This window comes from Streptomyces sp. NBC_01775, assembly GCF_035917675.1.
GTDB lineage: Bacteria > Actinomycetota > Actinomycetes > Streptomycetales > Streptomycetaceae > Streptomyces.
Genome location: NZ_CP109104.1, coordinates 4,602,864 through 4,716,842 on the forward strand (window position 1 = coordinate 4,602,864; position 113,979 = coordinate 4,716,842).

At 70.3% G+C, this 113,979-nt stretch carries 101 protein-coding genes, 3 tRNA genes and 1 pseudogene (2 of these 105 running past the window's edge); 52 read left to right on the forward strand and 53 right to left on the reverse strand.

The window, feature by feature from the left end; genetic code table 11:
- Together OHB04_RS20500 and OHB04_RS20505 are read right to left on the reverse strand one after the other, a co-directional pair.
- Positions 1–269 carry the start of a pirin family protein gene (locus tag OHB04_RS20500; RefSeq protein WP_326809481.1) on the reverse strand. The gene continues 739 nt to the left of window position 1, outside the view, so the window shows 269 of its 1,008 coding nt (coding positions 1–269); it begins with the start codon at positions 267–269; its stop codon lies beyond the left edge, outside the window.
- 219 nt (positions 270–488) lie between these two features.
- On the reverse strand, positions 489–1,031 hold the full coding sequence (locus OHB04_RS20505; protein WP_326689157.1) for an SseB family protein: 543 nt from the start codon (positions 1,029–1,031) through the stop codon (positions 489–491).
- A 116-nt stretch (positions 1,032–1,147) separates the two neighbouring features.
- On the opposite strand from OHB04_RS20505, the gene OHB04_RS20510 reads away from it, so the two are divergent.
- Both OHB04_RS20510 and OHB04_RS20515 read left to right on the forward strand, forming a co-directional pair.
- A complete protein-coding gene (locus tag OHB04_RS20510) occupies positions 1,148–2,977 on the forward strand; it encodes an acyl-CoA dehydrogenase (protein WP_326807991.1) in 1,830 nt (609 codons plus the stop codon).
- A 123-nt stretch (positions 2,978–3,100) separates the two neighbouring features.
- Positions 3,101–4,393, forward strand: coding sequence for a M18 family aminopeptidase (locus OHB04_RS20515; RefSeq protein WP_326689159.1), 1,293 nt, complete (start codon positions 3,101–3,103; stop codon positions 4,391–4,393).
- 22 nt (positions 4,394–4,415) lie between these two features.
- On the opposite strand, the gene OHB04_RS20520 is transcribed toward OHB04_RS20515, so the two are convergent.
- A complete protein-coding gene (locus tag OHB04_RS20520; RefSeq protein WP_326689160.1) occupies positions 4,416–5,054 on the reverse strand; it encodes a hypothetical protein in 639 nt (212 codons plus the stop codon).
- A 207-nt stretch (positions 5,055–5,261) separates the two neighbouring features.
- Here OHB04_RS20520 and OHB04_RS20525 point away from each other — a divergent pair, with 207 nt between their 5' ends.
- Complete coding sequence (locus OHB04_RS20525; protein WP_326689161.1) at positions 5,262–5,876, forward strand: ArsR/SmtB family transcription factor; 615 nt, start codon at positions 5,262–5,264, stop codon at positions 5,874–5,876.
- 125 nt (positions 5,877–6,001) lie between these two features.
- Positions 6,002–6,229 carry a hypothetical protein gene (locus OHB04_RS20530; protein ID WP_326689162.1) on the forward strand — a complete coding sequence of 76 codons (228 nt, stop codon included), beginning with the start codon at positions 6,002–6,004 and terminating at the stop codon, positions 6,227–6,229.
- Positions 6,230–6,303: 74 nt separating this feature from the next.
- Here the strand turns inward: OHB04_RS20530 and OHB04_RS20535 are convergent, their stop codons facing one another.
- Positions 6,304–8,238, reverse strand: coding sequence for an NHL domain-containing thioredoxin family protein (locus tag OHB04_RS20535; RefSeq protein WP_326807992.1), 1,935 nt, complete (start codon positions 8,236–8,238; stop codon positions 6,304–6,306).
- A 233-nt stretch (positions 8,239–8,471) separates the two neighbouring features.
- Positions 8,472–9,269 carry a carbon-nitrogen family hydrolase gene (locus OHB04_RS20540; protein ID WP_326689164.1) on the reverse strand — a complete coding sequence of 266 codons (798 nt, stop codon included), beginning with the start codon at positions 9,267–9,269 and terminating at the stop codon, positions 8,472–8,474.
- Between the two features lie 131 nt (positions 9,270–9,400).
- On the opposite strand from OHB04_RS20540, the gene OHB04_RS20545 reads away from it, so the two are divergent.
- Positions 9,401–10,234 (forward strand): maleylpyruvate isomerase family mycothiol-dependent enzyme, encoded by an 834-nt coding sequence (locus tag OHB04_RS20545; RefSeq protein WP_326689165.1) that lies wholly within the window; start codon positions 9,401–9,403, stop codon positions 10,232–10,234.
- 121 nt (positions 10,235–10,355) lie between these two features.
- Here OHB04_RS20545 and OHB04_RS20550 read toward each other — a convergent pair whose 3' ends face one another.
- The 5 genes from OHB04_RS20550 to pdhA (OHB04_RS20570) all read right to left on the reverse strand — a co-directional run bounded on the left by OHB04_RS20550 (position 10,356) and on the right by pdhA (OHB04_RS20570) (position 16,794).
- On the reverse strand, positions 10,356–11,678 hold the full coding sequence (locus OHB04_RS20550) for an MFS transporter (RefSeq protein WP_326807993.1): 1,323 nt from the start codon (positions 11,676–11,678) through the stop codon (positions 10,356–10,358).
- Complete coding sequence (locus OHB04_RS20555; RefSeq protein WP_326807994.1) at positions 11,675–12,406, reverse strand: GntR family transcriptional regulator; 732 nt, start codon at positions 12,404–12,406, stop codon at positions 11,675–11,677. Before OHB04_RS20555 ends, OHB04_RS20550 begins: the two co-directional genes overlap by 4 nt.
- A 118-nt stretch (positions 12,407–12,524) precedes the next feature.
- Positions 12,525–14,111 carry a dihydrolipoamide acetyltransferase family protein gene (locus tag OHB04_RS20560; protein ID WP_326807995.1) on the reverse strand — a complete coding sequence of 529 codons (1,587 nt, stop codon included), beginning with the start codon at positions 14,109–14,111 and terminating at the stop codon, positions 12,525–12,527.
- A gap of 14 nt (positions 14,112–14,125) precedes the next feature.
- Complete coding sequence (locus tag OHB04_RS20565; RefSeq protein WP_326689169.1) at positions 14,126–15,145, reverse strand: alpha-ketoacid dehydrogenase subunit beta; 1,020 nt, start codon at positions 15,143–15,145, stop codon at positions 14,126–14,128.
- Entirely contained in the window at positions 15,145–16,794 is a 1,650-nt protein-coding gene (gene pdhA / locus OHB04_RS20570) for a pyruvate dehydrogenase (acetyl-transferring) E1 component subunit alpha (protein ID WP_326807996.1), read from the reverse strand. The genes OHB04_RS20565 and pdhA (OHB04_RS20570) overlap by 1 nt, the downstream gene beginning before the upstream one ends.
- A 399-nt stretch (positions 16,795–17,193) precedes the next feature.
- On the opposite strand from pdhA (OHB04_RS20570), the gene OHB04_RS20575 reads away from it, so the two are divergent.
- Both OHB04_RS20575 and OHB04_RS20580 read left to right on the forward strand, forming a co-directional pair.
- Positions 17,194–18,012, forward strand: a complete 819-nt coding sequence (locus tag OHB04_RS20575; protein ID WP_326807997.1) for a response regulator transcription factor — start codon at positions 17,194–17,196, stop codon at positions 18,010–18,012.
- A gap of 219 nt (positions 18,013–18,231) precedes the next feature.
- Positions 18,232–18,840, forward strand: coding sequence for a pyridoxamine 5'-phosphate oxidase family protein (locus OHB04_RS20580; RefSeq protein ID WP_326689172.1), 609 nt, complete (start codon positions 18,232–18,234; stop codon positions 18,838–18,840).
- On the opposite strand, the gene OHB04_RS20585 is transcribed toward OHB04_RS20580, so the two are convergent.
- Together OHB04_RS20585 and OHB04_RS20590 are read right to left on the reverse strand one after the other, a co-directional pair.
- Complete coding sequence (locus OHB04_RS20585; protein ID WP_326689173.1) at positions 18,807–19,856, reverse strand: phosphotransferase; 1,050 nt, start codon at positions 19,854–19,856, stop codon at positions 18,807–18,809. The two genes, OHB04_RS20580 and OHB04_RS20585, sit on opposite strands and share 34 nt — an antisense overlap.
- A gap of 452 nt (positions 19,857–20,308) precedes the next feature.
- On the reverse strand, positions 20,309–21,928 hold the full coding sequence (locus OHB04_RS20590) for a protein kinase domain-containing protein (protein ID WP_326689174.1): 1,620 nt from the start codon (positions 21,926–21,928) through the stop codon (positions 20,309–20,311).
- A 532-nt stretch (positions 21,929–22,460) separates the two neighbouring features.
- Here OHB04_RS20590 and OHB04_RS20595 point away from each other — a divergent pair.
- Complete coding sequence (locus OHB04_RS20595; protein ID WP_326807998.1) at positions 22,461–24,185, forward strand: protein kinase domain-containing protein; 1,725 nt, start codon at positions 22,461–22,463, stop codon at positions 24,183–24,185.
- Positions 24,186–24,354: 169 nt separating this feature from the next.
- On the opposite strand, the gene paaN is transcribed toward OHB04_RS20595, so the two are convergent.
- The gene (gene paaN, locus OHB04_RS20600) at positions 24,355–26,061 is read right to left on the reverse strand and encodes a phenylacetic acid degradation protein PaaN (protein WP_326689176.1); all 1,707 of its coding nucleotides are present in this window, start codon (positions 26,059–26,061) and stop codon (positions 24,355–24,357) included.
- Between the two features lie 374 nt (positions 26,062–26,435).
- Between paaN and OHB04_RS20605 the strand changes: the two genes are divergently transcribed.
- Positions 26,436–27,050, forward strand: coding sequence for a TetR/AcrR family transcriptional regulator (locus tag OHB04_RS20605; protein ID WP_326807999.1), 615 nt, complete (start codon positions 26,436–26,438; stop codon positions 27,048–27,050).
- 34 nt (positions 27,051–27,084) lie between these two features.
- Here the strand turns inward: OHB04_RS20605 and OHB04_RS20610 are convergent, their stop codons facing one another.
- Positions 27,085–27,582 carry an Lrp/AsnC family transcriptional regulator gene (locus OHB04_RS20610; protein WP_326692824.1) on the reverse strand — a complete coding sequence of 166 codons (498 nt, stop codon included), beginning with the start codon at positions 27,580–27,582 and terminating at the stop codon, positions 27,085–27,087.
- Between the two features lie 232 nt (positions 27,583–27,814).
- Here OHB04_RS20610 and pdhA (OHB04_RS20615) point away from each other — a divergent pair, with 232 nt between their 5' ends.
- The 10 genes from pdhA (OHB04_RS20615) (at position 27,815) to OHB04_RS20660 (ending at position 38,903) form a co-directional block, all read left to right on the forward strand.
- Positions 27,815–29,017, forward strand: coding sequence for a pyruvate dehydrogenase (acetyl-transferring) E1 component subunit alpha (gene pdhA, locus OHB04_RS20615; protein ID WP_326808000.1), 1,203 nt, complete (start codon positions 27,815–27,817; stop codon positions 29,015–29,017).
- Positions 29,014–30,111 (forward strand): alpha-ketoacid dehydrogenase subunit beta, encoded by a 1,098-nt coding sequence (locus tag OHB04_RS20620; protein ID WP_326808001.1) that lies wholly within the window; start codon positions 29,014–29,016, stop codon positions 30,109–30,111. The genes pdhA (OHB04_RS20615) and OHB04_RS20620 overlap by 4 nt, the downstream gene beginning before the upstream one ends.
- A complete protein-coding gene (locus tag OHB04_RS20625; protein ID WP_326808002.1) occupies positions 30,111–31,751 on the forward strand; it encodes a dihydrolipoamide acetyltransferase family protein in 1,641 nt (546 codons plus the stop codon). Before OHB04_RS20620 ends, OHB04_RS20625 begins: the two co-directional genes overlap by 1 nt.
- A 3-nt stretch (positions 31,752–31,754) precedes the next feature.
- A complete protein-coding gene (locus OHB04_RS20630) occupies positions 31,755–32,717 on the forward strand; it encodes a DUF6457 domain-containing protein (protein ID WP_326689181.1) in 963 nt (320 codons plus the stop codon).
- The gene (locus OHB04_RS20635) at positions 32,714–34,408 is read left to right on the forward strand and encodes a molybdopterin molybdotransferase MoeA (RefSeq protein ID WP_326808003.1); all 1,695 of its coding nucleotides are present in this window, start codon (positions 32,714–32,716) and stop codon (positions 34,406–34,408) included. Before OHB04_RS20630 ends, OHB04_RS20635 begins: the two co-directional genes overlap by 4 nt.
- Positions 34,402–35,490 (forward strand): potassium channel family protein, encoded by a 1,089-nt coding sequence (locus tag OHB04_RS20640; RefSeq protein ID WP_326689183.1) that lies wholly within the window; start codon positions 34,402–34,404, stop codon positions 35,488–35,490. The genes OHB04_RS20635 and OHB04_RS20640 overlap by 7 nt, the downstream gene beginning before the upstream one ends.
- Before the next feature lie 73 nt (positions 35,491–35,563).
- Positions 35,564–35,731 carry a hypothetical protein gene (locus OHB04_RS20645; protein ID WP_326689184.1) on the forward strand — a complete coding sequence of 56 codons (168 nt, stop codon included), beginning with the start codon at positions 35,564–35,566 and terminating at the stop codon, positions 35,729–35,731.
- Positions 35,732–35,770: 39 nt separating this feature from the next.
- The gene (locus tag OHB04_RS20650; protein ID WP_326689185.1) at positions 35,771–36,748 is read left to right on the forward strand and encodes an NAD(P)H-quinone oxidoreductase; all 978 of its coding nucleotides are present in this window, start codon (positions 35,771–35,773) and stop codon (positions 36,746–36,748) included.
- Between the two features lie 354 nt (positions 36,749–37,102).
- The gene (locus tag OHB04_RS20655; RefSeq protein ID WP_326808004.1) at positions 37,103–38,287 is read left to right on the forward strand and encodes a hypothetical protein; all 1,185 of its coding nucleotides are present in this window, start codon (positions 37,103–37,105) and stop codon (positions 38,285–38,287) included.
- Positions 38,288–38,339: 52 nt separating this feature from the next.
- Positions 38,340–38,903: a bacterial proteasome activator family protein gene (locus tag OHB04_RS20660; protein ID WP_326689187.1), complete on the forward strand. Its 564-nt coding sequence runs from the start codon at positions 38,340–38,342 to the stop codon at positions 38,901–38,903.
- A 78-nt stretch (positions 38,904–38,981) separates the two neighbouring features.
- Here OHB04_RS20660 and OHB04_RS20665 read toward each other — a convergent pair whose 3' ends face one another.
- Genes OHB04_RS20665 through OHB04_RS20675 form a run of 3 tightly spaced genes read right to left on the reverse strand, consistent with a single transcriptional unit; the run spans position 38,982 to position 42,073 of the window.
- Positions 38,982–39,716, reverse strand: coding sequence for a TrmH family RNA methyltransferase (locus OHB04_RS20665; protein WP_326689188.1), 735 nt, complete (start codon positions 39,714–39,716; stop codon positions 38,982–38,984).
- A gap of 33 nt (positions 39,717–39,749) precedes the next feature.
- Positions 39,750–41,042: an HTTM domain-containing protein gene (locus OHB04_RS20670; protein WP_326692825.1), complete on the reverse strand. Its 1,293-nt coding sequence runs from the start codon at positions 41,040–41,042 to the stop codon at positions 39,750–39,752.
- A 17-nt stretch (positions 41,043–41,059) separates the two neighbouring features.
- A complete protein-coding gene (locus OHB04_RS20675) occupies positions 41,060–42,073 on the reverse strand; it encodes a DUF5819 family protein (protein ID WP_326808005.1) in 1,014 nt (337 codons plus the stop codon).
- Between the two features lie 196 nt (positions 42,074–42,269).
- Here OHB04_RS20675 and paaA point away from each other — a divergent pair, with 196 nt between their 5' ends.
- The 6 genes from paaA (at position 42,270) to OHB04_RS20705 (ending at position 47,436) form a co-directional block, all read left to right on the forward strand.
- The gene (paaA, locus tag OHB04_RS20680) at positions 42,270–43,352 is read left to right on the forward strand and encodes a 1,2-phenylacetyl-CoA epoxidase subunit PaaA (protein WP_326808006.1); all 1,083 of its coding nucleotides are present in this window, start codon (positions 42,270–42,272) and stop codon (positions 43,350–43,352) included.
- A gap of 5 nt (positions 43,353–43,357) precedes the next feature.
- Positions 43,358–43,642: a 1,2-phenylacetyl-CoA epoxidase subunit PaaB gene (gene paaB, locus OHB04_RS20685; protein ID WP_326689191.1), complete on the forward strand. Its 285-nt coding sequence runs from the start codon at positions 43,358–43,360 to the stop codon at positions 43,640–43,642.
- On the forward strand, positions 43,639–44,361 hold the full coding sequence (gene paaC, locus OHB04_RS20690; protein ID WP_326689192.1) for a 1,2-phenylacetyl-CoA epoxidase subunit PaaC: 723 nt from the start codon (positions 43,639–43,641) through the stop codon (positions 44,359–44,361). The genes paaB and paaC overlap by 4 nt, the downstream gene beginning before the upstream one ends.
- Positions 44,355–45,017, forward strand: a complete 663-nt coding sequence (locus tag OHB04_RS20695; protein WP_326808007.1) for a PaaD-like zinc ribbon domain-containing protein — start codon at positions 44,355–44,357, stop codon at positions 45,015–45,017. The genes paaC and OHB04_RS20695 overlap by 7 nt, the downstream gene beginning before the upstream one ends.
- 3 nt (positions 45,018–45,020) lie before the next feature.
- Entirely contained in the window at positions 45,021–46,145 is a 1,125-nt protein-coding gene (locus tag OHB04_RS20700; RefSeq protein ID WP_326808008.1) for a 2Fe-2S iron-sulfur cluster-binding protein, read from the forward strand.
- A gap of 184 nt (positions 46,146–46,329) precedes the next feature.
- Positions 46,330–47,436, forward strand: coding sequence for an acyl-CoA dehydrogenase family protein (locus OHB04_RS20705; protein ID WP_326808009.1), 1,107 nt, complete (start codon positions 46,330–46,332; stop codon positions 47,434–47,436).
- 128 nt (positions 47,437–47,564) lie between these two features.
- On the opposite strand, the gene OHB04_RS20710 is transcribed toward OHB04_RS20705, so the two are convergent.
- The 3 genes from OHB04_RS20710 to OHB04_RS20720 are packed head-to-tail and all read right to left on the reverse strand — an operon-like array spanning position 47,565 to position 49,168.
- A complete protein-coding gene (locus OHB04_RS20710) occupies positions 47,565–47,912 on the reverse strand; it encodes a rhodanese-like domain-containing protein (protein ID WP_326689196.1) in 348 nt (115 codons plus the stop codon).
- The gene (locus OHB04_RS20715; RefSeq protein WP_326689197.1) at positions 47,909–48,730 is read right to left on the reverse strand and encodes a J domain-containing protein; all 822 of its coding nucleotides are present in this window, start codon (positions 48,728–48,730) and stop codon (positions 47,909–47,911) included. Before OHB04_RS20715 ends, OHB04_RS20710 begins: the two co-directional genes overlap by 4 nt.
- Positions 48,731–48,769: 39 nt before the next feature.
- Positions 48,770–49,168: a winged helix-turn-helix transcriptional regulator gene (locus OHB04_RS20720; protein WP_326689199.1), complete on the reverse strand. Its 399-nt coding sequence runs from the start codon at positions 49,166–49,168 to the stop codon at positions 48,770–48,772.
- A gap of 109 nt (positions 49,169–49,277) precedes the next feature.
- On the opposite strand from OHB04_RS20720, the gene OHB04_RS20725 reads away from it, so the two are divergent.
- Positions 49,278–49,934, forward strand: a complete 657-nt coding sequence (locus tag OHB04_RS20725) for an FMN-dependent NADH-azoreductase (protein WP_326689200.1) — start codon at positions 49,278–49,280, stop codon at positions 49,932–49,934.
- A gap of 509 nt (positions 49,935–50,443) precedes the next feature.
- Here OHB04_RS20725 and OHB04_RS20730 read toward each other — a convergent pair.
- Positions 50,444–50,527 (reverse strand) — tRNA-Leu (locus OHB04_RS20730).
- A 321-nt stretch (positions 50,528–50,848) separates the two neighbouring features.
- Between OHB04_RS20730 and OHB04_RS20735 the strand changes: the two genes are divergently transcribed.
- From OHB04_RS20735 to pknB, 6 genes are all read left to right on the forward strand, one after another.
- Positions 50,849–51,682, forward strand: coding sequence for a DUF3662 and FHA domain-containing protein (locus tag OHB04_RS20735; protein ID WP_326689201.1), 834 nt, complete (start codon positions 50,849–50,851; stop codon positions 51,680–51,682).
- A 10-nt stretch (positions 51,683–51,692) separates the two neighbouring features.
- Positions 51,693–52,217, forward strand: coding sequence for an FHA domain-containing protein FhaB/FipA (locus OHB04_RS20740; protein WP_326689202.1), 525 nt, complete (start codon positions 51,693–51,695; stop codon positions 52,215–52,217).
- Between the two features lie 21 nt (positions 52,218–52,238).
- Positions 52,239–53,912, forward strand: a complete 1,674-nt coding sequence (locus OHB04_RS20745) for a Stp1/IreP family PP2C-type Ser/Thr phosphatase (protein ID WP_326689203.1) — start codon at positions 52,239–52,241, stop codon at positions 53,910–53,912.
- Positions 53,913–53,927: 15 nt separating this feature from the next.
- Positions 53,928–55,367 carry an FtsW/RodA/SpoVE family cell cycle protein gene (locus OHB04_RS20750; protein ID WP_326689204.1) on the forward strand — a complete coding sequence of 480 codons (1,440 nt, stop codon included), beginning with the start codon at positions 53,928–53,930 and terminating at the stop codon, positions 55,365–55,367.
- A complete protein-coding gene (locus OHB04_RS20755; RefSeq protein WP_326689205.1) occupies positions 55,364–56,851 on the forward strand; it encodes a peptidoglycan D,D-transpeptidase FtsI family protein in 1,488 nt (495 codons plus the stop codon). Before OHB04_RS20750 ends, OHB04_RS20755 begins: the two co-directional genes overlap by 4 nt.
- Positions 56,852–57,002: 151 nt before the next feature.
- Positions 57,003–58,952 carry a Stk1 family PASTA domain-containing Ser/Thr kinase gene (gene pknB, locus OHB04_RS20760; protein ID WP_326689207.1) on the forward strand — a complete coding sequence of 650 codons (1,950 nt, stop codon included), beginning with the start codon at positions 57,003–57,005 and terminating at the stop codon, positions 58,950–58,952.
- Positions 58,953–59,200: 248 nt separating this feature from the next.
- Here the strand turns inward: pknB and OHB04_RS20765 are convergent, their stop codons facing one another.
- The 6 genes from OHB04_RS20765 to OHB04_RS20790 form a co-directional block, all read right to left on the reverse strand.
- Positions 59,201–59,899 (reverse strand): class E sortase, encoded by a 699-nt coding sequence (locus OHB04_RS20765; RefSeq protein ID WP_326692826.1) that lies wholly within the window; start codon positions 59,897–59,899, stop codon positions 59,201–59,203.
- A 361-nt stretch (positions 59,900–60,260) separates the two neighbouring features.
- Positions 60,261–61,751, reverse strand: coding sequence for a class E sortase (locus tag OHB04_RS20770; RefSeq protein ID WP_326689208.1), 1,491 nt, complete (start codon positions 61,749–61,751; stop codon positions 60,261–60,263).
- Positions 61,748–62,428, reverse strand: coding sequence for an aminodeoxychorismate/anthranilate synthase component II (locus tag OHB04_RS20775; RefSeq protein ID WP_326689209.1), 681 nt, complete (start codon positions 62,426–62,428; stop codon positions 61,748–61,750). Before OHB04_RS20775 ends, OHB04_RS20770 begins: the two co-directional genes overlap by 4 nt.
- Entirely contained in the window at positions 62,425–62,649 is a 225-nt protein-coding gene (locus OHB04_RS20780; RefSeq protein WP_326689210.1) for a hypothetical protein, read from the reverse strand. Before OHB04_RS20780 ends, OHB04_RS20775 begins: the two co-directional genes overlap by 4 nt.
- Before the next feature lie 77 nt (positions 62,650–62,726).
- Complete coding sequence (locus OHB04_RS20785) at positions 62,727–63,509, reverse strand: class E sortase (RefSeq protein WP_326808010.1); 783 nt, start codon at positions 63,507–63,509, stop codon at positions 62,727–62,729.
- A gap of 34 nt (positions 63,510–63,543) precedes the next feature.
- Positions 63,544–64,281: a DUF881 domain-containing protein gene (locus OHB04_RS20790; RefSeq protein WP_326808011.1), complete on the reverse strand. Its 738-nt coding sequence runs from the start codon at positions 64,279–64,281 to the stop codon at positions 63,544–63,546.
- Between the two features lie 101 nt (positions 64,282–64,382).
- Between OHB04_RS20790 and crgA the strand changes: the two genes are divergently transcribed.
- Positions 64,383–64,646, forward strand: coding sequence for a cell division protein CrgA (crgA, locus tag OHB04_RS20795; protein WP_326689213.1), 264 nt, complete (start codon positions 64,383–64,385; stop codon positions 64,644–64,646).
- A gap of 296 nt (positions 64,647–64,942) precedes the next feature.
- Here crgA and OHB04_RS20800 read toward each other — a convergent pair whose 3' ends face one another.
- Both OHB04_RS20800 and OHB04_RS20805 read right to left on the reverse strand, forming a co-directional pair.
- Positions 64,943–65,836 carry a rhomboid family intramembrane serine protease gene (locus OHB04_RS20800; RefSeq protein WP_326689214.1) on the reverse strand — a complete coding sequence of 298 codons (894 nt, stop codon included), beginning with the start codon at positions 65,834–65,836 and terminating at the stop codon, positions 64,943–64,945.
- Positions 65,837–65,923: 87 nt separating this feature from the next.
- Entirely contained in the window at positions 65,924–66,451 is a 528-nt protein-coding gene (locus OHB04_RS20805; protein ID WP_326689215.1) for a peptidylprolyl isomerase, read from the reverse strand.
- 209 nt (positions 66,452–66,660) lie between these two features.
- Here OHB04_RS20805 and OHB04_RS20810 point away from each other — a divergent pair, with 209 nt between their 5' ends.
- The gene (locus OHB04_RS20810; RefSeq protein ID WP_326808012.1) at positions 66,661–67,404 is read left to right on the forward strand and encodes a DUF5324 family protein; all 744 of its coding nucleotides are present in this window, start codon (positions 66,661–66,663) and stop codon (positions 67,402–67,404) included.
- A 62-nt stretch (positions 67,405–67,466) separates the two neighbouring features.
- Here the strand turns inward: OHB04_RS20810 and OHB04_RS20815 are convergent, their stop codons facing one another.
- On the reverse strand, positions 67,467–67,997 hold the full coding sequence (locus OHB04_RS20815; protein ID WP_326808013.1) for an STAS domain-containing protein: 531 nt from the start codon (positions 67,995–67,997) through the stop codon (positions 67,467–67,469).
- A 308-nt stretch (positions 67,998–68,305) separates the two neighbouring features.
- Here OHB04_RS20815 and OHB04_RS20820 point away from each other — a divergent pair, with 308 nt between their 5' ends.
- The 5 genes from OHB04_RS20820 (at position 68,306) to OHB04_RS20840 (ending at position 73,693) form a co-directional block, all read left to right on the forward strand.
- Complete coding sequence (locus tag OHB04_RS20820) at positions 68,306–69,073, forward strand: uracil-DNA glycosylase family protein (RefSeq protein WP_326689218.1); 768 nt, start codon at positions 68,306–68,308, stop codon at positions 69,071–69,073.
- Positions 69,073–70,626 carry an amidohydrolase family protein gene (locus OHB04_RS20825; RefSeq protein WP_326689219.1) on the forward strand — a complete coding sequence of 518 codons (1,554 nt, stop codon included), beginning with the start codon at positions 69,073–69,075 and terminating at the stop codon, positions 70,624–70,626. The genes OHB04_RS20820 and OHB04_RS20825 overlap by 1 nt, the downstream gene beginning before the upstream one ends.
- 10 nt (positions 70,627–70,636) lie before the next feature.
- Complete coding sequence (locus OHB04_RS20830; RefSeq protein ID WP_326689220.1) at positions 70,637–72,217, forward strand: S41 family peptidase; 1,581 nt, start codon at positions 70,637–70,639, stop codon at positions 72,215–72,217.
- 306 nt (positions 72,218–72,523) lie between these two features.
- Complete coding sequence (locus OHB04_RS20835) at positions 72,524–72,907, forward strand: SH3 domain-containing protein (RefSeq protein WP_326808014.1); 384 nt, start codon at positions 72,524–72,526, stop codon at positions 72,905–72,907.
- Positions 72,908–73,243: 336 nt separating this feature from the next.
- Positions 73,244–73,693 carry a nuclear transport factor 2 family protein gene (locus OHB04_RS20840; protein WP_326689221.1) on the forward strand — a complete coding sequence of 150 codons (450 nt, stop codon included), beginning with the start codon at positions 73,244–73,246 and terminating at the stop codon, positions 73,691–73,693.
- Between the two features lie 374 nt (positions 73,694–74,067).
- Here the strand turns inward: OHB04_RS20840 and OHB04_RS20845 are convergent, their stop codons facing one another.
- From OHB04_RS20845 to OHB04_RS20860, 4 genes are all read right to left on the reverse strand, one after another.
- On the reverse strand, positions 74,068–75,189 hold the full coding sequence (locus OHB04_RS20845) for an HTTM domain-containing protein (protein WP_326689222.1): 1,122 nt from the start codon (positions 75,187–75,189) through the stop codon (positions 74,068–74,070).
- Positions 75,190–75,262: 73 nt separating this feature from the next.
- Positions 75,263–75,973, reverse strand: a complete 711-nt coding sequence (locus OHB04_RS20850) for a DUF5819 family protein (RefSeq protein ID WP_326689223.1) — start codon at positions 75,971–75,973, stop codon at positions 75,263–75,265.
- A 245-nt stretch (positions 75,974–76,218) separates the two neighbouring features.
- Positions 76,219–77,994, reverse strand: a complete 1,776-nt coding sequence (locus OHB04_RS20855; RefSeq protein WP_326689224.1) for an ice-binding family protein — start codon at positions 77,992–77,994, stop codon at positions 76,219–76,221.
- 1,211 nt (positions 77,995–79,205) lie between these two features.
- Positions 79,206–79,278 (reverse strand) — tRNA-Ala (locus OHB04_RS20860).
- A gap of 130 nt (positions 79,279–79,408) precedes the next feature.
- Here OHB04_RS20860 and OHB04_RS20865 point away from each other — a divergent pair.
- Positions 79,409–79,960 carry a helix-turn-helix domain-containing protein gene (locus OHB04_RS20865; protein WP_326689225.1) on the forward strand — a complete coding sequence of 184 codons (552 nt, stop codon included), beginning with the start codon at positions 79,409–79,411 and terminating at the stop codon, positions 79,958–79,960.
- Positions 79,961–80,003: 43 nt separating this feature from the next.
- Positions 80,004–81,350: a serine/threonine-protein kinase gene (locus OHB04_RS20870; protein WP_326808015.1), complete on the forward strand. Its 1,347-nt coding sequence runs from the start codon at positions 80,004–80,006 to the stop codon at positions 81,348–81,350.
- Between the two features lie 165 nt (positions 81,351–81,515).
- On the opposite strand, the gene OHB04_RS20875 is transcribed toward OHB04_RS20870, so the two are convergent.
- The 3 genes from OHB04_RS20875 to OHB04_RS20885 form a co-directional block, all read right to left on the reverse strand.
- Entirely contained in the window at positions 81,516–83,006 is a 1,491-nt protein-coding gene (locus OHB04_RS20875; RefSeq protein WP_326808016.1) for a hypothetical protein, read from the reverse strand.
- Positions 83,007–83,014: 8 nt separating this feature from the next.
- Positions 83,015–85,003: a vWA domain-containing protein gene (locus OHB04_RS20880; RefSeq protein ID WP_326689228.1), complete on the reverse strand. Its 1,989-nt coding sequence runs from the start codon at positions 85,001–85,003 to the stop codon at positions 83,015–83,017.
- A gap of 292 nt (positions 85,004–85,295) precedes the next feature.
- Positions 85,296–85,430, reverse strand: a complete 135-nt coding sequence (locus OHB04_RS20885; protein WP_019356762.1) for a DLW-39 family protein — start codon at positions 85,428–85,430, stop codon at positions 85,296–85,298.
- Between the two features lie 242 nt (positions 85,431–85,672).
- Here OHB04_RS20885 and OHB04_RS20890 point away from each other — a divergent pair, with 242 nt between their 5' ends.
- Complete coding sequence (locus OHB04_RS20890) at positions 85,673–86,242, forward strand: hypothetical protein (protein ID WP_326689229.1); 570 nt, start codon at positions 85,673–85,675, stop codon at positions 86,240–86,242.
- 62 nt (positions 86,243–86,304) lie between these two features.
- On the forward strand, positions 86,305–86,592 hold the full coding sequence (locus OHB04_RS20895; RefSeq protein ID WP_442814897.1) for a hypothetical protein: 288 nt from the start codon (positions 86,305–86,307) through the stop codon (positions 86,590–86,592).
- Here the strand turns inward: OHB04_RS20895 and OHB04_RS20900 are convergent.
- From OHB04_RS20900 to dnaA, 10 genes are all read right to left on the reverse strand, one after another.
- Positions 86,526–87,356 carry a toxin-antitoxin system YwqK family antitoxin gene (locus OHB04_RS20900; protein WP_326808017.1) on the reverse strand — a complete coding sequence of 277 codons (831 nt, stop codon included), beginning with the start codon at positions 87,354–87,356 and terminating at the stop codon, positions 86,526–86,528. The genes OHB04_RS20895 and OHB04_RS20900 overlap by 67 nt on opposite strands.
- Before the next feature lie 201 nt (positions 87,357–87,557).
- A tRNA-Ile gene (locus OHB04_RS20905) sits at positions 87,558–87,634 on the reverse strand.
- A 104-nt stretch (positions 87,635–87,738) separates the two neighbouring features.
- Positions 87,739–88,386, reverse strand: coding sequence for a DUF3566 domain-containing protein (locus tag OHB04_RS20910; RefSeq protein ID WP_326689231.1), 648 nt, complete (start codon positions 88,384–88,386; stop codon positions 87,739–87,741).
- An 18-nt stretch (positions 88,387–88,404) separates the two neighbouring features.
- Positions 88,405–91,014 carry a DNA gyrase subunit A gene (gene gyrA, locus OHB04_RS20915; RefSeq protein ID WP_326689232.1) on the reverse strand — a complete coding sequence of 870 codons (2,610 nt, stop codon included), beginning with the start codon at positions 91,012–91,014 and terminating at the stop codon, positions 88,405–88,407.
- Positions 91,015–91,070: 56 nt separating this feature from the next.
- Positions 91,071–93,173 (reverse strand): DNA topoisomerase (ATP-hydrolyzing) subunit B, encoded by a 2,103-nt coding sequence (gene gyrB / locus OHB04_RS20920; protein ID WP_326689233.1) that lies wholly within the window; start codon positions 93,171–93,173, stop codon positions 91,071–91,073.
- Positions 93,174–93,489: 316 nt separating this feature from the next.
- Entirely contained in the window at positions 93,490–94,044 is a 555-nt protein-coding gene (locus tag OHB04_RS20925) for a DUF721 domain-containing protein (RefSeq protein ID WP_326809482.1), read from the reverse strand.
- A 53-nt stretch (positions 94,045–94,097) separates the two neighbouring features.
- Positions 94,098–95,243, reverse strand: a complete 1,146-nt coding sequence (recF, locus tag OHB04_RS20930; protein WP_326689234.1) for a DNA replication/repair protein RecF — start codon at positions 95,241–95,243, stop codon at positions 94,098–94,100.
- A gap of 84 nt (positions 95,244–95,327) precedes the next feature.
- On the reverse strand, positions 95,328–96,206 hold the full coding sequence (gene gnd, locus OHB04_RS20935) for a phosphogluconate dehydrogenase (NAD(+)-dependent, decarboxylating) (RefSeq protein ID WP_326689235.1): 879 nt from the start codon (positions 96,204–96,206) through the stop codon (positions 95,328–95,330).
- Positions 96,207–96,406: 200 nt separating this feature from the next.
- The gene (gene dnaN / locus OHB04_RS20940) at positions 96,407–97,537 is read right to left on the reverse strand and encodes a DNA polymerase III subunit beta (protein ID WP_326808018.1); all 1,131 of its coding nucleotides are present in this window, start codon (positions 97,535–97,537) and stop codon (positions 96,407–96,409) included.
- A gap of 871 nt (positions 97,538–98,408) precedes the next feature.
- The gene (gene dnaA / locus OHB04_RS20945; RefSeq protein WP_326808019.1) at positions 98,409–100,391 is read right to left on the reverse strand and encodes a chromosomal replication initiator protein DnaA; all 1,983 of its coding nucleotides are present in this window, start codon (positions 100,389–100,391) and stop codon (positions 98,409–98,411) included.
- Positions 100,392–100,820: 429 nt separating this feature from the next.
- On the opposite strand from dnaA, the gene rpmH reads away from it, so the two are divergent.
- The 9 genes and pseudogenes from rpmH to OHB04_RS20990 all read left to right on the forward strand — a co-directional run bounded on the left by rpmH (position 100,821) and on the right by OHB04_RS20990 (position 107,471).
- Positions 100,821–100,958, forward strand: a complete 138-nt coding sequence (gene rpmH / locus OHB04_RS20950; RefSeq protein WP_326689238.1) for a 50S ribosomal protein L34 — start codon at positions 100,821–100,823, stop codon at positions 100,956–100,958.
- A 24-nt stretch (positions 100,959–100,982) separates the two neighbouring features.
- Positions 100,983–101,348: pseudogene (gene rnpA / locus OHB04_RS20955) on the forward strand (ribonuclease P protein component); the annotation flags it as partial.
- A gap of 59 nt (positions 101,349–101,407) precedes the next feature.
- Positions 101,408–101,698 carry a membrane protein insertion efficiency factor YidD gene (gene yidD / locus OHB04_RS20960; RefSeq protein WP_326689239.1) on the forward strand — a complete coding sequence of 97 codons (291 nt, stop codon included), beginning with the start codon at positions 101,408–101,410 and terminating at the stop codon, positions 101,696–101,698.
- Positions 101,699–101,701: 3 nt separating this feature from the next.
- Positions 101,702–102,934, forward strand: coding sequence for a membrane protein insertase YidC (yidC, locus tag OHB04_RS20965; protein ID WP_326808020.1), 1,233 nt, complete (start codon positions 101,702–101,704; stop codon positions 102,932–102,934).
- A 20-nt stretch (positions 102,935–102,954) separates the two neighbouring features.
- Positions 102,955–103,455, forward strand: coding sequence for a Jag family protein (locus tag OHB04_RS20970; protein WP_326689241.1), 501 nt, complete (start codon positions 102,955–102,957; stop codon positions 103,453–103,455).
- On the forward strand, positions 103,452–104,213 hold the full coding sequence (rsmG, locus tag OHB04_RS20975; protein ID WP_326689242.1) for a 16S rRNA (guanine(527)-N(7))-methyltransferase RsmG: 762 nt from the start codon (positions 103,452–103,454) through the stop codon (positions 104,211–104,213). The genes OHB04_RS20970 and rsmG overlap by 4 nt, the downstream gene beginning before the upstream one ends.
- Positions 104,214–104,443: 230 nt before the next feature.
- Positions 104,444–105,541, forward strand: coding sequence for a ParA family protein (locus tag OHB04_RS20980; RefSeq protein ID WP_326689243.1), 1,098 nt, complete (start codon positions 104,444–104,446; stop codon positions 105,539–105,541).
- Positions 105,538–106,767, forward strand: coding sequence for a ParB/RepB/Spo0J family partition protein (locus tag OHB04_RS20985; protein ID WP_326689244.1), 1,230 nt, complete (start codon positions 105,538–105,540; stop codon positions 106,765–106,767). Before OHB04_RS20980 ends, OHB04_RS20985 begins: the two co-directional genes overlap by 4 nt.
- An 83-nt stretch (positions 106,768–106,850) precedes the next feature.
- Positions 106,851–107,471 carry a GNAT family N-acetyltransferase gene (locus tag OHB04_RS20990; RefSeq protein ID WP_326689245.1) on the forward strand — a complete coding sequence of 207 codons (621 nt, stop codon included), beginning with the start codon at positions 106,851–106,853 and terminating at the stop codon, positions 107,469–107,471.
- Between the two features lie 422 nt (positions 107,472–107,893).
- On the opposite strand, the gene trxA is transcribed toward OHB04_RS20990, so the two are convergent.
- The 6 genes from trxA to murJ form a co-directional block, all read right to left on the reverse strand.
- The gene (gene trxA, locus OHB04_RS20995) at positions 107,894–108,223 is read right to left on the reverse strand and encodes a thioredoxin (RefSeq protein ID WP_326689246.1); all 330 of its coding nucleotides are present in this window, start codon (positions 108,221–108,223) and stop codon (positions 107,894–107,896) included.
- A gap of 83 nt (positions 108,224–108,306) precedes the next feature.
- Positions 108,307–109,293, reverse strand: a complete 987-nt coding sequence (gene trxB / locus OHB04_RS21000) for a thioredoxin-disulfide reductase (protein ID WP_326689247.1) — start codon at positions 109,291–109,293, stop codon at positions 108,307–108,309.
- A gap of 106 nt (positions 109,294–109,399) precedes the next feature.
- Positions 109,400–110,500 (reverse strand): anti-sigma factor family protein, encoded by a 1,101-nt coding sequence (locus OHB04_RS21005; protein WP_326808021.1) that lies wholly within the window; start codon positions 110,498–110,500, stop codon positions 109,400–109,402.
- On the reverse strand, positions 110,497–111,315 hold the full coding sequence (sigM, locus tag OHB04_RS21010) for an RNA polymerase sigma factor SigM (RefSeq protein WP_326689249.1): 819 nt from the start codon (positions 111,313–111,315) through the stop codon (positions 110,497–110,499). Before sigM ends, OHB04_RS21005 begins: the two co-directional genes overlap by 4 nt.
- Positions 111,316–111,367: 52 nt before the next feature.
- Positions 111,368–113,479, reverse strand: a complete 2,112-nt coding sequence (locus OHB04_RS21015) for a protein kinase family protein (protein WP_326808022.1) — start codon at positions 113,477–113,479, stop codon at positions 111,368–111,370.
- A gap of 117 nt (positions 113,480–113,596) precedes the next feature.
- Positions 113,597–113,979, reverse strand: the 3' end of a protein-coding gene (murJ, locus tag OHB04_RS21020) for a murein biosynthesis integral membrane protein MurJ (protein WP_326808023.1). It continues 1,987 nt past the right edge of the window; the window shows 383 of its 2,370 coding nt (coding positions 1,988–2,370); the start codon falls outside the window, past its right edge — the gene reads right to left on this strand; its stop codon occupies positions 113,597–113,599.

Consider the following 113,979-nt stretch of genomic DNA (forward strand, 5'->3'; position numbering starts at 1 on the left):
ACGGTCTCGAAGCCACGGTGCGGGTGCCAAGGGGTGCCCTTGGGCTCACCGGGCGCATACTCCACCTCTCCCATCTGGTCCATCATGATGAACGGGTCCAGGTGCCGGTGGTCGATTCCGGCGAAGGCCCTGCGCACAGGGAAGCCCTCCCCCTCGAATCCGCTGGGCGCCGTGGAAACGGCGAGCACGGGCCGCGGCGCGGCGCTCTCCCGCGGCGGCGCGGGCACACGGGGCAGCGCGAGGGGGTTCTCGACGGTGATGGCGGGCATGACGACCTCCAGGTAGTTCACCATTCAACTTAGTTGAACGCTGAACGTCTGGACGCACCGGGGGATTCCCGACGGAGAAAGCCCCAGCGCACAGGCAGGCACCCCACAGACGGGCAGCCCTCGGCCCTGCCTGCGGCCCCCGCCCCCGCAGCCCGTCTCTCGGTCCGCGGCGCGCGGCCCGCAGCTCTGGACCCGCAGGACTCAGCAGACCCGCAGCACTCAGCCGTACATCCGGCGCATCGCGAAGTCGACCATCTCCTCGACCGCCTTCGCGTCGAAGACCACGCGGTGCTCTCCCTCCATGTCGAGCACAAAGCCGTACCCGGAGGGCAGCAGGTCGAGAACCTCGGCACCGGTGATGACGAAATACTTCGACTCTTTGCCCGCGTAGGCGCGCAGCTCCTTGAGGGTGCTGAACATGGGGATGACGGGCTGCTGGGTGTTGTGCAGCGCGAGGAAGCCGGGGTTGTCCCCGCGCGGGCAGTACACCTTGGAGCCGGAGAAGACGCCCTGGAAGTCCTCGGCCGACATCGAGCCGGTGGTGAAGGCCCGCACCGCCTCCTGGAGAGAGGGCGGCGACGGCTCGGGGTACAGCGGCTGCTGGCCCCCGGGCTGACCGTACGGCGGAGGCGCCCCCTGCTGTGCCCCATAAGGAGGCGGAGGCGGTGCCTGCTGGTGATGCCCCTGCTGGCCGGGGTGCCCGGCGTGCGGATAGCCGTGGCCCTGTCCGGCCTGAGCACCGGTCTGGTCGTAGCCGTACATACCGAAGAGAGTAACGAGTCACAGATGCGAGCGGGGGGTTGCTTCTTATTACCGACGGGTAGCATCATCACTGAGAATACTGACAAGTACGAGCGAGCCACTACGGAGCCGTCGCCATGGGGCACTACAAGTCGAATCTCCGCGACATCGAGTTCAACCTCTTCGAGGTCCTCGGGCGCGACACCGTGTACGGCACTGGTCCGTTCGCGGAGATGGATATCGAGACCGCCAAGAGCGTGCTGAGCGAGATCGCCAGGCTGGCCGAGAACGAGCTGGCCTCCTCGTACGAGGAGAGCGACCGCACGCCTCCGGTCTTCGACCCGGAGACCAACACCGCGCCGGTCCCGGCAGCCTTCAAGAAGAGCTACCAGGCATACATGGACGCCGAGTGGTGGCGGCTGGGCATCCCGGAGGAGATCGGCGGCACCACCTCGCCGCGCTCGCTCCTGTGGGGCTTCGCCGAGACGATCCTGGGCGCCAACCCTGCCGTGTGGATGTACGCCTCCGGCCCGGCGTTCGCCGGTGTGCTGCACGAGGAGGGCACCGAGGAGCAGCGCAAGGTCGCGACGCTGATGGCCGAGAAGCAGTGGGGTTCCACCATGGTCCTCACCGAGCCCGACGCCGGCTCCGACGTGGGCGCCGGCCGCACCAAGGCCACCCAGCAGGACGACGGCACCTGGCACATCGAGGGCGTGAAGCGCTTCATCACCTCCGGTGAGCACGACATGTCCGAGAACATCGTGCACTTCGTCCTCGCCCGCCCCGAGGGCCACGGTCCGGGCACCAAGGGCCTCTCGCTCTTCGTCGTGCCGAAGTACGACTTCGACTGGGAGACCGGCGAGCTGGGCGAGCGCAACGGCGTCTACGCCACCAACGTCGAGCACAAGATGGGCCTGAAGGCCTCCAACACCTGCGAGATGACCTTCGGCGCCTCCGGCCGCCCCGCCAAGGGCTGGCTGCTGGGCGAGAAGCACGACGGTATCCGCCAGATGTTCAAGATCATTGAGTTCGCCCGGATGATGGTCGGCACGAAGGCCATCGCGACGCTCTCGACCGGCTACCTCAACGCCCTTGAGTACGCCAAGGAGCGGGTGCAGGGCGCCGACCTCGCGCAGTTCACCGACAAGACCGCGCCGCGCGTCACCGTCACCCACCACCCCGACGTGCGCCGCTCGCTGCTGACGCAGAAGGCGTACGCCGAGGGCATGCGCGCCCTCATCCTCTACACCGCCGCCGTCCAGGACGAGATCCTGGTCAAGGAGCACAACGGCGAGGACGCCTCCGCGGCGAAGCGGCTCAACGACCTCCTGCTGCCGATCGTGAAGGGCTACGGCTCCGAGAAGTCCTACGAACAGCTCGCGCAGTCCCTCCAGACGCTGGGCGGCTCGGGCTACCTCCAGGAGTACCCGATCGAGCAGTACATCCGGGACTCCAAGATCGACACGCTCTACGAGGGCACCACCGCGATCCAGGGCCAGGACTTCTTCTTCCGCAAGGTCGTCCGCGACCAGGGCCAGGCTCTCACCGCGCTCTCGGAGGAGATCAAGAAGTTCCTCGCCGACGCACGCGGCGGCGAAGAGCTCGCCGGCTCGCGCGACCACCTCGCCAAGGCCGCCGCCGACCTGGAAGCCATCGTCGGCACGATGCTGACGGACCTCGCGGCCACGGAGAAGGACATCAAGTCCATCTACAAGGTCGGCCTCAACACCACCCGCTTCCTGATGGCGTCCGGCGATGTCGTCGTCGGCTACCTGCTGCTGCGCGGCGCCGCCGTCGCAGCCGAGAAGCTGGCGAGCGCCTCCCCGAAGGACGTGCCGTTCTACCAGGGCAAGATCGCGGCGGCGAAGTTCTTCGCGGCGAACGTCCTGCCCCACGTCTCGGTCGAGCGCGAGCAGGCGGACGTCGTCGACCTGTCCGTCATGGACCTGGACGAGAGCGCCTTCTGAGCCGCCCTCCCACGGCTCGGTGACACCACGCCCCGCTCCCGCCCACCCGGGAGCGGGGCGCTCCTCTTGTGTGCGTTCGAGCGCGGCCACCGGCTGCGGCCAGGGCCGCCGTAAGGTGGGCGCATGAGCGAAGCCATGCCGTTCGACCGCGGTCACACCGACGGTCTGATGTCCTTTCTCACCACGAGCCCCTCGCCGTACCACGGGGCCGCGAACGCCGCGGCGCTGCTGGAGAAGGCGGGTTTCCGGCAGGTGCTGGAGACCGAGGCATGGGACGCGGGGACGGGCGGCAAGTACGTGCTGCGGGGCGGCGCGCTGATCGCGTGGTACGTCCCGGAGGGGGCCACGCCGGCGGCACCGTTCCGCATCATCGGTGCGCACACCGACTCCCCCAACCTGCGCGTCAAACCCGTGCCCGACACCGGCGCACACGGCTGGCGGCAGATCGCCGTGGAGATCTACGGCGGCACCCTGCTCAACACCTGGCTCGACCGGGATCTCGGCCTCAGCGGCAGGCTGACGCTGCGCGACCGCTCGACCCACCTCGTGAACGTGGACCGCCCCCTGCTGCGCGTCCCCCAGCTCGCCATCCACCTCGACCGCCAGGCCAACGAGGGGCTCAAGCTCGACCGGCAGCGCCATATGACCCCGATCTGGGGGCTGGGCCAGCCCCGCGAGGGGGATCTGCTGCGCTTCCTCGCGGAGGAGAGCGGACTGCCGGCGGACGAGATCGCCGGCTGGGACCTGATGACTCACAGCGTGGAACCTCCCTCCTATCTGGGACGCGACCGCGAACTTCTCGCGGGGCCGCGCATGGACAACCTGCTGTCGGTGCACGCGGGCGCCGCCGCCCTCGCCGCTGTCGCCGAGAGCGGCACCGCGCCCACCTGCGTCCCGGTGCTGGCCGCCTTCGATCACGAGGAGAACGGCAGCCAGTCGGACACCGGCGCCCAGGGCCCGCTGCTGGGCTCGGTGCTGGAGCGCTCGGTCTTCGCCCGCGGCGGCTCCTACGAGGACCGGGCCCGCGCCTACGCCGGGACCATCTGCCTCTCCTCCGACACCGGCCACGCGGTGCACCCCAACTACCCCGAGCGGCACGAGCCCGGCCACCACCCCATGCCCGACGGCGGCCCGATTCTCAAGGTCAACGTCAACCAGCGCTACTCGACCGACGGTGCGGGCCGTGCCGTCTTCGCGGCTGCCTGCGAGCGGGCGGGCGTGCCCTGGCAGACGTTCGTGTCCAACAACGACGTCCCCTGCGGGACCACGATCGGCCCCATCACCGCAGCCCGGCACGGGATCACGACCGTGGACATCGGCGTCGCGATCCTCTCCATGCACGCGGCCCGCGAACTGTGCGGCGCCAAGGACCCCTTCCTGCTGGCCAACTGCCTCACCGCCTTCTTGGGGGAGTGAGGCGAATGGGGCCCCGCCCCCGTCAGGGCAGCTCGGCGTAGGGGCGGATCGCCCGCTCGCCGTCGAGATACAGGCTGTTCTGCTCGGGCGGTGCGGGCAGCCCGAGCGCGCTGTCCAGCACCGGGCCGACCTTGCCGCAGCCGGAGGTGCGGGGAGCGGCGAAGGGCTCCGCCACCACGTCCGGCATCTGTCCGGGCGCCGGGTTCCCGGCTGCCTGCAAGGTCAGCTGGACCGGCTTCGCCTCGCTGCCTATCGCACAGCCGCGCGGCAGCAGCGGGCCGCTGCTGAGGCCGAGGGTCAGCGCCAGCTCTCCCATCCGCTCTTCGTTGGAGTGGAAGTCGAACGAGCCTCCATAGCGCAACTTCATCCGCAGCGGAGTGCCCGGCACTGGCACGGGGTCGGCCTCCAAGCCCCCGAAGACCTGATGGAATTCGCCGTCTATCCGACCCTCGGCATGGGTGATGACGACCGGCTCCTTCAGCGGCACGTGTGCCTTACCTATCGTCAGGCTGCCCGTCGCCGTGATCACCTCGCACCGCCACAGCGCCGGGTCCGCGCCCTCGGGCAGCTCGGCGCGGGCGGGGCAGGAGGTGAACGTCCCCTCCACGCCCCCGCGCTCCTCAGCAGCCGCCGGCGACGCCGCGCAGAGCGTGGCGGCCATGGTGGCCAGCGTCAGCCCGAGTACGGCCCCCGCGACCCGTCGTGAACGAAACGATCCACGCACTGTGAACACAGCTCTCCCCCTTGGTCGTTGGCCGAGTGTCTGTCTCCCGGCCTCGCCCCATCAGCATTGCAGAACTTTCTCTGCATAGAAAGCTTTGCAGAGAAAATCATGCAGAGAAAAATCTGCGACGCGTAGACTGGGGGCATGACTGAGCAGGACGACGAGCCACGCCGCACCATCAGCGACCCCGGAACCCTCAAGGCGCTCGCGCACCCCCTGCGCCTGAAGATCCTTCGCAGACTGGGCACTTCGGGCCCCGCCACGGCGACGACCCTGGCCGCGGTGCTCGGCGAGAACACGGGAACGCTCAGCTACCACCTGCGCCAGCTGGAGCGCGGCGGATTCATCGAGGACGACCCGGACCGTTCGGCGGGCGGCCGGGAGCGGTGGTGGCGCGGCGTACGCGGGCTGGACGTACGACGGCCGCCGCAGGAGGAGTTGACGACCGCCGAGCGTGCCGTGCTGGGGGAGCTGGACCGGATGCGCATGGAGGAGGACATCGGCCTCGCGCGGCGCTACACCCTCGAACACCCGGACGCGGAAGGCTGGATGCGCGGCTCCCGCAGTCTCACGCATCTCACCCGGGAAGAGCTGAGCGCGTTTCACGACGCGTATCTGGAGCTGGTGCAGCGCTTCGCGCGGGGCCCCCGCGAGGCCGCGCCCGGGTCCCGTCCCATCGCACTGCGCTGGTTCGGGGTGCCGGTGGACGAACCCGAGGAGGCGACGCCGGATCAGGAAGAGGAAAGGGAGGGGCAGTAGAGATCAGACGTACTGAATGCCTGCCTCCGGCCCGGGTACTCGCGGCCCGGTAAGCGAACCGGCCCGGGAAACGAGCCAGTTCGGGGAACGAGCCAGTGGCTCAACCGAGCTTGGAGGCACCATTCATGGGCATCGTCGTGTGCATCGGCATGATGGCCGTGGGCGCGATCCTGACCCTGGCCGTCGACTGGGACGTCAGCGGTCTCAACGTCGACGTCATGGGCATCATCCTGCTCCTCGTCGGCACCATCGGCCTGTGCGCCTACATCAGCATCCTGAAGCGCCGCCGCGTGCAGCCTCCGGCCCCGGGCGCACCGGTGGTCGAAGAGGTCAACAAGCACCACTGGGAGTGAGGGGGTGAGGAGGCCCCCGGCCCCTGTCACCCTCAGCTCCTGTTCGCGTCCCGCCCCGACCCGCGTCCGGGCTCCTACTCGTCCAGCCCCTTCTCGTCCATCCCGGCGAGCACCAGGGGCAGGCGGTCGGCGCCGTCTGCCGTGAGGCGCACCGGAACACCCCAGTCCTGCTGGTGCACATGGCAGGCGGGGAACTCGCCCTCCTCGTCGCAGGAGGCGGCCATGGCGGAGATGTGCAGGACACCCTCTGTGCCCTCGCCCCCGGCCAGCCGTACCTCGCGCATCAGCTCCGTTCCCTGCCCGTCACCCTGTTCGAGGAGTTCGGGCGGGGTCGCGCTCACGATGAGCCGGGTCGAGGGGCCGTAGCGGGTGTCGAGCTTCTGGCCGGGGGGCGCCTGGAAGACCACGTCCAGCCGCAGCACACCTGCCGCGACCTCGGTGGCGGCGCGCTGCGTACGGTGCGCGACGCCCTCCACCCGTACCGCGTCCTCGGGCAGCCGAAGCCTGGTCAGCCGGTGGCGCGCCGACTCCACCACCACGATCTCGCCCGAGCCGTCGGACGCCAGCACCGCGTCCGACGGCTCGCGCAGGTCGGTCGCCAAGGTGCTGACCTCACCAGTCGCCGGGTCGAAGCGGCGCAGCGCGTGGTTGTAGGTGTCCGATACGGCCACCGACCCGTCCGGCAGCGCCGTGACGCCCAACGGATGCTGCAAGAGTGCCTGGTCGGCGGGGCCGTCGCGGTGCCCGAAGTCGAACAGTCCGGTGCCCACGGCCGTGTGGACGACGAACCCTCCGTCGCCGCCCTGCGAGGTGTCCTGCGAGCCGTCCTGCGAGGTGCCGTCGCCCCGCGAAGTGTCGGCGCGCTCGACCCAGCGCAGCGCGCTCGTCTCGGAGTCGGCGAGCCACAATCTCGCTTCATCCGGTGCGACGGCGAGCCCGGAGGGCTGCGCGAACCAGGATTGCGCCGCCGGGCCGTCCACCAAGCCCTCGTTGGTCGTGCCCGCCTCGGCCCGTACGGTCCCGCTCTCCGGGTCGTACGTCCACAGCTGGTGCACGCCCGCCATGGCGATCCACGCGCGGTCCGCGAACCAGGCCACGTCCCAGGGCGAGGAGAGCGCGACCTCGCGCGCGGGGCCGTCGGTAGGAGCGCCCTGCCACCACTGCGCGCCCGTGCCGGCCACGGTCGTCACCGCACCGGTGGCCAGGTCGAGGCGGCGCAGCGCGTGGTTGACAGTGTCGGCGACGAGGACGTCGCCGCCGGGCAGCGGCGCGAGCCCCTGCGGCTCGTTGAAACGTGCTTCATCCGGTGCGCCGTCCACCAGACCGCGCTCTCCCGTGCCGATACGGCGCAGCGCGGTCTCGCCGTCGGATGCCAGCTCCACCAGCTGGTGGCGGGTGGTGTCCGAGACGAGATAGCCGCCATCCGGCAGCGCGAGGGCCTTCCCCGGAAAGCGGAGGTCCGTCGCGACGGGCTCGGGCGGCACGTACGGGCCCTCGCCGCGCCGCAGGGTGCCCTTGGCCTCGTGCTCGGCCTCCAGCTCCCCGATGAGCTTCTCGATCGCGTGCACATGGCCCTCGCCCGCGTGCTGGGCCACCACGTAGCCCTCCGGGTCGATCACGACGAGTGTGGGCCAGGCGCGGACCGCGTACTGCTTCCACGTCGCCAGGTCCGGGTCGTCGAGCACCGGATGCTCCACGCCGTACCGCTCGACCGCGTCCACGACGGCGGCGTGCTCGGCCTCGTGCACGAACTTCGGCGAGTGCACGCCAACGACCACAACCGTGTCCTGGTGCCGCTCCTCCAGCTCGCGCAGCTCGTCCAGGACGTGCAGGCAGTTGACGCAGCAGAAGGTCCAGAAGTCGACGATCACGCACTTGCCGCGCAGCGAGGCGAGGTCGAGCTGCTCCCCACCCGTGTTCAGCCAGCCGCCCGCGCCGGACAGCTCGGGGGCGCGGACGCGGGGCCGGGGGGCGGGGGTGGGAGCGGAGGGGGCGGCCGAGTCGTTCATAGCTCCAGACTGCCACTCCCCGACGAGAGCGCCGCTCCGGGCCGCCGCGGAGCGGGTCCGGACCGCCCCTCGCCGCTTCCGGGCCGCCGCACGCCGCCTCCGGGCCACCGCACGCCGCTCCGGGCCGCTCGACCGCTCTCACCGGCCCGGCAGACCCACACAGACCTTGCGCCCCACAGGCTCTCGCAAGCCCCCGGGTGGCCACCCGAGCCCCGGGCGGCCACCCGCGAGGGTCAGAGCACGCGGTCCTTCAGTACCGGAAAGGACTCTCGCACCTTGTCGACCTGGGACAGGTCGAGGTCGGCTGTGATCACCGTCTCCTCCGAGCCGGTGGTCTCCGCGAGCACGTCGCCCCACGGGTCGATGATCGCGCTGCGGCCCGCCTGGGCGACGCCCGCGTGGGTGCCGGCCGTGCCGCAGGCGAGCACGAAGCTCTGGTTCTCCACGGCGCGGGTGCGCGCGAACAGCGTCCAGTGCTCGGCGCGCTTGGCGGGCCAGCCCGCCGGGACGACCAGCACCCGTGCGCCCTCCGGCTCGGCGTCCACCAAAGCGCGGAACAGCTCGGGGAAGCGCAGGTCGTAGCAGGTGGCGAGGCCAAGGGTGGCCTGCGGGTGGGGCACGGTCACCGGCTGGGTGCCGGCCGTCATCAGCGCGGCCTCGCCCCGGTCGAAGCCGAAGCGGTGGATCTTGCGGTAGGTGCGGACCAGTTCGCCGGAGGGGGAGAAGACCAGGGAGGTGTTGTAGAGGGCCCCGGCCTCGTGGCCCTTCTCGACGATCGAGCCGGCGTGCAGCCACACTCCCGCGTCGCGCGCCGCCGCCGACATGGCCAGCGCGGTCGGCCCGCTGGCCGGGTCCGCGTCCTCGGCCTCCGTCGCGAAGCGGTCGTAGGCGAAGGCGCCGACCGCCCACAACTCGGGCAGCACCACCAGGTCCGCGCCCTCTTGAGCGCGTACGAGCGAAGCGACCCGCTCCCGCCGGGAATTGACCGATTCATCCGGGTCTACCTGGATCTGGAGAAGAGAAGCGCGCACCGTACCACCGTCCATGCGATCGAGGGGGTCGATTGGGCCTAGCATCGTCCCAAAAGCACTGCCGGGGTGCCCGTGGCAGCGTAACTTGAGAGCACCCAGCCCGCGAACGATCCGTAACGCCGAGGGGTCCCGTGACCGACCACCCAAGCCTTCAGCCCTACGTTGACGCCTGGACCCAGTCCATGGAAGCGATATCCGAGCTGGTCACCCCGCTCGCCGAAGGGGAGTGGAACCGGGCGACCGAGTGCCCCGGCTGGTCCGTTCGTGATGTGGTCTCCCACATCATCGGGCTGGAGTGCGAGTTGCTCGGCGATCCGCGCCCTATCCACACACTCCCTCGCGACATTTATCACGTACGCGATGAGACAAGCCGGCACATGGAGGTCCAGGTCGACGTCCGGCGGCACCACACGGGCCCGGAGATGACCAGTGAGTTCGAGTACACCCTCATCCGGCGCTCCCGGCAGTTGCGGAACGAGAAGCGAGGACCCGAGGACGAGGTCAGCAGCGTGGTGCCGTTCGGGCCGCGGAAGCTGCCCCTGGAGCAGCAGTTGATGGTGCGCGCGTTCGATGTCTGGGTGCACGAACAGGACCTCCGGCGCGCGTTGGATACACCGGGCAACCTGGATTCGCCGGGCGCGCACGTGGCGCGGGACGTACTGCTGGCGGGGCTGCCCAAGGTCGTCGCCAAGGACGCCGGAGTGCCGCCGAACTCCGCCGTGGTCTTCGACGTGAGCGGCCCGATGGAGTTCATGCGGACGGTACGCGTGGACGCGGCCGGCAAGGCGAGCGTGGACGGCAGTCCCTCGCTGGGCCCCGAGGCGACGCTGTCGCTGGACTGGGAGACCTATCTGCGGCTGGCCACCGGGCGGGTACGCGCCGACGCCGTCTCCGACCGCGTCAAGACCGAGGGGGACGCCGAGTTGGCGACCGCCATCCTCACCCATTTCTCCGTCACGCCCTGAGCGCTCCCGCGCGCTCCCCCGAGCCCCGTACGCCCGCCCCCACAGCGTCGAGCACTTCCTCACACCGTCGAGCACCGCCCCACGCTGTCTCACGGCCTCATCAGGGCCGTCGAGCACCGCCTCACACCGGCACGTGGACCGCCTCGACCCTGCTCGCCACGATGCGCTCCCGCTCCCGCCGCACCGCACGCCCCCGCAGCCGGATCACCTGGGCCAGGCCGAGCGCCTGGAGGACGAAGACGCTGGCGAAGGCGATACGGAAGTTGTCGCCTGTCAGGTCGAGGAGTACGCCGACGGCGAGCAGGGTCGTCATGGAGGCGGTGAAGCCTCCCATGTTGACGATGCCGGACGCGGTCCCCTGGCGTTCGGGCGGATTGGCGGGGCGGGAGAAGTCGAAGCCGATCATCGAGCCGGGCCCGCAGGCGCCGAGCACGACGCACAGCACGATCAGCAGCCACATCGGGGAGCGCCCCGGCCAGGCGATGGTGGCCGCCCACACGGTGGCCGTGGCCAGCACGGTGCCGAACACCAGCGGGGTGCGGGCCGCGTGGTGGCGGGAGATGACCTGGCCGTAGACGAGGCCGCAGCACATGTTCGAGATCACCACCAGGGTGAGGAGTTCGCCCGCGGTACCGCGCCCGAGCCCCTGAGCCTCGACCAGGAACGGCATGCCCCACAGCAGCAGGAAGACCATGCCGGGGAACTGACAGGTGAAGTGCACCCACATACCCGTCCGGGTGCCGGGCTCCCGCCACGCCGCGGTGATCTGCCGCCGGATGAAGCCCGGACCCGGCCCGCCGTTCGCCTCCTTGGGGAAGGCGGGGGCCGCGAACCCTTCCGGGTGATCCTTGAGGAAGAAGATCACCAGCAGCAGGATGGCGAACCCGCCCGCCGCGCTGCCCGCGAAGGTCGGCGTCCACCCGAAGGTGTCGAGGACGCGCGCGAGCACCAGCGTGGTGACGAGGTTGCCGGCCATGCCCATCAGCGCCGCGACCTGCGCGATCACGGGCCCGCGCCGGGCAGGGAACCACCGTGCGCCCAGCCGTAGTACGGCGATGAACGTCATCGCGTCCCCGCAGCCGAGCAGGGCGCGCGAGGCCAGCGCCATGGCGTACGAGCCGGAGACGGCGAAGCCGAACTGCCCTGCGGTGAACAGCACCACGCCCAGCAGCAGGATGCGCTTGGTGCCCCAGCGGTCCACGAGCAGACCCACGGGGATCTGCATGCCCGCGTAGACGAGGAGCTGGAGGATGGAGAAGCTGGAGAGGGCGGAAGCGTTGATTCCGAAGCGGTCCGCGGCGTCGATTCCGGCCACACCGAGACTGGTGCGATAGGTGACGGCGACGAAGTAGACCGCGACGCCGATGCCCCACACCCACATGGCGCGCGCGCCGCCCGGCGGGTCGCCGGGCAGGCGTATGTCCGTCGAGGCGGCTGAACTCATCGGGGCGCACCGCCCCCGAGCCCGTCGTCGAGCCCGCGACCGAGCCCCTCGTCCAGCCCGCGCCCGTCCCCGCGCCTGTCCTCGCCGCGTACCAGGTGTCGTACGCGGCTGACGTGCTGGTGGACGGCGAGCGCCGCCGCCTCCGTGTCGCCCTCGCGAAGGGCGCGCAGGATGTCGCTGTGCTCGGTGAGGTTCTTCGCGATCCGCTCGGGGTGCGCGTGCATCACCGCGACGCCCATGCGCAGCTGGCGGTCACGGAGCTGGTCGTAGAGGCGGGTGAGGATCTGGTTGCCCGTCGCCTTGACGATCGTGGCGTGAAAGCAGCGGTCGGCCACGGAGACGGCGGCCAGGTCGCCGGCGGCGGCGTGCGCGCGCTGCTCCTCCAGCAGCTCCTCCAGTCGTCGGACGAGCGCGTCGGAGACGGGCACCGCGCGGTGCACGGCGTGCTGTTCGACCAGCAGCCGGGTCTCGACCACGTCCTCGATCTCCTGCGCCGACACGGGCAGGACGAGCGCGCCCTTCTTGGGGTAGAGCTGGATGAGTCCCTCGACCTCCAGCCGGAGCAGGGCCTCGCGCACAGGTGTTCTGGACACCCCGACGGCCTCGGCCAGCTCGCCCTCGGTCAGGAGCATGCCGCCCTCGTAGTGCCGCTCCAGAACAGCTTGCTTGACGTAGTGGTACACGCGTTCTGCGGCAGGGGGCTGTCTGACGGCGGCAGCGGAAGGCATGTGCACACCATAGATACAACAGAGATTCAAACGAAGGCGCCGTCCACGATTCGGACGGCGCCTTCGGACTGTGGATCCGGAATGGACTCGGACTATGGATTCGGCCTGTGGAGAGGGCTCAGCTCCAGGTCATCAGCCGCTTGGGCCGCTCCAGGACCGCCGCCACGTCGGCCAGCACCTTGGAGCCCAGCTCCCCGTCCACCAGCCGGTGATCGAAAGAGAGGGCGAGCGTGGTGACCTGGCGGGGCCTGACCTTGCCCTTGTGCACCCACGGCTGCTCGCGGATCTGCCCGAAGGCGAGGATCGCGGACTCACCAGGGTTGAGGATCGGGGTGCCGGTGTCGACACCGAAGACCCCCACATTGGTGATCGTCACCGTCCCGCCGCTCATCGCCGCCGGGCTGGTCCTGCCCTCGCGCGCGGTGCTCACCAATTCCCCGAGGGCGGACGCCAGTTCGGGCAGGGTCTTGTCCTGCGCGTCCTTGACGTTCGGAACGATCAGCCCACGGGGGGTCGCGGCGGCGATGCCGAGGTTCACGTAGTGCTTACGGACGATCTCCTGACGGTCCTCGTCCCACGCGGAGTTGACCTCCGGATGGCGGCGGATCGCCAGCAGGAACGCCTTGGCGACGAACAGCAGCGGGTTGACCCGTACGCCCGCCATGTCCGGGTCCTGCTTCAGCTCGCTGACGAGCCTCATCGTCCGGGTGACATCCACGGTCACGAACTCGGTGACGTGCGGCGCGGTGAACGCGCTGGTGACCATCGCCTGCGCGGTGGCCTTGCGGACGCCCTTGACCGGGATACGGGTCTCCCTGGCGCCGGGCGCTCCCTCGTCCCGCACCGGCTCGGACCCCTGGGTGGGGGCCGCCGTCGGAGCCGCCGCGGGGGGCTCCTGCGCGGGGGAGGGCGCGGCGGTGGCGGGGGCCGCCGCGGCGTGGACGTCCTCGCGGGTAACGACGCCCTCGGGCCCCGTCGGGGTGACCGCGTTCAGGTCGACGCCGAGGTCCTTGGCGAGCTTGCGCACCGGAGGCTTGGCCAGGGGCCGCTCCAGGCGCTCCCCTTCGACGGGAGCCACCGCGCCGTGCCCGTTGACGCCGGGCGTCTCCTGGGGGGCCGTCGCGGGCGTGGGGGCGCGCGTGGGGGCGGGCGCGGGCGCGGTCTCCTGCGCCCGAGCCGGGGTCGGGGTCGGGGTCTGGGCCGGGGTCTGGGCCGGGGCCGGAATCTCACCCTCGGGACGCTTACGGGGGCGCCGCTTGGTGGAGCCGGCCGAAACTCCGTAGCCGACCAGCACGGGCTGACGCCCCTCGGGCTGCTCGGGCTGCCCGGGCTCCTGCCCGGCGTCGGCGGGCTGACGGTCCTCAGCGGACCGACCGTCCCCGGCGACAGGCGCAGCAGGCGCACCGCCCTCCGAGGGCGCCGTGTCGACGGTGATGATCGGCGTGCCGACATCCACCGTCGTGCCCTCTTCGAAGCGCAGCTCATGCACCGCGCCGTTGAACGGAATGGGCAGCTCCACCGCCGCCTTGGCGGTCTCCACCTCGCACACGACCTGCCCGTCGGTGACCGTGTCGCCGGGCTGGACATGCCACTTGAGGATCTCCGCCTCCGTCAGCCCCTCGCCCACGTCGGGCATCTTGAACTCGCGGATACGAGCGGCGCTGTCGGCAGGGGCGCTGTTGGCGCTGTTGGCGCTTTCAGTCATCGTCACGGCTCTCCTCAGTACGCCAGCGCGCGGTCGACGGCATCGAGCACCCGGTCCAGGTTCGGCAGGTACTCGTCCTCCAGGCGGGCCGGAGGATACGGCGCGTGGAAGCCGCCGACGCGCAGCACCGGTGCCTCCAGATGGTAGAAGCACCGCTCCGTGATGCGGGCGGCGATCTCCGCTCCCGTGCCAAGGAAGACGGGAGCCTCGTGGACGACGACCAGCCTGCCGGTCTTCTCCACCGAGCGCTGGAGCGTGTCGAAGTCGATCGGGGACATCGAGCGCAGGTCCACGACCTCCAGCGAGTTGCCCTCCTCCTCGGCGGCGGCTGCCGCCTCCAGGCAGACCTTCACCATCGGCCCGTAGGCCGCGAGCGTCGCCGCCGTACCCCGCCGTGCGACGGAGGCGGAGTGCAGCGGGGCGGGGATGGCCGTGGTGTCGACCTCGCCCTTGTCCCAGTAGCGGCGCTTGGGCTCGAAGAAGATGACCGGGTCGTCGCTCTCGATGGCCTGCTGCATCATCCAGTAGGCGTCCGACGAGTTCGACGGGGAGACACACTTGAGCCCGGCGACGTGCGCGAACAGCGCCTCCGGAGACTCGCTGTGATGCTCGACGGCGCCGATGCCGCCCGCGTACGGGATGCGGATGACGACCGGCAGCTTGATCTTGCCCAGCGCCCGCGCGTGCATCTTGGCGAGCTGGGTGACGATCTGGTCGTAGGCGGGGAAGACGAAGCCGTCGAACTGGATCTCGACGACGGGACGGTAGCCGCGCAGCGCCAGCCCGATCGCGGTGCCGACGATGCCCGACTCGGCGAGCGGCGTGTCGATGACGCGGCCCTCGCCGAAGTCCTTCTGGAGCCCGTCGGTCACCCGGAAGACGCCGCCGAGCTTGCCGACGTCCTCTCCCATGATGAGGACCTTGGGGTCGTTCTCCATCGCGGTGCGCAGCGACTCGTTGATCGCCTTGGCGAGGGGAAGCTTCTTCGTTTTCGTGGCCTCGGAGCGGGCCGGAGCGGCGGCGGTGGTGGCCATCAGCGGCCCTCCTCGTGAGAGTCCGAGTCGGCGAACGTGGCGAGGTACGACGCGAACTGCGCGCGCTCCTCGTCGACGAGCGCGTGCCCGTCCGCGTAGACGTTCTCGAAGATCGCCATGGTGTCGGGGTCGGGCATGGTGCGGATGGCCTCGCGCACGTGCTTGCCCATGGCCTCGCTCTCCTCCTCGATGGAGGTGAAGTACGCGGCGTCGGCCAGCCCCTCCTTCTCCAGGTAGGTGCGCAGCCGCTGGATCGGGTCCTTGGCCTCCCACGAGGCGCGCTCCTGGTCGGAGCGGTAGCGCGTGGGGTCGTCGGACGTGGTGTGGGCGCCCATCCGGTAGGTGAACGCCTCGATGAGCATGGGGCCCTCGCCGGCGCGGGCGCGCTCGACGGCGGCCTTGGTGACCGCGAGACAGGCCAGCACGTCATTGCCGTCCACGCGTACACCCGGGAAGCCGAAGCCCTGGGCGCGCTGGTAGATCGGCACGCGGGACTGGCGCTCTGCGGGCTCGGAGATGGCCCACTGGTTGTTCTGGCAGAAGAAGACCACCGGCGCGTTGTAGACGGCCGAGAACGTGAACGCCTCCGCGACGTCGCCCTGGCTGGAGGCGCCGTCGCCGAAGTAGGCGATCACGGCGGAGTCGGCGCCGTCCTTGGCCACGCCCATCGCGTATCCGGTCGCGTGCAGGACCTGGGAGCCGATCACGATCGTGTAGAGGTGGAAATTGTTGCTGTTGGGGTCCCAGCCGCCGTGGTTCACACCGCGGAACATGCCGAGCAGCATCGTCGGATCCACGTCACGGCACCAGGCGACGCCGTGCTCGCGGTAGGTGGGGAAGACATAGTCGTCGGCGCGCAGGGCGCGGCCCGAACCGATCTGGGCGGCCTCCTGGCCGAGCAGCGAGGCCCACAGACCCAGCTCGCCCTGGCGCTGGAGGGATGTCGCCTCGGAGTCGAACCGGCGGGTGAGCACCATGTCGCGGTAGAGGCCGCGCAGCTCTTCCGCAGAGAGGTCGACGTCGTAGTCCGGATGGGTGACCCGTTCGCCTTCCGGAGTGAGGAGCTGCACCAGCTCGGTGTCCGCGGGGGCGCCGGTGGTGGCCGCGGTCGTGGCTGCGGACTTCGTGCGCTGGGCGGGCCGGGCACGCTTGGCGCCACGGGCTCCGGCTGACGCGCCGGCCTTGGCGGAGGTCTTGGCGGAAGCCTTGGCAGGGGCCTTGGCCTGGGGCTTCGTGGCGGGGTCCGTGGCCTTCGTGGGTCCCTTCGCCGGCGCCTTCGCCGTGGCCTTGGACGCCGTCTTGGCGGCGGACTTCGCGGGGCCGCCCTTGGCCGGTGCCTTGGCAGGGGCCTTCGCGGCGGCCTTGCGCGGCTTGGCCGCCCCGTTGGCGGCGCCTGCGCCGCTCGCGCCGCGTGCGCTACGAGCGCCGGACTCCCCGCGTGCGCCGGTCGCGCCGTTGTCGCTGCCGGCGCCCGCGCCATTGGCGGTGCCCGCGCCGTTCGCCGTGCTCCGGGCGCCGCTCTGGCCGCCCGTGCTGCTCGCCGCGGCCTCCTTGCCCGCCCCGGCGGCCTTCGCAGCCTGGGTCGCGCGCTTTCCTCCGGTGCCGCTGCGGCGCGCGGTGCTCCGCGCAGCAGTGCTCTCCACGGTCACGTGTGCTCCTCCGTCTGTCCGGCCCCCGGGATTGCCGGTGGCCTGGGGCTCCCCCGCCCACTGGCGGGGGGAGGCTCGCCCGGTCCCGTGCGGCGCACGGGGTGGGAGCGTCGCGGTCGGCACCGGGTGGGTGACTGCTGTCCCGGTCGCGGCCCGCTCGTCCTGACCCCAGTCGGGAACGCCCCTAGCCATGGCCAGTATCTCCATAGACGCACGAGGCGCCCCTGACCTGCAACTTTGCTCGGATATCCAAGTAAGAACGCGGAAGTCCAAGCACTTGTGCGAAGAATCAGGGACATCACTGGTCACGGCTTCGCGAGCCGCGGACCCTCGCACGTTAACCCGGGGTGCCAGAGCCCGGGAAGAGTGGAGGGAGGATCAGTATGTGAGACTGAAGCAGTGGCCGAAAACGGAAGAATCCGCGTATTCCTGGTCGATGATCACGAGGTGGTCCGCAGGGGCGTGCGCGACATGCTCTCGGTCGAATCCGACATCGAGATCGTCGGCGAGGCCGGCACGGCGGCCGAGGCCATCGCCGGTATCGGCGCCACTCACCCGGACGTGGCAGTCCTCGACATCCGGCTACCCGACGACAGCGGCGTGGAGGTCTGCCGGGAGATCCGCTCGCACGACGAGTCCGTCCGCTGCATGATGCTGACCTCCTTCTCGGAGGACGAGGCACTCCTCGACTCGATCATGGCCGGGGCCTCGGGCTACGCCCCCAAGGCGATCAGCGGCACCGAGCTGCTGACGGCCGTACGCGACATCGCCGCGGGAAAGTCCCTGCTGGACCCGGTGGCGACCCGGCGCGTTCTGGAACAGCTGCGCGGCGGGGGCGCCGGAGGCAGCAGTGGCGCCGAACGCGGCGGAGATGACGGGGGCGGCGGAGATGACGGGGGCAGCCAAGGCGCCGGGCACGTCGGAGGCGGCAGGGGCGGCCAAGGTGCCGGACGTGCCGGAGACGGCAGGGACGGCGGGGACGGCACAGGCGGGCAGGACGGCGGGGACGAGCGGCTCGGCGCGCTCACCGAACAGGAGCACAAGATCCTCGACTTGATCGGCGAGGGCCTGACCAACCGCGCCATCGGCGAGCAGCTGCACCTCGCCGAGAAGACGATCAAGAACTACGTCTCCAGCCTGCTGGCCAAGCTCGGCATGGAGCGCCGCTCCCAAGCCGCGGCGTACGTGGCACGGCTCCAGGCCGGCCGGGGGAGATAGCCCCTCCCGCCCAGCGGCCTCCCCCTGCGAGAGACCCGTCGAGAGGCCTGTGGAGAAGCCCGTCGAGGGCCCATGCGGGGGCCCATGCGGGAGGCCTGTCGAGAGGCCCGGGCTGAGCGGCCGATGGGTCGAGAGGCGCGAAACGCAAGGGGCCGAAAGACCCTCAATTAGGGGCTGATCACCCTGGTTCGGGACAGCTGAGGCAGGCAGGGTGGAGGTATGCCACCGGACCCGGAACGCGAAGAGGCACTGGCCCTGCTGCCGAGCATCCGCTATGGACGGGTCGCCATGAGCAAGCACGCGCTGCCCTTCGTCACCGTCGCGCGACATCTCGTGGACGGTGAGAGCGTGCTCATACGCATCCACCGAGGTTTTGACTATCACTCAGCACTGGCTGGCAACGTTGTCGCCTTCGAGGCGGGAAACGTGGAGTCGGGCGCCTCGGAGGTCTGGTCCGTGCAGTTCGTCGGGCAGGCCCGGCTCATCGAGCCCACCGAGGAGCAGTTGGAGCGCTTCGGTCCGCTGACCGAGCGGGCCGATGGACAGCGGTTCGATCCGGCGTATCTGCGGATCGATCCCGAGTTCGTGACCGTCCACCGGCTCAGTGGCGTACCCGGCCCGACCGGCCGGTCGCGGCACGGCCCGGTTGGCCCGCACGGCCCCGCGCAGCACAGCCGCTCCTCCGGACACTCTTCCGGCCGGGCATCCGGTCAAGCACCAAGTTCGCCATCCGGCCAGGCATCCGGTCCGCCATCCGGCCACGCGCCCGGTCAGGCATCCGACAAGGCATCCGGTCAGTCGCAGAACGCGGACCGCACCGCCTCATAGCAGGCGCTCCACCACACCACCAGTGCGGCGGCGGCCGGGAACTGAGGATCCGCTCGCACGTCCCGCAGCTGATAGCGCCAGCGCAGCATCCAGAAGTCGTTCAGCCGCTCCCACCACACCCGGTGCACAGCGGCGGCCAGTTCCGCACGGGACGCCCCGGCGAAGTGCCGGTACGCCCGCGCGAAGCCCCGTACCTTCCGCAGGTCGAGCGTCCCGTCGGGCCGTACGAAGAAGATCGCGGCCCCGCGCACGGCCTCTTCCGCGCGCGGGTGCACACCCAGCCGGTCCCAGTCCAGGATCGCCACGGGCCGCGGCTCACGGCCCGCCGTCGCGTAGAGCAGGTTCAGCGGGTGGAAGTCCCCGTGCACCCAGCCGCTGAAGGAGTCCGGCACAGCGGGCGGACGGTCCGCCGCGTAGCGGCGCAACAGTTCGCGGCGCTCGGTGAGCCGGTGCTCGGCCAGTTCGTCGAAGCTGTCGCGCCGGCGCCGCGCCCTTACGTGCACCAGCAGTTCCCCGATCATCTCGTAGGTCGCGGCCGGGTCGGCGCTCTCGTGGGCCGTGCTGGGCACCTCGGGTATGACCTGTGTGAGGCGGGTGTGCACCTGTCCGAGCAGGGCCCCCAGTTGGCGGGACTGCGCGGCCGACAGCTCGGTGCCGTGCCGGTGGCTGCCCTCGACCCAGGGGTGCAGCGCGTAGCAGCGCCCGCCGACCACAGCTACCGTCCGCCCCCCGGGGCACGCCAGCGTGGGAACAACCGGCAGCCCGAGCGCCCCTAGTTGAGCCGTCGCCCTGTGCTGGCCTTCGATACGGTCGAGTCCGGCCGGGTCGGCGGGGTCGCCGTCGAGGTGATGCTTGAGGAAATAGCTGCCGTGCGTGGTGGAGAGGCGGTAGCCGCGGTTGAGCAGCCCCTGCGACACCGGTTCGCACGACAGCGGCTCCCCCACGCCGTATCGCCGCACCAGGGAGAGGAGGGTGCCCTCGGTGAGGGCGGGCGATGACGGCTGCACGAGCCGCATCGTAGAGGAAACGGAGCGCCTGGCTCCGCAACGGGGGTCAAGAGCGGCCCCGGAACCCGACTCGGGCCAACTCGACGCCCTCGTACGACAGTCGGTCGAAGGTTACGTCAATCAAACCCGCGCTGTGAGGAGGCCGCCGACCGCTCACGCCAACTGGCCGATGCTGTACGCCTCCTGCCCGACGGACGCCGTACGTCCGACCGCCGGACCGCCGGACCGCCGGACACCGGACGTCTGACCACGACCACCGACCACCGGTCACCGCTGCTCCACCGATCGGCCGACCCGCCGACCCGCTGATACGCCGACCCGCTGATACGCCGACCGGCCGCCGACGCGGGGTCGACGGCCGGTGGAAGGCCGGTGGAGACCGGTGGAAGTGGCTCGGGGGCTGAGCGGCCTGCCCGGAGGCGGGCTGGGCGTACCCAGGGCCGGGAGGGGCGGACGAGGCGTCAGTTGCCCTCGGTGTTGTTGCCCGCTTCGCCGCCCTCGTTGTCGCCGCCTTGGTCCTCGTCGCCGGACGTCGGGGTCGGGGACTTCGTCGGGCTGCCGCCGCCGTCCCCGTTGCCGTTCGACACACCGCCACGGCCGCCGTTGCCGGTGCCGGTCGGGGTGTCGGCCGGCCCTCCGGTCTGCGAGGTGGTGGGCCGGGGCGGGCCCGTCGCCGAGTTCGTCGGTGTCGGGGTCGGCGTCCAGTCGCCCGGGTCACCCGTGCCGGTGCCGGGGTCCTCCTCCTCGGTCTCCGTCGGCGTGCCCTTCGGATCCTTGGTGTGCTTCTCCTTCTTGGTCTCCGAATTGCTGTGGGACGGCTTCTTATCCTTGTTGTCGCCGCCCGTGCCGTCCTTGAGCGCGTAGGCGATGCCGCCCGCGATGGCGATCACCGCGAGGAAGGCCACCAGCGCGTACTTGAAGCCGTTGCCGCCCCTGCTGCCCCTGCCGCCGCCACCGCCGCGCCGACTACCGCCCTCGAACCCCCCGTCGTCGTCCCGGGAGCCCGGCAGCATGGGCGCGCCCATCTGGGAGGTCTCGGAGTGGGAGGGGTGCTGGCGGGCGTCGGCGCCGGGGACGCCCATGGCGGGGGTCGAGGCCCCGACGTGCGTGACCGGGCCGGTGTTCCACAGACCGCCCGTGTGGGCGCCCTGCTCGTGCAGCATCTGGAGCGCGTACTGCGACAGTCCGCGCATCTCCTCGGCCGACTGGAAACGGTCGTCCGGATCCTTGGCCAGCGCGCGCATCACCAGCCCGTCCAGCTCGGGCGGCACGACATCGGCGATGTGCGAGGGCAGCACCGGATCGTCCTGGACGTGCTGGTAGACCACCGACAGCGGGGTCTCACCGGTGAACGGCGGGCGCAGCGTCAGCAGTTCGTAGAGCAGACAGCCCGTCGCGTACAGGTCGGAGCGGGTGTCCACGGTCTTGCCGAGCGCCTGCTCGGGGGAGAGGTACTGCGGGGTGCCCATGACCATGCCGGTCTGGGTCATGGTGTTGGACGCGCCGTGCAGGGCGCGGGCGATGCCGAAGTCCATCACCTTGACCGCGCCGCCGTGCGTGATGATCACGTTCGCGGGCTTGATGTCGCGGTGCACGATGCCGTGCTGGTGGCTGTAGGCCAGCGCTTCCAGCACGCCGGAGACGATGATCAGCGCCTGGTCGGCGGGCGGCGCCTCCGCGGTCATCAGCAGCTCACGGATCGTGCTGCCCTCGACCAGCTCCATCACGATGTACGGCGTGATGTTGCCGCCGATCATCTCCTCGCCTGAGTCGTAGACCGCGACGACGGAGTGGTGGTTGAGGCCCGCGACGGACTGGGCCTCTCGCGTGAAGCGCGCTTTGGAGACCGGGTCCTCGGCGAGGTCGGAGCGCAGCAGCTTGACCGCGACCGTACGGCCGAGACGCAGATCCTCGGCGCCGAAGACCTCCGCCATGCCGCCCCGGCCGAGGCGGTGCGTGAGGCGGTACCGGCCGTCGCCGACGACGCCGTTGTTGCCCCACAACTCCGGCGAATCGGGCATGGAGCCGCCGCCCGTCGCGTCGGGGTCCAAGGGGCCCCCGCCGGCTTGCGTCTGTGCCATCAGTCCTCGCCGTCGATTCGAATCCGCGGACATTCACGCGGTGCGTACTCCCCCATGGAGGCTACAGGCACGCGGGGGGTACATGGATGGGGACGGAATACGAAAGAGGGGCCATCCAACAAGCTGGGACACCGGCCCCGCAAGTTCGCAGACAGCGACCGCATGTACACAGCAAGACCCACATCGGCACGCTCAACGGCGTACGCAGCATCGCTCTTCCGGGGGTGCGACGAAGGCCGTGGCGAAGGGTGTGCCGAAGCTGTGACGGAAGGTGTGACGGGACCCGCGACAGGGTGCGGGACGAGTGATGCGGGGTCCGTGCGCTGGGACGTAAGTCACCCCGTACGCTCACTGGAGCGGCTCGGCACGGCCCAGAGGACGGCACTCGCGAAGGCCGTATGCGCATCCGGTCACGGAACGGGCAACGAGCTTGACGTGACAGAGCCCTCGGGCAAACTTGGGCCAGTATCAGGTCTATGGATCACTCAACGTACCTGCACGGGGGCAGCGCCGCCGAGGGGGAAGCAGTCAGATGAGCGAGGACGGCGCACAGGCGGCCGGTAACTACTTGGGCCGCACGGTCGGCGGGGGGCGCTTCGAGCTCCGTTCACTGCTGGGCGCGGGCGGAATGGCGTCGGTGTATCTCGCCTACGACTCCGTGCTGGACAGGCAGGTCGCGGTCAAAACGCTCCACACGGAGCTGGGCCGCGAGCAGTCATTCCGCGAACGCTTCCGGCGCGAGGCCCAGTCGGTGGCCAAGCTGACGCACACCAACATCGTCTCCGTCTTCGACTCGGGCGAGGACGAGATCGACGGTTCGATGGTGCCCTACATCGTCATGGAGTACGTCGAGGGCAAGCCACTGCGCACCGTTTTGGACGAGGACGTCGCGCAGTACGGCGCGATGCCCGCCGACCGGGCGCTGAAGATCACCGGCGATGTGCTGGCAGCGCTCGAGGTCAGCCACGAGATGGGCCTGGTCCACCGCGACATCAAGCCCGGCAACGTGATGCTGACCAAGCGTGGCGTCGTCAAGGTCATGGACTTCGGCATCGCCCGCGCCATGCAGTCCGGTGTGACTTCCATGACACAGACGGGCATGGTCGTCGGCACCCCGCAGTACCTCTCCCCCGAGCAGGCGCTGGGCCGCGGCGTGGACGCCCGCTCCGACCTGTACTCGGTCGGGATCATGCTCTTCGAGCTGCTCACCGGGCGGCTCCCCTTCGACGCGGACTCGCCGCTGGCCATCGCCTACGCGCACGTCCAGGAGGAGCCGGTCGCTCCCTCCTCCATCAACCAGTCCGTGCCGCCCGCCCTCGACGCCCTGGTCGCGCGCACGCTGAAGAAGAACCCCAACGAGCGCTTCCCCTCCGCCGACGCCATGCACGACGAGTGCGCCCGCATCGGCGGCTCGGGCGTCGCCTCGGGTGCCTCGCCGATCATCATCAGCGGCGGCCCGCCCGCCAACAGCGGCGCGGGCGTGGGCCAGGCCGTCTTCCCGCCCGTCGAGGCGGGCACCCCGCCCTCGCAGGGCGGAGTGCAGCAGCCGTACCAGCCGGGGCCGTACAACAGCGGGGGCTTCGGCCCCTCCACCCCGCCGCCCACCCAGCCCGCGATGGGACGGCCCGGCTTCGGTCCCTCCACCCCGCCGCCGCCCTCGCCCTACGCTGCGGCCTCCGGCGGTTCCGCCACCCCGCCGCCCTACAGCCTCACGCCTCCCTCGGGTGGGCACGGCGCGCCTTCCCCCGGTGGGCACGGCGGCCCCGGCAAGAAGCCGTCGCCGGGCGCCATGGCCGGTTACGGCATCGCCGGTCTCGCCGTCATCATCGCCCTGGTCTTCGTGATCATCAATGCCTCAAGCGGCGGCGATGACAAGGAGGCCGACAAGAAGCCCGCCAAGAAGCCCACACAGAACGTGAAGCCGGGCGGGGCCGCCTCCGGCGACGGGGGGTCGGGCGGGAAGTTCAAGGGCCCGGACAAGAGCCGCACCATCGACTCGTCCAAGTGCACCGACGCCTCCAAGACCTATGACGACAAGAGCAAGGTCATGATCCCGAATCTGACCATCAAGGACCTCACCTCGGTGAAGGCCTGCCTGCGTGCGGCGGGATGGAAACTCGGCGAGGTCACCACCGAGGACGAGAACGTCTGGGGCAAGAACACGGTGCTGGACCAGAACCCGGCTGACCTTGATGACTTCGACCCGAAGAAGGACAAGGTCGACCTGACGGTCTCCTCGGGACAGCCGGCGGACTGACACCAGCCACCAGTCCCTGGCCGGCACCGGCCTGGGACTTGGGACCGGCCCGCAGACTGAGACCGGCCCGCTGTCTGAGACCGAGCCCCGGCCTTGCCGGGGCCCGGGGCCTCGGATCTCGGGTCTCGGCAAGGCCGCAGGTCCTCGTCGGCTCTCCCGCCCCCGGAGGTCAGGACGCTGCCATGCGCCTCACCTCCACCATGCGAAACCGCCCGGCCACGAACGCCCCGTCGCACAGCGTGCAGTTGGCCGCGGGGTTGCCGCCCGAGCCGTGGAAGTCGGAGAAGCCGGCCGTCTGATTGACGTACACACCGCCGGTGAGATTCAGCGAGAGCTGCGCCGGCTCGTCGAAGCAGACCTCCTCCACCTGGCGCTCCACCTCGGGCGAGGTGGTGTACGCGGCGACGGTCATCGCGCCCTTCTCCCTCAGGGTGCTCCGCAGCAGCGTCAGCGCGTCCTCCGTCGAGCCGACGGCCACCGCGAAGGAGACGGGGCCGAAGCACTCGGAGAGATAGCCCGCCTCGGCCTCGGGCTTGGCGGCGTCCAGTTTGACGATCACGGGGGTGCGGACCGTGGCGCCGGGGAACTCGGGGTTTTCCACCACCCTTGAGGGCAGGACGACTTCACCCAGCGAGGACGCCGAATCGAGCCGCTCGCGCACCTGGTCGCTGACGATCGCTCCCAGCAGGGCGTTCGCCCGTGCGTCGTCACCCAGCAGCTTGCTGACGGCGGCGCCGAGGTCCGCGACGACCTCGTCGTAGGACTTGTGCCCGGCGTCGGTCGCGATGCCGTCCGCGGGGATCACCAGATTCTGCGGCGTGGTGCACATCTGGCCGCTGTAGAGCGAGAGGGAGAAGGCGAGGTTGGAGAGCATCCCCGCGTAGTCGTCGGTGGAGTCGATGAGGACGGTGTTGACCCCCGACTTCTCCGTGTGGACCTGCGCCTGGCGGGCGTTGGCCTCCAGCCACTCGCCGAAGGCCGAGCCGCCGGTGTAGTCGATCACCCGGATCTCGGGACGGGTGGCCAGGTTCTTGGCGATGCCGTCGCCCTCCGCCTCGGCCGCCAGGGCGACCAGATCGGCGTCGAAGCCCGCCTCGGCCAGCACCTCGCGAGCGATCCTGACCGTCAGGGCGAGCGGCAGCACCGCACGCGGGTGCGGCTTGACCAGCACAGCGTTGCCGGTGGCGAGGGAGGCGAAGAAGCCGGGGAAGCCGTTCCACGTCGGGAAGGTGTTGCAGCCGATCAGCAGCGCGATACCGCGCCCGGCCGGGGTGAACTCCTTGGTGACCCGAAGCGGGTCGCGCTTGCCCTGCGGCTTTTCCCAGACGGCCCGCTCCGGGGTGCGGGTCTGCTCGGCGTAGGCGTAGGCCACCGCCTCCATGCCGCGGTCCTGGGCGTGCGGTCCGCCCGCCTGGAAGGCCATCATGAAGGCTTGGCCGCTGGTGTGCATCACGGCCTGGGCGAACTCGTGGGTGCGGGCGCTGATCCGCGCCAGGATCTCCAGACAGACTGCGGCGCGCCCCTCGGGCCCGGCCTGGCGCCAGGCAGGCAGGCCCCCGCGCATGACGGGCAGCAGGACGTCGATGGCCCCTTCGTCCGTGCGCGGGTAGGAGATACCCATCTCCAGGCCGTACGGCGAGACTTCGGTGGCGGTCCACTCGCCGGACACGGGCTGGCCCGGCAGGTCGAAGCGGCTGCCGCGCAGCGCGTCGAAGGCGGCCTTCCCCTCCTCGGGCGCGCCCTCGCCGTAGGCCTTCGGGTGCTCGGGGTGCGGGGTCCAGAACTCCCTGGTGCGGATCGCGTCCAGAGCGCGGTCCAGGGTCGGACGGTGCTTGTCGATGAGCTGCGCTGTGGTGGATCCGTTACCGGTGGTCACGCGGACCAACTCCTCGCTGAGCTGGGAAGACGGCGGAAGACTGGGTGGTCACGGACGAGGCCTTTGCCGTGCCCGCCCACGTGATAGATACTGCAACCGACCGATCGTTCGGTGCAAGGGGGTCTGTGAACCTGTGGATAACTCCTCTCGGCGCCCGGCTAGTGCCGTGACCGGCAATGTTTGCCCGGAAGGAGCGTCGTCCGGTGCGTGCGATCGCAAGGCGGCCGGAAGCCCTTGATTGGGGTCTCCCCTGCTCGAACGAAGTTGAGAGCTTGGGGAAGGAGCTACCAGGGCTTTTGGCCAACGCGGCGAGCGTGCGTGCCGGACGGCGCGACGGGGCAAAGCTTGCCGGGAGGGGCACTAGCATCGGCCGCATGCCCACGGTCAAGCGCGACACCTACACGCCCGACTCGCTGCTCTCCGTCGCCGTGCGGGTGTTCAACGAGCGGGGCTACGACGGCACGTCGATGGAGCACCTGTCCCAGGCGGCCGGGATCTCCAAGTCCTCGATCTACCACCATGTGCGCGGCAAGGAGGAGCTGCTCCGCCGCGGCATAAGCCGCGCCCTGGACGGCCTGTTCGGGGTGCTGGAGGAGCCCAGCGCTCTTGAGGGGCGCGCGGTGGAGCGGCTGGAGCACGTCACGCGCCGCACCGTCGAGGTGCTGATGGCCGAACTCCCCTATGTGACGCTGCTGCTGCGGGTGCGCGGCAACACCGAGACGGAGATCTGGGCGATGGCCCGCCGCCGGGAGTTCGACCAGCGGGTGGCCGGGCTGGTCAAGGAGGCCGCCGTCGAGGGGGATCTGCGCGTGGATGTCGACGCGCGGCTCGCCACCCGGCTGCTGTTCGGGATGATCAACTCGATCGCGGAGTGGTACCGCCCCGACCGCGCGAACGGCAGCGGGGCACACGCGTCAGGCGGCGCCAGCAGCGCCGAGGTCGCCGAGGCGGTCGTCCGCACCGCCTTCGCCGGGCTGCGCACCCACTGATCCCGCTCCGTCCGACTCCGCCCGCCTCCGCCCGCTACGGCTCCGGCTCCAGATCCGTCTCCTCGAACACCAGCAGCGTGCGGGTGCTCAGCACCTCGGGGATCGACTGGATGCGGGTCAGCACAAGGTCGCGCAGCGCCCTGTTGTCGGAGGTGTGCACCAGCAGCAGCACGTCGAAGTCCCCGCTGACCAGCGCCATGTGCGCCGCACCGGGCAGTTCCTGGAGCTTCTCGCGCACGCTGCGCCAGGAGTCCTGCACGATCTTGAGCGTGATGTAGGCGGAAGCGCCGTATCCCGCGCGCTCCTGGTCGATCCGGGCGCTGAAGCCGCGGATGACGCCGTCTTCGATGAGCCGGTTGATGCGCGCGTAGGCGTTGGCCCGGGAAACGTGCACGCGTTCGGCCACGGAGCGTATCGAGGCTCTGCCATCCGCGCGGAGCAGCCGCAGGATGTCCCGGTCGATCGAGTCGAGAGGGCGCGCGAGGGAGCGGGAGTCCCGCCACGGCCCGGGCTCTCCCGGCCCACCGGCCATCTGTTCACCCGGCACAGCCCCCTGCCTCCCCTTGATGGACACCCTGCGGTCATCGAACGGTCCTGCGGACCATTTGTCCACAGGCCAAGGCCACCCGTAGCCAAAATGTGCCAGCGACCGAACAATCGGTAGGGGGCGTCCCATCGGGTCGCCCCGCCCGGCCAGCCGGTGGCCTGCCCCGGCTCGCCGGTGCACCACGCCGCGGCCCGCCCCCTACGAGGAGGTGCTCGACATGACGGTTCTAGAGCAGCACGGCGCCTACACCCCCACACCTCCCCCGTCCTGGCGCCCCCGCACGGACCCGGCGCCCCTCCTCCCGGATGCCGAGCCGTATCGCGTGCTCGGCCTCGGCGCACCGGATGGCCGGGATGCGGGACGAGACGGGCATTCGGGGTGCGGTGGGGCGCGGCCCGGGGGTGAGCTGCTGCGGCGCCTGCACACCGCCGTGGTGCACGGACGCCGGTTCAACGAGCAGGCGACGGCGCTCACCAAACAGGGCCGCCTCGCCGTCTACCCGTCCTCCAGGGGCCAGGAGGCATGCCAGGTCGCCGCCGCGCTGGCCCTCCGGGAGGACGACTGGCTCTTCCCCAGCTACCGCGACACCCTCGCGGCTGTGGCCCGCGGACTGGATCCCGTCGAGGTGCTCTCCCTGCTTCGGGGCGACTGGCACCACGGATACGACGCCCGCGCCACCAGGGTCGCGCCGCTGTGCACTCCCCTGGCGACCCAGCTGCCGCACGCCGTGGGCCTGGCGCACGCGGCCCGGCTCAAGGGCGACCCCGTCGCGGCGCTCGCGCTCGTCGGGGACGGCGGCACCAGCGAGGGCGACTTCCACGAGGCGCTCAATTTCGCGGCCGTGTGGCAGGCACCGGTCGTCTTCCTGGTGCAGAACAACGGTTTCGCGATCTCCGTCCCGCTCGCCAAGCAGACGGCTGCGCCCTCCCTGGCCCACAAGGCGGTCGGCTACGGCGTGCCGGGGCGGCTGGTGGACGGGAACGACGCGGCGGCCGTCCACGAGGTGCTGACCGGCGCGCTGGAGCACGCACGCGCCGGCGGGGGACCCACGCTGGTGGAGGCCGTCACCTACCGCCTGGAGGCGCACACGAACGCGGACGACGCGACGCGCTACCGCTCCGCCAGCGAGGTCGACACCTGGCGCGCACACGATCCGGTGACGCTGCTGGAGCGCGAGCTGCGGGCACGCGGCCTCCTGGACGACAAGGCCGTACAGGAGGCCGAGGAGGCGGCCGACCGGCAGGCAGCCGCGCTGCGCGACCGGATGAACGAGGATCCGCGGCTGGACCCGATGGAGCTGTTCACCCACGTCTACGCCCGGCGGACCCCACAACTGCGGCAGCAGGAGGACCAGTTGCGCGCCGAGCTGGCGGCCGAGGAGTCGGCGGGCCGCGCCGGGGCGGGGGAGGAGACCCGATGAGCACAGCAGTGCGCCGGCCGCCGGAGGCCGCCGACGCCGTGGCCCGCAAGCCCGCCACGATGGGCCAGGCGCTCAACCGCGCCCTGCGGGACGCGATGGCCGAGGATCCGGACGTGCATGTCTTCGGCGAGGACGTGGGCACCCTGGGCGGGGTCTTCCGGGTCACCGACGGACTGGCCGAGCGCTTCGGGCCGGACAGGTGCGCCGACACCCCGCTGGCCGAGGCCGGGATCCTCGGTACCGCTGTGGGAATGGCGATGTATGGGCTGCGGCCGGTCGTGGAGATGCAGTTCGACGCCTTCGCCTTCCCCGGGTTCGAGCAGCTCGTCTCGCACGTCTCCCGGATGCGCAACCGCACCCGTGGCGGCCTGCCCATGCCGCTGACCGTGCGGATCCCGTACGGGGGCGGCATCGGCGGCGTCGAGCACCACAGCGACTCCTCCGAGGCGTACTACATGGCGACGCCCGGCATCCATGTCGTCACCCCCGCCACCGTCGCGGACGCCTACGGGCTGCTGCGCGCCGCCATCGCGTCCGACGATCCGGTGGTCTTCCTCGAACCCAAGCGGCTGTACTGGTCGAAGGCCGACTGGAATCCGGAGGAGCCCGAGCACGTCCCCGGCATCGGCGAGGCCGTCGTACGCCGCCCCGGCACCTCGGCGACGCTCATCACCTACGGCCCGTCCGTGCAGGTCTGCCTGGAGGCCGCCGAGGCGGCGCGGGAGGAGGGCGAGGGCTGGGACCTGGAGGTGGTCGATCTGCGCTCGCTGGTGCCGTTCGACGAGGAGACGGTCGCCGCCTCCGTACGCCGCACCGGCCGCGCGGTCGTCGTCCACGAGTCGCCCGGATTCGCGGGCCCGGGCGGGGAGATCGCCGCCCGGATCACCGAACGCTGCTTCCACCACCTGGAGGCGCCCGTACTGCGCGTCGCGGGGTTCGACATCCCTTACCCACCGCCGATGCTGGAGCGGCACCATCTGCCCGGCGTCGACCGGATTCTGGACGCGGTGGCGCGCCTCCAGTGGGAGAGCGAATGGACCGAGGATCCGGCGAAGGGACCGGACATCCGGCATCCGGACGGAGGCACGCGCTGATGGGTGTAGTCCGCGAGTTCGCCCTGCCGGACCTGGGGGAGGGGCTGACGGAGGCGACGATCGTCCGCTGGCTGGTGGCGGTGGGCGACACGGTCAAGATCGATGAGCCCGTCGTCGAGGTCGAGACGGCCAAGGCCCTGGTCGAGGTGCCGTGCCCGTACGGGGGAGTGGTGACCTCCCACAGCGCGGCGGAGGGCGCCGAGGTGCCGGTGGGCGCCCCACTGGTCACGGTCGCGGTCGGCCCCGACGTGGCCGGCGCGGAGAGCGGCGCCGCTACCGGCCCGGCTGCCGCCTCCGAGGCGGACGGCGTCCCCGAGCCCGAACATGTGGGCGGCTCCGGGAATGTGCTGGTCGGCTACGGCACCGGACCGGCCCCGAAACGGCGTCCACGGACCTCCGTGCGCGCGCCGGGAGCGGGGACAGTGGGCGGGGCGGTGGGCGGGGCAAAAGCACGGCCGACGGCAGGGACAGAGGCCGGGGCGGGGGAGAAGTCCCGGCCGGACACACGCCGTGACACCCCCGTGAAGGCCCGCACGCAGGCCCCCGCCGGACGGAACGGTCACGACGGCGGCGCCGGGGCGAGCCGTCCCGTCGCCGTCATCTCACCCCTGGTACGCCGCCTGGCCCGCGAACACGCGGTCGACCTCGCCGGAATGACGGGCACGGGCCCCGACGGGCTGATTCTGCGGGCCGACGTGGAGCGTGCCGTTGAAGAAGCGCACGCCCAGGCGCGGACGACGCCAACCGCCGGCCGCCCCCGGAACACCGATACTCCAAAGCGCGCCGCACAACACGCTTCATCCGGTGCGCGTTCCGAGCACGGTGCCGGTGAGGGCGCGCGGCGGATCCCCCTGCGGGGCATCCGGGGCACAGCCGCCGAGCGCATGTCCCGCAGCCGCAGCGAGATCCCCGACGCGAGCTGCTGGGTCGACGCCGACGCCACGGAACTGCTCGCCCTGCGGCGGGAGATGAACGCGCCACCGGGACACGGAGCCCCCGCGGCATCCGGTTCGGCCGCGGCATCCGGCTCGAGTCCCGTATCCGACTCAAGTCCGGTATCCGGTTCGAATCCGGCATCCGGCCCGATGGGCGGCACAACCCCACCCAAAGTCTCCCTGCTGGCGCTCCTGGCGCGCATCTGCACGGCGGCCCTCACCCGCTTCCCCGAGCTGAACTCGACCGTGGACACCGAGGCGCGGGAGATCGTCGTCCTGCCCGGGGTGCACCTCGGCTTCGCCGCGCAGACCGACAGAGGGCTGGTCGTTCCCGTCGTACGGAACGCCCACACGCTGTCGGCCGAGCAGCTGTCCGAGGAGATGGCGCGGCTCACCGAAGCCGCCCGGGCGGGCACGCTCTCCCCCGCCGAGCTGACCGGCGGCACCTTCACGTTGAACAACTACGGAGTGTTCGGGGTCGACGGCTCCACCCCGATCATCAACCACCCCGAGGCCGCGATGCTCGGCGTCGGACGTATCGCCCGCAAACCCTGGGTGGCCGGTGGTGAGCTGGCGGTACGGGACGTCGTCCAGCTCTCCTTCACCTTCGACCACAGGGTGTGTGACGGTGGCACGGCGGGAGGCTTCCTGCGCCATGTCGCGGACTGCGTGGAGCGGCCGGCGGTGCTTCTCCGTACGCTCTGATGCGTGACCCAGGCATCCGGACCCGCACCCACCACGCCCGGCGCGGGCGCGCCACGACGAACCTATGGCGCGCTCGTGCTGGCGGGCGGCGGAGCCAGCCGGCTGGGCGGCACGGACAAACCGGCCGTCACGGTCGGCGGCAGACCACTGCTCGACCGCGTGCTGAGCGCCTGTGCCGACGCGACGGCGTCGGTCGTCGTGGGCCCACGACGACCGACGTACCGTGCGGTCGCGTGGGCCCGCGAGGACCCGCCGGGCGGCGGCCCGCTCACGGGCCTGCACGCCGGTCTGAGCCGCCTCGACGCTCTCGATGAGGCCCACGGGGCCGGGGGCGCCCCGCGAGGCCTCAGCGACCCCGTGCTGGTCGTTTCCGCGGATCTGCCCTTCCTGGGCGCGGATACGGTGCGCGCGCTGCTGGACATCCCCGCGGGATACGAGGGCGCCGTCGTCCACGACGGCCGCGACCAGCCGCTGCTGGCCGCCTACCGCGCCGAGCCGCTGCGCCGCGAACTCGCCCTGCTGCGCACCGAGTACGGGTATCTTTCGGGCCTGCCGTTGCGCTTGTTGCTGCCGGGGCTGAAGCTGCACCGTGTGACCTCTCCCGCCGCCGTGGCCGCCGCGCTGGACTGCGACACCTGGGACGACATCGCCACAGCGCGGGCCCGTATCAGGGAGCATGGCACCGTGCTGGATGAATGGATCACCGCAGTCAAGGCCGAACTGGGCATCGAGACCGAGGTCGACACCGCCACGCTGCTCGACCTCGCCCGCGACGCCGCGCACGGCGTGGCGCGGCCGGCGGCGCCGCTCACCACGTTCCTGGTGGGGTACGCGGCGGGACGTGCCGACGGCACACCTGAGGACATCGCGCGCGCGGCGGCCAAGGCGGCGGAGCTCGCGCGCCGCTGGGCCGCGGAGGACCAGGAGCACCCCACGAACTCCCAGGACGCGGAAGACGAACGATGAGCGGGGCCGACGAACTCGACGAGGCCATCGCGCTGGCCAACAGCGGCAGGGCCCGGCCCTCAGCCCCGCCCGCGCCGCGGCTCAAGCGGATTCGGCGCATCCAATGGAGCGAGGACCAGCAGGGCCCCGGGCACGGCGCCCCGGGCGCGGGGCGCGCGCAGGGGGAGAGCACCGAACCGGGCGGCGGGCGCACGACGGGCCGCGAGTCCGCGCCCGGTGCAAGTGCCGGTGCCGGAGGCGACCGGGCCGGCGCCCGTCAGCGCGACGAGGCGGTGTACGACGTCGACGAGCCCTCGCTTCATCCGGACCCGCACAGCGGCCCTCGCCCGGACGCTTCTTCGCCCACTACCGGATACCGGGGCGGAACGGGAGGCTCCGGCACGCGGCCGGATGAACAGAAGCCCCCGCCCGAGCGGAAGCCTCCACGCCCGGAGTGGGCCGAGGCCGTCGCACTGGCGTCCCGCGTCGCCTCCCCGCTCCCCCACGCCACGCTGCCGCTCGACCGTGCGCTGGGCCACACCCTGGCCGCGCCGCTGCGGGCCCTGACCGACCTGCCGTCGTTCGACACCTCCGCCATGGACGGCTGGGCCGTTTCCGGGCCTGGGCCTTGGGAGTTGGCGCGCGAGCCGGACGGCAGCGAGAGTCCCGGCATCCTGGCGGGCGACAGGTCCCAGCCGCCGCAGCTGGCCGACGGGCAGGCGGTCCGTATCGCCACTGGTGCCCGCATCCCGCCCGGCACCAGCGCCGTCCTGCGCTCCGAGCATGCCGAACCGACCGGCAAGGGACGGCTGCGCACCACGAGCCCGCCCCAGCCGGGCACCGACGTACGGCCGCGCGGCCAGGAGTGCCGCACGGGCGACGAGTTGCTGTCCCCCGGCGCGCTCATCACCCCGGCCGCCCTGGGCCTCTCCTCGGCCGCCGGCTACGACGAGCTGGAGGTCGTGCGCCGCCCGCGCGCCGAAGTCCTCGTCCTGGGTGACGAACTGCTCCACAAAGGCCTCCCGCACGACGGCCTGATCCGGGACGCGCTCGGCCCGATGGTGGGGCCGTGGCTGGCCTCCCTGGGCGCTGAGGTGATCGTCACCCGGCGGCTCGGCGACGACGCCGAAGCGCTGTACGAGGCGATCGCGACGACCACGGCCGATGTCGTCGTCACCACCGGAGGAACGGCGGCCGGCCCCGTCGACCATCTCCAGCCCACACTTCGACGCCTGGAGGCCGGACTGCTCGTCCAAGGCGTGCGCGTACGCCCCGGCCACCCCATGCTGCTGGCCGCACTGCCGGATGAAGCAAGATTGCCGGATGAAGCAGGAAAGGCCGGCCGTGTGGGCACTGACAACAGCGGCCGGAAGCCGGGCCGCACCTACCTGGTGGGCCTCCCCGGCAATCCGCTCGCGGCGCTTTCCGGACTGATGACCCTGGCGGCTCCGCTGCTGCGCGCCCTCGCCGGGCGGCCCGAACCCGCCCCGGCGCAAGCCACGTTGGGCGAGGAGGTGCACGGCCACCCACGCGACACCCGGCTGGTGCCCGTCGTCCGCGAAGGTTCGGGCATCCGGGCACGCATCCGCCCGCTGCGGTTCGCCGGGCCCGCCATGCTGCGCGGTATCGCCTCCGCCGACGCGCTCGCCGTCATCCCGCCGCACGGCGCGGCTCCGGGTACGGACGTTCCCGTTCTGGAGCTGCCATGGTGAGGCGGCTGCGCAGCCCCAAGGACGAGGACGGCGAGTCGGAGCAGCAGCGCAACGTCCTGCTGCCACGCCCCGACGTCAGCCCGTTCCGGCAGGTCGCCCGGCGGCTGCTCGCCGCGTTCGCCGTCTTGTGGGTGACGGTGCTGCTGGTCTACGTGGACAAGGACGGCTATGTCGACGACGTCGACAACCATATGACCTTCCTGGACTGCCTCTACTACACGACGGTCACGCTCTCGACGACCGGATACGGCGACATCGCCCCCGGCTCGGACAGCGCGCGCCTCGTCAACACCTTCCTGGTCACGCCCTTGCGCGTGCTGTTCCTGATCATCCTCATCGGCACCACTCTCGAAGCTCTGACGGACCGCACCCGGCAGCAGTGGCGCCTCTCCCGCTGGAGGTCCGCCTTGCGCGACCACACCGTCGTCGTCGGGTTCGGCACCAAGGGCCGCTCGGCGACCCAGACTCTCCTGTCGACGGGACTCGGCCGCAATCAGGTCGTGGTCATCGACCCGCACGCCCACGCGGTCAAGGCCGCGAACGCGGAGGGCTTCGCCGGGGTCGAGGGGGACGGCACCCGCAGCGAGGTGCTCGTACGGGCCGAGGTGCAGCGTGCGAAACAGATCGTGATCGCCCCACAGCGCGACGACACCTCGGTGCTGGTGACTCTGACGGCGCGGCAGCTCAACCCGCGCATCAAGATCGTCGCGGCGGTCCGTGAGGAGGAGAACGCCCCGCTGCTGCGGCAGTCCGGAGCGGACGCGGTGATCACCAGCGCGAGCGCGGCGGGCCGGCTGCTCGGCCTGGCCATGCTCAGCCCGTACGCCAGTACGGTCATGGAGGACCTCATCCAGCAGGGCACCGGGCTCGACCTCAAGGAGCGCCCCGTCACCAAGGCGGAGGCGGGCCACGCGCCGCGTGACTGCGCCGACCTGGTGGTCTCGGTCATCCGCGGCCACCGGATACTCCCCTTCGACGATCCGGAGGCCGCCAAGCTCCAGCTCACCGACCGCGTCGTGGTCATCCACCGCGCCTCGCACGCGGCTCCCGAACCGGGCGAGCGGCGGGGCGAGTTCCGGTAGGAGGTCTCACCCCTTCGGGTGGCAGTGTCGCGCCTCGGGGATTCCGGAGGGCTCCAGGCGTGACGATGTCGCGATGGATCCGCCGCCCACCTGTCCCAACTGCCCCGCCAGGCTCCTGTGGAAGGACACCCGCGAGACGGGACCGGGCAAGGAGGACTTCTGGTTCTGGTTCTGCTCGGGCTGCCATCAAGGCTATGCGCCGACCCCGGACCAGAAGCTCCGCTTCACTTACGCCGCCTGAACGCGCGGGCCGGACATCCGTGCGGGTAGCGTCGGCCGCATGCATGCGATCACGATTCCCGAACCCGGCGGTCCCGAGGCGCTGGTCTGGGCGGAGGTCCCGGACCCCGAGCCAGGGGAAGGCGAAGTCCTCGTCGATGTCGCGGCGAGCGCCGTCAACCGCGCCGACCTGCTCCAGCGCCAGGGCTTCTACGAGCCGCCGCCGGGCGCCAGCCCGTATCCCGGCCTGGAGTGCTCGGGGCGGATCTCGGCCGTGGGCCCAGGCGTGTCCGGATGGGCGGTCGGCGACGAGGTGTGCGCCCTGCTGAGCGGGGGCGGCTACGCCGAGAAGGTGCAGGTGCCCACCGGCCAGCTGCTGCCCGTGCCCGACGGCGTCGACCTGCTGACGGCGGCGGGTCTGCCGGAGGTGACCTGCACGGTCTGGTCGAACGTCTTCATGGTCGCGCACCTGCGACCGGGCGAGACGCTGCTGGTGCACGGCGGCTCCAGCGGCATCGGCACTCTCGCCATCCAGCTCGCCAAGGCGGTGGGCGCCCGGGTCGCGGTGACGGCGGGCAGCGCGGCGAAGCTGAAGCGCTGCGCCGAGCTGGGCGCGGACATCCTGATCAACTACCGCGAGCAGGACTTCGTCGACGAGCTGCGTTCGGCCACCGACGGGGCGGGCGCCGACGTGATCCTCGACAACATGGGCGCGAAATACCTGGATCGGAACATCAAGTCCCTCGCGGTGAACGGCCGCCTGGCCGTCATCGGCATGCAGGGCGGCACCAAGGGCGAGCTGAACCTCGCCGCGCTGCTGGCCAAGCGCGGTGCGGTGACGGCCACTTCGCTGCGCGCCCGGCCGCCGGCCGAGAAGGCGGCGATCGTGGCGGCCGTACGCGAGCACGTGTGGCCGCTGATCGCCGAGGGCCAGGTGCGGGCCATCGTGGACAGTACGGTCCCGATGCGCGACGCGGCGGAGGCGCACCGCGCCATGGACGCGAGCGGCCACGTCGGCAAGATCCTCCTCAAGCCATGAAGGCTGGGCTATGAGGGCCGGGGCCACGGGGGCCACGCGGGCCACGGGCACGGGGACCTGACGCCCTGCGGGGCGGGGCGCGGCCCGGGGCACTCGTCAGGGGGCCGCCCCGCCGTCCTGTCGCCCCGCTGCCCGGAGCGGCCCCCTCGGGCTCGGACTCCGGCTCGCGCTCAGTCAGAGGCGCGGCCACAGGTCCGGGGCCCGGACCGTGCCCGGCCGGGCAGGGGTGATCTCTCCGTCCCCCATCCGCCCCGCCCGAAATGCCGGATTTATACCCTCGTGTGACGCTGATGAGGTCTCTGGACCATCCAGCGCGGGAGGGTCACGGCCGTGGGGCACGCTCAGCGAAGGCGCATGGCATTTTCCCTGCTGACCTGCGCGTTGTTGGTTCTCCCCGCACCCGCCGCGCTCGCGCGCCCGGCCCACGGCGAGGCAGCACGCACCCTCCAGGAGGCGAAGGACCCCGGCGAGAGCTTGGAGGGCTCGGAGGGCTCGGAAGCCAGTGAGTCCGCTCCGGACCGCCGTACGGCGCAGCCGGAGCGGACGGCACTCTCCAGCGCGCCGGCTTCGGCATCGATCCCGGCCTCGCCCCTGACATCGCCCCCGGCATCCGGTGCCCTGCGAACCGTCGCACCGGATGCCGCACCGGAAGACGAGGACCGGGCCGGGGATCCTCTGCCGTCGCAGCCAACACCGTCGTTTCCCGCAGGCGGCCCCCAGCAGCCGCCGGAGCCGTCGCGCCAGGAAGGCTCAGGCCATCCGGTGCCGCTTCTCGATCCCGGGCGGGAGTCGCCCGGATCGGCCGTCGGCTCCTCGCACCGGCCCGCCCTGCCCTCCTACCCGAACGGGTTCGACCGTCCCTCCGGTCAGCTCGGACACCCCGGCCAGCTCGAACATCCCGCCCAGCTCGGACACTCCGGTCAGCTCGGACACCCAGACCGGCTCAGCAAGCTCACTCGGCCCAGCAGCCATGGCCGGCCCAACAGCATCGACCGGCCCAAGAGCCCCGGCCAGGACTGGGAGGCATGGGAAGAGTGGCTGTCCTGGCAGCCCGGCCGGTCTCCCCGCCCCCGGCGCACCAGCGCCCTCGACCCACACGAGAAACGGCCCGAAGCCACCCGCTCTCCCAGCCGCCACCATCAGCCTTCGAAGACTCCCGGACCCTCCCGGTCCCGAAGCGCCGGCACAGCGGGCCGCGAGGCTGACGGCAAGGAACAAGGCAGGGACAAGGCCAAGAAGCGCAAGCACACCAGACCCGACCGCCCCCGGCGCTCCGAGAAGCCTGAGGCAGGTCGCCGGCCCGCCGCGCACCCGCCGTCCTCCGGTCACCGCCGCCCACGGCCCCGGTCCTCCGAACAGGCCATCGGGCAGCACAATCTCTACGAGCCCGACAGCGCCCGCCCCCGCGAGGGCGGCGAGGAGGAACGTGTCTCCGCCCAGCCGTCCGGCCAGGTGTTGCCCGTGCTGCCGCTCGGCGCCGGCATGACGCTCGTGGGGCTGGGACTCGGCTTCCTGGCCCTGCGGCTGCGGAGGAGCTGAACCCCGCCCCTCGCCCGGCGGACGCGGTGGATCAGGATGCAGAATGGGGGGCATGACACAGCCCAGCAACGAACAATCGCAGGAGAGCCCCCAGGTCCTGGTCGTGGGCCCCGACGGGATGGCTCTTGGCAGTGCCGCGCCCAAGGGCGGCGGGGACGGCGATGGCGATGAGCAGGCTGAGGTCCCCGTGACGGAAATGGTGGAGCAGCCCGCGAAGGTCATGCGGATCGGCAGCATGATCAAGCAGTTGCTGGAGGAGGTGAAGGCGGCCCCTCTGGACGAGGCCAGCAGGGTTCGGCTCAAGGAGATCCACACCAGCTCGATCAAGGAGCTGGAAGACGGTCTGGCGCCCGAGCTGATCGAGGAGCTGGAGCGCCTCTCGCTGCCCTTCGCCGACGACTCCACCCCCACCGACGCCGAACTGCGCATTGCCCAGGCACAGCTGGTCGGCTGGCTGGAGGGCCTCTTCCACGGTATCCAGACGGCGCTGTTCGCCCAGCAGATGGCGGCGCGCGCCCAGTTGGAGCAGATGCGCAGGGCGCTGCCGCCCGGCGCCGTACCGGAGGATCTCGGCGCCAACGAGGCGCAGGGCCGCACCGGCGGCCCCTACCTCTGAACCGACCCGTCAGGTGCCTCTGAACCGAACGGTCAGGTGCCTCTGCCCCGGCCCGTCAGATACCTGTGACCAGAGCCGTCAGGCGCTCTGCGCCATCCAGTGGTAGAGCGCCATGGCGACACTGGTGGCCAGGTTGTAGCTGGAGACCTGCGGCTCCATGGGAAGCGCCACGAGATGGTCGGCACGGGCCCGGACCACGTCCGAGAGCCCGTGCCGCTCCGATCCGAAGGCGAGCATCGCACCCCGGGGAAGCGGCGCGTCCCGCAGATCCGCACCATCCGGGTCGAAGGCGTAGAGCGGACCCTCCGGCAGCGCGGCAGCCTCCCGGCGCTCGACGGCCGTCGCGAAGTGCAGCCCGGCGCTCGCCCGTACGGCCGAGGGGTGCCAGGGATCGGCGTCCCCCGTGGTGAGCACGCCACCGGCGCCCGCGCCCGCCACCAGCCTGACCACGGCGCCGACGTTGCCGAGGTTGCGGGGGTTGTCCAGGACGACGAGGGGCGCGTCCCGGCCGGACCTCTCCCGGGGCACGCCGCCTCGCGCGGGGTCGCGCAGAGCGAGCGCTGCCACTCCCGTCGGGTGCGGGCGTGGCACCAGGGCACGCAGCGTCTCCCCCGGGACCTCCTCCAGCAGTTCCTCAAGAGTGCCGGTCAGATCGGGCGCCAGCTCCGCGGCCAGTGCCAGCGCGGCCGGCCTGTCCCTGGCGACCGCGACGGGCACCCGTGCGCCGAAGCGCAAAGCATGCTTCAGCGCGTGGAACCCGTCCAGCAGCACGCCCTCAGCGGCGTATCTCTCCCACTCCGTCCCACCAGTCACCCGGCTACCCTACGGCCGCCCTGACGTGGACCTTCACCGGCGGGAGACGGCGTCCGGGCGCGCTTCCTCGGCTTGTACGTCTTCATCCGGTGCGCCCGTTCCCCGCGCGCCCCAGGTGACCGTTCGCGCCGCTCCGGGCGCCTTCGCGCGTCCTGTGCCGGGCAGAGAGCCCCAGGCGCGTCCGGCGAGTGCGGAGATGTGGCGACCCGACCACACCAGGAAGACCGTCGGCAGGAACACCGCGTCCGCGGCGATCATCGCCAGGGAGAAGAAGGGCAGCCCGAGCAGCAGGGCGATGCTGATGTGCTCGATGATCATCATGGCCAGCAGCACGTTCTTCACGCGCCTGTTGAACAGGGTGAACGGAAAGGCGACCTGGGTGGCGACGGTGCCGTAGGTGACCAGGAAGATCATGACTCCGCTGCTCGCGAGCAGCGTGCTCAGCTCCGGCCAGGGCGTGAAGTAGTCCAGATTCATCGGGTAGTAGACGGCGGTGCCGTCCTGCCAGCGAGTGCCCTGGATCTTGAACCATCCGGCGGTCGAATAGATCAGGCAGACCTCGACCATGATGACGAGCAGTACGCCGTTGTGCGCGAGGTTGGCGAGCACATCGCACACGTCGCGCAGCTCGCGCACCGCGTGCCCGCTCCGCGCCGCGGCCTTGACGAGCACCCACCACAGGCCCTGTACGGCCCACACCGCCCAGTAGAGGATCCCCCAGCCGGATGTGAAGCCGCCCGCGACGCTGCTGCCCAGCAGCACGGCGCCCAGCACCGCCCACAGGACCACCCCGCCGGCGCCTCCCGTACGGGCGTCCCCGCCCCGCGCGCGCTCCCGCGCCGCACGGCGCGCGTCCAGGGACCACACCTGCGCGCAGCGGGTGAACACCAGGTACATCGACATCAGATGGATGACGTTGTCCCCGCCGTCGCCCATGAAGACGCTGCGATTCTGGAGGGAGAGCACCCCGACCATGAACAGCACGCTCGCGGCCCGGGTGTGCCAGCCGAGGATCATCGCGGCCGAGGCGGCCATCGCGATGAGGTACACGAGCTGGAACCAGCTGTCGCTGCTGGACCACATCAGCACCGTGAAGGAGTCGTTGGTATCGATCAGCCGCTCGGCGAGCCCCCAGCTCCAGGGTCCGTCGGGTCCGTACAGCTCCTGGCGGTGCGGCCATTCACGCACCAGGAAGAAGAACCAGGCGCAGCCGAACCCGATCCGCACGATCGCCGTCTGGTACGGCCCGAGCGCGTGCGCGGTGATCCGGGTCAGGGCGCGTGAGACCGCGCGTTCGACGCGTGCGCGAGGACTGCCGATGGCCATGTACCGTCCCTGATCCGTCACTTGCCGCCTCCCGGAAGGTCAGCACTGGTGACCTGCCACCAGGGCTGGACGGCGTACTGCGTCTTGACGTCGATGCGCTCCTCGCTCCACTTGGGCGGGGCGACCGGCGTGACGGCGGAGCGCACCTGTACGCGCTCGACGCTGCCACCGTTCAGCTCCGGCCCGAAGCGACGCATCACGATGCGCTTCAGGTAGTCCTCGGACAGCTGTCCGCGCAGCCCTATGGGCCGGCTCTTCTCGTCATGGTTGTCGGTGTAGAACTCCCAGCCGCGCCGCAGTTCGTTCTGCTGGGTGTGGCTGGGTGCGGGGTTGCCGCGGATCGCCTCGCCGTCCATGGCGCTGAGATTGACCCAGCCCGTCGTCTGGGTGTCGCCGTTGTCCTTGGCAACGGTGGCCCGGGCGTGCACGGCGACGTTCTGCTGGAGCGGGTTGGGAGCGAACAGCTTCCAGTTCCGCTCGAATTCGGGGTTGACGTACGCGTCGATGACCTCGGCGTGCTGCTTGCTGATGGTGTTGTACGGGGCAGTCTGGAAGAAGACCATCGCCACGTGGAATGCGATCCCGACCGTGACGACGGCCAAGGCTATCGCCACGAAGATCCGAGCCGGGAGGGAGAGCGCGGCGACACCGGCCGGCTCCTCACCCTCGGGGATCCCGGCACTGTCCGGAGCCCCGGCGTCGTCCTCGGGGATCCCGGCGTCGTCCTCGGGGGTTCCGGCGTCGTCCTCGGGGGTTCCGGCGGCGTCGTATGTCCCAGCCCCGTCCTCGGGGATCCCCGCACCGGCCTCGGACGTCCTGGCACCGTCCTCGGGAGTCCCCGTATCCCCGCCAGACCCTTTCGGCCCCTCCGTCTCGCTCGCCCCTCTCGGCTCGTTCGTCCCGAGTTCCGTGCCCGGTCCGTCCGCCCCGCCTGTCCCGTCCACCCCGTCCGCCCCGTCCGCCTGCGCGTCACCCGGCGGGTGCGCTCCGCCGTCCGCCGCCCCGGGCACCTGGTGCGCTGCTGGCTCCATGCCCTGCCTGCTCCCATGTTCTCCCGCGCCCATATGACTGGGCCGGTCCGCCTCAGAGACTCTCAGAGACTACTGGGGCACGGGAGCCCGGCCCCGCGAGACCGTGGCATTCGCTCTTGACACCCCGCGAGACCTCGGCTCACCATTGGACCGAACGATCGGTCGGCTAGGTTCGTCGGGAGATCAGGGGGCTCGTATGGCATCGAGGACATCGACGCTGGTCGGCAGCGACGCGACGGGCGAGGTTGCGGGCGGGGCCGAGGAATCCGCCTTCCAGGCCGCCTTCGACGCCGCGGTGGCTGCCGACGAGCGCATCGAGCCGCGGGACTGGATGCCGGACGCCTACCGCTCCTCCCTCATCCGCCAGATCGCCCAGCACGCCCACTCCGAGATCATCGGTATGCAGCCGGAGGCCAACTGGATCGCCCGCGCCCCCTCCTTGCGCCGCAAGGCGATCCTGATGGCCAAGGTCCAGGACGAGGCGGGCCACGGCCTGTATCTCTACAGCGCCGCGGAGACGTTGGGCGCGGGCCGCGACGAGCTGCTCGACAAGCTGCACTCGGGTCGGCAGAAGTACTCCTCGATCTTCAACTACCCCACCCTGACCTGGGCGGACGTCGGCGCCATCGGCTGGCTGGTGGACGGCGCGGCGATCACCAACCAGGTGCCGCTGTGCCGCTGCTCTTACGGCCCCTACGCCCGCGCCATGGTCCGCGTCTGCAAGGAGGAGTCCTTCCACCAGCGCCAGGGCTACGAACTGCTGCTGGCCCTGAGCCGGGGCACCGAGGCGCAGCACGCCATGGCGCAGGACGCGGTGGACCGCTGGTGGTGGCCCTCGCTGATGATGTTCGGTCCACCCGACGACGAGTCGGCCCACAGCGCGCAGTCGATGCTGTGGAAGATCAAACGGCATTCCAACGACGAGCTGCGCCAGCGCTTCGTGGACATCTGCGTCCCCCAGGCCGAAGCTCTCGGCCTCACGCTGCCCGACCCGGACCTGAAGTGGAACGAGCAGCGGGAGCACTGGGACTTCGGCGTCATCGACTGGCAGGAGTTCCGCGAGGTCCTGAAGGGCAACGGGCCGTGCAACGAACAGCGGATAGCCCAGCGCCGAGCGGCACATGAGGAAGGTGCCTGGGTCCGCGAAGCCGCCGCGGCCCACGCCGCCAAGCAACACATCGCTGAACACCGCACCGCTGAACACCGCGCCTCGGCCACCGCCACAGCCACCGCCGCCACCGCCGAACCGCACGACTCCGCCCGGACAGAGAGGAGCTGAGCCCGATGAGTGCTGACTGGCCCCTGTGGGAGGTCTTCGTCCGCAGCAGGCGCGGCCTCTCGCACACCCACGCGGGGAGCCTGCACGCCCCGGACGCCCAGATGGCGCTCCGGAACGCCCGGGATCTCTACACCCGCCGCTCCGAAGGCGTCTCCCTCTGGGTGGTGCCCTCCAGCGAGATCACCGCCTCCTCCCCGGACGAGAAGGACCCGTTCTTCGCCCCCGCAGCCGACAAGGCGTACCGCCACCCGACGTTCTACGAGGTCCCGGACGGGGTGAAGAACCTGTGACGGCCACCGCCCCGCCCGCCCTCGCCACGCTTCCCCTCGCCGACGACGCACTCGTCCTCTCCCACCGCCTCGGCGAATGGGCCGGCCACGCACCCGTGCTGGAGGAGGAGCTGGCGCTGGCCAACATCGCACTGGACCTGCTGGGCCAGGCCCGCTCCCTCTACGCCGGGCTCCGCGAGGAGCTGGGCACCGAGGACGAGATCGCCTATCTGAGGGAAGAACGGGAGTTCCGCAACTGCCAGTTGGCGGAGCAGCCCAACGGAGACTTCGCCCACACCATCGTGCGGCAGCTCTTCTTCTCCACCTACCAGCAGCCGCTCTACACCCAGCTCGCCCCGGCCCTTCCGCTCGCCGAGAAGGCCGTCCGGGAGACGGCGTACCACCGCGACCACGCCGAGCAGTGGACGCTACGCCTCGGGGACGGCACCGAGGAGAGCCACGCGCGGACGCAGCGAGCCGCCGACGCGCTGTGGCGCTTCACGGGGGAGCTGTTCCAGCCCGTCGAGGGCCTGGAGGTGCGATGGGAGGAGCTGGAGGAGGAGTGGAGCGCCGGCATCGCCGATGTGTTCAGCCGCGCCGGGCTGACCGTTCCCGAAGGGCCCCGCGTGGGAGCCTGGACCGCCGGTGCGGGGCGCCAGGGGCTGCACACCGAGCCGTTCGGCCGGATGCTCGCCGAGATGCAGCATCTCCACCGCAGCCACCCGGGGGCGACATGGTGACCGCACACGGACACGCACCCGCCCAGGCACCCGCGCACGCACACACCCCGACACCCGCCGAGGCCGCGAAGGCCGCCGAAGCTGACACCGATGAGCGTCTCAAAACTCTGGCGGGACTGGCGGGTTCGGTCCCGGACCCCGAGCTCCCGGTGATCACGCTCGCCGAGCTGGGCGTGCTGCGTGCCATCAGCGAACCCGAGCCGGGCCATCTCGACGTCGAGCTGACCCCGACCTACACCGGATGCCCCGCGATCGAGGCCATGGCCTCCGACATCGAGGGCGTGCTGCGTCAGGCCGGAGCCGAGCGGGTCACCGTGCGCACCGTCCTGTCCCCGCCCTGGTCGACCGACGACATCAGCGAGGAGGGCCGCCGCAAGCTGGCGGAACACGGAGTGGCCCCGCCGCGCCCCACCTCCCGCGCCGACGGCCCGTTCCTGGTGGGCCTTTCCCCCACCAGGCACGCCCCGCCCGCCCGGCACGCCCCGCCCGGTCAAGAGGCGAGCCCGCCCCCGACGGCCGAGGCCGATCCGGTGCGCTGTCCGCACTGCGGCTCGGCCGACACCGTCGTGCTCAGCCGCTTCTCCTCGACGGCCTGCAAGGCGCTGCGCCGCTGCGAGCTGTGCGGGGAGCCGTTCGACCACTTCAAGGAGGTGTGAGCGGTGTTCCATCCGCTGCACGTCAGGGCCGTCGAACAGCTCACGGACGACTCCGCTGCGCTGACCCTCGACGTTCCGCCCGAGCTGCGCGCGGCATACGCCTACGCGCCGGGTCAGCACATCGCGCTGCGCAGGACGAACGAGCGCGGCGAGGAGATCCGCCGCACCTACTCGCTGTGCGACCCGGCAGGCGCCGCTCCCGAGACGCTGCGGGTCGGCGTCCGCCTGGTCGAGCGCGGCGAGTTCTCCACGTACGCCCTCAAGGAGCTGACCGAGGGGAGAACGGTCGAGGTGCTGCCGCCCACCGGCCGGTTCATTCTGGAGCCGCGCCCCGGGCACTTCGCCGCGGTGGTCGGCGGGAGCGGCATCACCCCCGTGCTCTCCATCGCCGCGACGCTGCTGAAGCGGGAGCCCGAGGCGCGGTTCTGTCTGATACGCAGCGACCGGACGACGGCCTCGACGATGTTCCTGGAGGAGGTGGCCGACCTCAAGGACCGCTACCCCGACCGCTTCCAGCTGGTGACGGTCCTCTCGCGCGAGGAACAGCACAGCGGGCTGGCCTCCGGACGGCTGGATGAGGAGCGGCTGACCGCGCTGCTGCCCTCCCTCCTGTACGCGCCGGGGATACCGGCCATGGACGGCTGGTATCTGTGCGGCCCGCTGGGGCTGGTGGAGAGCGCATCCAAGGCGCTGCGCTCCCTGGGCGTGCCCAGATCCCGCATCCACCAGGAGATCTTCCACGCGGACGCGGGCATGGAAGGGGGCGTGGCAGCGAACACCCTCACCACCACCTCCACGTCCCCGGCTCGCCCTGCTGGGCTCGCTGGGCCTGCCGGCTCGCTGCCGACCGGCTCGGTGACGGTCAGCGCCACGCTGGCGGGGCGCGGCGGCAGCTGGCCCATGGACGACGGCGAATCGGTCCTGGAGACGGTGCTGCGCAACCGCGCGGATGCCCCGTACGCGTGCAAGGGGGGCGTATGCGGCACCTGCCGGGTGCGGCTGCTGTCGGGCGAGGTCCACATGGACCGCAACTACGCGCTGGAGCCCGAGGAGTTGGACGCGGGGTACGTCCTGGCCTGCCAGTCCCACCCCCTCACCCCCAAGGTCGAGGTGGACTTCGACGCTTAGCTCCGGTCCTCCCCCGGACGCTTGGCGCCAGGCCTCGCCCACCCCTGGCAAAGTGCGTCCCCCGCCATTAACCTGACGCCCCGTCAGCCAGAGCGGCACACACGTCGCGGGCCACAACCGGTCGCCAGGCACGCAGCGCACGCAGGTCACACAGGGCACGCAGCGCACGCAGGGGAGAGAAGCCATGGACTTCAGCTTCAGCGAGGAGCAGCAGGCGGCCCAGGAAGCCGCGAAGGCCGCCTTCTCGGGGGTCTCGCTCGATGCGGTGGAAAGCCCCGCGCTGGTGCGGGCGGCCGTCGCCGACGATTTCGACCGCGCGCTGTGGCGGCAGCTCGCCACATCCGACCTGCTCGGCCTCTTCGTGCCCCAGGAGCACGGCGGATCGGGCCTGGACCCGGTGGCGCTGTGCCTGGTGCTGCGCGAGGCCGGCCGGGTGCTCGCCCGAGTCCCCCTGCTGGAGACCAGCGCGGCGGCGCTCATCCTCGGCGCGTACGGAAGCGCGGAGCTGCGGGCCGCGCTGCTGCCCCGTATCGCGGCGGGCGAGCTGACGCTGACGGCGGCGGCCCACGGCCGTACGGGACACGAGCCGCCCCACCACGCCGTCACGGCCGCCCGTGAAGGAGGGGGCTGGAGTCTCGAAGGGACGCAGACGGCGGTGCCCTGGGCGCAGACCGCCGGCCTGACGGTGATCCCGGCGCACACCGCGCAGGGCACACCCGTGCTGGCCTTCCTCCCGCCGGACGCACCAGGCGTCACCCTGGCCGAGCAGGCGTCCACCAACGGGGAGCGCTACGCCGAGATACGCCTCGCCGCGGCCCACATCCCCGACCGCGATCTCATCGAAGCGCCGGAGGCGGCGGACCACCTGCACCGGCTGCTGACCACGGGCACCTGTGCGCTCGCGCTCGGGCTCGCCGGCAGGGTGCTGGAGATGACCAGCGCATACGTCAGCGAGCGCCGGCAATTCGGCTTCCCCGTCGCCACGTTCCAGGCGGTGGCCGTCCAGACCGCCGACCGCTACATCGACGTACGGGCGATGGAGGCCACGCTCTGGCAGGCGGCCTGGCGGCTGGCCCCCCTGGATGTGGCGGTCGCCAAGATCTGGGCGTCGGAGGGGGTACGCAGGGTGGTGCAGACCGCCCAGCATCTGCACGGAGGCATGGGCGCCGACACCGACTACCCGCTGCACCGCTTCCACGCCTGGGCCAAGCAACTGGAGCTGTCCATGGGCCCGGCAGCCGCCCACGAGGAAGCCCTCGGCGACCTGCTCGCCACCCACCAGCCCACCTGAGCCCTCAGCCCTCAGCCCTGAGCCCGGCGGACACCGGTCCACACCAAGCCCGGCCAACGCCTCCCCAGGAACCGACCGGCACTCTCAGGCACCGACCGGCGCTCAGGCACACGGCCGCCCGCTCCGCCTCAGCGCACGAACGCCGGCTCCGCCTCCCCGACCAGGGGACGGCCCGCGCTCTCCCACGCGAGCATGCCGCCGTCCACATTCACCGCGTCCAGCCCCTGCTGGAGCAGATACGCGGCGACCTGCGCCGAGCGACCGCCGACCCGGCAGACGACATACACCCGCTCGCCCTCACCGAGGCGCTCGGTCAACTCGCCCTGACGGGCGACGAAATCGCTCATCGGAATGTGCAGCGCGCCCTCGGCGTGCCCCGCCGCCCACTCGTCGTCCTCTCGGACGTCCAGCAGCAGCGCTTCGGACGGCAGCGAGGCCACATCTGTCTGCGGCACCTGTCCGGGAAGGGCGTTCATCCCTGCTCTCCCTCTCTCAGCCGGGCGAGCTCCCGCTCGCGCTCGGCCACCTGTCCGAGCAGCTGCTCGGCGATCTCTTCCAAAAGCGTGTCCGGGTCGTCCGGCGCCATCTTCAGCATGGCGCCGATCGCGCTTCCCTCCAGCTCCGCGGCGGCCTCCGCGAGCATCTCCTTGCGCCGCGAGAGCCACTCCAGACGCGCGTACAGCTCCTCGCTGCGCAGCAGCGCCGCCACCGGCCCCGGCAGCGGCCCGGCCTCCCACTCCTCGGCGAGCGCGTGGAGCGTGGCCGCGTCCCCTTCCGCGTAGGCCTTGTTCACCCGTACGAGAAAAGCTTCGCGCCGCTCGCGCTCCGCGTCGTCCTGCGCGAGGTCGGGGTGGGCCTTGCGGACCAGGTCACGGAACGCCTTACGGGCCTCTTCGCTGGGCCGAACCCGGCTGGGCGGGCTGACGGGCTGCTCGTTGAGCATCGCCTGGGCCTCGGGGAGCATGCCCTCCGAGCCGATCCAGCCGAAGAACAGCTCTTCGACCTGGGGCATCGGCAACACGGCTCCGCGGGCCTCTTCGGCCTTGCGGATGTCCTCCGGATCGCCGGTGCGCGCGGCGACGGCCTCGGCGATCTGGGCGTCCAGCTCGTCCAGGCGGGCATAGACGGGGCCGAGGCGCTGGTGGTGGAGCCGCGAGAAGTTCTCCACCTCCACCCGGAAGGTCTCGACCGCGATCTCGTACTCGATCAGCGCGGTCTCCGCAGCCCGCACCGCCTTTTCGAGCCGCTCGGTGCCGGGCTCGTCGCTCGCGTGCGTAGGAGAGTTGGCGTTCATCGCCTCCACCCTACGGCCGACCCCCACCGAGCCGTGAGCTCACTCCCGGAACGCCTCCGGACACGTACCGGCGTCCCGCGGAAGGTGCCCGTCCGCCCAGCGCGTCAGCTCCACCATGGCGGGTCTCAGTGCGTGGCCCGAGTCCGTGAGGCTGTAGCTGACCCGCAGCGGCGGGCCCTCCTCCACGGCGCGCGTGACCAGCCCGAGCGCCGCCAGCTCGGTCAGCCGGTCGGAGAGCATGCGCTCGCTGATGCCGGGGACCGCCCGGCGCAGCTCGGCGAAGTGTCCCGGGCCACTCATCAACGCGGCCAGTATCAGCCCCGTCCACCGCTTGCCCAGCAGGTGGAAGACCCGGGTGATGGCGGTCTCGGGAGCGGAGCAGGCCGAAGCCAGGGACCGCTCGTCCGGCGGGTCTCGCAGCTCTCCAAGCTCTGACATGACTCCAGGGTACTGGTACTCCACAAGTGGGTGCAGAAAAGTAAGTGACTGTGCTAGAAATAGTTACGTAGGAAATTTCCCCTGCTTACGAAGCACTAGGAGCCCCCCAATGGCCACGCTGCTGCACATCGACTCGTCCCTCTTCCCGCAGGAAGCCTCCGTCTCCCGGGACGTCACCGCCTCCTTCCGCAAGGCATGGGAGGCCGAGCACCCCGACGGCACCGTGATCTACCGCGACCTGGGCGCCAACCCGCTCCCGCACCTGGACGGCCTGGCCGCGTCGGCCGGCTTCACCGCCCCTGATGACCGTTCGCCCGAGCAGGCCGCCGCCTTCGTACTGCGGGACGAGCTGGCCGGCGAGCTGGAGCGGGCGGACGCCGTGCTGATAGGCGCCCCGATGTACAACTTCACGATCCCCTCCACGCTGAAGGCGTGGCTGGACCAGGTGATCATCATCGGCCGCACCACCGGCACCGACGCCCCCTCCGCCGCCGGCAAGCCCGCCACCGTCGTCGCCAGCCGCGGCGGCGGCTACGGGCCGGGCACTCCCCGCGAGAGCTTCGAGTTCGTGCAGAACTACCTCGGCAAGGTCCTCGGCGAGGGCGGATTCGGCCTGGACGTGGAGTTCATCGTCCCCGAGCTGACGCTCGCCGAGACGACCCCCGGCATGGAAGAGCTCATCGACCTGGCGAAGACCTCCCGCGCCCAGGCCCACGAGGCCGCCGAGAGCCGCGCCAAGGCCCTGGCCGCGAACCTCGCGGCGTAACGGACCTGCCACCGCCCGCCCACAGCCTGTTGTCGGCTGTCGACAGCCAGCCGACCGCCGACAGCCGGCCACCACGAGCGGGCCCGGTCGGCCCCGCGTGGCCGATCAGCCCCGCGCGGCCAACCGGAGCCGCCGGAAGCCACATTCACCAAGAGCGGCCCGTCCCACCGCAGGCTGCCGCGATGCGGCACTCGTCGTACTCCCCCTGCCCGCGGCTCAGACATCGCGGGACGTCATTCTCCGGTCACCATCCGTATGCGCGGAACCACCGGCGGCGGACGCGGCGTAGACGCGCGCCCAAGCCGGACTCCAGCCAGGCCCCGGCCGGATCCCGGCCAGGTCTCAGCAAGATCCAAGCCAGATCCAGGCCGGGCCCGACGCCGGGAGGGCTCCCCGCCGAAGCGCGTGAGAAGCGGATGAGAAGCGCCGCGGATGAGAAGCGCCCGAGAGCCGCATGGGAAACCACGAAGAAGGCCCCCACCGGAACCCGGTGAGGGCCTTCTTCACTGTGCGCGAGGGGGGAGTTGAACCCCCACGTCCTTTCGGACACTGGAACCTGAATCCAGCGCGTCTGCCTATTCCGCCACCCGCGCATTGGGTGCTGCCGCCTGGCCCGTAGCGGGCGCCTGCCGACATCCAGAAGATTAGCACGGTGCCAGGGGTGGACTCACATCCGTATTCGGCAGCTCTGGCAGGACACTCGGCGCGAGCCCTCTACGATCCATGCGAAGGTGTGAGGCGGTGCGAGGCACTGTGAGAGGCAACACTTGACCGCGGGCCTCCACCGGGGAACCAGCCGATTTCCCCACGCGTGGATACGATCAGTAAGCAGTACCGCAGACTCGTCGTGCCCGCGCCCGGGGACACACTGGAAGTGGCACTAGGTCCGAGGGCATCTGGGAAGGAGGTGCACCGTGGGAGTTATGAAGCGCTTCGAGCAGCGACTCGAAGGTCTCGTCAACGGCACCTTCGCGAAGGTGTTCAAATCCGAAGTGCAGCCCGTAGAGATCGCGGGTGCCCTTCAGCGTGAGTGCGACAACAACGCCACGATCTGGAACCGTGAGCGCACCGTCGTACCCAACGACTTCATCGTCGAGCTGAGCACTCCGGACTACGACAGGCTCAGCCCGTACTCGGGCCAGCTCGGTGACGAACTCTCCAGTATGGTGCGCGACTACGCGAAGCAGCAGCGCTACACCTTCATGGGCCCCATCAAGGTCCACCTGGAGAAGGCCGAGGACCTCGACACGGGGCTGTACCGCGTGCGCAGCCGTACCCTCGCCTCCAGCACCTCCCAGCCCCAGGCGGAAGGGCAGCGCGGCGCCCCGAACCCCGCGGGCGGCGCGGCACCCGGTGGCTTTCCGCCCCGCCCCGCCGCGGCGCCCCCGGTGCCGTCGGGGCCTCCCGGCTCGCCTCCGGCCTTCGCGCCGGGCCCCGCGGGCTCGGCCGGTCCGCTGCCGGGGGCTGAGACCCGGCGCTGGATCGAGATCAACGGCAACAGGCACCAGATCTCCGGTCCGACCCTCGTGCTGGGCCGCAGCACGGAGGCGGACGTACGGGTCGACGACCCCGGAGTCTCGCGGCGGCACTGCGAAATCCGGGCGGGAAACCCCTCTTCGATCGCGGATCTGGGCTCCACAAACGGAATCGTGGTAGACGGACAGCACACCACGCGCGCTACGCTCCGCGACGGCTCACGCATCGTTGTGGGCAGCACCACGATCATTTACCGGCAAGCCGAAGGGTGAAGCGGGGGCAATGTCAGAGCTGACCCTCACGGTCATGCGGTTGGGGTTTCTCGCCGTATTGTGGCTGTTCGTCATCGTGTCCATCCAGGTCATCAGAAGTGACCTGTTCGGCACCCGGGTGACCCAGCGGACCGCGCGGCGCGCCGAAGCGCAGCGCCCGCAACAACAGCAGCGGCCCCAGCAGCCGCAGCGCCCGCCACAGGGGGGCGGTGGCCGGCGTGGGCGCGGGGGCGGACGGAACGCCCCCACCAAGCTCGTGGTCTCGGAGGGCTCGCTCACCGGAACCACCGTGGCCCTCCAGGGCCAGACCATCACCCTCGGGCGTGCCCACGATTCCACGATCGTGCTGGACGACGACTACGCGTCCAGCAGGCATGCCAGGATCTACCCGGACCGTGACGGCCAGTGGATCGTCGAGGACCTCGGGTCGACCAACGGCACGTATCTCGACAGGACACGGCTCACCACACCGACGCCGATCTCGCCCGGAGCGCCGATCCGTATCGGCAAGACGGTCATCGAGCTGCGGAAGTAGTACCGACATGACGACCGGAGGGTGGGCACCGTGCGGATGTACCCGGAGCCGACGGGCGAGGTGCGCATGAGCCTGTCACTGCGCTTTGCCGCCGGATCACACGACGGCATGATCCGCGAGCACAACGAGGACTCGGGTTATGCCGGGCCACGGCTGCTCGCGGTCGCCGACGGCATGGGCGGCCAGGCCGCCGGCGAGGTCGCCTCCTCCGAGGTGATCTCCACCATGGTCCAGCTGGATGAGGACATTCCCGGATCCGACATCCTCACCTCCCTCGGCACGACCGTGCAGCGCGCCAACGACCAGCTTCGGGTCATGGTCGAGGAGGATCCGCAGCTGGAGGGCATGGGCACCACGCTCACCGCCCTGCTGTGGACGGGACAGCGGCTCGGGCTCGTGCATGTGGGCGACTCACGCGCCTATCTGCTGCGCGACGGCCAGCTCACCCAGATCACCCAGGACCACACCTGGGTGCAGCGGCTGGTGGACGAGGGCCGGATCACCGAGGAAGAGGCCACCACCCACCCGCAGCGCTCCTTGCTGATGCGCGCGCTGGGCAGCGGTGACCACGTCGAGCCCGATCTGTCGATCCGCGAGGTGCGGGTCGGCGACCGTTATCTGCTGTGCTCGGACGGGCTGTCCGGCGTCGTCTCGCACCAGACGCTGGAGGACACCCTCGGCGGCTATCACGGCCCGCAGGAGACCATCCAGGAGCTGATCCAGCTCGCGCTGCGCGGCGGCGGCCCCGACAACATCACCTGCATCATCGCGGACGTCCTCGACGTCGACGCGCTGGGCAGCGAGGACACCCTCGCGGGGCAGCTCAACGACACCCCGGTCATCGTCGGCGCGGTCGCCGAGACCCAGCAGCCGCTGGGCGGCGACCCCGGCGCCCTGCGCACCCCGGCGGCCCGCGCCGCCGAGCTGGGCAAGGGTGGCGTGCCCCCGCAGGGCCAGTCCGGCCCGCCGGAGGGCTTCGGCCCGCCGGACGGCGACCCGTCCGCGCCTGCGGGAACGTTCGGGCCCTACACCGATGACGACTTCACCAAGCCGGGCGGCAAGCGCCGGTGGGTCAAGCGCTCGCTGTGGATCACGCTCGCGCTGGCCGTCGTCGCCGGCGGGCTCTACGGCGGCTACCGCTGGACGCAGACCCAGTACTACGTCAGCGACAACGACCAGCACGTGGCGCTCTACCGGGGCATCAGCCAGGAGCTGGCGGGCGTCAAGCTGAACAAGGTCCAAGAGGACCGGCCCGAGATCGAACTCAAGTACCTGCCCCTTTTCCAGCGCAACCAGGTGCGCGAGACGATCCCGCTCAACAACCTCGACGAGGCCAAGGCCAAGATCGACGAGTTGGGCAAGCAGGCCGAGGTCTGCAAGGTCGTCGCCGAGGAGAAGCAGCACCCGAAGAAGCCGAAGCGCCCGAAGAAGCCGGACGACAAGTCCCAGGACTCCGGCAGGAGGGACAACCCGGAAGAGCAGAACAAACCGGTCGACTCGGGCGGGCAGGGCGGAGCGGAGTCCGGCACCGGTACCGCCGCCGCGGGCACCGCCGGAACCGGCTCGGTCACCCGGACCGCCTTCACCTCCGGCACCACCCACGACACCACTGACGCCGCCTCCGGCACTCCGTCTCCGAGCCCCAAGCTCACGGAGAAGCAGCAGGAGTTGGCCAAGCAGTGCACCGCGCCGTAGGGGGCGGCACAAGGCATGAGCAGCAACCTCACCAACACCGGCAGTAACACCACGGTGTCCTCCGGCGGACTTCCGAGCCGCCGCAACACCGAGTTGGCGATGCTCGTCTTCGCCATCCTCGTCCCGGTCTTCGCCTACGCCAACGTGGGCCTGGCCATGAATGACGAGCTCCCGTCCGGCATGCTCGGCTACGGCTTGGGGCTGACGCTGCTCGCCGGCATCGGCCACCTGGTGGTGCGGCGGTTCGCGCCGTACGCCGATCCGCTGCTGCTGCCGCTGGCCATCCTGCTCAACGGCCTCGGCCTGGTGATCATCTGGCGGCTCGACCAGTCGGAGCGGCTGCACCAGCGCGCGAAGAGCGCCTTCGGCGCGTTCAGCCCGGACGCGCCCAAGCAGCTGCTGTACTCGGCGGTCGGGCTCGCGCTGCTGGTGGGGATCCTGGTGTTCCTCAAGGACCACCGCGTCCTTCAGCGCTACACCTACATCTCCATGGCCGTGGGCCTGGTGCTGCTGGTGCTGCCGGTCTTCTTCAAGCCGGTCAACGGCGCGCGGATCTGGGTCAACCTGGGCTTCATCAACCTCCAGCCCGGCGAGTTCGTGAAGATCATCATCGCGGTGTTCTTCGCGGGCTACCTGATGGTGAAACGCGACGCGCTCGCGCTGGCCTCGCGCCGCTTCATGGGGCTCTACCTGCCGCGCGGCCGGGACCTGGGCCCGATCCTGGTGGTCTGGGCGCTCAGCTTGATGATCCTGGTCTTCGAGACCGACCTGGGCACCTCGCTGCTCTTCTTCGGCCTCTTCGTGATCATGCTGTACGTCGCCACCGAGCGCACCAGCTGGATCGTCTTCGGTCTGCTCCTCTCCGCCGGCGGCGCCACGGCCGTGGCCACCTTCGAGCCGCACGTGCAGCAGCGTGTCGAGGCGTGGCTCGACCCGATGGCCACGTACCTCAAGGCCAGGCAGGGCATCCCCGGCAACTCGGAGCAGGCCATGGAAGCGCTGTGGGCGTTCGGCTCCGGCGGGGTGCTCGGCTCCGGCTGGGGGCAGGGCAACTCCGATCTGATCGGCTTCGCCGCCAACTCCGACTTCATCCTCGCCACGGTCGGCGAGGAGCTCGGCCTGACCGGCATGATGGCGGTCCTGATCATCTACGGCCTGATCGTCGAGCGCGGTGTCCGCATCTCGCTGGCGGCCCGCGACCCCTTCGGCAAGCTGCTCGCCGTCGGCCTCTCCGGCGCCTTCGGCCTCCAGGTCTTCGTCGTCGCAGGCGGCGTCATGGGTCTGATCCCGCTGACCGGTATGACGATGCCGTTCCTGGCCTCCGGCGGCTCTTCGGTGATCGCCAACTGGGCGCTGGTCGGCATCCTGATCCGGATCAGCGACACCGCGCGCCGCCCCGCCCCGGCCCCGGCCCCCTCACCCGACGCCGAGATGACTCAGGTGGTCCGACCGTGAACAAGCCCCTTCGCCGGATCGCGATCTTCTGCGGCCTGCTCGTGCTCGCCCTGCTGGTGCGGACGAACTGGCTCCAGTTCGTCCAGGCCGACGACCTCAAGACCGACTCGAAGAACCGACGCGTCGACATCGCGCGGTACGCCCAGCCGCGCGGCAACATCATCGTCGACGGCAAGTCCATCACCGACTCGACGGGCGTCAGCGACGGCGGATACTCGGACTTCAAGTACAAGCGCACCTACAAGAACGGCAAGCTGTGGGCGCCCGTCACCGGCTACGCCTCCCAGGCGTTCGGCGCCAACCAGCTGGAGAACCTGTACGACCCGATACTCACCGGCGACGACGACCGGCTCTTCTTCAACCGCACCATCGACATGCTCACCGGCAAGCCCCAAAAGGGCGGCAACGTCGTCACGACGCTGAACGCCAAGGCGCAGAAGGCCGCCTACGACGGGCTCGGTGACAAGAAGGGCGCGGTCGCGGCGATCAACCCGAAGACCGGCGCCATCCTCGCGCTGGCCAACAAGCCGTCCTACGACCCGTCGGTCTTCGCGGGGAACAGCGAGAAGGACAGCAAGTCCTACAACGCCCTCCAGAAGAAGAACGACAAGGACGACCCCACCCTCAACCGGGCGCTGCGCCAGACCTACCCGCCCGGCTCGACCTTCAAGGTCGTCACGGCGGCGGCGGGCCTGGAGAGCGGCAAGTACGACCTGGACTCCAAGACCGACTCGCCCGACCCGTACAAGCTGCCCCTCTCCACCACCCCCCTCGGCAACGAGGGCAACAACCCGGAGTGCAAGAACGGCAGCATCCGCGTCGCCCTCCAGTGGTCGTGCAACACCGTCTTCGCCAAGATGAGCGACGATCTGAGCAACGACGAGATGATGAAGCAGTCGGAGAAGTTCGGCTTCAACCGTCCGCTGGAAAGCGGCGACCAGGACACCCCCGTCCGCCCGGCGGTCAGTGTCTATCCCAAGGACAACCGCCCGCAGAACGCCCAGGCCGGCATCGGCCAGGCGTCCAACCGCGCCACGCCGCTCCAGATGGCGATGGTCGCCTCGGCTGTCGCCAACGACGGCAAGCTGATGAAGCCCTACATGGTCGACCAGCTCGTCGCGCCGAACCTGAACGTCGTCGAGCAGACCAAGCCCAAGCAGCTGAGCGAGCCCGTCTCCGCCGAGAACGCCCAGAAGCTCCAGTCGGGCATGGAGACGGTCGTCAAGGAAGGCACCGGAAAGGCCGGCCAGATCCCCGGCGTCACCGTCGGAGGCAAGACCGGTACCGCACAGCACGGAGAGAACAACAAGGACAATCCGTACGCCTGGTTCATCTCCTACGCGAAGACGAGTGACGGATCTCCCGTCGCCGTCGCTGTCGTGGTGGAGAGTTCCGACACACTCCGCAGCGACATCGCGGGCGGCAAGCTCGCGGCGCCCATCGCCAAGGGCGTGATGGAAGCCGTCCTCGACGGGAAGCAGTGACGCGTACCAGCAGCACAGGTGACCCTGGTCACCACGGACACACCGAGCACGCAGGAGTGGCCGGGTAACGTATGCCGAGCAGCACACCGCCGTGTCGCAGGCCGGACGTTCGACGCGCCGCGGCACGGAAGACCGGAGAGGGCTGGAGACTATGGAAGAGCCGCGTCGCCTAGGCGGCCGGTACGAGCTGGGCTCGGTGCTCGGCCGGGGAGGCATGGCCGAGGTCTACCTCGCGCAGGACACCCGGCTGGGCCGCACGGTCGCGGTCAAGACGCTCCGCGTCGACCTCGCTCGCGATCCGTCGTTCCAGGCCCGCTTCCGCCGCGAAGCCCAGTCCGCCGCCTCGCTCAACCACCCGGCGATCGTCGCGGTGTACGACACGGGCGAGGACTACGTGGACGGGGTCTCCATCCCGTACATCGTCATGGAGTACGTGGACGGCTCCACGCTCCGTGAGCTGCTCCACTCCGGCCGCAAACTGCTGCCCGAGCGCTCCATGGAGATGTGCGTCGGCATCCTCCAGGCCCTGGAGTACAGCCACCGCAACGGCATCGTCCACCGCGACATCAAGCCGGCGAACGTCATGCTGACGCGCAACGGCCAGGTCAAGGTCATGGACTTCGGCATCGCCCGCGCCATGGGCGACTCCGGCATGACCATGACGCAGACCTCGGCCGTGATCGGCACCGCGCAATACCTCTCGCCCGAGCAGGCCAAGGGCGAGTCCGTCGATGCCCGCTCGGACCTGTATTCGACCGGCTGCCTGCTCTACGAGCTGTTGACCGTACGGCCGCCGTTCATCGGGGACTCCCCGGTCGCGGTGGCGTACCAGCATGTGCGCGAGGAGGCGCAGCCGCCCAGCGCCTTCGATCCCGAGATCTCGCCCGAGATGGACGCGATCGTCATGCGGGCCCTGGTCAAGGACCCGGACTACCGCTACCAGAGCGCCGATGAGATGCGCGCCGACATCGAGGCCTGCCTCGACGGGCAGCCCGTCGCCGCCAGCGCGATGGGCGCCGCCGGGTACGGCTACCCCGAGGACCAGCCCACCGCGGCGATGCGCGCGCAGGACCCGCAGACCTCGATGCTGCCGCCCATGCGCCCGGACGACGGCGGCTACTACGACGATCACCGCGGACGCCGCAAGCCGAAGAAGAGCCCGATCTCGACGATCCTGCTGGCGCTCGCGGTGATTCTGGTGCTCGTCGGCGCGATCTTCATCGGCAAGGCGCTGCTCAGCTCGCCGCCGGACTCCAACGAGGTGCCCGATGTGAAGGGGCTGTCCGTCTCGGAGGCCACCGACCGCATCGAGAACGCCGGGCTGAAGGCCAGCAAGGGCCAGAGCGAGTACTGCGGCGAGAAGAAGGAGATGGTCTGCAAGACCGATCCCACCGCGGGCAAGGACGTCGACAAGGGCAGCACCGTCAGCCTGATCCTGTCCAAGGGTGCCGCGCCGCGCGCCGTCCCCGACGTCGAGGGCGAGGTCTACGCCGACGCCAAGCAGAAGCTGAGCGAGCAGGGCTTCAAGGTCAAGAAGAAGAAGCAGGAGTCCCAGCAGCCGGCCGGCAACGTCCTGGACCAGGACCCCGCCGCGGAGCAGAAGGTCCGGCGAGGCACCACGGTCACCCTGACGGTGGCCACCGAGTCCAAGCCGTCCGTCCCGAACGTCGTCGGCAAGAGCTTCGACGAGGCGAACGCACAGCTCACCACGCTCGGCTTCAAGGTCAAGAAGGCGGAGGAGGAGGACGAGTCCAAGCCCGCCGGCACGGTCACCAAGCAGAACCCGGGTCCCGGCAAGCAGCCGGAGGGCACCGAGATCGAGCTGACCGTCGCCAAGGCACCTGCCGACCAGCCCGCCACCGTCCCGGACGTCACCAACAAGAAGCTCAGCGAAGCAAGGAGCGAGCTGAAGGGCGCGGGCTTCAACGTCGGCACCGTCCACGGGGACAAGAAGGGCAATGCCGTAGTCGTGTCCACCACCCCGCCCGCCAACTCCCAGGGCAAGAAGGGCGACAAGATCGACATCATCACCCGCCCGGCCGGCCCCGGTGACGGAGGGGACGACGGCGGCGGTGGCGGCTGGTTCGGCGGCGTTGGGTGACCACCGTCGGTGACCCCCCTGGCTGAAGGCCGAAGGGGTCACCGCCCTGGCTGAAGACGGAGCCCCTCACTCTTGGTGGGGGGCTCCACTCGTTGGACCTCGGGGTTCGGGGCGAGGCCCCGGAATCAATCCCGCCGCGACGGCTCGCACCCACCACGGAACAGGTTCCGGCGCCGAACAGGGTCCGGCGGAATCGGGGACGGCCTCAACCACAACGTCCGCCGGCAACCCACAACGCTCGCCGGCAACTACCGAAGCTCGGCGGGGGGCGTGCGCTTGTCGTCGACGTCCTCGGTGCGCACCAGCTCGCCCCACACCACGTAGCGGTAGCGCGAGGTGTAGACCGGGGTGCAGGTCGTCAGCGTGATGTAGCGGCCGGTCTTCTTCTTGCCCGACTCCTTGGGCACCGCGTCCAGCACATCGGTGTTGTACTTCGAGGTCTTCGGCAAGGTGGCGTAGACCTTGTAGACGAACCAGGTGTTCTTCGTCTCGAAGACGACGGAGTCACCCTTGTCGATCTTGTCGATGTTGTGGAACTTCGCGCCGTGCCCGTCGCGGTGCGCGGCGAGCGCGAAATTGCCCGACTGGTCCTGCGGGAGCCCGGACTTGACCGGCTTCGTGTAGTAACCCGCGATGCCCTGGTTCAGCTCCTTGGGGTTGGTCCCCTTCTTGACCAGGATGTCGCGCGAGGACATCGACGGCACGTGCAGGAAGCCGATGCCGTCCTTCGTGTCCAGGTTTCCCGGGCCCCGGCCGGCGGCCCAGTGCTGGCGCACCCGGTCGCCCTCGCGCTTGGCCTGGCGGTCGGCGAGGACGTTCGTCCACCACAGCGAGTAGACGACGAACAGCGCGAGCACCAGGCCCGCGGTGATCAGCAGCTCGCCGAAGAGCCCGACGCCGATGGCGACAGCGCCCCGCCCGCCACGGGCTCCGGCCGCGGCGGGTATGCCGTCACCCCCGCTGCCGCCCTTGTCGGGGCCGCTGTCGCCGTCGCCGGGCCCGCCGTCGCCGCCGGACGCGCCGTCGTCGCCGGGTCCGCTCTCGCCGCCGGACGCGGCGGCCTCGTCGGCCTCGTCGGGCCCGCTGCCGTCTCCGGACCCGGCGGCCCCGTCCGGCGCGGAGGGCTCGTCGCCCTGGAGAGCCTCCTCCGGCCCCCGCCCCGCGGCCTCTTCATCCGCCCCGGCGGCCCGCCGGACGGCCCCCCGGGCAGACTCCCGCTCGCTCTTCGTCACCAATTCCTCCCAGCCTCCGGCCGGGTGGTACCCCCAACCTCCGCCGCTTTCGTCCTGCCGCCCGCCGGCCGGTGGGTCAGTCGACGAGCGCGTCCGGCTTCCCCTTGCTCCGCGGACGCTCGTCGACCATTTTGCCCCAGACGATCAGACGGTACTTCGACGTGAATTCCGGCGTGCACGTGGTCAGCGTGACGTAGCGGCCCGGCTCCGTGAAACCGGACTTCGGCGGAACCCGGTCGATCACCCCCGTATCGGACGGGGAGGTGGAGGGCAGCTGCCGGGTGACCTTGTACGTGTAGAACTTCGACTGGGTCTCGACCACGACCGTGTCGCCCGTCTCCAGCTTGTTGATGTAGCGGAACGGTTCGCCGTGGGTGTTGCGGTGGCCCGCGAGGGCGAAGTTGCCCTTGTCGTCCCAGGGCATCGCGGTCTTCAGCGGCTTCTTGTAGTAGTGCCCGACCATGCCCTTGTCCAGCACCGCGCTCTTGGAGACGCCCTCGGCGATGGGCGCGGTGACGTCGATCTTCGGGATGTGGATGATGGCGAAGCCCTGTCCCGGCTTGAAGGCGCCCGCCTTGCGCTCGGGATCCATGCCCTTCTTCTGCTGCTTGTCGTCCCACTGCTCCTGGAGGTCGTGAGTGGCCCCGCCCGCCTGCTGGTTCGCCCGTACGTTCGTCCACCACAGCTGGTAGGCGACGAAGAGCAGCATCAGCACGCCGAACGTGATGAAGACCTCACCGATGGCGCGGCTCGCGATGATCCCCGGCCCGGGCCGCAGCGCCCGTGCCGCCCTGCGGGCCTCCAGCCGGGTGGGCCCGGGCAGACGGTCGGCGTGCGCGCGGCCGGACGCCGGCGGGGCGGCAGCCGTTCGGGAGACCGCCCGGTGCGCCAGATCCGAGGCCTCGGGCCGCCGCAGCCCGACGGTCCCGCGATCCGGCTGCCCCGTCGTACGAGGAGGCGCGGGAGCGGGAGCCGGGGTGGGAGCGGGGACCGGCGCGGGTTCGGGCTCGCGCACGGGCGAAGCGGCCGGAGCGGGTGCCTGCGGCTGCTCGTATGCCGGGGCCCCGTAGGAGGCCTGGGTCTGGGCAGGGGGCTCGTAGGACCCGTACGGCGACGGCTCGTACGTCGAGGTCTCGTACGCCTGTGTCCCGTACCCCGACGCCCCGTAGGGGGGCTGCTGCGAGGGCTGCTGCGCGAACGCCGGGGCGTCGTACGCCTGCGCGTACGGGTCCGCCTCGGGCTGCTGTTCGTACGGCGCCGTGGCGTGAGGCCGCGCGGCACCCTCCTGCGCCCAGTACGGCAGGTCGGAGGAGGCCTCCTCCTGCGCCCAGTACGGTATGTCGGATTCCGGCACCGGCTCCGGCCCAGGGGCGGGCGTCGGGCCGGGGGCGCGCTGACCGGGCAGGGGGTCGGTCAGCGGATCGTAGAGCGCGTCGACAGCGGCGCGGTACGGGTCGTAGTCCTGGTCGTGCCCTGACCCGGGCTCCGCCCCGGAGGTGCCCCGACCCGACTCCGTCCGGGAGGTGCCCCCGCCGCCCTCGGCACCGTCCCCGTAGCCGGTGGTCACCCGGTGACCGTCCCCAGCCCGGCTGCCCGTGGCGCCCCTTCCTCCAGACGTGCCGCGCGCTCGACGGCGCCGGTGTCGCCGCACCGCACCAGCCAGTTGGCCAGCATCCGGTGGCCCCACTCGGTCAGCACCGACTCGGGGTGGAACTGCACTCCCTCGACGGGCAGTTCGCGGTGGCGCAGCCCCATCACCAGCCGGCCGCCGTCCACGGAGGTGTCCGCGGGGCTGGTCCAGGCGGTGACCTCCAGCTCGTCGGGCACCGTGCCGGGACGCACGGCCAGCGAGTGGTAGCGCGTCGCGGTGAAGGGGGAGGGCAGCCCGGTGAAGACTCCCGCGCCCTCGTGGGAGACCGCGGAGGTCTTTCCGTGCAGCAGTTCGGGGGCGCGGTCGACAACGCCGCCGTAGGCGACGGCCATCGACTGCATGCCCAGGCAGACGCCGAAGACCGGGATGCCGTTCTCCGCGCAGTGCCGCACCATGCCGAGGCACACCCCGGCCTGCTCGGGCGCCCCGGGGCCGGGGGAGAGGAGCACGCCGTCGAAACTGTCCTGCGCATGGCGCGGTTCGACCTCGTCGTTGCGCACCACCTCGCACTCGGCGCCGAGCTGGTAGAGGTACTGGACGAGGTTGAAGACGAAGCTGTCGTAGTTGTCGACGACCAGCACACGGGCGCTCATGCGACGCCTCCCGCACCGGAACCGGCCACACCGCTCGCCCCGGTCGTTCCCACGGTCCCGGCCGCGCCGTCGACGGTCACGTCGTTGAACGGAAGCATCGGCTCCGCCCATGGGAAGACGTACTGGAAGAGCAGAAAGACGACTCCGGCGACCAGCACCAGCGAAATCAGTGCGCGCACATACCCGTTGCCCGGCAGATGCCGCCAGATCCAGCCGTACATCCCGCGATGCCGTCCTCTCTCTCCTCCCACGCACCCCGCCGGGCACGCCTGCCGTTCAGCCACCCCAGAGTACGGCGTCAGCGGGTGAGCGCGTCCGGCTTCCCCTCAGCCGCCGGCCGGGTCGCGTCCAGTCGTGCCCACGCGATCAGCCGGTGGCTGCTGCCCCACTCTGGATCACAGGTCGTAAGAGTGAGGTAACGGCCGGGTCTGTCGAAGGGGGTTGCGGCCTTGTCGAGGGGCGCGGGGACGGAGTTGAGTACTCCGGTGTCGCTGGGCAGCGTGCGGTACGGCGGCTTGGTGATGGTGTACGTGTACCAGGTCGCGCCGTCGGTGACGATCACGGGATCGCCGGGCCGCAGCCGGGGGAAGTCCTTGAAGGGGTCGCCGTAGGTGCGACGGTGGCCCGCGACGGCGAAGTTGCCCTTCTGGCCCAGCCGCGCGGTGCGGGTGTAGTGGCCCAGCCCCTTGCGCAGGGTCCGGGTGCCGGTGTCCTGGAGGACGGGCTTGGACCAGTCCCGGCCGAAGCGAGGGATGTACATCACAGCGAAGGACCTGCCGTCCCGGTAGGTGCGCGCCGCCCCGGCCCGCTGCTGGTCCGCGCCGCCGCCCGCACCGCCCCGGTCCTGGCCGCCGGAGGAGCCCGAGGAGTCCGCCCCGTCCGTCCCGCCGTCGTCCCCCTGGGCGCCGCCGGCCACGGGACCGTCGGACCACTCCTTCTGGAGGCGCTCGATCTCACCGTCGGAGGCGCTGTCGGCGCGCAGTCCCGTCCAGTAGAGGACATAGACGACGAACAGCACGATCAGGATGCCTACGGTGATGCACAGCTCACTGAAGCTTCTTACGACCGTCCGTAACGCCACCGCCGTCACTCACTTCCGACGCTCGCCGACTCGCTCACCCCACGGGCTTGGCCTGCCGGAGATCCACTGTGCCGGAGTAACCCGGAAGAGTCACCGACTTCTTCTCATCGACTTTCCAGCCGAGGCCGTACGCGTCCACGTATTCCAGGTAGTTGCGGATCGCGGGGGCCTTGTCGAGCGCGGTGCGCAGCTTGTCCCGGTCGCCGACGGCGGTGACGGTGTAGGGCGGGGAGTAGACCCGGCCCTGGAGGATCAGGGTGTTGCCGACGCAGCGCACGGCGCTGGTGGAGATCAGCCGCTGGTCCATGACCTTGATGCCCTCGGCCCCGCCCTTCCACAGGGCGTTGACGACAGCCTGGAGATCCTGCTGGTGGATGACCAGATCGTTGGGCTCGGGGTCGGGCAGCCCGGGTACTTTGGCGGTCGCGTTGGTCGGCGCGTCGTCCAGGGTGACGGCGAGGCCGTCGCCGGAGACCTTCTTGAGGCCCGCGCGCTTCTCCAGCGAACTGAGCCTGCGCTTCTGCCCGGCCGTGCTGCCGTCGTCCCGCTGCGCGAGGGCGTCGACCTGGCGGCGCAGGGCCGCGGCCGAGCTGTCGAGGCCGGCGTTCTTCCTGCTGCGGTCCTGGACGAGATCCGAGAGTCGCAGCATCGAATCGTCGCTGCGGATGTTCGTCCCTTGCGCCGTGTTGAAGCTGACCCAGAAGATGAGTCCTGCCAGGGCGAAAACCCCGATTGCGGCCAGCCGCGCAGGCCGGATGAGCGATCTCGTCACCGTACCCTTGTCTCCCTCCGCCCTGGGGAAGCACTACGCTAACGGACCACCGTCCCGTGGGCCGTACGGCGGTCAGCAGCGCATCGACAGGAGAGTCTCTCGTGCCGAAGTCACGGATCCGGAAGAAAGCGGACTTCACGCCCCCGCCGGAGAAGAAGGCCACCACCATCGACCTCCGAGGTGGCGGTGGCCGCCGTTGGGTGGCCCCGCTGATGCTGGCCATGTTCGGCATCGGGCTTGCCTGGATCGTCGTGTTCTATGTCACGGACGGTTCCCTGCCCATCCACTCGCTGGGCAACTGGAACATCGTGGTCGGCTTCGGCTTCATCGCGACCGGATTCGTGGTCTCCACCCAGTGGAAATAAGAGTTATCCACAGGCTGATCCACAGCCTTGGAAAACTCACAAGATCTGTGGATAACTTTCCGGGTGTTGACGCCGATGTGACCGGGGCTCCGCCGAAGAGAGCCCTGGTCACCCCCGTAACCCCAAGGGAAACGCACTCCTGAGCGATTGTGGGGGCGGGCGGGGCGCTCCATACACAAGATCCCGTACACGCTGTGGACAACTCACCGGAGAACCTGCTTCCGGCAGGTCCGGAGCCCGCTCTGTCCACCGGTCAGGTGACCGCCGCCAGGGTCTTTCGTTCCAAACGAGAGGCCCTAGGTGAGCTGGAGCGTACGCAGCACCAGGATCAGCACCACCACCGCCACCAGCACGGCGAAGGCCGCGTACTGCACCAGCTTCCGGTGCTCCCGGGGTGCGTGCACCAGTGCGAAGGCCAGCAGCACACCCGTGACGAGCCCGCCTATGTGGGCCTCCCAGGCGATGCTCTTCCACGTGAAGGTGAAGACCAGGTTGATCGCCAGCAGGATCAGGATCGGCCGCATGTCGTAGCGCAGCCGGCGCATCAGCACCGCCGTCGCGCCGAAGAGGCCGAAGATCGCACCCGAGGCACCCAGCGACGCCTGCTGCGGCGCGGCCAGCAGATAGGTGACGGCGCCACCGCCGAGCCCCGAGAGCAGATACAGCCCCAGGAAGCGCACCCGGCCCAGCGCCTGCTCCAGCGGCGGGCCCAGGAACCACAGCCCGAGCATGTTCATCGCGATGTGCCAGATCTCCTGGTGCAGGAACATCGAGGTGAACAGGCGGTACCACTGCCCCTCGGCGACTCCCTCCAGCGGGCCGTAGCGCTCGGTGGCGGCCTGGCCGAACAGCAGCAGCTCGTCCAGCAGCCGGTTGCCCACCGCGAGCACCGCGACGAAGACGGCCGCATTGATACCCAGCAGCACCTTGGTGACCAGCCGGGGGTCGGACGTCAGGCTGCCGCCCGCTATCGTCCTCGGCTGATTCGCGTCCGGCGCGTGTCCGGTCCCCGAGCCGGATCTGACGCACTCGGGGCACTGGTATCCGACGGAGGCCGGGATCATGCAGTCGGTGCAGACCGGGCGTTCGCAGCGGGCGCAGGAAATCCCCGTCTCACGGTCGGGATGCCGGTAGCAGAACGCGGGCCCCCGCTGCTCCGCCCGGTCCTCGGGCTGTCCGTTCCGCTCCATCGCCTCGTCCCCTCCGTGTCCAGCACACGTCGCCCCGCCTGTCCTCCTTCTACGGACAGGCGGGGCTGCGTGGTTCCCCGGTTGCGCTCAGCGGCGCTCGATCACGACCGACTCGACCACGACGTCCTCCAGCGGACGGTCGGTGCGCGGGTTGGTCGAGGTGCCGCCGATGGCGTCGACGACCTTCTTGCCGGCCTCGCTGGTGACCTCACCGAAAATGGTGTGCTTGCCGGTCAGCCAGGTGGTCGGCGCCAGGGTGATGAAGAACTGCGAGCCGTTCGTGCCGGGCCCGGCGTTCGCCATGGCCAGCAGGTAGGGCTTGGTGAAGGCGAGGTCCGGGTGAATCTCGTCCTGGAACTCGTATCCCGGGCCGCCGGTGCCATTGCCCAGCGGGTCACCGCCCTGGACCATGAAACCGCTGATCACCCGGTGGAAGACGGTGCCGTCGTACAGCTTGGCCGTGGACTTCTCCCCGGTCGCGGGGTGGGTCCACTCGCGGGAGCCCTCGGCGAGCTCGACGAAGTTCTTGACCGTCTTCGGCGCGTGGTTGGGGAAAAGCTGTACCTCGATGTCGCCTTGGTTGGTCTTCAGGGTGGCGTAGAGCTGCTCGGCCACGATCTACCTTCCATCCGTCTGCATTGACTCCCCCGATCCTCCCACGGACGCTGTGGAGGGAAGTGCGCCCCGTAATGACCCGGATGCCCGCCCGTGGCATGCCAGGTTCTGAGCTCCCGTGCATGATCTTCAAAACGGGTGGAAAACGACTTCTATCCTCTGTTCACAGAGACACGCCCCGAGCATGAGCCACCGAAGAGGAGGAACCCGTGACCGCCAAGAAAAGCGTGCGCGCCGCCACCGGCACCGCCAAGGAGAGCGTGCGCCACGCCGCGGAGGTGATGGCGCCCCACGCGGAACATGCCAAGGACGCCGCCGCACGCTACGCACAGGAGGCGGGTGCGCGGCTGGGGCCCAAGGTCTCGCTGGCCGCCGAGCAGGCCCGCCACTCGGCACGCGAGGGCTACGAGCACTACGTCGGCCCCCGCGTCGCGCAGGCCCGCGAGGCGCTGCCGCCCGAGGTCGACAAGGCCGCGACCCGCGCCGGCGAGCGCGCCCGCAAGGCCGCGCACAAGGCCGCGGACTACGCGGCCCCGCGCATCGAGCACGCCGTGACGGACGCGCGGGCCGCGGCGGGCCCGGCGCGTGAAGAGGCCGCCCAGCGCGGCGCCGCCGCCGTCGCGGCGCTGCGCGGCCAGGTGACCGTCAAGGAGATCGAGAAGATCACGCGGCGCCGCCGCCGACGCTCCCGCGCCGGGCGGCTGGTCGTCCGCGCGGGTCTGGTCGGCCTGCTGGCGGGCGGCGCCTACGCCGCCTGGCGCTGGTGGGACCGGCAGGCGAACCCCGACTGGCTCGTCGAGCCCCCGGCCGCCACCGAGGTCGGCGACCACACGCCGCTGACGTCGGTGAACGGCTCGCCCGAGGAGGAGAGCGGGAGCAAGGACGCGGGCCTCGACCCCGAGGTCCAGGCCAAGCAGGACGACGCGGAGGCCGAGGAGCGGCGCAAGAAGTAGCGCGCGGCCCCGCGGGCCCGAGCGGCCCTCGCGGCCTCGCCGAAGGAGAAGGGGCGGGAGACTCAGATCTCCCGCCCCTTCTCCGTGCCCGGACCATCCGCACCCGGCCGGTCTGTTTCCGGCCGGTCTGTCTCCAGCCGGTCTGTTTCCGGCTCGTCCGTTACCGGGCTCTCCGTTTCGGGCCCGTCCAGGTCCTCCTCCATTTCCGGGACCGGAGCGAGCAGCGTGATCAGGCCGGTGATCCGCAACAGCCTCAGCACCCTGGGATCGGCGCACACCAGCGTGAAGTTGCCGTCGCCGGCCAGCACCCGGGAGCGGACGTCGACGAGCAGGGCCAGGCCGCTGCAATCGATGAACGTGACGGGCCGCAGGTCGGCGATCAGCTGGGGCCTGGGCGAGGCCGTGAGCGCGTACAGCTGCGGGGTCGTCGCCAGCACCACGGCCAGGTCGATCTCGCCGTGCAGCTCCAGCACCGTGCGTCCCCGCGTCGTACGGGCCAGCACGGTGCCCTCGGGGCCGCCGTCGGGTCCCGTCGGCAGGGTCGCCGACGAGAGCGAACGGCCCTCGTCCATGTGCAGTGCCATCGGTGCCATGACGTATGACCTTGTGACTTTGGAGTCCGGAAATCGGCCCGTCAGCATAGGCAGCGCCTCCTGGGGTGGCGCTGCGCCACCCCTCCATAGTCACTCGATCGAGTGGAAATAGGCCGTATGACTTGCGAATTGAACAGATAGGGAATGCCGATGCGAGCTGTCCTCCGCTCTCCTCACCTCGGCCAGTTGGCGGCTGTCGCGGTTTGTGAAGAGCCGAGCGGAGTGATCCATGGTTACGGACCCCGTCACGCGGGCCCTGATGAGGTTGACGGCGGGCGCCGTCCGACCGATGAGGAGGCGCACGAGCGATGCCGGAATTCGACCGTGGACCGACGGCGCAGTTCGCCGAGCTGTTCGGACAGGTGCCCGAGCCGCCCGTCACATCGGCGTTCTGGTTCGACTGGGGGCCGATCTTCTACCGGGGCCGGCTGGACGGCTCGGCCCGTGTGCTGATCGTGGCCTCGGACCCCGGGCCGACCGAGCGGATCGCCGGGCGCAGCCTCGTCGGCAACGCCGGGCAGCGGGTGCAGGGCTTCCTCACCAAGCTCGGATTGACCCGCTCCTACGTCTGCCTCAACGCATGGGCGTACGCGGTGCATCCGAGCCAGGCCTTCGCGATGAAGGACCGACTCGACGAGCCGGCCCAGAAGCAGTGGCGCGACGCGGTTTTCGACCGGGCGACGGACGCGACGCTGGAAGCCGTCGTCGCGATGGGGTTCATGGCCCAGGAGGCGGTCCGGCTGTGGACGACCCGGCCGCAGGCCACGCTCGTCGAGGTCCCCCACCCGTCCAGTCATGACGAGGCGGCGCTGGTGAACGCCTGGCGCGATGCCGTCACGGAACTTCGGACGATCGTGACGCCCGACGACGACGGCGACAACACCGGGCCCAACTACGGGGCCGCCTTCGAGGAGTCCGACTACACCGCGATCCCCCGCCGTGACCTGCCCTTCGGCGCGCCGTCGTTCCTGGGCGACGACTCCTGGGTGCGCGAGGGGCCGGGCGGGGCCCAGAACTCCGTCAGCCGCCCGTCGCCCGACGACGGGCACACGCTGGTCTGGAAGGCGCCGGACTGATGGCGGTCGTACTCCGCGGCACGGTCGTCACCTTCGACGACGACCACCGGATCCTCGATCCCGGCGCCGTGTACGTCGGCGACGACGGCCGGCTGGCCGCGGTGCGGTCGGCCGGGCAGGATCCGCCCGCTGGGTTCTCCGGCGCGCCGCGGATCGACACGGACGCGCTGATCCTCCCCGGCCTGATCGACCTTCACAACCACATCGGCTACAACACGCTCCCGCTGTGGGAGGCGGCCGGCGTTCCGTACCTGCACCACGATCGCTGGGTCAAGGAGGAGGATCCGCCCGACTACTCCACGTCGGTCACCTGGCCCGCCAAGGTGCTCCAGCAGGCCGCGCCCGAGGCGCTGGTCAAGTACGTCGAGGTCAAGGCGCTGATCGGCGGGACCACGGCCATCCAGGGCGCTCCCCACTCCTCACGTCCCGTGGACGGGTGGCTGCTGCGGATCATCGACAACGAGAAGCTGCCGGCGGGCGCCGACATGGTGATGACCGCGGCGCTCCAACTCGACGCCGACGAGCTGCGCGAGAAGCGGGCGGATCAGCTCGACGGCACGCGCGTGCTGATCTACCACGTCGCGGAGGGCAAGCTCGGATCGACCGTCCACGGCGAGTTCGAGGACCTTCAGCCGTGTCTGAAACCGGGCCTGATCGGCGTCCACGGCACCGCGCTGACCGCCGCCGACTTCACCATGTGGCAGGGCGGGGTGGCGGCGGTCAACGCCGCGGAGAAGGGGACCGTCGTATGGTCGCCGTTCTCCAACTACTGGCTCTACCACGAGACGACAAAGGTGGTCGAGGCGGACAAGAAGGGGCTGCGGATCGCGCTCGGCTCCGACTGGTCGCCGTCGGGGACCAAGCATGTGCTCGGCGAGCTCAAAGTCGCCGACGCCGTCAACCGCCACGAGCTCGGCGGGCGCTTCACCGACCGCGAGCTGTGCGACATGATCACCGCGAACCCCGGCGACGCGCTGGCGACCGCCTGGGGGCCGCAGGTGGGACGGCTGCGGCAGGGCAGCGCCGCGGACCTGCTGGTACTCGAACGCCACGACCCCGCGCAGGACGTGTACCGCAACCTCATCGACGCGACCGAGCGCCACGTACGGCTCGTGATGGTGCGCGGCCGGCCGTTCTACGGAATGCCGGGGCTGATGACCGCCGCCGGTGCGACGGACACCGACAGCATCACGGTGGCCGGGCTCAAGCGACGCGTGGCGGTACGTCAGCCGGGCCGGAGCGACGCCAAGCTCGACTGGCCGGGCGTCAAGCGCGCGCTGGAGAAGGTGCGGGCCGACCCGGTGGCCGCCTGGCGCGCCGCGCAGGACGCGCTCGCGGACTGGGGCGGGCCGCTCGACGATCCCGAAGCGCCGCTCGTCCTGTTCGGCGACATGCCGGAAGGCGATGTGGGCGCGTTCGCCGCCGCGGGCGAGGTACCGCCGGATCTGGTCATCCCGCGGCTGGATCCGCTGACCCACGACGCGGCCTACTTCGCAGCCGTGACCCGCAGCGGCGTGCCCGAGCTCCAGCACCTCGCCGACTACTACTCATGAGCGCGAAGGCATGAGCGCGAAGGTGGGACAGCCGGCCCGGACGCTGCCGGATTCGATCGGCCTCGACGCGTTCATGGACCGGACCGCCGCCGATCCGCTGCCGCTCGCGGGCCGCTATCAGCTGGTGGCCGCCGCCCGGGTGCTGCTCGAGGAGCTGTACGTCCACCTTCCGCTCAAGCGGGCGATGCACGCCACCGATCCGGTCCAGCGCCTGCGGCTGCTCGAACGCCGCCTTCGGACACTCGGCGAGCAGCAGTTCCACGCCGAGCTCGCGGGCACCTTCCGCGAGCTGCGCGACCTGCACACCGTCTACCAGCTGCCCGACCCGTACCGCGGCCACGTGGCGACGCTGGGCTTCCTCGTCGAGCGCTACGCCGACCCGGACGGGACACCGCACCACATCGTCTCCAAGATCGACCCTTCGCTGGCGCATGCGGGCTTCGACACCGGTGCCGAGCTGGAAGCCTGGAACGGCGTCCCGATCGAGCGCGCGATCGAACGCAACGCCGCCGCACAGGCGGGCTCCAACCCGGACGCGCGCCTGGCGCGCGGGCTGGAGGCGCTGACGCTGCGCCCGCTGCGCACCGGCCCTCCGCCCGACGAGCGCTGGGTGGTGCTGTCCTACCGCACGCCCGCCGGCCGCCGCCGCGAGACGCGTATCCCCTGGCGCGTGCGGGCCGCCGAGTGGCGCGCGGGGCGCGCGCAGGATCCGGTGCCCACGCTCGCGACGAGCCTCGGCATCGACGCGGGCAACGAAGCCACGCGGCAGATCAAGCGCGCGCTGTTCGCGCCGCCCCCGGCGCGGCGTCCGGCCCCGCGGGCCCTCCGCGGCGTCGTCGCCCACCGCACGCTGCGGATCCGTGGCCGCTCGTACGGGTACCTGCGCATCTTCTCCTTCAACGTGCCGGGCGCGCGGGTGTTCGCCGAGCAGTTGGCGAGGATCGTGGCGCGTGCTCCGGACGGAGGGCTGATCGTGGACATCCGCGGCAACCCGGGAGGCCATGTCCCGGCCGCGGAGTGCGTCTTGCAGGTGCTGAGCGAGCGCCCCGTCACCCCGGTGAGCTTCTCGCTGTCGACCACCCGCGCCGCGCTCGCGCTGACGCGGGCCCACCCTGGCTTCCGCGCCTGGACGAGCTCGATCCGCGCCGCCGTGGAGACCGGTGCGGCGCACTCGCAGGGCTTCCCCCTCACCGACCCCGACGCGATCACCGCCGGGTTGCCGCGCTACACCGGCCCGAAGGTGCTGATCACCGACGCGCTGTCCTACTCGGCTGCCGACATCTTCGCCGCGGGCTTCCAGGACAACGGCCTCGGCCCCGTCCTCGGGACCGCGCGGCGGACCGGCGCCGGCGGCGCCAACGTCTGGACGCACGAACTGCTGCGCGTCTGGCTGCCCGAACTGCTCGGCGAACTGCCGCGCGGCGCCGGTTTCCGCGTCGCCCTGCGCCGCGCCACCCGGGCACGCGGCAACGTCGACGTCCCACTGGAGGACCTCGGCGTACAGGCGGACGAGCTGCACCAGTTGACCGAGCGCGACGTCACCGGCCGCAACCAGGACCTGCTGGCCACGGCCGCCGCGCTGCTCGGCTGATGTCCCGCCTCTCTCAGGCGACCGGAAACCAGCCACTCAAGGTCGAGCAGGTCAGTCCGCCTCCACTGTCGCCGGGGCCCTGGCGCCGTAGCGGTTCGGCCCACCGGCAGAGGCAGACAGGGCATAACGACCCTGGGGCCTGTGGTGCGGAAGTTGTGAACGGGGTCGGGGGAAAGTCTGTTCCAGTTGAGCCGCGCCGTCGGGCTCGTGTAAGCAGGTATCCGCTGGTGCGAGTGCCTGTCTCATCGTGTGGGCCCGCCGGCGTTTCCACGTCCTCCGTGCCTGGTCACGCGGGGGCACCTGTGCATGGCAGATCGGAACACCACCCGTAGGAAGAAGTCCCTGATAGTCCCTTCCGTGCTCGCCGCCGTCTGCCTGTTCGGCGCGGCCTCGGCCTCCGCCTCCGCCGCTGAAACCGCTCCGGCGACTGCGAAGTCCGGCTCGGTCTCCGCGTCCGCGAGCTGCAAGGCCCCGGCCTTCTGGGGTACGTCCAAGGAAAACCTTGCGCTCCGTAAGGCGCCCCGCCTCTCGTCCACGTCCCAGCGCCTGGTCTACAAGAACACGAAGATGTGCATCGGCCCCGAGACCAACGGCGGCCAGTACACGAAGTGCGGTAAGACGAGCAAGTATTGGACCAAGGTCACCTACCGCGGCACGACGGGTTACGTCGTCTCGGAGTGCCTGGGCTGACGATGCGTCGCGGAACCCCCGGAGTCGCCGGACTCCGGGGGTTTGCGCGTTCCCTGGCCGGTCACTCGCGAGACGGTCGCACCAGGGCCGGTCGCTCCCAGGCCGGTCGCTCCCAGGGCGGATCCTCCTCCCGCACGGCCGCAACGGCGGCGAACTGGAGCCGCACGACGCGGCGCGGGCCCTCGACCGCCGTACGGGGTGGCCCGACGCACCCGCCCCCGAGCATTCGACAACGCCACCACCAGCACGTACACCCACCACGATCTGGAACTCGGCACTGACAACGATGGCTGATTGCCGCCAGCGGGATGCGTCTTCGCCGAGCATGCTGAGGGCATGACGGATACGCCCACAACGGACTCAGTGGCAGTACTCACCGGCATGTACGCGGCTGAGGCGGAGTACTTGGCGGCCGGAGGCCCTGGCAAGGCTTCGTTCGACCTGCTCGCCCCCTTCTTCGCGCCGAATGTCGAGCTGCACCAAGCAGATGCTCTGCCCTTCGGAGGTACTTGGCGTGGGCACGACGGCATGGCGCGGTTCTTTCTCGTGATGGGACAGGTCTGGGAAACGTTCGACATGGTGGAGCAGGAATTTCTCGCCACCGGCGAGACCGCGGTCGTGCTCACTCAGGTCCGTGCCCGAGCTCGTGCAACCGGCCGTGAACTCAGCTTTCCGATCCTGCAAACGGTCACGGTCAAGAACGGGAGAATCACCGAGGTCCGTCCGTTCTACTGGGACACGCAGGCCATCGCCGACGCCTGCGCCCAGTCCGCGTCGGCGGACTGAGATCGACCGCGGATCCCCAGTCACAGTCGTGCGTTGAGGAAGGCGAGCACCCCGGGTGCCGAGCTGCCGGCGGTTGCGGACCCGGTCGGGGGCACCCGGCTCGGCCGGGTACCCCGGCTTCTCACCGTTCGGCAGCAGCGGTGCGCACACCGCCCCCGCGCGTCCGTCAGTTCTCACGCGCTGCGAACAAATCAAACAGTTCAAGGGCCACTTCGGCACACGATGCCTACGGCTTGCGCCCCATGGCGTGATGGAAGGCCGCCCGGCAGCCGGCCATGGGGTATGAACCAGGCCGGATCCCGTAGTGCGGCTACCAGTGCCGCATTCCCCAGAGGGCGTACGCATATCGGAGTCGGCGGGTGGGTGGGGTCGGGTTACGGGGGCGGCGCCGACCCGGTCACGGGGCGGCGGTCCGCTCCAGAGGCGTCCTGTGAGACCTGCCCGCAGTCCGCCGGCCGGGGCTGCGACGGCAGGAGGGAGCCCTTCGGCGGGACGGCGGCGCCAAGTCTCCCGTCGGCATCCCGGTCCCCCTTCCGTCGCAGCAGGCGCCCCAGGGAGATGTAGAAGCGGTCGGGGAGGAACACGGCGTCGGCGACGATCATGGAAGCGGAGAAATACGGGAGCCCCATGAGTACCGCGATTCCCAAGTGCATGCCGAGGAGCATCGGGAGGAGGGCGTATTTGACTCTGCTGAACAGGAGGCACGGGAAAGCCACTTGAATCAGCACCGTCAGATATCCGACGACGGTGAGGAACGTCGGCTGACGGTCGACCATGGCCGAGAGGGCGGGCCAGGGCCGGAACAGGTCAAGGTTGAGCACATAGTGCAGAGCGGTTCCGTCAGCCCAGAAGCTGCCCTGCACCTTGTAGAGACCCGCGGCCCCGTAGAGAAGGCAGATCTGGGCCGCGATGACCAGCATCCCGCAGTTGTGGATGAGCGTCACCAGGCGCCGCCGCGTGATCCCGAGCTGGTGCCACCGGCTGGAGATCTCAGCGAGCGACGGCAATCCCGTACCCGCCGCACCGGAATGGAGCCGGTGCTTGCGTGCGTCGAGGGACCAGCGGCGTCCGCACGCCGTGAAACAGAGGTAGACGGACATGAGAAGGATCAGGTTGTCCCCGCCGTCCGTCATGAAGATGGTCCGGGCGTGGAGCGAGACCACGATGACCGCGAAGGCGACAGAGACGAACCTCGTCCGCCACCCCAGCATGAACAGCACGGACGTGACGAGGGCCAGGGCGTAACAGGCCTCGAAGTACGGGCGCCCCGGGTACAGAGTGAGGATGCTGGACCAGCCGGTCTGCATGAACAACTCGTTCGCGAGAGCGGGTGTCCACGGCGAACCGGGGCCCCAGATCTCATCGCGGTGCGGGAACTCCCGCAGGAGGAAGACCAGGTAGAGAAGCCCGTAGCCGATACGGAGCACTGCCGCGGCGTACAGGAAACCGGCCTGCTCGGTGAAGGCCGCACGACACGAACGCAGGGTGTCGAGCATCCGTCGCCTCGCGGTACCGAAGATCTGTGGGGCAGCCTGCCGACGGGGCGGGCACGGGGAATTCGGATTCTGCTCAGTTCGCACGGGGGGTCACCTCCCACCACGGCAGATGCCGGGTCTCTCCCCGCGGAGGTGCGGTGGGCCGAGAACCGCCTGTGGTCGCGGGGGCGGCGACCGGAACGGTACGCACACGTAGCTGGATTCTCTCGAATGGGCCCCGCCGATGCGCGGCGACCCGGTCCGCCGCGATGTTGCTCAAGTACTCCTGCAACATTCGGGCCCGATCCGAATGAGGTTGATCGTCCCCACCGTGTGTTTCGAGATAAGAGGACCAGGCCCTGCGCAGGGTGTTCTGCGCGGTGTGACTCGGAAAGACGCTGTGCCTGACGGCTGCGTCATCCACGGCAGACAGATCGAACCAGTCACTGACCCTAGGGGTGCTGTTTTCCGTGGTATGCATGGTTCTCACCGAGATTTTGTGATTAAAAGATTCCGGGTTCGGAGCAAAGAGCTTCCAGTTCTGCTCGAACAACGGGAAGATCCACCCGTTGACCCGCTCCTGATAACGTTTCGAAATGGTATTCGAAGGTGCTACGTGCAGAAACACGAAGAGCAGATGAATCAGGCATGTGGCCAGGCACAGAGCGACGGCTACGTCGATCGCTCGTCGTAGCGGACGGGAAAGTGGAGACCCCTCCCGTGGGTGCGCTTTTTCCCCACCCAAGCTCTGCGCGCTTTCCCGTTCCTCATCGGTGGGCGCCTCATGGACCAGTCCGCTTTCCATTCCCTCACATCCAGAAGCTCGGTACTCCGCGCCGCCCGCTCGGCTTCTCCTGTTGGTGACCCGGGGCGGGTGTGGTGGGGCCCTCAAGCCCCACCACACCTCACTGCCCCATCCCGGCGCGTCATCGACCAGGCCTCTTCACCTTGTCGTGCACGCCTGGAGAAGGTTTCCATTCGACTCCCGAAACGCCCGTTCACGCGGCGGTCGGATTGCGGGTCGGCCAGAAATGTGGATTCCCACGCTGCCTACCGGCAGGGCGGCCCTTCACCACGAAGGCCGTTGTGCTCGCACTTCTTGCCGTGGTGGCCAGAAGGCTTGTGGTGCTCGCACTTCTTGCCGTGGTGGTGCTTGCAAGGCTTGTGGTCGTCACACTTCCCGTGGCCCTTGCAAGGCTTGTGGTGGTCACACTTCCCGTGGCCCTTGCAGGGCTTGTGGTGCTCGCACTTCTTGCCGTGGTGGTGCTTACAGGGCTTGTGGTGGTCACACTTCCCGTGGCCCTTGCAGGGCTTGTGGTGCTCGCACTTCTTGCCGTGGTGGTGCTTACAGGGCTTGTGGTGGTCACACTTCCCGTGGCCCTTGCAGGGCTTGTGGTGCTCGCACTTCTTGCCGTGGTGGTGCTTGCAAGGCTTGTGGTCGTCACACTTCCCGTGGCCCTTGCAAGGCTTGTGGTGGTCACACTTGCCGTGGTGCTTGCAAGGCTTGTGGTGGTCACCGTGGCCACCGCCGTGTCCGCCACCCGTGGTGTTCCCGGCCGTATTGCCCCGGGTGCTGCCCGCAGCATTGCCCTCGGTATTGCCGGAGCTGCTTCCGGCAGTAATGCCGGTTGTGTTGCCTTGAGTGTTGCCAGAACTGTTTCCGGCGGTAATGCCGGATGTGTTGCCCTGGGTGTTGCCTCGCGTGTTGCCTTCGTTGCCTGCCGTGTTACCAGCGGTGTTCCCCTGGACACTGCCCTGGGTACCGCCGCCCACGTTGTTGCCGGCGATCGATCCGCCGCCACCCGTGATCAGGCCACCCGTGGTCAAGCCACCTGTGGTGCCGCCCGAGAGGGCGCCGCCCAGAACGCCTCCCAGAACTCCCGTGGTGGTGCCCGTGGTGGTACCGGCGGTTGTCCCGGTTGTGGTGCCGGTGGTCGTGGTGCCGGTGGTCGTCCCGGTCGTGGTGCCGGTGGTCGTGGTGCCGGTGGTCGTCCCGGTCGTAGTGCCCGTGGTCGTCCCGGTCGTAGTGCCGGTGGTCGTAGTGCCGGTGGTCGTCCCGGTCGTAGTGCCCGTAGTGGTCCCGGTCGTGGTGCTGGCGCACTCAGGCCGGGTGATCCGGTTGGTGTCCAGCGTCACGGAACCGTTGCGCGCCAGCGCCCGGCCGTCGATGCTCGCTCCGGTGTTCGCGGTGATCGAGGTCAGGGCCAGGATGCTGCCCACGAAGGTGGTGTTGGTGCCGAGCGTGGCGGAGCTGCCCACCTGCCAGAAGACGTTGCACGGCGATGCGCCGTTCACGAGGAGCACACGGCTGGCCGAAGCCGTTGTGAGCGATGATCCGATCTGGAAGACGAACACCGCGTTGGGATTGTTCTGGGCGTCCAGCGTCAGCGTGCCTGTCAGACCGGCGGTACTCGACGCGTTGTAGACCCCGGGAACAAGGGTCAGCCCGCCCAGGTCAGGGGGAAGGCTGGCATCCGCAGCCTGGCCCGCAGCGTTGTTGTACGCGGTGGTCAGGTCGTTCTTGGCCGTCAGGGCTGGGCCATCTGCCGAGTGAGTGGTCCCGTTGACCAGTCCGGGGGGGAACCCGCTGATAGCCGTCCCGGGGCTCACTCCGACGTCGCCGGTGATCACGGACGGGCCGGTGTTGGTGATCGACTGGCCCGCGAGAACGGCGTAGGTGCCTGCGGTACCGAGAGGGACAGGTGTCGCGACGGCCTGCGCTCGCGAAGCGGTTACTGCGACCATGACTGCGGCGATCATCGCCACCGTCGCGAGCCAGGCGGTAATGGTGCGTCTATTGAGCGCACCCCAGAGGCTGAGTCTCATGAAGCTTCCTACCCGTGTACGAAACTCTGCGGACATTTCACAGCCCTTCGCGCTTCATCAGGGAATCGCTGTGTCACATGCCGGCAGCATGGGTAGGGCGATACCAGAGAGCGGCGTACGGCTTTCGCTTGACGCTGACGTCGAAGCGAGGCGACTCGCACCGTTGCGCGCACCCTGAAAACTGACTGCGGCGTCTGGGCGGATCACTGGGACACCATACGCATTTCGGCCGGATGGTATCCGAAAGGAATTCATCCGACCCGACCCGCGCCTCCCCAAGGGTGAGCTGACGCCATGAACAAGAGACCGCATTTCAGCAGGGTGAAGAAGCTTCTCGTCCTGCCGCTCACCTATCGCCAGGGAGCTCTTCAGACATCCCGAAGAGAAAAACCCCCGGGCGTGGCGCCGTTCCGCGAGCCTGTCACCGCATGCTGCTCCTTCGCGATTTCTCTCGTCGCACAGTGTGGATTGCGTTTAGGCCGACCCCCGAATACCAGGATGATGTGCCTGTCGGATAATTGATCAATTTCTGCGGTGCTCGCACGGATCGACGGCGATATCGACCCCGCCGTTTCCAAGGCAGCCTCGGAGGATCTTGCAGTTCTTCCAAGGCTCGTCCGGTGGGTCGCGGCGTGGGCGCCCAAGGCATATCCGCGGGGAGCGAGCCCGTAGGCAGCGGAGGTCGGCGCGCATCCTGAGTCTCTGAGAAGTCGGTGCGGGCCGCTGGCCGCGCGAGGCAGGATTCCCGCATGGAGCAAGGAATATCGGCCCTGCTGGGAGCGAGTATCGAATTCTCGGTGCGCTCGGCACTTCGCTCTTCAGCCACAGGGCCGTCTCATGAGACCAGGCCCTTGGCGCGGCTCCGCAGCCTCTGATCCGGCCTGTGCGTGATCACGAGGGTCCGGCGCGGCTTCTTGGTCTTCGGCGGGCCGAGCACACGGCCTTGCCGTCCTCGGCCTTTCCCAGGGCCCGAACCGGGGAGCCATGTTCTCGCGTACTTCTGTCCTGTACTTACTCCGAGTGCCGCCCTGGATACCGATGAGCCGGTCCACGTGAGCGAGCACGAGGGGTTCGAACATGGGCTTCCGGCAGCGCCGGTCCAAGCCATGTGGAACCGCAGTCGAGGCACTGTGCCCGTCGCGTGCCCACCAGGGCTCACAAAAAAGCCCCTCTGACCCACGTTTCCGCAGGTCAGAAGGGCTTTTCTTCTGTGGAGCCAAGGGGAGTCGAACCCCTGACATCTGCCATGCAAAGACAGCGCTCTACCAACTGAGCTATGGCCCCTTCGCGCACCAGGGTACCGGCTCCCGGAGGCTAATTCCGACCGGGTATCGCCCCGCACCTGTCACCCTCCGTAGGATGCACGGCAAGTTCGCGCGAGCGAAGTGACGTAGGGGAGCCCAGGGGAGACGATATGGACGCAGCAGCACAGGAAGCGACCGCCAAAGCGCGCGAGCTCCAGAGTCAGTGGTACGGCGAGCCGTTGGGGAGTCTCTTCCGGCGTCTGATCGAGGATCTGGGCCTCAACCAGGCACGGCTGGCCACCGTGCTCGGACTGTCCGCTCCTATGCTTTCGCAGCTCATGAGCGGCCAGCGCGCAAAGATCGGCAATCCGGCCGTCGTCCAGCGCGTACAGGCCCTCCAGGAGCTGGCCGCCGAGGTGGCGCGGGGCGACATCAGCGCGGCCGACGCGACCGGCCGGATGGACGAGATCCGCCGTACCGCCGGGGGCAGCGTGCTCAACAACACCTCACAGACCGCCTCCTCCGGCGCCTCACAGACCCCCGTCAAGCGCGTGGTGCGAGAGATCCAGGCCCTGCTGCGCTCGGTCTCGGACGCCGCCGACATCATCGAGGCGTCCAACGCCCTCGCTCCCTCCCACCCGGAGCTGGCAGAGTTCCTGCGGGTCTACGGGGCGGGACGCACCTCGGACGCTGTGAAGCACTACGAAGCACACCAGAGCTGATCACCAGGCTCCGGAACCGGAAACAGGGGGCAGGCACAGCGCCATGGGAGAGATCTTCGCCGGCCGGTACGAACTGATCGACCCGATCGGCCGCGGCGGCGTCGGTACGGTCTGGCGCGCCTGGGACCACCGGAGACGGCGCTATGTCGCCGCCAAGGTGCTCCAGCAGAGCGACGCGTACACCCTGCTGCGCTTCGTCCGCGAACAGGCCCTCCGCATCGACCACCCGCACGTGCTCGCCCCGGCCAGCTGGGCGGCCGACGACGACAAGGTGCTGTTCACCATGGACCTGGTCAGCGGAGGTTCGCTGGCCCATCTCATCGGTGACTACGGCCCGTTGCCGCCCTCTTTCGTGTGCACCCTGCTCGACCAGCTGCTCTCGGGTCTGACGGCCGTGCACGCCGAGGACGTGATCCACCGGGACATCAAGCCCGCCAACATCCTGCTGGAGCCCACCGGCACCGGGCGCCCGCACCTGCGGCTCTCGGACTTCGGCATCTCCATGCGCAAGGGCGAGCCCCGCCTGACCGAGACCGACTACGTGGTGGGCACACCTGGATACTTCGCGCCCGAGCAGATGCTCAACGCCGAGGCCGACTTCCCCTCGGACCTGTACGCGGTCGGCTTGGTCGCGCTCTACCTGCTGACGGGCACGAAGCCGGACGCCCAGGCGCTGTTCGAGCAGTACCAGCACGGGGTGCCGTCTGCTCCCGAGGGCGTGCCCGAGCCGCTGTGGCAGGTGCTCGGGCAGCTGTTGCAGCCCGATCCGCAGGCCCGGTTCCGCACGGCGACCGGTGCGCGCAAGGCGCTGGCGGGCGCCGCCGAGATGCTCAACGGCGAGGCGACGGCGGAGCAGGAGATCGTCGAGGTCTTCGACCACCTCGGGCCGCTGCCCGAGGGGTTCGGCCCCGACGGGCCCGCCGGTGCGCGGGAGGCCACCACGTCCCTGGGGACGGGCCCCGGGCCCGCCGCGGCACCGCCCTCGGCGACCGGCAGCTTCCACCTCCAGCCTCCGCAGCAGACCCCCACGCCCCCGCAGTCCGCGCAGACCCCCACGCCCCCGCAGTCCGCGCAGACCGCCACGTCCGCCGCCGTCTCGCCGCCGCCCGTGCCCGTGCCCGGGCAGCCGAGCACCCCGCCGATCCCGGGCCCTTCGGGCTCGACCCGGCCGTACACACCCGCCGCGACGCCCGCGCAGCCGTTCCCAGGGCCCGCTGGAGCGCCCGCGGGGCCGGCACCGGCCCCGGGAGCGCCGACGGCTCCCGGAGCGCCTACAGCGCCCGTACCCGTACGCAGGCCGGGGCCCCCGCTGAAGGTGGCGGTGCCCGTGCTGATCGTCGCGGTGCTGTGTGTGGTGGCCGGAGTGGTGGCGCTCGCCTCGATGGCCTGACTGAGGACCCTCGACGGCCTGGCTGAGGACGCGGGGCGCGGCGCGCGGCGTACGGCGTACGCCGCGGTGGGCACGCGGAGCACGAAGAGGGCCCGGACGGATACGTTCCGTCCGGGCCCTCCTGCTCCGCTGCCGCTCTTGTTCCGCTGCTGGACGCGCCTCTCGTCAGCCTTGCGGATGGTGTCCGTACCCTCCGGGGCCGCCGTACTGCTGAGTCGGGGGTTGCTGGTACTGCTGAGGTTGTTGGTACTGCTCGGGTTGTTGGTGCTGGGTGGGCCACGGGCCGGGCGCCGTCACCGGGGCGGGTGCCGCCGCCCTGTGTCGTGCCAGGAGCATCCAGACCGCCAGGACGAGGATGAGCGCGGCACCGGCGCCGATACCGGTGTATCCGACGGTGCGCAGCGTGTCGTTGTGCTCGACCTCGGCCGCCGTGAGGCCCTTCTCGGCCATTTCGCGGTCCGTGTCACTGACGCCGAATCCGGCAGCGACGGCGTCGCCGTCGTACGCGGGCCCCTTCTTCGCCTTGCCCTTGACGGCCACCCGCACGGTGACGGGCGTGCCCTTGGGGAACGGCTCGGCCATCTCCGGCCCGGCGGTCACGGCGATGTAGTACCAGCCCGCGAAGCGGGTGCCGGAGGCCTCGTCGGCGAAGCGGTTCTCGTAGCGCACCGGGTTGCTGTAGCGGTCGAACTTGGCGCCGTCGCCGTCGTAGCTTTGGAAGTTCTCGTCGTAGAGGGCGTCGCGGGCCGGGTTGTAGACGTTCATCCGGAAGCCCTTGGAGATGTACGTGCTGGAGATGGTGCCCTCCTCCGCCGGTGAGTTGGGCACCTCCGTGCGCGCGTACAGCCGCTGTCCCCAGTCGACCGGCACCCTGTAGTAGCGGGTCTCGCCGGGCTGGAGCCGGTCCTTCCACACTCCGCTGTCCAGGGCGCGCGCGTCGTTGAACCCGGTGCCGCCCTTGGCGGACTTCGCCGTGCCGGAAGGCGGGGTCGGACGCTTGTTGTTGTCGTCCGTCTCGTCCTCGGTGCCCGGGTAGGGGGCCGGGATGCTGCCCTTGAGGCCCGGCTCCTTCTTGAGCGACAGCTCCACCGGCCAGGAGCCCGGACCGGAGCCGCTGCCCTCGTCGCGCTCCAGGCGGACCAGGTAGGGGCCCTTCTCCCGGCAGCTCTCGCTGTTCTCGTCGCCGATGAGCCGGGCGGCCGACGCGGTGAGCGGGTAGGCGGTATCACCGCCGGCGCTGAGGTCCATGGAGCCGCAGGAGTCGCCGTTGGTGTTCTGGAGCGTCAGCTTGAGGCCGTCCTCATAGGTGACCTTGGTGCCCGGCGTCGGTACCGCGGTCGCGGTGACGTGCATGGAGGACTTGGCGTCCAGGTTGACGGCGTAGTACTTCTCCTGGCCCGGCCCGATCCGGTCGTGGAAGAGGCCGGGCTTGATCTGCGGGGCGTCGGCGCTGCTGGAGGCGCCCGCCGTCTTCCTGGCGTCCCCGGAGATCTCGTACGGCTTCGGCTTGGCCAGCGCGGCGGCGCCGGGGGCCGGGGAGATCACCGCCACCGCACACAGCGCGGCGACGACGGCCCCCGCGCGCCCGGTCCACGCCCGCCCGGACCGTCCGCGCCGCTCGTACTGCTGCTGCTCGCGCCTGCGTCTGTGCCGCATGTGCGGACTCACCACGTCCCACCCCTCATCACGTTCGTGTTCCGGACCCTGCCACGCCGCCGCAGCGCGTACCAGACGCCTCCCGCGATCACCAGCACGGCCGCGGCTCCAGCGCCCGCCAGCACCGCCGGGTGCGGCCCCGGATCGTCCTCACCTGCCGCGCTGCCGGCCGTACCGCCCTTGCCGTCGTCCGCGCCGTCGCCCGTGCCGGTGTGCCGCGCCGCGGCCAGCGGGGCGTCGTGCTCGGGCCCCGTCCTCGCCTTGCCCTTGACTCCGACGCGCAGGACGATACGCACCGCGGCGTTCTCCGCGATCTGCGCGGCGTCGGCGCCCAGCGTGACGGCCAGGTAGTAGGTGCCGTCGCGCCGTACGGGCTTGACCGAACTGCTGGATTCCGCGCGGTTGTTCCAGGAGACCGGCACCGTACCCTGCGAGACCTTCACCGGGTCACCCCGGTAGAGCTGGCGCGGGGAGAACTCGGCGTTGTCCTTGAGCGGCAGCCGGCCCGGTGCGAAGGCCGTTGTCCACACGTACGAGGACTGGACGGCGTCCTCGTTCCGCTTGGGCTCGTTGGCGAATTCCACGTCGTAGCGCAGCTGCTGGTGCCAGCCGACCGGCACCCGGTACCAGCGGGTCTGCGCGGGCAGCAGGGTGTCGCGCCATACGCCCGTGCCGATCTTCTTCGCGTCGTTGAAGCCGGTGCCGCCCTGGATGTCCTTCGGGCCGCCGGCCGGCAGCGCGGAGTCCTTGCCCGCGGCGCCGTAGGAGGTTTCGGCGCGGGCCGGGGTGACGCCCTTCTTCAGCGGCTTCTCCGCGCCGAGCCGCAGCTCGACGGGCCAGCGGGCCTGGTCGGAGTCGTCCTCGGACTCCCGCTTCAGTTCGAACGTGAAGCTCCCCGGCCTGTCGCAGTCACCCAAGGGGTGCTCGCGGGGGATCCGGCTGACGGCGGTGGTGACCGGGGCGGCGCCCTCGTCCTGCCAGAAGTAGCCGTTGTCGCTCCCGCACATGCTGCCGTCGGCGGCGCGCATGGTGAGCTTCAGCCCGTCCAGTCGGCCGACCCGGACGCCGGGGGTCGGCACCCCGGTGGCCGCCAGGTCGGTGGCGGAACTCCCGTCCAGGTGGGCGGCGTACCAGCGGGTCTCCTCCGGACCGATGGTGTCCACGTACTGGCCGGGGGCCTTCAGCGCGGGCGCGTCGCCCGAGGAGGCCGTCCCCGTGACGCGTGTGCCCTTGAAGCGGTAGCCGTCGGCCGACAGCCGCCCGGCGCGCTCCAGTTCACGGGCCAGGTCGTCGGCGTCGGGCGCGTCGTAGTACTTGCCGTGACCCGCCTCCGCGACGCACTTGAGCTGCTTGCGGGCCGCGCCCTTCACCTGGAAGCCGATGGCGTCGATCCGCAGGTCGATGCCGTCCTTGGACAGGCTCTTGGCCACGTCGCAGGGCTTGGGCGCCCCGCAGTTGTCCTCGCCGTCGGAGATCAGCAGGATCGTGCGGCGGCCGATCGCGCTGTGCGGCGGCTTGGGCAGGTCGGCCGCGGCCTTCTTGAGCGAGTATCCGATCGGGGTGTCGCCCTTGGGCTCGACCGCGGCGACGGCCTTCTTGATGCCGGCCCTGTCCAGCGGCTCGACGGGCTGGGCGAGCCGGGTGTCGGTGCAGCTCTTGGCCTTGTCGGCGCCGTAGACCCGCAGCCCGGTCGGGAAGCCGTCGGGCAGGCTGTCGACGACGGTGCCGACGGCCTCGCGCGCCGAGGCGATACGGGTCTTGCCCGAGCCGTCCTCGTCCGCCATGGACCCGGAGGAGTCCAGCACCATCTCCATGGCGCTGTCGCTGTTCGCCGCAAGGGAACTGTTGCCACGGGCAACGCCACTTCGGCTGCCCACTTCCGTAGTCGGTGCCGTCGGCGCGGTGTTCGGCACCGCCACGGCGAGCGGGCCGGCGAGCACGGCGAGCGCCACCCCGCCCGTCAACGCCCCCGCCAGGCGGCTACGCACTGGTCGCATGTCCTTCGTCCCCCTCGGTCCCCGTGGCCACAGCGACTCTTCCAAGCAGCTTTGCACGAGCACCGTATTGCTTTGCGTGAGCAACCCTCAAGGGAAAAAGTGTCACCGTCCGGCAACGGCGGACGCGGCGGGACGAGGGGACGCGGCACGGGGATGACGCGAGCGAGGCGAGGAAGGGGAGCCGCCCACACCGGCGACGGGCGGGCGAAGCGGGGCGAGAGGCGGGCCGGGACAGACGAAGGCCCCGACCGCTCGGGGCGGTCAGGGCCTCACGTTCGCTGTTCGCTGAGCTTCACACACCCGAACCTGCGGGCACGGAGTCGGTCGCCTCCGTCCACAGATCCTGCTCGGCGCGGTCCGCCTGGATCTGGCGGTACACGAGGAGGCCGCCGATGGCGGCCAATGCGACCAGGAAAAGCTTCTTCACCGCGCTACCTCGTCCTTCTTAGACATTGGGACCTCTCTGGCGCCCGATGATACCCAACCACTTCCTCGCACAAAGGGGTCGGCCCGGCCGGGTAAATAGGGGCTGGTCAGGACAATCGGCCACCCGAGCCCGCGATGCGCGCTGTCGATGTCGGTGCCGAACGGTAGCGTCCGTGACCTCGATCACTTTGATCGTCCTGATTCGTCCCGATCGCCCTTGATCACCCGTCTCACGGAGGTGCCATGAACACGTACTCACCCATCCCCGAGCTGAACCTGCTCCAGGAGTTCGAGGACAGCCTGGAGGGGGAGGAGTTCTCGGAGGGCTTCGAACTCTTCGAGTACGGCCGTCCCGAGGCCGGGCTGGCCGAATGGCTGTCCTTGGAGACACCGGACCCGTCCGTCCGGCGCGCCCTGGACCAGCTCATCCCCTTCGCCCACGCCACCGGCTCCGGGTCCTTCTACGCGCTGTGGCGGTGCGACGACCGCACCGATCTCGCGACGCTGCCCGTCATCTTCTTCGGCGACGAAGGCGGCCTCGACGTCGTCGCGCAGGGCCTGCGGGACCTGTTCCAGCTGCTCGCTCTCGACGACGAGTGGCTCCTGCCATGGGACCCCACCCGGGAACACTCCGCCGGCCACCCCGCGTACCTCGCCTGGCTGGAGAGCACCTTCGGCCTCACCATGCCCGACAGCCCCGACCCGATCGTGAACGCGGCCCGGCACGAGTACGGCCGCCGCTTCCTCGACTGGGCGCTCCAGTCCCTGTCGAGGGACCTCGAAATCGAAGGCCTGACCGCGGAGCCCGTCTGAGCCCTTCCAGCCCTCCCTCGCCCCTCAAACTGTCGGTCCCCGGGGCCAGGGGCTCCCCGACCGTGAGTGAACCGGCCTGCCTCCACGCCACCCGGGCCGCCTACGACGCCGTCGCCGCCGACTACACCTGGCCGGCGCGCGACGAGTTGGACACCAAGCCGCTGGACCGCGCCGTGCTCGCCGCGTTCGCCGAACGCGCCCGGGCGGCGGACGCCGGGCCGGTCGCCGATCCCGGCTGCGGGCCCGGCCGCGTCCCGGCCCACCCCCGCGACCTCGGGCTGAACTACTCCGGCCGGCCGGGCGGGTGCGCGACGGCAGCCGCGCGCGCCTCCGCCGTGGGGGCGACGTAGTCGCGCGCCAGGGCGCCGTCGTCGCCCCACCGCCGGATCAGCAGGTGCTTGCCGTCGTCGTCGAAGAGAGTCTCCTCGACCAGGTTGCCGTCGCTGTCCCACTGGCACCACCACCCCACGACCACCCCGGCGCGGCAGCTGCCCTGCTCCCGTTTGCGGCCGGTGGGCCACAGTTCGAGACGGACCCCGTCCTCGATCCCCTCCCGGTACGAGGTCGTGCCCAGAAGCCGGCCGTCCCGGTCGCACTCGACGGCGATCCCGGTGAACGGCGCGCCCTCGTAGCCCGCCACGAACCAGTCGTAGGTGCCCAACTCATCGGTCCGGAGGCAGCGTTCCGTCGTCCGCCGTCGCCGTGCCGGATGCGTCTCGGCGGCCTTCCGGGCCTCCGGGCGGGAGGAGACGAAGTCCATCACCAGCTCGCCGTCCGCACTCCAGCGGCGGCGCACCTGGACCTCCTCGGCCAGCAGGGATTCCTCGGCCGGCCAGCCGTCCTCGTACCACTCGCGCCACCAGCCCACGGCGACGCCGTGCCGGCGGACGCCCTCCGCCCGTATGAGCCCGCTGGGCCACCATTCGAGGTCCGGCCCGTCCTGCGCCCCCCACCAGTAGGACGTCTCGTCCAGGAGCCGGCCCTCCTCGGACACCGTGTAGTTGACTCCGGTGAACGCCGCACCATCGTGGTAGAGCATGAGGTCCGTGCACATCTCGGTCTCGTCCTGCGGGAGATGCGGCACGTTCTGTGGCCTGCTCGTCCTCGCCTCCATGGCGGGCAGCCTAAACGAGCGGTGACGCCCCCGGCCCGCCTCCGCGAGGTTGGCCCGGCCCACCGGCCGCCTCGGTGCGCTCCGGACCCCGCACAACGTCCTCAACCGGGCCTGAAGGCCACCCTCCGTCACAGCCAGATCCGACGGGTCACCGATGAATGGAAAAGGCCCCCGGCTCTACGGAGCCGGGGGCCTTTTCGCTGGTGCGGCTACCAGGACTTGAACCTGGGGCCTCTTCCTTATCAGGGAAGCGCTCTAACCGTCTGAGCTATAGCCGCGCGCTGCACGGAAAGATTAGCGCACTTCAAGCCGTGCCCCAAATCGCTTTCCGCCCGGGCCGGCACCGGCCCGGGCACGCGTCAAAGAGCGCCCGGGATGGCGGTCACTCGTCCTCCGCCAGCGTCAGCTCCACACCGCCGACGAAGCCCGCCGACAGGTTGTAGATGAAGGAGGCCAAGGTGGCCAGCGCCGTCGCGAGTACGACGTTGATGACCGCGATCAGGGAGGTGAACAGCAGCACCCGCGGCAGCGAGAGGAACGACTCCAGGTCGAAGCCGCCGCTGCCCTCCGCGCTGGTCGCCTCACTGACCGTGCCGCCGAGGGTGGAGAAGACGCCCATCGCGTTCATCACCATCCACAGCACGGCGACGGCCACCACCGTGCACACGCCCAGTGCCACCGCCAGCAGGAAGCTGACCTTCATCACCGACCACGGATCGGCCTTGGCCACCCGCAGCCGCGCCTTCCGGGTCCGCGGGATCGTACTCGCACCCGTGCGCGGCTTGCGCACCGCGCCTTGCCCGGCATCACCGCCATTCCCGTCACCGCCGGACCCGCCCGACCCCTCGGCTCCGGACCCGCCGGATCCGGATTTACGGGTCCCCGACCGGGCCCCGCTGCCGGATTCCGACGGCGGGGCCGGGTACGCCTGCGGCGGCCGGTGCGGCTGCTGCTCGGGCTGAGGCTGGGATGGTGGGGACGGAGGCTGTGCCTTCGGCTGCGCCTGCGGCTGAGGCTGAGCACCACTCACGCCCTGCTCCTAGTCGTCCTAGTCGTCGTGGTCGGGGGACTGCGGCTCCCCGTCGTCGACGGAGTCCACCGCGGCCTCCACTTCCTCGGCCTCACGACCGGCCTCGGCGTTACGCGCGACACCGACGACCGCATCCTTCTTGCCCAGGTTGATCAGTTGGACGCCCATGGTGTCACGGCCCGTCTCCCTGACCTCGTTGACCCGCGTACGGATCACACCGCCGCCGAGCGTGATGGCCAGAATCTCATCCGTCGCCTCCACCACGAGCGCGCCGACCAGCGATCCCCGGTCCTCCACGATCTTCGCGGCCTTGATGCCCAGTCCGCCGCGGCCCTGGACGCGGTACTCGTCCATGTTCGTCCGCTTCGCGTACCCGCCATCGGTAGCCGTGAACAAGAACGTACCCGCCCGCACGACATTCATCGAGAGCAGTTCGTCCTCAGGACGGAAACTCATGCCCTTCACACCGGAGGTGGCCCGGCCCATCGGCCGCAGCGCGTCGTCGGTGGCGGTGAAGCGGATCGACTGCGCCTTCCTGCTCACCAGCAGCAGATCGTCGTCGCCCGAGACCAGTTCGGCGCCGATCAGCTCGTCGTCACGGCCGTCGTCCATCTCGCGCAGGTTGATCGCGATGACGCCGCCCGAGCGCGGGGAGTCGTAGTCCTTCAGCGGAGTCTTCTTGACCAGGCCCGACTTGGTGGCCAGCACCAGGTAGGGGGCCGCGTCGTAGTCGCGGATCGCCAGGATCTCGGCGATCTCCTCGTCCGGCTGGAAGGCCAGCAGGTTGGCCACGTGCTGGCCGCGCGCGTCACGGCCGGCATCCGGCAACTCGTAGGCCTTGGCCCGGTAGACGCGGCCCTTGTTGGTGAAGAACAGCAGCCAGTGGTGGGTCGTGGAGACGAAGAAGTGGTCGACGATGTCGTCCTCCTTCAGCTTCGTCCCGCGCACGCCCTTCCCGCCGCGCTTCTGGGCGCGGTAGTCATCGGTCTTGGTGCGCTTCACATAGCCGCCACGGGTGATCGTGACGACGATGTCCTCCTCGGCGATCAGGTCCTCCATGGACATGTCGCCCTCGAAGGGGATCAGCTTGGAGCGCCGGTCGTCGCCGAACTTCTCGACGATGTTGCCCAGTTCCTCGCCGATGATCTCCCGCTGCCGCTGCGGCGAGGCCAGGATCGCGTTGTACTCGTTGATCTTCTTCTGGAGTTCGTCGTGCTCGGCGGTGATCTTCTGGTGCTCCAGTGCCGCCAGCCGGCGAAGCTGCATCTCCAAGATCGCGTTCGCCTGGATCTCGTCGATCGTCAGCAGCCCCATCAGGCCCTCGCGGGCCTCCTCGACGGTCTGGCTGCGCCGGATCAGCGCGATGACCTCGTCGATCGCGTTCAGCGCCTTGAGCAGACCGCGCAGGATGTGGGCGCGCTCCTCGGCCTTGCGCAGCCGGTAGCGGGTGCGGCGCACGATGACGTCGACCTGGTGGGCGACCCAGTGCCGGATGAAGGCGTCCAGCGACAGGGTGCGCGGTACGCCCTCGACCAGGGCCAGCATGTTGGCGCCGAAGTTGGTCTGCAAGTCGGTGTGCTTGTAGAGGTTGTTGAGGACGACCTTGGCGACCGCGTCCCGCTTCAGGACGATCACCAGGCGCTGGCCGGTGCGCGAGGAGGTCTCGTCCCGCACGTCCGCGATGCCGCCGACACGGCCGTCCTTGACCAGGTCGGCGATCTTCAGCGCGAGGTTGTCCGGGTTCACCTGGTACGGCAGCTCGGTGATCACCAGGCACTGGCGGCCGTGGATCTCCTCCACCTCGACGACCGCGCGCATCGTGATCGAGCCGCGCCCGGTGCGGTACGCCTCCTCGATGCCCTTACGGCCCACCACCAGCGCGCCGCTGGGGAAGTCGGGGCCCTTGATCCGCTCGATGAGCGCGTCCAGCAGCTCCTCGTTGGAGGCGTCGGGGTGGTCGAGGTACCACTTCGCGCCGGCCGCGACCTCGCGCAGGTTGTGCGGGGGGATGTTGGTCGCCATGCCGACCGCGATGCCCGCCGAGCCGTTGATCAGCAGGTTCGGGAAGCGGGCCGGCAGGACCGTGGGCTCCTGGTTGCGGCCGTCGTAGTTGTCCTGGAAGTCGACGGTGTCCTCGTCGATGTCCCGGAGCATCTCCATCGACAGCGGGTCCATCTTGCACTCGGTGTACCGCATGGCCGCGGCCGGGTCGTTGCCCGGGGAGCCGAAGTTGCCGTTGCTGTCGACCAGCGGCATCCGCATCGACCAGTGCTGGGCGAGCCGGACCAGCGCGTCGTAGATCGAGGAGTCGCCGTGCGGGTGGTACGTGCCCATGACGTCGCCGACGACGCGGGCGCACTTGTAGAAGCCCTTCTCGGGGCGGTAGCCGCCGTCGTACATCGCGTACAGCACCCGGCGGTGCACCGGCTTGAGTCCGTCGCGGATGTCGGGCAGCGCACGGCTCACGATCACGCTCATCGCGTAGTCGAGATAGGAGCGCTGCATCTCCGTCTCAAGGCTCACCGGCTCCACGCGCGCACCGGCTTCGGTGTCCACCAGCGCGCTGTCGGGCGCCGGTGCGTTCTCGGGCGCGGACTCGTCGGGTGTGGGGGGGGTCTCGTCGGCCATGGCTAAAGATCAAGTCCTTCTCTGTGTGCGGCGCTTCTCGGGCGAGGCCGACGACGTCAGATGTCGAGGAAGCGGACGTCCTTGGCGTTCCGCTGGATGAACGAGCGCCGGGCCTCGACGTCCTCGCCCATCAGGATGGAGAACAGGTCGTCGGCTGCCGCCGCGTCGTCCAGCGTCACCTGGCGCAGCACCCGGTGCTCGATGTCCATGGTGGTCACGCGCAGCTCGTCCGCGTTCATCTCACCCAGACCCTTGAAGCGCTGCACCGAGTCGTCCTTGATGCGCTTGCCCTGCTCGCGGCCGAGCTGGATGAGGCTGTCGCGCTCGGGGTCGGAGTAGGCGTACTGGTACTCGTCCCGGCTCCACTTGATCTTGTAGAGCGGAGGCTGCGACAAGAAGACGTGCCCGGCCTCGACCAGCGGACGCATGAAACGGAAGAGCAGGGTGAGCAGCAGGGTGTTGATGTGCTGGCCGTCGACATCGGCGTCCGCCATCAAGATGATCTTGTGGTAGCGGAGCTTCGTGATGTCGAAGTCCTCGTGCACACCCGTGCCGAAGGCCGAGATCAGCGCCTGGACCTCGGCGTTTTGCAGGACCTTGTCGATCCTGGCCTTCTCGACGTTCAGGATCTTGCCGCGGATCGGCAAGATCGCCTGGTACTCGGGGTCACGGCCGGACTTGGCCGAGCCGCCCGCCGAGTCGCCCTCCACGATGAAGATCTCGCACTTGACCGGGTCGTTGGACTGGCAGTCCGAGAGCTTGCCCGGCAGCGACGCCGTCTCCAGCAGCCCCTTGCGCCGGGTCAGGTCCCGCGCCTTGCGCGCCGCGACCCGCGCGGTGGCCGCCTGGATCCCCTTGCGGATGATGTCGGCCGCCTCGTTGGGATTGCGGTCGAGCCAGTCCGTCAGGTGCTCGTGGACGATCTTCTGGACGAAGGTCTTCGCCTCGGTGTTGCCCAGCTTCGTCTTCGTCTGGCCCTCGAACTGCGGCTCGCCCAGCTTGACGGAGATGATCGCGGTCAGACCCTCGCGGATGTCCTCACCCGTGAGGTTGTCGTCCTTCTCGCGCAGCAGCTTCTTGTCGCGCGCGTACCGGTTGATCAGACCCGTCATCGCGGCCCGGAAGCCCTCTTCGTGGGTGCCGCCCTCGTGCGTGTGGATCGTGTTCGCGAAGGAGTAGACACCCTCGCTGTACTGGGTGTTCCACTGCATGGCGATCTCGACCGAGAGCAGCCGGTCGGGGTCCTCGACCTCGAAGTCGATCACCGTGGGGTGAACCAGCTCGCCCTTGCGGGAGTTGAGATACCGGACAAAGTCCGAGATACCACCCTCGTAGTGGTACCGAACCGTGTTCGGCCGCCCCTCCTCGTCGACATGCCCCTCGCGCTCGTCGGTCAGCGCGATGGCCAGGCCCTTGTTGAGGAACGCCATCTCCTGGAAGCGCCGCGCGAGCGTCTCGAAGGAGTAGTCCGTCGTCTCGAAGATGTCGCCGTCGGCCCAGAACGTCACCATCGTGCCGGACTCGTCCGTGGCCTCGTTACGGGCCAGCGGCGCCGTCGGCGCCCCCAGCTTGTAGTCCTGGGTCCAGCGGTAGCCGTCGGTCTTGACCTCGACGGCCACCTTCTGCGACAGCGCGTTGACGACGGAGACGCCCACGCCGTGCAGACCGCCGGAGACCGCGTATCCGCCGCCCCCGAACTTGCCGCCCGCGTGCAGCACCGTCATCACGACCTCGACGGCCGGCTTGTTCTCCGAGGGCACGATGCCCACGGGAATGCCGCGCCCGTTGTCCACCACGCGCACACCGCCGTCGGCCAGCAGCGTCACGTCGATCGTGTCCGCGTGCCCGGCGAGCGCCTCGTCGACGGAGTTGTCGACCACCTCTTGCACAAGGTGATGAAGACCACGTTCACCGGTCGACCCGATGTACATGCCCGGACGCTTGCGAACCGCGTCCAGGCCCTCAAGGACCGTGATCGCGCTCGCGTCGTACGACGGCTCCCCGGGCCCGCCCACCGGAACAACCGCACCGGGGGACTCGGGCACGGCGCCATCGCCGTCTGTTGGGGGTACCGCCTGGCCCATGGCCGGGGAAGGTGTCTTGTCGTTCTCGTTGAGATCGCCGGAATCGGCCACGAAGCGCCCTTTCTGGCACAGCACAGGCCGTCTCCAGGGCAATGCGGAGCGGCTGCGTCGTTCGACATGTCCCGCAACGGTGCGGTAGTCCCCCAGTGTACCGGTGGCAGCGATGTGAATGGGGGTTTGCGGGCGCCTGAGTCCGCATGTGCCGACCTGAACTGGCGTCCACCGACTCCCCATATGCGGACCGGGGGGCCAAGAGGCTCACAGTGGCACTGAGCGCTTCGACCTGTCTCTGGCTGTCCCGGCCCGTCTACACACCGCTACGGCAAGCCCGCGCCCACCCGGCCTCTTCACGGCTTCCCCACGCTGCCCACCTGCGCACACAGGCTCCCGCTCACCCGTAGGTGTCGCCCGGCCCCTTGCTCCCCGGCGCCCGCAACCGCCCGTATCCGGTCCGCGGCGCCTCCGGCCCCCGCACCTTGATCAACTTAACGGTGCCCTGTCCGAGATCCTCATTCAGCCGCGCCACCAGCTTCGGCGCCAGCAACCGCAGCTGCGTCGCCCACGCCGTCGAATCGCACCGCACCACAAGCGTGCGCTCCTCCTCGTCGTAGCGCTGCGGCTCACAGTGCTGTGCCACCTCGGCACCCACCATCTGCGGCCAGCGCCCCATCACCCCGCCGACCGCGGCCGGGGCCTCCCAACCCCGTTCGGCGATCAGCCTGTTGACCGCGGCACCCAGCGGCATCGGGTCCCTGCCGTCCCGCCCGGAGCCCGAGCGCAGCCCGCCTCCGCGCCGCGCCTGCCTGCGCTGCTGCGCCTCCGCACCCCGCGCCTTCGCCTGCTCCTTGGCCGCGCGCAGCGCCACCCGCGCGAGATCCACCCCGCTGTGCTCGGGCACCTTGCCGCCCGCATCGGGCGCGCCGGCGCCCGGACCGGGCGGGTTCACCGAAGGCCCGGAGGCGTTCCGCGACGGTCCACCCGCCGGGGGTACGTCCTCGCTCACAGCCGCTCCACCTCACCCTCCGCCACGGAAAACCGCGCCCCCACCAGCACTTCCGGCACGTCCTCCGGCACCGCCGCGGTCACCAGCACCTGCTCGGCCGGCGCCACCAGCTCCGCCAGGCGCTCCCGGCGCCGGGTATCCAGCTCCGCGAACACGTCATCCAGCACCAGCACCGGCTCGTGCCCCTCGCTCTTGAGCAGCTCATAGGCCGCCAGCCGCAGCGACAGCGCGAACGACCACGACTCCCCGTGGCTCGCGTACCCCTTCGCCGGAAGCTCCCCCAGCCGCAGCAGCACATCGTCACGATGCGGCCCCACGAGCGTCACCCCGCGCTCGATCTCCTGCTTACGCGCCTCACCCAGCGCCGCCAGCAGCTGACCGTACAGCTGCTCCTGGAGGCCCCTCCCGGCCGAAGCCTGGGGGAGCGACGAGCCGTCCACCCCGCCCCGGTACTCGAACGAGACGGGCCCGCCGCCCGGCGCCAGCCGCTCGTACGCCTTGTCCGCCAACGGCCCCAGCACGGCCAGCAGATCCAGCCGCTGCGCCAGCAACTCCGCACCCACCCGCGACAGATGCTGATCCCACACATCCAGCGTCGACAGATCCACGCCCTTGCCGCCGTGTCTTCTGGCCATCGCGGCGGACTTCAGCAGGGTGTTGCGCTGCTTGAGCACCCGCTCGTAGTCCGAGCGCACCCCCGCCATCCGCGGCGCCCGGGCCGTCACCAGCTCGTCCACGAACCGGCGCCGCTCACCGGGATCGCCCTTGACCAGCGCCAGGTCCTCCGGCGCGAACAGCACCGTACGCACGATCCCCAGCACATCGCGGGGCCGCACCTGCGAGGAACGGTTGATCCGTGCCCGGTTGGCCTTGCCCGGATTCAGCTCCAGCTCGACCAGCTGCTCGCGCTCCCCCTGGCGCACCTGCGCCCGCACGATCGCCCGCTGGGCACCCATCCGCACCAGCGGCGCGTCCGAGGACACCCGGTGACTGCCCAGCGTGGCGAGATAGCCGACGGCCTCGACGAGATTCGTCTTGCCCTGGCCGTTCGGCCCGAGGAACGCCGTCACGCCCGGCCCGAGCGGCACCTCGGCCCGGGCGTACGACCGGAAATCGGCCAGCGAGAGATGCGTCACATGCACGGCGTCGCCGGCCTCCCCAGTCCTTCCCGAGGCTGTGCGTCCCCGGTCTCCCTCACACCATCCGGCCCTGCCCAGGCCGCCCGCTTACTTCGAGCCCTGGACCGCGTGCCCGCCGAACTGGTTGCGCAGCGCGGCCACCATCTTCATCTGCGGCGAGTCCTCCTGCTGCGAGGTGAACCGCGCGAACAGCGACGCCGTGATCGCGGGCAGCGGCACACCGTTGTCGATCGCCGCCTCCACCGTCCAGCGGCCCTCGCCCGAGTCCGCGGCGACCCCGCGCAGCTTCTCCAGGTGCTCGTCGTCATCCAGCGCCTTGACCGCCAGGTCCAACAGCCAGGAACGGATGACCGTGCCCTCCTGCCAGGAGCGGAAGATCTCGCGCACGTCGGTGACCGATTCGGCGGCCTCCAGCAGCTCCCAGCCCTCGGCGAAGGCCTGCATCATCGCGTACTCGACACCGTTGTGGACCATCTTCGCGAAGTGCCCGGCGCCCACCTTGCCCGCGTGCACCGAGCCGAACTCGCTCTCCGGCTTCAGCGCGTCGAAGACCGGCTGCACCTTCGCCACGTACTCGACATCACCGCCGTACATCAGCGCGTAGCCGTTCTCCAGGCCCCAGACGCCGCCGGAGACCCCGCAGTCCACAAAGCCGATGCCCTTGGCCGCCAGCTCCTCCGCGTGCTTCTCATCGTCCGACCAGCGGGAGTTGCCGCCGTCCACGACCAGGTCCCCGGGGGAGAGCAGCTCGGCCAGCTCGTCGACCGTGGACTGGGTGGCCGCGCCCGCCGGGACCATCACCCACACCACACGCGGCGCGCTGAGCCGGTCCACCAGCTCCTTCAGGCTGCCCACGTCCGCCACGGCCGGATTCCGGTCATAGCCGATGACCGTGTGGCCACCCCGGCGGATGCGTTCCCGCATGTTCCCGCCCATCTTGCCGAGACCGACCAGACCGAGCTCCATCACTGCCCCTTAGCTGAGTTTCTTGGCGTATTCCGACCGAATACGACCCTACGCCTCCACAATCTGTGGGCAGGCTGCCGCCAGGGAAGGCCGCGCGGGTGCCTCCGGGCCGAAGGCCGGAGAGGGTACGGACCGGCCACGGGCCCTCGGCCGACGGCGGCCCGCCCCCGCCGGCCCGTCGGCCGCACCGGCCGCAGGCGTCAGCCCGACAGGCGGACGGGCATGATCAGGTACTTGTACGCATCGTCCGCCTCGGCATCCTTGGCCGGACGGCCGCTGAGCAGGGCGGGCTTGGTCGAGGTCGTGAACGAGAGCTGCGCCACGGGGGAGTCGATGGCGCTCAGCCCCTCCAGCAGGAAGCCGGGGTTGAAGGCGATCGAGATGTCGTCGCCCTCCAGGTCGGCATCCACCCGCTCCACAGCCTGTGCGTCGTCGCTGGACCCTGCCTCCAGGGTCAGCACGCCCTGCTCGAAGCTGAGCCGTACCGGGGTGTTCCGCTCGGCGACCAGCGCGACGCGCTTGACGGCCTCCACGAACGGCGCCGTCTCGATCACGGCGACGGAGTTGAACTCGGTCGGGAACAGGGTGCGGTACTTGGGCAGATCGCCCTCCAGCAGCCGCGTCGTCGTACGCCGCCCCGCGCCCTCGAAACCGATCAGGCCCTCGCCGGAACCGGAGCCGGACAGCGCCAGCGTCACGTTGTCACCGCCGCTGAGCGACTTGGCGGTGTCCAGCAGCGTCTTGGCGGGCACCAGGGCCACGGCCGAGGCATCCGGCGTCTCCGGCTTCCACAGGAACTCGCGCACCGCGAAGCGGTAGCGGTCGGTGGAGGCCAGCGTGACGGTGTCGCCCTCGATCTCGATACGCACACCCGTGAGCACCGGCAGCGTGTCGTCCCGCCCCGCGGCGATGGCCACCTGCTGGGCGGCGGCGGCGAAGACCTCCCCCGGGACCGTGCCCGTGGCGGTCGGCATCTCGGGCAGCGCCGGATACTCCTCCACAGGCAGTGTGTGCAGCGTGAAGCGCGAGGAGCCGCAGACCACGGTGGCCCGTACACCGTCTGTGGAGATCTCCACCGGACGGTTGGGAAGGGCGCGGCAGATGTCGGCGAGCAGCCGCCCGGACACCAGGACCGTGCCGTCCTCCTCCACCTCGGCCTCGACCGACACCCGGGCCGAGACCTCGTAGTCGAAGCCGGAGAGGCTCAGGGTGCCCTCCTCCGCCTTCAGCAGCAGGCCGGCGAGGACCGGCACCGGCGGACGGGCGGGGAGGCTCTTGGCAGCCCACGCCACCGCCTCCGCCAGGACATCGCGCTCTACCCGGATCTTCACCTTCAGCCGCCTCCTGCTGCTCCTGCTCGCTGTTGCCGGGCACCAGTCTGACGCACGGCACTGACAGGAGGTGCGGCTGCGGGTCAACTCGTCGCGATCCGACCCGAGGCCCGAGGAGCCGAGTTGTGCACAGCCCCCACTTCGAAGCGATTTCCGGGCTCTCTATAGGTAGTCGTAGTAGTAGGGGCTGTGGAAACGGTGGAAAAGCGCGTTTCCCCAGCTCAGACCCGGAATTTTGTCCACCGCGCCTGTGGGCGGACCGGTGGAGGAACGAGGGGTTTCTGTGGACGCAGGAAAGTTCTGCACAGCCCACCCACAGACCGGGGCGGGTTCCCCACAGCGGCGCCCACAGTTTTACCCGCCTTTCCCACAGCCCAATCCTGGCCCTCGGTGTGACCGCTTTCACTCGTACCGGTGAGAGGGCGCGTTGCCTTGCCGAACAGTGGACAGGTCTGTGGAGAAGCTGGGGAAAAGCCGCCTCTGCCTGTGGGCGGGCGGTGGACAAGCTGATGCGCGCCGCCGGGCACGCTTCCCCCTCCACACACTGTGGACGGCGGGCGCCCACAAGTACACAGGCGGATGACCTTGGTAAACCGCCTGCCGGCCGGGCCCGTTGTGGACGCAGTTGGGACAACTGACAAGGTCCCCAGGGTGTGGAAGCGGGAAACCCCATATTTCTGTGGACCGACCCCTCCCCGGCCCCCGTAATCGAACAGCGAAGAGCCCCCGGGGAGTTGCTCCCCGGGGGCCCGGTGGTCGCTGAGGGGTCTCGCGGCAGCTGGTGAGGGGCCGCGAGACAGAGGCTCAGGGACGGTGTGACAGACGCGGAGACGTCGAGTGACAGCGGCCGAGAGGCCGCACGCGGACCGTCTCAGGCGTTCTTGATGCGGTTGGTCAGCTCGGTGACCTGGTTGTAGATGGAGCGCCGCTCGGCCATGAGGGCACGGATCTTGCGGTCGGCGTGCATCACGGTGGTGTGGTCCCTGCCGCCGAACTGGCCGCCGATCTTCGGCAGTGACAGATCCGTCAGCTCGCGGCACAGGTACATCGCGATCTGCCGTGCCGTCACCAGCACCCGGCTGCGCGAGGACCCGCACAGGTCGTCCACCGTCAGCCCGAAGTAGTCCGCCGTCGCCGCCATGATGGCCGGGGCCGTGATCTCCGGAGTGGCGTCCTCGCCGCCGGGGATGAGGTCCTTGAGCACGATCTCCGTCAGCCCGAGGTCGACCGGCTGCCGGTTGAGGCTGGCGAAGGCCGTGACCCGGATCAGCGCGCCCTCCAGCTCCCGGATGTTGCGCGAGATCCGTGAGGCGATGAACTCCAGCACCTCGGGCGGGGCGTTGAGCTGCTCCTGCACCGCCTTCTTCCGGAGGATCGCGATGCGCGTCTCCAGCTCCGGAGGCTGCACATCGGTGATCAGGCCCCACTCGAAGCGGTTGCGCAGCCGGTCCTCCAGCGTCTCCAGCGCCTTGGGCGGCCGGTCGCTGGACAGCACGATCTGCTTGTTGGCGTTGTGCAGGGTGTTGAAGGTGTGGAAGAACTCCTCCTGCGTCGACTCCTTGTCCGCCAGGAACTGGACGTCGTCGACAAGCAGGATGTCCATGTCGCGGTAGCGCTTGCGGAACGCGTCCGCCTTGCCGTCGCGGATGGAGTTGATGAACTCGTTGGTGAACTCCTCCGAGCTGACGTAGCGCACCCGCGTGCCCGGATAGAGGCTGCGCGCGTAGTGGCCGATCGCGTGGAGCAGGTGCGTCTTGCCGAGCCCGGACTCGCCGTAGATGAACAGCGGGTTGTACGCCTTGGCCGGGGCCTCGGCGACGGCGACCGCGGCGGCGTGCGCGAAGCGGTTGGAAGCACCGATCACGAAGGTGTCGAACAGGTACTTCGGATTCAGCCGCGCCGTCGGCTCCCCCGGGCCCGTGGCGGGCGCCGGCTGAGCGGCCAGCGGCCCCGGGGCCCCGCTGGGGGCGGGCAGCTGGGCGGGGCTGTCGTACTGCGCACCTGGCGGCCGGCCCTGCTGGGGCACCTGCGGACGGTGGCGCTGGCGCTGCTGATCGTAGGTCTCGTACGGCTGCTGGTCGTAGCTCTGCTGCTCGTATCCTTGCTGGTCATAGCCCTGCTGGTCGTACGGCTGCTGCTCGTACGGCTGGCGCCGGCGGTCGTAGGGCTGATGGCGCTGGTGCTGCGGGGGATAGGGCTCGTGCGGCTGCGGCCAGGGAGAGGGGCCGGGACCGGGGCCCGGGCCCTGGCGGGGGTTCGGCGGGTAGTCCGGGTACGCGTTGCGGGCGCCGGGCAGGTCGCGGTTCTCGTACTGCTCGCGGCCGTGCTGGCCGGGCTGGCTGTGCTGCCCGGGTTGTCCGGGCTGGTTGTGAGAGGAGTGCTGGCCGCGCTGGTCGTAGCTGTCGTACGACTCATGCGGTTGGTATCCGTCATAGGTGCTGTCGTAGCCGCCCTCACGCTGCGGGGGCTGGTGGGACTGCTGCTGCTCGGGAGGCGCGGCGGGGGCCGGGATCGACGGGCCGCCCGGGGCGGAAGGTGCCGATGGGGCAGGGGAAGCGGGGGCCGGGGAGGCGGCGGGCTCGGGCGCGGGGCCGGTTACCGTGATCGCCAGGCGGATGGGCTGCTGGCACTCACGGCTGAGGGCTTCGCTGATCATCGGCGAGAGGCGGCCTTCCAGGACGCCCTTCGCGTATTCGTTCGGCACGCCGAGCAGCGCGGTGCCGGAGACCAGGACGAGGGGCTGGCAGTCGCGCAGCCAGCGCTGGTCCTTGGCTTCCACTCCCTGTCCCTCGCGCAGGAGCTGCTCCAGCACGCGCGGCCACACTGCGGCAAGATCGGCAGGCAGGTCAGCCACGGGGCACGCTCTCTCACTCGCTGAATGACGGATCGTCGTGATGACGGGTCGTTCCGTGACCGACCAGATCCCACGAATGTGTGGTTCTCGGGACGGTCGGGAAGGAAGGGAAGTTCGGCCACGGTAGTCACGCGGACCTGCCCCGTTCAAGTCGTTGTCCACAGGCTGTGCACGAGTGCAGTAGCGGGGTTGCCCCGCTGACACTGGTTTGACCGGATGGCGTAAGCGCGCGTACCGTGACCAGGTCGAGTTGTCGACGGCTGCTGCCGCCTGCCTCCGATGGGCAAGATCAGCGGGTTTACCCGCTCGGTCAGGAAGCGGTGCACTCGGGCGTTGCGAGCTACTCGTGGGCGCACGGTGACAGCCGGTCGACTCCCTACACCCCGTCCCGCGAAGATCGCGGGGCCGAAGCATTCCTGGAGCCCCCGAGTGAGCAAGCGCACCTTCCAGCCGAACACCCGTCGCCGCGCGAAGACCCACGGCTTCCGGCTGCGCATGCGGACCCGCGCCGGCCGCGCGATCGTCGCGAACCGCCGCAGCAAGGGTCGCACCCGCCTGTCGGCCTGAGCAGCCTGATCACAGGTCCATGACGTGCTGCCTACCGAGAACCGGCTGAGGCGGCGCGAGGACTTCGCGACCGCGGTACGCCGAGGACGCAGGGCGGGTCGCCCGCTCCTCGTCGTCCACCTCCGCAGTCGAACGGACCCGCACGCGCCAGGGGAAGAGGTTCCCCCGGCACGTGCGGGTTTCGTCGTGAGCAAGGCGGTGGGCAACGCGGTGATCCGTAACCGTGTGAAGCGGCGCCTGCGGCATCTGATGCGTGACCACCTCCCGGGTCTGCCCCCGGGTAGCCTGGTTGTCGTACGGGCGCTGCCCGGCGCGGGAGAGGCGGATCACTCCGCTCTGGTCCGTGATCTGGACGCCGCGCTGCGGAGGCTGCCTGGAGGGTCCCCTCGCTGTGAGACCTCGGGGGACGGCCCCCGGACCCCCGGCCGTGAACCGGGAGGGAGTGCTCAGTGAAGTTCCCGCTGCTGTGGCTGATCAAGCTGTACCAGTGGACCATCAGTCCGATGCTCGGGCCGGTGTGCCGTTTCTATCCGTCGTGCTCGCACTACGGATATACGGCCATCCACCGTCACGGTGCCGTGAAGGGCACGGCGCTGACCGCCTGGCGCATTCTGCGCTGCAACCCGTGGTCGCCCGGTGGTGTCGACCATGTCCCCACCCGGAAGCACCCGGTATGGCACCAGCGGATCCGCTCGCGCTGGCAGCAGCACCGGACCCAGTCCAACGCCCAAGGAGCCTGATTCGTGGACACGATCCTGAGTCCTCTCTATACCGCTGTCTCCTGGATCATTGTCCAGTTCCATTCGCTGTTCAGCCTGGTCTTCGACGAGAACAGCGGCTGGGCCTGGGGTCTGTCCATCTTCTGTCTGGTGGTCCTGATCCGGATCTGCCTGATCCCGCTCTTCGTGAAGCAGATCAAGTCGACCCGGAACATGCAGGCGCTCCAGCCGAAGATGAAGGCGATCCAGGAGCGCTACAAGAGCGACAAGCAGCGCCAGAGCGAAGAGATGATGAAGCTCTACAAGGAGACGGGCACCAACCCGCTCTCCAGCTGCCTGCCGATCCTGGCGCAGTCGCCGTTCTTCATCGCGCTCTTCCAGGTGCTCAACCACATCGCGGGCGACCGGGCGGTGGGTGTGCTCACCCAGTCGCAGGTCGACAGCGCCCGTAACGCGAAGATCTTCGGCGCCCCGATCGCCGCGAAGTTCATGGACAGCGCCGGCAAGGCGCAAGAGCTGGCAGCCTCACTGACGGACATCCGCGTGGTCACGGTCATCATGATCGTGCTGATGTCGGCTTCGCAGTTCTACACGCAGCGCCAGCTGATGACCAAGAACGTCGACCTGACGGTGAAGACGCCGTTCATGCAGCAGCAGAAGATGCTGATGTACGTCTTCCCCATCATGTTCGCCGTCTTCGGCATCAACTTCCCCGTCGGTGTCCTCGTCTACTGGCTGACCACCAACGTGTGGACCATGGGCCAGCAGCTCTTCGTCATCAAGCGCAACCCGACGCCCGGCTCGCGGGCCTTCAATGAGCGCCAGGAGAAGCTGCGCGCGGCGGGCAAGCTGAAGGAGGACCCCAAGGAGGTCGAGGCGCGGGAGGCCGTCGAGGCGGCGCGCGCCAGGCGTCAGCAGCCCAAGCGGCAGAGCAAGTCCCGGCGCCAGACCGGTCCGGTGACGGGCGGCACGGCGGGCACGGAGAAGACCGGGGCCACCACTTCGCTGGAGAAGGCCGACGCACCGGGTGTGGAGGACGCCGCGCCGACCGGCCAGAAGAAGGCGGGCGCGGGCCAGAAGCAGGGCCAGAAGACGCCGCAGTCGCAGCAGAAGAGCGGCCAGAAGCCCGGCCAGAAGCAGCAGTCCGGCCAGGCCAAGTCCGGCCAGCAGAAGTCGGGCCAGAAGAAGTCGGGCCAGAAGAAGTCCGGGCAGCAGCGCAAGGGCCCGCAGCGTCCCAAGCACCCGTCCAAGAAGTGAGCACCGAAGGAGTCCCCGCCGTGACGGACACGACTGCCCCAGAGGGCACCGACACCCTGTCCCGCCTGGAACAGGAGGGTGAGATCGCGGCCGACTATCTTGAGGCGCTTCTCGATATCGCCGACCTGGACGGCGACATCGACATGGACGTCGAGGCCGACCGAGCCGCGGTATCGATCATCAGCGAGGGCTCGTCCCGCGACCTTCAGAAGCTGGTCGGCCGGGACGGGGAGGTCCTGGAGGCGATCCAGGAGCTGACGCGTCTCGCGGTGCACCGCGAGACCGGTGACCGCAGCCGGCTGATGCTGGACATCGCCGGGTTCCGCGCGCGCAAGCGTGAGGAGCTGGCGGAGCTGGGCGCGAAGGCCGCGCAGGAGGCACAGAGCAGCGGTGGGCCGGTGAAGCTGCGCCCGATGACGCCCTTCGAGCGCAAGGTTGTGCACGACGCGGTGAAGGCCGCCGGGCTGCGCAGCGAGTCCGAGGGCGAGGAGCCGCAGCGCTGCGTGGTCGTTCTCCCGTGACGGAGCTTTCGGGGGAGCCCCAGGAGCAGGAGCCGAGTCTTCCGCCCGCTCCTGAGACGGCGCGCAAGGTCTTCGGTGACAGCCTGCGGGACGTTGAGCGCTACGCGGAGCTGCTGGCGGATGTCGGGGTACGGCGCGGCCTGATCGGGCCGCGCGAGGTGCCCCGGTTGTGGGAGCGGCACCTGCTGAACTGCGTGGTGCTTTCCGAGGTCGTGCCCGAGGAAGTGACGGTGTGCGACGTGGGCTCGGGTGCCGGGCTGCCGGGCATCCCGCTGGCGCTGGTGCGGCCCGACCTCAAGATCACGCTGCTGGAGCCGCTGCTGCGGCGTACGACCTTTCTGCAGGAGGTCGTCGAGCTGCTGGGCCTGGATCATGTGACGGTGATGCGGGGCCGGGCCGAGGAGATGCTGGGCTCGCTGACGCCGGTGCATGTGGTGACGGCCCGCGCCGTGGCTCCGCTGGAGCGGCTGGCGGGCTGGGGAGTTCCGCTGCTGCGGCCCTACGGCGAGATGGTGGCGATCAAGGGCGACACCGCCGAGGACGAGGTCCGGGCCGCCAGGGACGCGCTGCACAAGCTGGGCGTCGTGGAGACCACGGTCGAGCAGATCGGTGAGGGTGTCGTCGATCCCCTCTCGACGGTGGTGCGGGCCCGGGTGGGGGAGAGCCCCGGAGGGGTGCGGTTCGCGGCCCGGCGGGCCAAGGCGGAGAAGGCCGCCCGCTCGGGTGGCCGGACGGCACGGGGACACCGCCGACGCTGAGGGCGCTACTCCATAAAAGCTCTTAAAACTACACATAGCGGAGTGTCGCGGCGTTCCGTGGACCGAGCCCATGCATCGTGTTTCACGTGAAACGCCGCTCTCTCTTGCACGGAATCATCAACAGAGGCCGCGCTGCCGCCGGTGCGCGCGCCCATACCGCCTATGAGCCCCGTCGGGACGTGGATTCATCCACAACTGAGCGGGGCTCGCTGGTTCACGGGACCGAAAGCATGGGAGGCTCTGCTCATAGCGAGCCTGATGTTGAGGAGAGTGAACCGTTGCGGTCCGACGCCAACATCGCGGGACCGATGGCCGATCCGGTCCCCGGTCCCCGTTCAGAACCAGGGGATACCAGCGCGGGTGGGGTCGCTCCCCGCGGTGACGCGGTACGTGAGACGCCGCCACCGATGGATGACACCCCGATCGGCCGTGCCGCCCAGCAGGCGGTCGAGGCGATGAACCGTGCTGGTGAGGGCCTCCCCCGGCCCGCACAGACGCGCGTGATGGTTGTCGCCAACCAGAAGGGGGGCGTCGGGAAGACCACGACGACGGTGAATCTCGCCGCCTCGCTGGCCCTGCACGGCGCCCGGGTCCTGGTCGTCGACCTCGACCCGCAGGGCAACGCCTCCACGGCGCTGGGGGTCGACCACCACTCCGAGGTGCCGTCGATCTATGACGTCCTGGTGGAGAGCAAACCGCTCTCCGAGGTCGTCCAGCCGGTGCCGGACGTGGAAGGTCTCTTCTGCGCGCCCGCTACCATCGATCTCGCCGGTGCGGAGATCGAGCTGGTGTCGCTGGTCGCGCGGGAGAGCCGTCTTGAGCGGGCCATCGAGGCATACGAGCAGCCGCTGGACTACATCCTCATCGACTGCCCGCCCTCACTCGGCCTGCTGACGGTGAACGCGCTGGTCGCCGGCGCCGAGGTGCTGATCCCGATCCAGTGCGAGTACTACGCGCTGGAGGGCCTCGGCCAGCTCCTGCGCAACGTCGAGCTGGTGCGAGGGCATCTCAATCCGCAGCTGCACGTCTCGACGATCATCCTGACCATGTACGACGGGCGGACGCGGCTGGCTTCGCAGGTGGCGGAGGAGGTGCGCAGTCACTTCGGCAAGGAGGTCCTGCGGACCAACATCCCCCGTTCGGTCAGAATCTCCGAGGCTCCCAGCTACGGGCAGACGGTGCTCACCTACGACCCGGGCTCAAGCGGTTCGCTCTCCTACCTGGAGGCGGCGCGGGAGATCGCCCTGCGCGACCCCCATGTCGAGCAGGCCCAGCAGGAACAACAACAGCTACAGCAGCACGGCACCATGGCGGAGGGGACTCAGTGAGCGAGCGACGTAGGGGTCTCGGGCGAGGGCTCGGTGCGCTGATCCCGGCAGCGCCGAGCGGTACGGACACGGTCGAGGCGTCGGAGGACGAACGCCAGTCGCAGGGATCCACCTCCCCCACCGCCGTCCCCGTCTTCACCCCGGACGCCGGCTCCCGGGGGGTCGCGGCGGCCAAGGTCGCCGGGCTGACCCAGGCGCCGAACGGGGATCGCCGGGCCGTTTCACGTGAAACGGAGCAGGGAGCCGGAGCGAACGGGACCGCCGCCGGGGCGGACACTGCCGGGGAGGACCGTGCGGGTGCGAAGAGCGCCGACGGTGCCGGCCCGGGGCCCGACGCAGCGGGCGACGGGGCAGCTGTCGAGGAGGTGGCCGGGGCGTTCTTCGCGGAGGTGCCGCTGGACGCGGTCACCCCCAACCCACGTCAGCCGCGTGAGGTCTTCGACGAGGACGCGCTTTCCGAGCTGGTCACCTCCATCAAGGAGGTGGGACTGCTCCAGCCGGTCGTCGTACGGCAGATCGGGCCCGACAGCTACGAGCTGATCATGGGCGAGCGCCGCTGGCGGGCCTGCCGGGAGGCCGGCCTGGAGCGGATCCCGGCCATCGTCCGGGCGACCGACGACGAGAAGCTGCTCCTGGACGCGCTGCTGGAGAACCTGCACCGCGCACAGCTCAACCCGCTGGAAGAGGCAGCCGCCTACGACCAGCTGCTCAAGGACTTCAACTGCACCCACGACCAGCTCGCGGACCGTATCGGGCGCTCGCGCCCCCAGGTGTCCAACACCCTGCGGCTGCTGCGGCTCTCCCCCTCCGTCCAGCGGCGGGTGGCGGCGGGGGTGCTCTCCGCCGGGCATGCCAGGGCGCTGCTGTCGGTCGAGGACGGCGAGGAGCAGGACAAGCTCGCCCACCGGATCGTGGCCGAGGGGCTGTCGGTGCGGGCGGTCGAGGAGATCGTCACGCTGATGGGCTCCACGCCCAAGAGCACGCCGAAGTCCAAGGGGCCCCGGGCGGGGGCCCGGGTCTCCCCGGCGCTGAATCATCTGGCGGGTCGGCTCTCGGACCGCTTCGAGACCCGGGTGAAGGTCGACCTGGGTCAGAAGAAGGGAAAGATCGTCGTCGAGTTCGCCTCCATGGATGACCTGGAGCGGATCCTGGGGCAGCTCGCCCCGGGGGAGGGCCGGGTCCTGGAGCAGAAGCTCACGGAGGACGACGCCGACGAGGAGTCGTAACGGGCAGCGCTCACACCACAGAGTGTGCGCCCACAACCCAAAATGGCACCGCCGAGCTGTCGCCCCATGGATACGATGGATCCATGGGGCGACAGCTCGTTCCGCTCACGCTGGACAATCTTTCCGATCTGCCCAAGCGCTGTCGCGGCTGTGTGTTCTGGGAGCTGGATCCGGTCAGCGGTGAGGCCGCGGCGACGGCCGGGCGGTCGGACCTGGAGAAGGAGGCGTGGATCTCGGCCGTGCTCCTGGAGTGGGGCTCCTGCGGGCGGGTCGTCTATGTGGACGAGGCAGCGGTGGGCTTTGTGCTGTACGCGCCGCCGGCTTATGTGCCGAGATCCTTCGCCTTTCCCACCAGCCCTGTCTCCCCCGACGCTGTGCAGCTGATGACCGCGTTCCTCCTGCCGGAGTTCCGGGGGCAGGGGCTGGGGCGGGTGATCGTGCAGACCGTCGCCAAGGATCTGCTCCGGCGGGGCTTCAAGGCGATGGAGGCGTTCGGGGACGCCCGGTGGAGGGAGCCGGCCTGTCTGCTGCCGGCCGACCATCTGCTGGCCGTCGGCTTCAAGACCGTGCGGCCCCACCCCCGCCATCCCCGCATGCGACTGGAGCTCCGCTCGACGGTCTCCTGGCGGGAGGACATGGAACGAGCGCTGGACCAACTGCTGGGCGCCGTCCACGGTAAGGAGCCGGCGCTGAGGCCGCTCTAGTGCCCCTCCCGGCAAGCTTTGCCCTGTCGCGTCGTCCGGCACGCACTCCCCCGAGCTCTCCGAGCAGGGGGTGCCCCCAGCGGTGTTGGCGAAAAGCCCTGGTAGCTCCTTCCCCAAGCTCTCAGCTTCTCCCCCGGCCTTCGGCCGGGAGGTGCCCCCAGAGCAGGGGAGGCCCCGATCAAGGGCTTCCGGCCGCCTTGCGATCGCACGCTCCCCCACGCTCGGCTCCGCTCGCGCGGGCGGTGCCCCCACGACGACGCTCCTTCCGGGCAAACATTGCCGGTCACGGCACTAGTTCTCGCGCTTGCCGCTGGGCTGCGATTGGCCTGCGACAGGCTGCGGCTGGGGAGGCTCCGCATACGACTGGGGGCGCGGTTTCACGTGAAACCGCGCCCCCAGCGCCGTGCCGATGGAGTGGCTCTTCAGCCGATGAACTCGGCGAGGTCCTTCTCGATGGCGGCCTTCGGCTTGGCGCCGACGATGGTCTTGACGACCTCGCCGCCCTTGTAGACGTTCATGGTCGGGATCGACATGATGCCGTACTTCGCCGCCACGGCCGGGTTCTCGTCGATGTTGAGCTTGACGACCGTCAGCTTCTCGGTGTTCTCGGAGGCGATGGCCTCCAGGGACGGGGCGATCTGACGGCAGGGGCCGCACCAGGCCGCCCAGAAGTCGACCAGTACGGGCTTGTCGCTGTTGAGGACGACGTCCTCGAAGTCTGCGTCGGTCGCGGTAACGGTGGCACCGGCCATGGTGCTTCTCCTCATTCGTGGGTTGGTGCTGCTGGGGAGTGGGTCGTACGGGGAGAGGATCGGACGCCCGGGTGTGCGTCCCGTCAGACGGCGGCTGCGGTCTTCTCCGGTTCGGGGGTCTCTTCGGCGTCGGCGTCGGTGAGGGCGGCGAGGAAGCGCTCGGCGTCCAGGGCCGCGGAGCAGCCGGTGCCGGCGGCGGTGATCGCCTGGCGGTAGGTGTGGTCGACCACATCACCCGCGGCGAAGACGCCGGGGACGTTGGTGCGGGTGGAGGGTGCGTCGACCTTGAGGTAGCCCTCGTCGTCCATGGCCAGGACGCCCTTGAACAGCTCGACGCGGGGGTCGTGGCCGATGGCGACGAACAGGCCCGTGACGTCCAGCTCGCGGGTCTCGCCGTTCTCGGTGTCGCGCAGCGTCAGGGAGGAGAGCTTGCTCTCCTTGCTGTGGATCTCGGCGACCTCGCTGTTCCAGGCGAAGGAGATCTTCGGGTCGGCGAAGGCCCGCTCCTGCATCGCCTTGGAGGCGCGCAGGGTGTCGCGGCGGTGGACGATGGTGACCGAGTCGGCGAAGCGGGAGAGGAAGGTCGCCTCTTCCATCGCGGTGTCGCCGCCGCCGATGACGGCGATGTTCTGGCCCTTGAAGAAGAAGCCGTCACACGTGGCGCAGTACGACACACCGCGGCCGGAGAGCTCGTCCTCCATGGGCAGACCCAGCTTGCGGTGCTGGGAGCCGGTGGAGACGATCACGGTCTTGGCGCGGTGGACCGTGCCGGCGGAGTCTGTGACGGTCTTGACCGGGCCCGACAGGTCGATGGCGGTGACGTCGTCGGGGATCAGCTCGGCACCGAAGCGCTCGGCCTGGGCGCGCATGCTGTCCATCAGCTCGGGGCCCAGGATGCCTTCCTGGAACCCGGGGAAGTTCTCGACCTCCGTCGTGTTCATCAGTGCGCCACCCGCCGTGACGGAACCCTCGAACACCAGCGGCTTCAGCGACGCTCGGGCGGTATACAGCGCAGCCGTATATCCGGCCGGGCCCGAACCGATGATGATGACGTTGCGGACGTCGCTCACGGGAGTCTTCCTTGTCTGCCGACTGCTTACCGGGATCTTCTGCCGAGGCTTTGCACCCCGTCCAACGGATCCTACGGGGCAGACATTCCCGTGCCGCCAGGGCGTGTCACCCGCGCGGGTACGTCCGCTTGATGAGTACTTTCCCGGGACCCGAACGCTCGGCGCTCACACAGGAGGGGTCGACCACATAGGCGTCCACACGCCGTGGATCACCGCCCTTGTGCGGGAGGACGACCAGATAGCCCGTGTGGCCCTCGAAGGTGGCGTCGGGGTCGAAGGCGAGCGGGACCTCCGTACGGTGGATGCCGTCACGCACACAGGAGGGGACGACCGCCGCGTCTCCGGCCCGGTCGTCGCGGAGGGTGTTGTTCTCGCCGCCGGGGCTCTGCTTGGTGTCCAGGGTCGGAGTGCCGGTCGGGCGGACGGTCCCCTCGCCGCTCTCGGTGGGCGTCGTCGTCTTCTGGCCGGAGAGCAGGTGCTGTACGCGCCGGCGCAGCTTCTGGTCGTCGCTGCTGCCGCCCGTGTCGGGGGAACCGGTGGTGTCTGGTGCGGTGTTGGGGGCCTGGCGTCGCGCGTCGTCGGCGGCGCCCGAGCTGACCTCCACGGACCGTTGATCGGTGAAGCTCTGGAGTGCGATGCCACCGAGGCCGAGCGCTACGACGGAGGCCGCTGCCGCGAGGGTGACGGTACGCCAGCGCCGGCGCCGTCCGCCGGGACGGCCCCGTCCTGGGCCGGTGGAGCCTGGGCCGGTGGAGGCCGGGGCGTGTCCGGCGGGGCGGTCCTTGGGGGTCGGCCTTGTACTGGCCGGCCTTGTTTCACGTGAAACGGCGTTCTCGGAGATGGCTGTTTCACGTGAAACAGCGGCACCCTCGCCGTCCGGCGTCGTGGCATCCAGCAGCACCTCCGCCGCGAGGGCGGCGTCGATGCGGCTGGCCACCTCCTCCGGCATACGTGCCGGGCCCGGAAGAGTGCCGAGCAGCTCGCGGATGTCTGCCAGCGAGGCGTGGACGTCGGCGCACAGCTCGCACTCGGACAGGTGGGCGCGCAGCTCTGTCTGGCGTTCGACGGGGAGGATCCCCTCGCTCAGCGCGGAGAGCTCTTCGACCTCGGGGTGCGCCTCGAGCGCCTCGGGGTGTGCCTCGTGCTCGTGCGGTCCGGAGTTGCCGTCCCGCCCCGAGGTCCCGCCGGGGAAAGGAGTGGATGTCATGCCTGCCCCCCTCCCTTCACGGCGCCGGGTCCTGTGGTGTCCTGCCTCGCGTCCCGCGGAACGTCTCTCGCAGCTGGGACGGATGTCCCCTGAGTCCGGTTCCTTCCCCCACCGCCCTCGCCCTCGTCCTTGTCGTCGGCGCTTCCGCCGGTCCGGTGCCACAAGTGCGCGACGAGAGGGAGAAGGCGGGCGCGGCCCCGCGCGCAGCGGCTCTTGACCGTGCCGACGGCCACATCGAGCACCTCGGCCGCCTCGGCGACGGGGTAGCCCTGCATGTCGACGAGGACGAGTGCCGCGCGCTGTTCCACGGGAAGCTCGGAGAGTGCCCCGATCACCTGCCGGTGCAGATCCTCGCGCTCGGCCGGGACGGCGGCGGACTCGTGCGGCTCCAGGAGCTGTTCCAGCCGCTCCGTGTCGTCGGTGAGCGTGGCACGGCGGGAGGCGGCCTTGCGGGTGCGGTCCAGGCAGGCGTTGACGGTTATGCGGTGCAGCCAGGTGGTGACGGCGGACTGGCCCCGGAAGGTGTGGGCCGCGCGGTAGGCGGAGATGAGGGCGTCCTGCACGGCGTCGGCTGCCTCCTCGCGGTCGCCGAGGGTGCGCAGCGCGACGGCCCACAGCCGGTCGCGGTGGCGGCGGACGATCTCCCCGAACGCGTCGGGGTGGCCGGCGACATGACGGGCGAGCAGCTCGCGGTCGTCGGAGCGGTGGTGCTCGGGGTCGTCGGACCGGTGGTGGGGGTCTTCGCCCGGGAGGGTGCCGTCGTCGGCGGCGCCCTCCGCGCGCGGTGGACGGCGCGTCGCGTCGTCGCTCGCCATCAGCCCCTCCCCTTGCTCCGCCGCGCCCGCGGCCGGAGCGGTGTCCGCGGTCTCAACTGAGGACCTGGACCTCCGTGACGCGCCCACGGTAGTTGCCGTCCTCGGAGAGTGGGAGCTTGGTGAGCCACAGGAGTACGAATCGCGTCTTGATGGGCTTCTTGGCCTTGAGGCGGAGGTGCTCCCCCGACCCGCTGGTGACCTTGCTGAAGCTGTTGAGCGCCGAGGGTGTGTTGGTGACGCTGCGGGGTGCCGCCAGGAAGCTCGCCGAGGTCTTGCCCATGAAGTCGACCTTGAGCTGGCTCACCTCCCGGGTCTTGCCGAGATCGAGGATGAGGCCGACGCCTGACTTGAGGTTGCCGAAGTCGGGACGGCCGATGTAGTGCTTCGTGAGCCAGTAGGTGCCGGACTTGCCGTCGACGGCGTCACCGGTCCTGTCCGGGTTCTCCGAGCCGTCGGTCTCCGGATCGAAGTCCTTCACATCGTCGATCTTGATGACCTTGCCGGCCTGGGACGTGTCGTGCCTCTGAGCCGGCTTGGCCTTGTCCTTGGTCGTCGGCTCGCCCTTCAGCAGCGCGTCGGCCACCTGCCAGCTGCCCAGCCCGAGCGCGGCGATCAGCAACGCGGAGACCCCCCACTTGAGGATCTTGCCGGTGCGGCCCGGCAGGGTGGGAGGAGCCGGAGGCTCGGCACCGGCTCCGGCGGCGGTGCCGCCGGGCACGCCGCCGTTGCCCGCCGCGCCGGGTGCCGAGAAAGCACCCTGCTGGTAGGCCGTGCGCTGGTACGGCGGAGGCGGGGTGAAGGAGGGCTCCGGCGGGCGGATGCGCGGCAGCGTGGAGACCGCCTTGGACAGCTCCTCCGGAGTGGCGCAGGGCTGCTCCTGGCGGGAGGGGGTCGCTCCGTCGTTGACGAGGGCGCGCATCGCGAGCGTGGACAGGCCGCGGTGCACTCCGGCTCTGACCTGCTCCGGTGCCACGAGCGCGCCCTTGGCGAGGGTGCCCACGCCGGGCAGACCGTGCGCGTCCTCCTCGTAGGGCCAGCGCTGGGTGAGCGAGGCGTACAGCAGCGCGCCGATGGCCTCCGTGTCGTCGCGCTGTGGGTGGTCGCTGGAGACGCCGCGCAGCGCCGCGTTCACGGCCAGGCCGCGGATGCGGTACTGCCCCATGCCGGTGCGCAGCACGCAGGCGGGGGTCAGCCGCAGATGGGCCAGCCCCTCACGGTGCGCGGCGGTGAGGGCCTGGGCGAGCTGGCTGACGAGTTGGTACGCCTCGTGCGGCTCCAGGGGCCCGGCTGCGAGCAGCTCGTTGAGGGGGGTGGCGTCGGGCAGCCACTCGTGGACGACGTAGACGAGGTCGCCCTCCTCGACGGCGTCGAGGACCTGCACGAAGCGAGGGTCGCCGAGCAGTGCGGCCGAGCGCGCGGCGGCGAGAACCTGGCGGGCGCGGGGGTGGCCGACGGGCAGGGCGTGCACGCCGACGGCGCGGCGCAGCTTCTCGTCGACCGCCCGCCAGCTGCTGAAGCCGTCGAGCCGGGTGACGCACTCCTCGAGGCGGTAGCGGCGGGCGAGCTTGTGGCCGCTGTGCAGCTCGGGGGGTTCTTCTTCGGGCGCCTCTTGTGCGGGGGACTCTTCCTCAGAAGTGGCGGTTTGCTCGGAGGCCGCCGCCTCGGCCTTCGTCCCCGCCGCGGGGGTCTTGATCCCTGTTGCGGGCTCGCTTCCGGGCGCGGCTTCCTGCGTCTTGGCCTGTGGCTTGGCCTGCTTCTGCCCGTTCTTCGCCGGCTTTTCTGTTTTTCCGGTCTTGGTGGTCTTCTCGGCCCTGTCGGTCTTCTCGGAACCGGCAGTGGCATTGACGTCGGCATCTGCCTCGGTCTTCACCGTGGCCTCTTCCTTTGCCTCGGCGTTGGGCTTTTCGGGTTGCCCCTCGTCCAGGGAGGCCGCCTCGTCGGAAGAGTCGGCCGCCTCGTCGGCAGGGCCGGTGGGGTCTGCGGCGTCGTCGATGTCGGTGGGGTCCGCCGGGGCCTCCTGCGAGGCTTCGGCGTCCCGGCTGTGCCCGTTCGTCGCGTCCGTCGCACCGTCGCTCGTGGCCCCGTCCTGCCGGGCGTTCAGCGGGTCGCCGTTCTCCCCGCCGGTCTCGGCCACGTCGACAGCGGCTGTGCTCCGTTCCGCCACCGTCGTTCCTGCCTCCCCATCCGTAGCGGCCGTTTCTGAAACGACCAAAAACAATTGTGCCTACACCTCGCCGCTATGCACGACACGCGGCGGCGAATGATGGTTGTATGCGCTGGTTCATCGTCCGAGTCTGGCGCGAACCATGCCGAGCATTGCCGTCATTTCCTCGATGCGCATCCGCTTCGCCGCCAGGACGAAAACCGCGCCCAATACGATCCCTCCCCCGACGAGTGCGGCTACGGAGCCGAAGGTGCCGCTGCCCAGGACGTGCATGATGCCGTAGGCCGCGCCGCCGGCGAGCAGGGTGGCCGGGACGCTGGCACCCGCGAGCCGGATGTACGTACGCACCACGTGGCGGCCGTCCAGATCGCCCCCCAGCCGAAGGCGCAGCCGGCGCCAGGCGATGCCGACACCGATGATGTAGGCGAGGCCGTAGGAGGCCGCCATCCCGACCACGGCCCAGCGCGCGGGCAGCAGCACGAAGCACAGCGCGGAGGCCG

Bases quoted from the DNA above. Each gene is read 5' to 3' on its own strand.
- OHB04_RS20505 (WP_326689157.1), bottom strand. From the start codon at position 1,031: ATGTACGGCTACGACCAGACCGGTGCTCAGGCCGGACAGGGCCACGGC.
- OHB04_RS20510 (WP_326807991.1), top strand. From the start codon at position 1,148: ATGGGGCACTACAAGTCGAATCTCCGCGACATCGAGTTCAACCTCTTC.
- OHB04_RS20515 (WP_326689159.1), top strand. From the start codon at position 3,101: ATGAGCGAAGCCATGCCGTTCGACCGCGGTCACACCGACGGTCTGATG.
- OHB04_RS20520 (WP_326689160.1), bottom strand. From the start codon at position 5,054: ATGGCCGCCACGCTCTGCGCGGCGTCGCCGGCGGCTGCTGAGGAGCGC.
- OHB04_RS20525 (WP_326689161.1), top strand. From the start codon at position 5,262: ATGACTGAGCAGGACGACGAGCCACGCCGCACCATCAGCGACCCCGGA.
- OHB04_RS20530 (WP_326689162.1), top strand. From the start codon at position 6,002: ATGGGCATCGTCGTGTGCATCGGCATGATGGCCGTGGGCGCGATCCTG.
- OHB04_RS20535 (WP_326807992.1), bottom strand. From the start codon at position 8,238: ATGAACGACTCGGCCGCCCCCTCCGCTCCCACCCCCGCCCCCCGGCCC.
- OHB04_RS20550 (WP_326807993.1), bottom strand. From the start codon at position 11,678: ATGAGTTCAGCCGCCTCGACGGACATACGCCTGCCCGGCGACCCGCCG.
- OHB04_RS20555 (WP_326807994.1), bottom strand. From the start codon at position 12,406: ATGCCTTCCGCTGCCGCCGTCAGACAGCCCCCTGCCGCAGAACGCGTG.
- OHB04_RS20560 (WP_326807995.1), bottom strand. From the start codon at position 14,111: ATGACTGAAAGCGCCAACAGCGCCAACAGCGCCCCTGCCGACAGCGCC.
- OHB04_RS20565 (WP_326689169.1), bottom strand. From the start codon at position 15,145: ATGGCCACCACCGCCGCCGCTCCGGCCCGCTCCGAGGCCACGAAAACG.
- OHB04_RS20580 (WP_326689172.1), top strand. From the start codon at position 18,232: ATGCCACCGGACCCGGAACGCGAAGAGGCACTGGCCCTGCTGCCGAGC.
- OHB04_RS20585 (WP_326689173.1), bottom strand. From the start codon at position 19,856: ATGCGGCTCGTGCAGCCGTCATCGCCCGCCCTCACCGAGGGCACCCTC.
- OHB04_RS20590 (WP_326689174.1), bottom strand. From the start codon at position 21,928: ATGGCACAGACGCAAGCCGGCGGGGGCCCCTTGGACCCCGACGCGACG.
- OHB04_RS20595 (WP_326807998.1), top strand. From the start codon at position 22,461: ATGAGCGAGGACGGCGCACAGGCGGCCGGTAACTACTTGGGCCGCACG.
- OHB04_RS20605 (WP_326807999.1), top strand. From the start codon at position 26,436: ATGCCCACGGTCAAGCGCGACACCTACACGCCCGACTCGCTGCTCTCC.
- OHB04_RS20610 (WP_326692824.1), bottom strand. From the start codon at position 27,582: ATGGCCGGTGGGCCGGGAGAGCCCGGGCCGTGGCGGGACTCCCGCTCC.
- pdhA (WP_326808000.1), top strand. From the start codon at position 27,815: ATGACGGTTCTAGAGCAGCACGGCGCCTACACCCCCACACCTCCCCCG.
- OHB04_RS20620 (WP_326808001.1), top strand. From the start codon at position 29,014: ATGAGCACAGCAGTGCGCCGGCCGCCGGAGGCCGCCGACGCCGTGGCC.
- OHB04_RS20625 (WP_326808002.1), top strand. From the start codon at position 30,111: ATGGGTGTAGTCCGCGAGTTCGCCCTGCCGGACCTGGGGGAGGGGCTG.
- OHB04_RS20635 (WP_326808003.1), top strand. From the start codon at position 32,714: ATGAGCGGGGCCGACGAACTCGACGAGGCCATCGCGCTGGCCAACAGC.
- OHB04_RS20640 (WP_326689183.1), top strand. From the start codon at position 34,402: ATGGTGAGGCGGCTGCGCAGCCCCAAGGACGAGGACGGCGAGTCGGAG.
- OHB04_RS20645 (WP_326689184.1), top strand. From the start codon at position 35,564: ATGGATCCGCCGCCCACCTGTCCCAACTGCCCCGCCAGGCTCCTGTGG.
- OHB04_RS20650 (WP_326689185.1), top strand. From the start codon at position 35,771: ATGCATGCGATCACGATTCCCGAACCCGGCGGTCCCGAGGCGCTGGTC.
- OHB04_RS20655 (WP_326808004.1), top strand. From the start codon at position 37,103: ATGGCATTTTCCCTGCTGACCTGCGCGTTGTTGGTTCTCCCCGCACCC.
- OHB04_RS20660 (WP_326689187.1), top strand. From the start codon at position 38,340: ATGACACAGCCCAGCAACGAACAATCGCAGGAGAGCCCCCAGGTCCTG.
- OHB04_RS20670 (WP_326692825.1), bottom strand. From the start codon at position 41,042: ATGGCCATCGGCAGTCCTCGCGCACGCGTCGAACGCGCGGTCTCACGC.
- OHB04_RS20675 (WP_326808005.1), bottom strand. From the start codon at position 42,073: ATGGAGCCAGCAGCGCACCAGGTGCCCGGGGCGGCGGACGGCGGAGCG.
- paaA (WP_326808006.1), top strand. From the start codon at position 42,270: ATGGCATCGAGGACATCGACGCTGGTCGGCAGCGACGCGACGGGCGAG.
- paaB (WP_326689191.1), top strand. From the start codon at position 43,358: ATGAGTGCTGACTGGCCCCTGTGGGAGGTCTTCGTCCGCAGCAGGCGC.
- OHB04_RS20695 (WP_326808007.1), top strand. From the start codon at position 44,355: ATGGTGACCGCACACGGACACGCACCCGCCCAGGCACCCGCGCACGCA.
- OHB04_RS20705 (WP_326808009.1), top strand. From the start codon at position 46,330: ATGGACTTCAGCTTCAGCGAGGAGCAGCAGGCGGCCCAGGAAGCCGCG.
- OHB04_RS20710 (WP_326689196.1), bottom strand. From the start codon at position 47,912: ATGAACGCCCTTCCCGGACAGGTGCCGCAGACAGATGTGGCCTCGCTG.
- OHB04_RS20715 (WP_326689197.1), bottom strand. From the start codon at position 48,730: ATGAACGCCAACTCTCCTACGCACGCGAGCGACGAGCCCGGCACCGAG.
- OHB04_RS20720 (WP_326689199.1), bottom strand. From the start codon at position 49,168: ATGTCAGAGCTTGGAGAGCTGCGAGACCCGCCGGACGAGCGGTCCCTG.
- OHB04_RS20725 (WP_326689200.1), top strand. From the start codon at position 49,278: ATGGCCACGCTGCTGCACATCGACTCGTCCCTCTTCCCGCAGGAAGCC.
- OHB04_RS20740 (WP_326689202.1), top strand. From the start codon at position 51,693: ATGTCAGAGCTGACCCTCACGGTCATGCGGTTGGGGTTTCTCGCCGTA.
- OHB04_RS20750 (WP_326689204.1), top strand. From the start codon at position 53,928: ATGAGCAGCAACCTCACCAACACCGGCAGTAACACCACGGTGTCCTCC.
- pknB (WP_326689207.1), top strand. From the start codon at position 57,003: ATGGAAGAGCCGCGTCGCCTAGGCGGCCGGTACGAGCTGGGCTCGGTG.
- OHB04_RS20775 (WP_326689209.1), bottom strand. From the start codon at position 62,428: ATGAGCGCCCGTGTGCTGGTCGTCGACAACTACGACAGCTTCGTCTTC.
- OHB04_RS20780 (WP_326689210.1), bottom strand. From the start codon at position 62,649: ATGTACGGCTGGATCTGGCGGCATCTGCCGGGCAACGGGTATGTGCGC.
- OHB04_RS20800 (WP_326689214.1), bottom strand. From the start codon at position 65,836: ATGGAGCGGAACGGACAGCCCGAGGACCGGGCGGAGCAGCGGGGGCCC.
- OHB04_RS20815 (WP_326808013.1), bottom strand. From the start codon at position 67,997: ATGGCACCGATGGCACTGCACATGGACGAGGGCCGTTCGCTCTCGTCG.
- OHB04_RS20820 (WP_326689218.1), top strand. From the start codon at position 68,306: ATGCCGGAATTCGACCGTGGACCGACGGCGCAGTTCGCCGAGCTGTTC.
- OHB04_RS20825 (WP_326689219.1), top strand. From the start codon at position 69,073: ATGGCGGTCGTACTCCGCGGCACGGTCGTCACCTTCGACGACGACCAC.
- OHB04_RS20830 (WP_326689220.1), top strand. From the start codon at position 70,637: ATGAGCGCGAAGGTGGGACAGCCGGCCCGGACGCTGCCGGATTCGATC.
- OHB04_RS20835 (WP_326808014.1), top strand. From the start codon at position 72,524: ATGGCAGATCGGAACACCACCCGTAGGAAGAAGTCCCTGATAGTCCCT.
- OHB04_RS20840 (WP_326689221.1), top strand. From the start codon at position 73,244: ATGACGGATACGCCCACAACGGACTCAGTGGCAGTACTCACCGGCATG.
- OHB04_RS20845 (WP_326689222.1), bottom strand. From the start codon at position 75,189: ATGCTCGACACCCTGCGTTCGTGTCGTGCGGCCTTCACCGAGCAGGCC.
- OHB04_RS20850 (WP_326689223.1), bottom strand. From the start codon at position 75,973: ATGGAAAGCGGACTGGTCCATGAGGCGCCCACCGATGAGGAACGGGAA.
- OHB04_RS20855 (WP_326689224.1), bottom strand. From the start codon at position 77,994: ATGAGACTCAGCCTCTGGGGTGCGCTCAATAGACGCACCATTACCGCC.
- OHB04_RS20865 (WP_326689225.1), top strand. From the start codon at position 79,409: ATGGACGCAGCAGCACAGGAAGCGACCGCCAAAGCGCGCGAGCTCCAG.
- OHB04_RS20870 (WP_326808015.1), top strand. From the start codon at position 80,004: ATGGGAGAGATCTTCGCCGGCCGGTACGAACTGATCGACCCGATCGGC.
- OHB04_RS20875 (WP_326808016.1), bottom strand. From the start codon at position 83,006: ATGCGGCACAGACGCAGGCGCGAGCAGCAGCAGTACGAGCGGCGCGGA.
- OHB04_RS20880 (WP_326689228.1), bottom strand. From the start codon at position 85,003: ATGCGACCAGTGCGTAGCCGCCTGGCGGGGGCGTTGACGGGCGGGGTG.
- OHB04_RS20890 (WP_326689229.1), top strand. From the start codon at position 85,673: ATGAACACGTACTCACCCATCCCCGAGCTGAACCTGCTCCAGGAGTTC.
- OHB04_RS20900 (WP_326808017.1), bottom strand. From the start codon at position 87,356: ATGGAGGCGAGGACGAGCAGGCCACAGAACGTGCCGCATCTCCCGCAG.
- gyrA (WP_326689232.1), bottom strand. From the start codon at position 91,014: ATGGCCGACGAGACCCCCCCCACACCCGACGAGTCCGCGCCCGAGAAC.
- gnd (WP_326689235.1), bottom strand. From the start codon at position 96,206: ATGGAGCTCGGTCTGGTCGGTCTCGGCAAGATGGGCGGGAACATGCGG.
- OHB04_RS20980 (WP_326689243.1), top strand. From the start codon at position 104,444: ATGGGAGGCTCTGCTCATAGCGAGCCTGATGTTGAGGAGAGTGAACCG.
- OHB04_RS20990 (WP_326689245.1), top strand. From the start codon at position 106,851: ATGGGGCGACAGCTCGTTCCGCTCACGCTGGACAATCTTTCCGATCTG.
- trxA (WP_326689246.1), bottom strand. From the start codon at position 108,223: ATGGCCGGTGCCACCGTTACCGCGACCGACGCAGACTTCGAGGACGTC.
- OHB04_RS21005 (WP_326808021.1), bottom strand. From the start codon at position 110,500: ATGACATCCACTCCTTTCCCCGGCGGGACCTCGGGGCGGGACGGCAAC.
- sigM (WP_326689249.1), bottom strand. From the start codon at position 111,315: ATGGCGAGCGACGACGCGACGCGCCGTCCACCGCGCGCGGAGGGCGCC.